Origin of the sequence: Janthinobacterium breve (assembly GCF_051380895.1) — a bacterium.
In the GTDB taxonomy this organism is placed as follows: Bacteria; Pseudomonadota; Gammaproteobacteria; order Burkholderiales; family Burkholderiaceae_D; genus Janthinobacterium.
In genome coordinates this window covers 1-115,343 of the sequence record NZ_JBNYXY010000001.1, presented here as the reverse complement: position 1 = coordinate 115,343, position 115,343 = coordinate 1, and the positions used below count along the sequence as shown (strand labels likewise).

Annotated in this window: 96 protein-coding genes and 1 pseudogene (1 of these 97 running past the window's edge); 59 read left to right on the top strand and 38 right to left on the bottom strand. The window is 62.9% G+C overall.

The genetic code is table 11. The features are described 5' to 3' along the window. Positions 1 to 895: the 5' portion of a succinylglutamate desuccinylase/aspartoacylase family protein gene (locus ACQ4W0_RS00485; RefSeq protein ID WP_436574997.1), read on the bottom strand. Its footprint begins 242 nt before the window's first position; the window shows 895 of its 1,137 coding nt (coding positions 1–895); its start codon is at positions 893 to 895; the stop codon falls past the left edge of the window. A 202-nt stretch (positions 896 to 1,097) separates the two neighbouring features. Between ACQ4W0_RS00485 and ACQ4W0_RS00480 the strand changes: the two genes are divergently transcribed. The 3 genes from ACQ4W0_RS00480 to ACQ4W0_RS00470 all read left to right on the top strand — a co-directional run bounded on the left by ACQ4W0_RS00480 (position 1,098) and on the right by ACQ4W0_RS00470 (position 6,332). Beyond that, entirely contained in the window at positions 1,098 to 2,096 is a 999-nt protein-coding gene (locus tag ACQ4W0_RS00480) for a MurR/RpiR family transcriptional regulator (protein ID WP_436574996.1), read from the top strand. A 35-nt stretch (positions 2,097 to 2,131) separates the two neighbouring features. Further along, positions 2,132 to 4,927 (top strand): TonB-dependent receptor, encoded by a 2,796-nt coding sequence (locus tag ACQ4W0_RS00475; RefSeq protein WP_436574995.1) that lies wholly within the window; start codon positions 2,132 to 2,134, stop codon positions 4,925 to 4,927. 151 nt (positions 4,928 to 5,078) lie between these two features. Then, complete coding sequence (locus tag ACQ4W0_RS00470; RefSeq protein ID WP_436574994.1) at positions 5,079 to 6,332, top strand: cyanophycinase; 1,254 nt, start codon at positions 5,079 to 5,081, stop codon at positions 6,330 to 6,332. Here the strand turns inward: ACQ4W0_RS00470 and ACQ4W0_RS00465 are convergent. Both ACQ4W0_RS00465 and ACQ4W0_RS00460 read right to left on the bottom strand, forming a co-directional pair. Next, the gene (locus ACQ4W0_RS00465; protein ID WP_436574993.1) at positions 6,323 to 7,525 is read right to left on the bottom strand and encodes a DUF418 domain-containing protein; all 1,203 of its coding nucleotides are present in this window, start codon (positions 7,523 to 7,525) and stop codon (positions 6,323 to 6,325) included. The two genes, ACQ4W0_RS00470 and ACQ4W0_RS00465, sit on opposite strands and share 10 nt — an antisense overlap. A gap of 8 nt (positions 7,526 to 7,533) precedes the next feature. Then, complete coding sequence (locus ACQ4W0_RS00460; protein WP_436574992.1) at positions 7,534 to 8,136, bottom strand: TetR/AcrR family transcriptional regulator; 603 nt, start codon at positions 8,134 to 8,136, stop codon at positions 7,534 to 7,536. 209 nt (positions 8,137 to 8,345) lie between these two features. Here ACQ4W0_RS00460 and ACQ4W0_RS00455 point away from each other — a divergent pair, with 209 nt between their 5' ends. The 11 genes from ACQ4W0_RS00455 (at position 8,346) to ACQ4W0_RS00405 (ending at position 23,282) form a co-directional block, all read left to right on the top strand. Next, a complete protein-coding gene (locus ACQ4W0_RS00455; protein WP_436574991.1) occupies positions 8,346 to 9,788 on the top strand; it encodes an IgA Peptidase M64 in 1,443 nt (480 codons plus the stop codon). Between the two features lie 429 nt (positions 9,789 to 10,217). Further along, positions 10,218 to 10,403, top strand: a complete 186-nt coding sequence (locus ACQ4W0_RS00450) for a hypothetical protein (protein WP_436574990.1) — start codon at positions 10,218 to 10,220, stop codon at positions 10,401 to 10,403. Further along, a complete protein-coding gene (fabI, locus tag ACQ4W0_RS00445; RefSeq protein WP_436574989.1) occupies positions 10,400 to 11,185 on the top strand; it encodes an enoyl-ACP reductase FabI in 786 nt (261 codons plus the stop codon). The genes ACQ4W0_RS00450 and fabI overlap by 4 nt, the downstream gene beginning before the upstream one ends. 10 nt (positions 11,186 to 11,195) lie before the next feature. Further along, complete coding sequence (locus ACQ4W0_RS00440; protein ID WP_436574988.1) at positions 11,196 to 12,632, top strand: efflux transporter outer membrane subunit; 1,437 nt, start codon at positions 11,196 to 11,198, stop codon at positions 12,630 to 12,632. A 17-nt stretch (positions 12,633 to 12,649) separates the two neighbouring features. Next, the gene (locus ACQ4W0_RS00435) at positions 12,650 to 13,723 is read left to right on the top strand and encodes an HlyD family secretion protein (protein WP_436574987.1); all 1,074 of its coding nucleotides are present in this window, start codon (positions 12,650 to 12,652) and stop codon (positions 13,721 to 13,723) included. Between the two features lie 2 nt (positions 13,724 to 13,725). Further along, a complete protein-coding gene (gene rbbA, locus ACQ4W0_RS00430) occupies positions 13,726 to 16,473 on the top strand; it encodes a ribosome-associated ATPase/putative transporter RbbA (protein ID WP_436574986.1) in 2,748 nt (915 codons plus the stop codon). Between the two features lie 4 nt (positions 16,474 to 16,477). Beyond that, entirely contained in the window at positions 16,478 to 17,602 is a 1,125-nt protein-coding gene (locus ACQ4W0_RS00425) for an ABC transporter permease (protein WP_436574985.1), read from the top strand. Positions 17,603 to 17,650: 48 nt separating this feature from the next. Continuing rightward, on the top strand, positions 17,651 to 19,939 hold the full coding sequence (locus ACQ4W0_RS00420; RefSeq protein ID WP_436574984.1) for a DUF3141 domain-containing protein: 2,289 nt from the start codon (positions 17,651 to 17,653) through the stop codon (positions 19,937 to 19,939). A 9-nt stretch (positions 19,940 to 19,948) separates the two neighbouring features. Then, entirely contained in the window at positions 19,949 to 21,364 is a 1,416-nt protein-coding gene (locus ACQ4W0_RS00415; protein ID WP_436574983.1) for a bifunctional enoyl-CoA hydratase/phosphate acetyltransferase, read from the top strand. Further along, entirely contained in the window at positions 21,361 to 22,590 is a 1,230-nt protein-coding gene (locus tag ACQ4W0_RS00410; RefSeq protein ID WP_436574982.1) for an acetate/propionate family kinase, read from the top strand. The genes ACQ4W0_RS00415 and ACQ4W0_RS00410 overlap by 4 nt, the downstream gene beginning before the upstream one ends. A 215-nt stretch (positions 22,591 to 22,805) precedes the next feature. Next, positions 22,806 to 23,282, top strand: coding sequence for a hypothetical protein (locus ACQ4W0_RS00405; RefSeq protein ID WP_436574981.1), 477 nt, complete (start codon positions 22,806 to 22,808; stop codon positions 23,280 to 23,282). Here ACQ4W0_RS00405 and ACQ4W0_RS00400 read toward each other — a convergent pair. Next, positions 23,260 to 23,508, bottom strand: coding sequence for a hypothetical protein (locus ACQ4W0_RS00400; protein ID WP_436574980.1), 249 nt, complete (start codon positions 23,506 to 23,508; stop codon positions 23,260 to 23,262). The genes ACQ4W0_RS00405 and ACQ4W0_RS00400 overlap by 23 nt on opposite strands. Between ACQ4W0_RS00400 and ACQ4W0_RS00395 the strand changes: the two genes are divergently transcribed. Both ACQ4W0_RS00395 and ACQ4W0_RS00390 read left to right on the top strand, forming a co-directional pair. After that, positions 23,507 to 25,777 (top strand): DUF8189 domain-containing protein, encoded by a 2,271-nt coding sequence (locus tag ACQ4W0_RS00395; protein WP_436574979.1) that lies wholly within the window; start codon positions 23,507 to 23,509, stop codon positions 25,775 to 25,777. The two genes, ACQ4W0_RS00400 and ACQ4W0_RS00395, sit on opposite strands and share 2 nt — an antisense overlap. 26 nt (positions 25,778 to 25,803) lie before the next feature. Further along, positions 25,804 to 26,142, top strand: a complete 339-nt coding sequence (locus ACQ4W0_RS00390; protein ID WP_436574978.1) for a hypothetical protein — start codon at positions 25,804 to 25,806, stop codon at positions 26,140 to 26,142. Here the strand turns inward: ACQ4W0_RS00390 and ACQ4W0_RS00385 are convergent. From ACQ4W0_RS00385 to ACQ4W0_RS00360, 6 genes are all read right to left on the bottom strand, one after another. Further along, positions 26,139 to 26,327 carry a helix-turn-helix domain-containing protein gene (locus ACQ4W0_RS00385; protein ID WP_289946083.1) on the bottom strand — a complete coding sequence of 63 codons (189 nt, stop codon included), beginning with the start codon at positions 26,325 to 26,327 and terminating at the stop codon, positions 26,139 to 26,141. The genes ACQ4W0_RS00390 and ACQ4W0_RS00385 overlap by 4 nt on opposite strands. A gap of 199 nt (positions 26,328 to 26,526) precedes the next feature. Next, positions 26,527 to 28,881, bottom strand: coding sequence for a DNA topoisomerase IV subunit A (gene parC / locus ACQ4W0_RS00380; protein ID WP_436574977.1), 2,355 nt, complete (start codon positions 28,879 to 28,881; stop codon positions 26,527 to 26,529). Between the two features lie 48 nt (positions 28,882 to 28,929). Beyond that, positions 28,930 to 30,840: a hypothetical protein gene (locus ACQ4W0_RS00375; protein WP_436574976.1), complete on the bottom strand. Its 1,911-nt coding sequence runs from the start codon at positions 30,838 to 30,840 to the stop codon at positions 28,930 to 28,932. 75 nt (positions 30,841 to 30,915) lie between these two features. Next, complete coding sequence (locus ACQ4W0_RS00370; protein ID WP_436574975.1) at positions 30,916 to 32,634, bottom strand: J domain-containing protein; 1,719 nt, start codon at positions 32,632 to 32,634, stop codon at positions 30,916 to 30,918. After that, entirely contained in the window at positions 32,631 to 34,340 is a 1,710-nt protein-coding gene (locus ACQ4W0_RS00365) for a molecular chaperone HscC (RefSeq protein WP_436574974.1), read from the bottom strand. The genes ACQ4W0_RS00370 and ACQ4W0_RS00365 overlap by 4 nt, the downstream gene beginning before the upstream one ends. After that, positions 34,340 to 36,337 (bottom strand): DNA topoisomerase IV subunit B, encoded by a 1,998-nt coding sequence (locus tag ACQ4W0_RS00360; RefSeq protein WP_436574973.1) that lies wholly within the window; start codon positions 36,335 to 36,337, stop codon positions 34,340 to 34,342. The genes ACQ4W0_RS00365 and ACQ4W0_RS00360 overlap by 1 nt, the downstream gene beginning before the upstream one ends. A 463-nt stretch (positions 36,338 to 36,800) precedes the next feature. Here ACQ4W0_RS00360 and kdpF point away from each other — a divergent pair, with 463 nt between their 5' ends. From kdpF to ACQ4W0_RS00325, 7 genes are all read left to right on the top strand, one after another. Then, a complete protein-coding gene (gene kdpF, locus ACQ4W0_RS00355; RefSeq protein ID WP_034746483.1) occupies positions 36,801 to 36,890 on the top strand; it encodes a K(+)-transporting ATPase subunit F in 90 nt (29 codons plus the stop codon). Then, on the top strand, positions 36,890 to 38,695 hold the full coding sequence (gene kdpA / locus ACQ4W0_RS00350) for a potassium-transporting ATPase subunit KdpA (RefSeq protein WP_436574972.1): 1,806 nt from the start codon (positions 36,890 to 36,892) through the stop codon (positions 38,693 to 38,695). The genes kdpF and kdpA overlap by 1 nt, the downstream gene beginning before the upstream one ends. 9 nt (positions 38,696 to 38,704) lie before the next feature. Beyond that, positions 38,705 to 40,783, top strand: coding sequence for a potassium-transporting ATPase subunit KdpB (gene kdpB, locus ACQ4W0_RS00345; protein ID WP_436574971.1), 2,079 nt, complete (start codon positions 38,705 to 38,707; stop codon positions 40,781 to 40,783). A gap of 10 nt (positions 40,784 to 40,793) precedes the next feature. Continuing rightward, a complete protein-coding gene (kdpC, locus tag ACQ4W0_RS00340) occupies positions 40,794 to 41,369 on the top strand; it encodes a potassium-transporting ATPase subunit KdpC (RefSeq protein WP_436574970.1) in 576 nt (191 codons plus the stop codon). A 76-nt stretch (positions 41,370 to 41,445) separates the two neighbouring features. Further along, positions 41,446 to 44,187 (top strand): DUF4118 domain-containing protein, encoded by a 2,742-nt coding sequence (locus ACQ4W0_RS00335; protein ID WP_436574969.1) that lies wholly within the window; start codon positions 41,446 to 41,448, stop codon positions 44,185 to 44,187. Further along, positions 44,184 to 44,882, top strand: coding sequence for a two-component system response regulator KdpE (gene kdpE, locus ACQ4W0_RS00330; RefSeq protein WP_071075474.1), 699 nt, complete (start codon positions 44,184 to 44,186; stop codon positions 44,880 to 44,882). The genes ACQ4W0_RS00335 and kdpE overlap by 4 nt, the downstream gene beginning before the upstream one ends. Positions 44,883 to 45,013: 131 nt before the next feature. Further along, positions 45,014 to 45,763, top strand: coding sequence for a TorF family putative porin (locus ACQ4W0_RS00325; protein WP_436574968.1), 750 nt, complete (start codon positions 45,014 to 45,016; stop codon positions 45,761 to 45,763). A 58-nt stretch (positions 45,764 to 45,821) separates the two neighbouring features. Here ACQ4W0_RS00325 and ACQ4W0_RS00320 read toward each other — a convergent pair whose 3' ends face one another. From ACQ4W0_RS00320 to ACQ4W0_RS00310, 3 genes are read right to left on the bottom strand one after another with little or no spacing between them, the layout of a single operon-like run. Further along, positions 45,822 to 46,331, bottom strand: coding sequence for a P-loop NTPase family protein (locus tag ACQ4W0_RS00320; RefSeq protein ID WP_436574967.1), 510 nt, complete (start codon positions 46,329 to 46,331; stop codon positions 45,822 to 45,824). A 10-nt stretch (positions 46,332 to 46,341) separates the two neighbouring features. Further along, positions 46,342 to 47,373, bottom strand: coding sequence for a 4-hydroxy-tetrahydrodipicolinate synthase (dapA, locus tag ACQ4W0_RS00315; RefSeq protein ID WP_436574966.1), 1,032 nt, complete (start codon positions 47,371 to 47,373; stop codon positions 46,342 to 46,344). Next, complete coding sequence (locus ACQ4W0_RS00310) at positions 47,370 to 47,678, bottom strand: hypothetical protein (RefSeq protein WP_243136064.1); 309 nt, start codon at positions 47,676 to 47,678, stop codon at positions 47,370 to 47,372. The genes dapA and ACQ4W0_RS00310 overlap by 4 nt, the downstream gene beginning before the upstream one ends. A 231-nt stretch (positions 47,679 to 47,909) precedes the next feature. Between ACQ4W0_RS00310 and ACQ4W0_RS00305 the strand changes: the two genes are divergently transcribed. Then, complete coding sequence (locus tag ACQ4W0_RS00305) at positions 47,910 to 48,902, top strand: gamma-glutamyl-gamma-aminobutyrate hydrolase family protein (protein ID WP_436574965.1); 993 nt, start codon at positions 47,910 to 47,912, stop codon at positions 48,900 to 48,902. Continuing rightward, positions 48,899 to 49,978 carry an alginate lyase family protein gene (locus tag ACQ4W0_RS00300; RefSeq protein ID WP_436574964.1) on the top strand — a complete coding sequence of 360 codons (1,080 nt, stop codon included), beginning with the start codon at positions 48,899 to 48,901 and terminating at the stop codon, positions 49,976 to 49,978. The genes ACQ4W0_RS00305 and ACQ4W0_RS00300 overlap by 4 nt, the downstream gene beginning before the upstream one ends. Positions 49,979 to 49,991: 13 nt before the next feature. On the opposite strand, the gene ACQ4W0_RS00295 is transcribed toward ACQ4W0_RS00300, so the two are convergent. The 8 genes and pseudogenes from ACQ4W0_RS00295 to ACQ4W0_RS00260 all read right to left on the bottom strand — a co-directional run bounded on the left by ACQ4W0_RS00295 (position 49,992) and on the right by ACQ4W0_RS00260 (position 59,475). After that, the gene (locus tag ACQ4W0_RS00295) at positions 49,992 to 52,463 is read right to left on the bottom strand and encodes a TonB-dependent siderophore receptor (RefSeq protein ID WP_436574963.1); all 2,472 of its coding nucleotides are present in this window, start codon (positions 52,461 to 52,463) and stop codon (positions 49,992 to 49,994) included. Positions 52,464 to 52,558: 95 nt separating this feature from the next. Next, positions 52,559 to 53,338 (bottom strand): FecR family protein, encoded by a 780-nt coding sequence (locus ACQ4W0_RS00290; RefSeq protein ID WP_436575382.1) that lies wholly within the window; start codon positions 53,336 to 53,338, stop codon positions 52,559 to 52,561. A gap of 57 nt (positions 53,339 to 53,395) precedes the next feature. After that, positions 53,396 to 53,875 (bottom strand): annotated as a pseudogene (locus ACQ4W0_RS00285) (sigma-70 family RNA polymerase sigma factor); the annotation flags it as partial. 276 nt (positions 53,876 to 54,151) lie between these two features. Beyond that, positions 54,152 to 55,282, bottom strand: coding sequence for a YbdK family carboxylate-amine ligase (locus tag ACQ4W0_RS00280; RefSeq protein ID WP_426053587.1), 1,131 nt, complete (start codon positions 55,280 to 55,282; stop codon positions 54,152 to 54,154). Continuing rightward, a complete protein-coding gene (locus ACQ4W0_RS00275) occupies positions 55,283 to 56,470 on the bottom strand; it encodes a cation:proton antiporter (protein ID WP_436574962.1) in 1,188 nt (395 codons plus the stop codon). 312 nt (positions 56,471 to 56,782) lie between these two features. Then, on the bottom strand, positions 56,783 to 57,952 hold the full coding sequence (locus ACQ4W0_RS00270; RefSeq protein WP_436574961.1) for a vWA domain-containing protein: 1,170 nt from the start codon (positions 57,950 to 57,952) through the stop codon (positions 56,783 to 56,785). Next, positions 57,946 to 58,596, bottom strand: coding sequence for a GNAT family N-acetyltransferase (locus ACQ4W0_RS00265; RefSeq protein WP_436574960.1), 651 nt, complete (start codon positions 58,594 to 58,596; stop codon positions 57,946 to 57,948). Before ACQ4W0_RS00265 ends, ACQ4W0_RS00270 begins: the two co-directional genes overlap by 7 nt. 9 nt (positions 58,597 to 58,605) lie before the next feature. After that, positions 58,606 to 59,475 carry an AAA family ATPase gene (locus ACQ4W0_RS00260; protein ID WP_436574959.1) on the bottom strand — a complete coding sequence of 290 codons (870 nt, stop codon included), beginning with the start codon at positions 59,473 to 59,475 and terminating at the stop codon, positions 58,606 to 58,608. A gap of 233 nt (positions 59,476 to 59,708) precedes the next feature. Between ACQ4W0_RS00260 and ACQ4W0_RS00255 the strand changes: the two genes are divergently transcribed. Next, positions 59,709 to 60,038, top strand: a complete 330-nt coding sequence (locus ACQ4W0_RS00255) for a c-type cytochrome (RefSeq protein WP_436574958.1) — start codon at positions 59,709 to 59,711, stop codon at positions 60,036 to 60,038. A gap of 11 nt (positions 60,039 to 60,049) precedes the next feature. Continuing rightward, positions 60,050 to 60,391 (top strand): c-type cytochrome, encoded by a 342-nt coding sequence (locus tag ACQ4W0_RS00250; RefSeq protein ID WP_436574957.1) that lies wholly within the window; start codon positions 60,050 to 60,052, stop codon positions 60,389 to 60,391. Between the two features lie 13 nt (positions 60,392 to 60,404). Here ACQ4W0_RS00250 and norR read toward each other — a convergent pair whose 3' ends face one another. Further along, positions 60,405 to 61,970: a nitric oxide reductase transcriptional regulator NorR gene (gene norR / locus ACQ4W0_RS00245; protein ID WP_436574956.1), complete on the bottom strand. Its 1,566-nt coding sequence runs from the start codon at positions 61,968 to 61,970 to the stop codon at positions 60,405 to 60,407. A gap of 150 nt (positions 61,971 to 62,120) precedes the next feature. Here norR and nirK point away from each other — a divergent pair, with 150 nt between their 5' ends. The 3 genes from nirK to ACQ4W0_RS00230 are packed head-to-tail and all read left to right on the top strand — an operon-like array spanning position 62,121 to position 66,618. Further along, complete coding sequence (gene nirK / locus ACQ4W0_RS00240; protein ID WP_436574955.1) at positions 62,121 to 63,617, top strand: copper-containing nitrite reductase; 1,497 nt, start codon at positions 62,121 to 62,123, stop codon at positions 63,615 to 63,617. 29 nt (positions 63,618 to 63,646) lie between these two features. Then, positions 63,647 to 64,324 carry an iron-sulfur cluster repair protein YtfE gene (gene ytfE, locus ACQ4W0_RS00235; RefSeq protein ID WP_436574954.1) on the top strand — a complete coding sequence of 226 codons (678 nt, stop codon included), beginning with the start codon at positions 63,647 to 63,649 and terminating at the stop codon, positions 64,322 to 64,324. 14 nt (positions 64,325 to 64,338) lie between these two features. Beyond that, positions 64,339 to 66,618, top strand: coding sequence for a nitric-oxide reductase large subunit (locus ACQ4W0_RS00230; RefSeq protein WP_436574953.1), 2,280 nt, complete (start codon positions 64,339 to 64,341; stop codon positions 66,616 to 66,618). Between the two features lie 2 nt (positions 66,619 to 66,620). Here the strand turns inward: ACQ4W0_RS00230 and ACQ4W0_RS00225 are convergent, their stop codons facing one another. From ACQ4W0_RS00225 to ACQ4W0_RS00215, 3 genes are all read right to left on the bottom strand, one after another. Continuing rightward, positions 66,621 to 68,087 (bottom strand): virulence factor, encoded by a 1,467-nt coding sequence (locus ACQ4W0_RS00225; protein ID WP_436574952.1) that lies wholly within the window; start codon positions 68,085 to 68,087, stop codon positions 66,621 to 66,623. After that, a complete protein-coding gene (locus tag ACQ4W0_RS00220) occupies positions 68,087 to 70,234 on the bottom strand; it encodes a T6SS effector phospholipase Tle3 domain-containing protein (protein WP_436574951.1) in 2,148 nt (715 codons plus the stop codon). The genes ACQ4W0_RS00225 and ACQ4W0_RS00220 overlap by 1 nt, the downstream gene beginning before the upstream one ends. Before the next feature lie 102 nt (positions 70,235 to 70,336). Then, complete coding sequence (locus tag ACQ4W0_RS00215; RefSeq protein ID WP_436574950.1) at positions 70,337 to 70,807, bottom strand: DUF1841 family protein; 471 nt, start codon at positions 70,805 to 70,807, stop codon at positions 70,337 to 70,339. A 166-nt stretch (positions 70,808 to 70,973) separates the two neighbouring features. On the opposite strand from ACQ4W0_RS00215, the gene ACQ4W0_RS00210 reads away from it, so the two are divergent. Together ACQ4W0_RS00210 and mqo are read left to right on the top strand one after the other, a co-directional pair. Further along, entirely contained in the window at positions 70,974 to 71,219 is a 246-nt protein-coding gene (locus tag ACQ4W0_RS00210) for a hypothetical protein (protein ID WP_436574949.1), read from the top strand. Further along, on the top strand, positions 71,212 to 72,810 hold the full coding sequence (gene mqo, locus ACQ4W0_RS00205) for a malate dehydrogenase (quinone) (protein WP_436574948.1): 1,599 nt from the start codon (positions 71,212 to 71,214) through the stop codon (positions 72,808 to 72,810). The genes ACQ4W0_RS00210 and mqo overlap by 8 nt, the downstream gene beginning before the upstream one ends. Before the next feature lie 100 nt (positions 72,811 to 72,910). Here the strand turns inward: mqo and ACQ4W0_RS00200 are convergent, their stop codons facing one another. Further along, positions 72,911 to 73,543, bottom strand: coding sequence for an RNA pyrophosphohydrolase (locus ACQ4W0_RS00200; RefSeq protein ID WP_426072022.1), 633 nt, complete (start codon positions 73,541 to 73,543; stop codon positions 72,911 to 72,913). A 204-nt stretch (positions 73,544 to 73,747) separates the two neighbouring features. On the opposite strand from ACQ4W0_RS00200, the gene ACQ4W0_RS00195 reads away from it, so the two are divergent. Then, the gene (locus tag ACQ4W0_RS00195) at positions 73,748 to 75,487 is read left to right on the top strand and encodes a proline--tRNA ligase (RefSeq protein ID WP_436574947.1); all 1,740 of its coding nucleotides are present in this window, start codon (positions 73,748 to 73,750) and stop codon (positions 75,485 to 75,487) included. Beyond that, the gene (locus ACQ4W0_RS00190) at positions 75,484 to 76,110 is read left to right on the top strand and encodes a lytic transglycosylase domain-containing protein (protein ID WP_436574946.1); all 627 of its coding nucleotides are present in this window, start codon (positions 75,484 to 75,486) and stop codon (positions 76,108 to 76,110) included. The genes ACQ4W0_RS00195 and ACQ4W0_RS00190 overlap by 4 nt, the downstream gene beginning before the upstream one ends. 79 nt (positions 76,111 to 76,189) lie before the next feature. On the opposite strand, the gene ACQ4W0_RS00185 is transcribed toward ACQ4W0_RS00190, so the two are convergent. Together ACQ4W0_RS00185 and ffh are read right to left on the bottom strand one after the other, a co-directional pair. After that, the gene (locus ACQ4W0_RS00185) at positions 76,190 to 76,585 is read right to left on the bottom strand and encodes an SWIB/MDM2 domain-containing protein (protein WP_071653383.1); all 396 of its coding nucleotides are present in this window, start codon (positions 76,583 to 76,585) and stop codon (positions 76,190 to 76,192) included. A gap of 355 nt (positions 76,586 to 76,940) precedes the next feature. Beyond that, positions 76,941 to 78,308 carry a signal recognition particle protein gene (ffh, locus tag ACQ4W0_RS00180; RefSeq protein WP_436574945.1) on the bottom strand — a complete coding sequence of 456 codons (1,368 nt, stop codon included), beginning with the start codon at positions 78,306 to 78,308 and terminating at the stop codon, positions 76,941 to 76,943. A 239-nt stretch (positions 78,309 to 78,547) separates the two neighbouring features. On the opposite strand from ffh, the gene ACQ4W0_RS00175 reads away from it, so the two are divergent. The 16 genes from ACQ4W0_RS00175 (at position 78,548) to ACQ4W0_RS00100 (ending at position 96,965) form a co-directional block, all read left to right on the top strand. Continuing rightward, positions 78,548 to 79,057, top strand: coding sequence for a sigma-70 family RNA polymerase sigma factor (locus ACQ4W0_RS00175; RefSeq protein ID WP_436574944.1), 510 nt, complete (start codon positions 78,548 to 78,550; stop codon positions 79,055 to 79,057). Then, positions 79,054 to 80,046, top strand: a complete 993-nt coding sequence (locus tag ACQ4W0_RS00170) for a FecR domain-containing protein (RefSeq protein ID WP_436574943.1) — start codon at positions 79,054 to 79,056, stop codon at positions 80,044 to 80,046. The genes ACQ4W0_RS00175 and ACQ4W0_RS00170 overlap by 4 nt, the downstream gene beginning before the upstream one ends. A gap of 113 nt (positions 80,047 to 80,159) precedes the next feature. After that, positions 80,160 to 81,641 carry a TonB-dependent siderophore receptor gene (locus tag ACQ4W0_RS00165; RefSeq protein ID WP_436574942.1) on the top strand — a complete coding sequence of 494 codons (1,482 nt, stop codon included), beginning with the start codon at positions 80,160 to 80,162 and terminating at the stop codon, positions 81,639 to 81,641. Further along, positions 81,526 to 82,359, top strand: coding sequence for a TonB-dependent siderophore receptor (locus ACQ4W0_RS00160; RefSeq protein WP_436575381.1), 834 nt, complete (start codon positions 81,526 to 81,528; stop codon positions 82,357 to 82,359). The genes ACQ4W0_RS00165 and ACQ4W0_RS00160 overlap by 116 nt, the downstream gene beginning before the upstream one ends. Positions 82,360 to 82,455: 96 nt before the next feature. Next, positions 82,456 to 82,737, top strand: coding sequence for a hypothetical protein (locus ACQ4W0_RS00155; RefSeq protein ID WP_101482789.1), 282 nt, complete (start codon positions 82,456 to 82,458; stop codon positions 82,735 to 82,737). Beyond that, positions 82,734 to 84,431, top strand: coding sequence for a PepSY-associated TM helix domain-containing protein (locus ACQ4W0_RS00150; protein WP_436574941.1), 1,698 nt, complete (start codon positions 82,734 to 82,736; stop codon positions 84,429 to 84,431). The genes ACQ4W0_RS00155 and ACQ4W0_RS00150 overlap by 4 nt, the downstream gene beginning before the upstream one ends. Beyond that, a complete protein-coding gene (locus ACQ4W0_RS00145) occupies positions 84,428 to 84,769 on the top strand; it encodes a DUF3325 domain-containing protein (RefSeq protein ID WP_436574940.1) in 342 nt (113 codons plus the stop codon). The genes ACQ4W0_RS00150 and ACQ4W0_RS00145 overlap by 4 nt, the downstream gene beginning before the upstream one ends. 91 nt (positions 84,770 to 84,860) lie before the next feature. Continuing rightward, positions 84,861 to 86,048, top strand: a complete 1,188-nt coding sequence (locus tag ACQ4W0_RS00140) for an efflux RND transporter periplasmic adaptor subunit (protein WP_436574939.1) — start codon at positions 84,861 to 84,863, stop codon at positions 86,046 to 86,048. A gap of 5 nt (positions 86,049 to 86,053) precedes the next feature. Further along, a complete protein-coding gene (locus ACQ4W0_RS00135; protein WP_436574938.1) occupies positions 86,054 to 88,048 on the top strand; it encodes a MacB family efflux pump subunit in 1,995 nt (664 codons plus the stop codon). Positions 88,049 to 88,239: 191 nt separating this feature from the next. After that, a complete protein-coding gene (locus tag ACQ4W0_RS00130) occupies positions 88,240 to 89,184 on the top strand; it encodes an ABC transporter substrate-binding protein (protein WP_436575380.1) in 945 nt (314 codons plus the stop codon). A 231-nt stretch (positions 89,185 to 89,415) separates the two neighbouring features. Further along, positions 89,416 to 90,219 carry a cytochrome C assembly family protein gene (locus ACQ4W0_RS00125; RefSeq protein WP_070218587.1) on the top strand — a complete coding sequence of 268 codons (804 nt, stop codon included), beginning with the start codon at positions 89,416 to 89,418 and terminating at the stop codon, positions 90,217 to 90,219. Beyond that, a complete protein-coding gene (locus tag ACQ4W0_RS00120) occupies positions 90,216 to 90,479 on the top strand; it encodes a PP0621 family protein (RefSeq protein WP_436574937.1) in 264 nt (87 codons plus the stop codon). Before ACQ4W0_RS00125 ends, ACQ4W0_RS00120 begins: the two co-directional genes overlap by 4 nt. Before the next feature lie 112 nt (positions 90,480 to 90,591). Beyond that, entirely contained in the window at positions 90,592 to 91,641 is a 1,050-nt protein-coding gene (locus ACQ4W0_RS00115) for a sigma 54-interacting transcriptional regulator (protein ID WP_436574936.1), read from the top strand. Next, a complete protein-coding gene (ampD, locus tag ACQ4W0_RS00110) occupies positions 91,641 to 92,252 on the top strand; it encodes a 1,6-anhydro-N-acetylmuramyl-L-alanine amidase AmpD (RefSeq protein ID WP_436575379.1) in 612 nt (203 codons plus the stop codon). Before ACQ4W0_RS00115 ends, ampD begins: the two co-directional genes overlap by 1 nt. A gap of 382 nt (positions 92,253 to 92,634) precedes the next feature. Then, positions 92,635 to 95,589, top strand: coding sequence for a ribonucleoside-diphosphate reductase subunit alpha (locus ACQ4W0_RS00105; protein WP_436574935.1), 2,955 nt, complete (start codon positions 92,635 to 92,637; stop codon positions 95,587 to 95,589). Positions 95,590 to 95,813: 224 nt separating this feature from the next. Then, entirely contained in the window at positions 95,814 to 96,965 is a 1,152-nt protein-coding gene (locus ACQ4W0_RS00100; RefSeq protein ID WP_102119637.1) for a ribonucleotide-diphosphate reductase subunit beta, read from the top strand. A gap of 765 nt (positions 96,966 to 97,730) precedes the next feature. On the opposite strand, the gene ACQ4W0_RS00095 is transcribed toward ACQ4W0_RS00100, so the two are convergent. Next, complete coding sequence (locus tag ACQ4W0_RS00095) at positions 97,731 to 98,030, bottom strand: hypothetical protein (protein ID WP_436574934.1); 300 nt, start codon at positions 98,028 to 98,030, stop codon at positions 97,731 to 97,733. Continuing rightward, complete coding sequence (locus ACQ4W0_RS00090) at positions 98,015 to 99,055, bottom strand: hypothetical protein (protein WP_436574933.1); 1,041 nt, start codon at positions 99,053 to 99,055, stop codon at positions 98,015 to 98,017. Before ACQ4W0_RS00090 ends, ACQ4W0_RS00095 begins: the two co-directional genes overlap by 16 nt. Positions 99,056 to 99,083: 28 nt before the next feature. Between ACQ4W0_RS00090 and ACQ4W0_RS00085 the strand changes: the two genes are divergently transcribed. After that, the gene (locus ACQ4W0_RS00085) at positions 99,084 to 99,617 is read left to right on the top strand and encodes a YggT family protein (protein WP_436574932.1); all 534 of its coding nucleotides are present in this window, start codon (positions 99,084 to 99,086) and stop codon (positions 99,615 to 99,617) included. Positions 99,618 to 99,666: 49 nt separating this feature from the next. Here ACQ4W0_RS00085 and ACQ4W0_RS00080 read toward each other — a convergent pair whose 3' ends face one another. From ACQ4W0_RS00080 to ACQ4W0_RS00045, 8 genes are all read right to left on the bottom strand, one after another. Further along, positions 99,667 to 100,605 (bottom strand): carbohydrate kinase family protein, encoded by a 939-nt coding sequence (locus ACQ4W0_RS00080; RefSeq protein WP_436574931.1) that lies wholly within the window; start codon positions 100,603 to 100,605, stop codon positions 99,667 to 99,669. Positions 100,606 to 100,616: 11 nt separating this feature from the next. Continuing rightward, on the bottom strand, positions 100,617 to 101,852 hold the full coding sequence (locus ACQ4W0_RS00075; protein WP_436574930.1) for a DUF3426 domain-containing protein: 1,236 nt from the start codon (positions 101,850 to 101,852) through the stop codon (positions 100,617 to 100,619). Between the two features lie 8 nt (positions 101,853 to 101,860). Then, a complete protein-coding gene (gene prmA / locus ACQ4W0_RS00070; protein ID WP_436574929.1) occupies positions 101,861 to 102,805 on the bottom strand; it encodes a 50S ribosomal protein L11 methyltransferase in 945 nt (314 codons plus the stop codon). Further along, a complete protein-coding gene (gene accC, locus ACQ4W0_RS00065) occupies positions 102,802 to 104,217 on the bottom strand; it encodes an acetyl-CoA carboxylase biotin carboxylase subunit (protein WP_102119631.1) in 1,416 nt (471 codons plus the stop codon). Before accC ends, prmA begins: the two co-directional genes overlap by 4 nt. Before the next feature lie 101 nt (positions 104,218 to 104,318). Next, the gene (accB, locus tag ACQ4W0_RS00060) at positions 104,319 to 104,777 is read right to left on the bottom strand and encodes an acetyl-CoA carboxylase biotin carboxyl carrier protein (RefSeq protein ID WP_436574928.1); all 459 of its coding nucleotides are present in this window, start codon (positions 104,775 to 104,777) and stop codon (positions 104,319 to 104,321) included. 90 nt (positions 104,778 to 104,867) lie between these two features. Next, entirely contained in the window at positions 104,868 to 105,305 is a 438-nt protein-coding gene (gene aroQ, locus ACQ4W0_RS00055; RefSeq protein WP_436574927.1) for a type II 3-dehydroquinate dehydratase, read from the bottom strand. Positions 105,306 to 105,387: 82 nt separating this feature from the next. After that, positions 105,388 to 105,954, bottom strand: a complete 567-nt coding sequence (locus ACQ4W0_RS00050; RefSeq protein ID WP_436574926.1) for a TlpA family protein disulfide reductase — start codon at positions 105,952 to 105,954, stop codon at positions 105,388 to 105,390. 19 nt (positions 105,955 to 105,973) lie between these two features. Further along, positions 105,974 to 106,612, bottom strand: a complete 639-nt coding sequence (locus tag ACQ4W0_RS00045) for a hypothetical protein (RefSeq protein ID WP_436574925.1) — start codon at positions 106,610 to 106,612, stop codon at positions 105,974 to 105,976. A gap of 115 nt (positions 106,613 to 106,727) precedes the next feature. Here ACQ4W0_RS00045 and mpl point away from each other — a divergent pair, with 115 nt between their 5' ends. From mpl to corA, 8 genes are all read left to right on the top strand, one after another. Next, complete coding sequence (gene mpl, locus ACQ4W0_RS00040) at positions 106,728 to 108,104, top strand: UDP-N-acetylmuramate:L-alanyl-gamma-D-glutamyl-meso-diaminopimelate ligase (protein ID WP_436574924.1); 1,377 nt, start codon at positions 106,728 to 106,730, stop codon at positions 108,102 to 108,104. Further along, a complete protein-coding gene (locus tag ACQ4W0_RS00035) occupies positions 108,101 to 108,685 on the top strand; it encodes a YqiA/YcfP family alpha/beta fold hydrolase (protein WP_436574923.1) in 585 nt (194 codons plus the stop codon). The genes mpl and ACQ4W0_RS00035 overlap by 4 nt, the downstream gene beginning before the upstream one ends. Further along, entirely contained in the window at positions 108,682 to 109,296 is a 615-nt protein-coding gene (locus ACQ4W0_RS00030; protein WP_436574922.1) for a chorismate--pyruvate lyase family protein, read from the top strand. Before ACQ4W0_RS00035 ends, ACQ4W0_RS00030 begins: the two co-directional genes overlap by 4 nt. A 2-nt stretch (positions 109,297 to 109,298) precedes the next feature. After that, positions 109,299 to 111,386, top strand: coding sequence for a ribonuclease catalytic domain-containing protein (locus ACQ4W0_RS00025; protein ID WP_436574921.1), 2,088 nt, complete (start codon positions 109,299 to 109,301; stop codon positions 111,384 to 111,386). Between the two features lie 134 nt (positions 111,387 to 111,520). Further along, positions 111,521 to 112,378 (top strand): TonB family protein, encoded by an 858-nt coding sequence (locus ACQ4W0_RS00020; RefSeq protein WP_436575378.1) that lies wholly within the window; start codon positions 111,521 to 111,523, stop codon positions 112,376 to 112,378. Next, positions 112,375 to 113,217: a shikimate dehydrogenase gene (aroE, locus tag ACQ4W0_RS00015; RefSeq protein ID WP_436574920.1), complete on the top strand. Its 843-nt coding sequence runs from the start codon at positions 112,375 to 112,377 to the stop codon at positions 113,215 to 113,217. Before ACQ4W0_RS00020 ends, aroE begins: the two co-directional genes overlap by 4 nt. Next, positions 113,199 to 113,939, top strand: coding sequence for a monofunctional biosynthetic peptidoglycan transglycosylase (gene mtgA, locus ACQ4W0_RS00010; protein ID WP_436575377.1), 741 nt, complete (start codon positions 113,199 to 113,201; stop codon positions 113,937 to 113,939). Before aroE ends, mtgA begins: the two co-directional genes overlap by 19 nt. Positions 113,940 to 114,161: 222 nt before the next feature. Beyond that, a complete protein-coding gene (corA, locus tag ACQ4W0_RS00005; RefSeq protein ID WP_099762164.1) occupies positions 114,162 to 115,127 on the top strand; it encodes a magnesium/cobalt transporter CorA in 966 nt (321 codons plus the stop codon). Positions 115,128 to 115,343: the final 216 nt, after the last annotated feature.

Genomic DNA, 115,343 nt, shown 5'->3' with positions numbered 1-115,343 from the left:
GTTCCACGCCGGCCAGCGGCGTGGGCTGGCATTGCGGTGCGGGCAGCTTGTCGCCGGCGCCGTCGATCTCCAGCACGCCTTCGAAGGCGAGAAAGCGCAACAGGGCGGTGGCGTCGCGTTCTGCCAGGGCGTAGCTCACTTCCACTTCGCCGCGCAATTCGACGGTGGTCGACAGGCAGGCGGCGGGAATCGGAAAGCGGCCCTTGAAGTGTGCGTCGAGGTCCCACCACAGGCGGCTGCAGGCTTCGTCGAACGGCTCTTCGCCGGCTGCCAGTTCCAGCAGCACGGCGCGCGCGCCAAGCAGCGCGGACAGGGGCGCGATCTGCGCTGCCAGCGGCGTGCCCGTATAGATATGCAGGGCCGCCTCGTTATCGCAATGCAGGTCGAGCACGATGTCGGCATCGATGGCCATGCCCAGCAAGGTCTTTTTCAGCGTCTCCGCATCCGTGGACGGCCGCCAGGCGGCGACGGCATCGCGCGCATGCTGGCGTATCAGCGCCACGTTGGCCTTCGCATCCTGTCCCAGCTGGCCATCGAGCGTGGTTTTCAGTTCATCTGCCACGTGGCGGTAGGCGCGGTTGAAGTTGATGCCGGTGGTCAGGTCGAAGCGACCGAACGGCGCGCCATGGATGGCTTGCGCCAGGCCGATGGGATTGGCGGCCGGCACCAGGATCACTTCGCCGTGGATCTTGCCCGCCGCCTCCAACGCCAGCAGCTCGCGGCGCAAAAATTGCGATACCAGCATGCCCGGCACTTCGTCCGCGTGCAACGCCGCCTGGATATACACCTTCTTGCCGCTGCGGCTGCCGGCAGCCGTCGTGCCAAAGTGGAAGCTGCTCAACTGGCACGATACGCTGGCGTGCGCGGTGGAGATGGGATGCTGTTGTACTTGCATGGTGAATTCGCCCCAAAACGGGGCGCGGTTGATGGATTTCGGTCGATTATGTAGCATTATTTTCACGAAGTAAATCAATGAAAATCCTTTTACAAATATTTGTTGAGTTTTCTTTTTGATATGAGTAGAGTAAGTTCCAGCGACCCGTTTTCGCTTTTTTATCCGTTATCCGCCATACACAAGAACACAGGCCGCCAGTGATATGAAATCATCCGCCAGTCCTGCCCGTAACAGCTCCCGCACGCCAGTGGCCGGCACCCTGTCGTCGCCCGATGCCGCCTTCGCGCAATCGCCGCTGGGGCAGGCGCTGATGCATGTGCTGGCCACCGGCTCGGCCTCGCAGCGGCAGATCGCCGATTACCTGCTGCGCAACCAGATGCGCGTGACGGCGCTGGGCATCGAGGAACTGGCCGACAGCTGCCAGGTATCGACGGCGACCATCAGCCGCTTCGCGCGCGACATCGGCCAGAAGAATTATTCGGCCATGCGCAGTGCCATGGCCGAAACCCTGCAATCGCTGTTGCAGCCAGTCGAGAAATTGCGCCGCACGATAGAACGGCGTGCGCGCGCCACATCACCCGTCACGGAAAGCCTGGAATATGCGGCCGCGAACATCGCTGCCACATCCGATGCCCTGTCGCCGCCTGCCATGCAGGCCGTGGTGCGGCGCCTGACGCGCGCCAAGGTAGTGTATGTGATGGGATTCGGCCTGTCGGCCAACCTGGCAGGCATGCTGGTGCAGCATCTGCAGCCGTTTTGCCCGCATGTGGTGGAAGTGGTGGGCATCGGCGGTTCGGAAGTGGCGGCTGGTCATCTGGTCAATCTGACGGCGCAAGATGTGCTGCTGGTGATCTCGTTCCCCCGTTATACGCTCGATTGCATCGGCCTGGCCAGCTTCGCGCGCGACCGAGGCGCCTGCGTCGTGGCGCTCACCGACTCTCCCGCATCCCCCCTGGCCGAACTGGCCGATCATGCCTTGTATGCGCAAAGCACGCATCCCGTCCTGCCCAGCAGCGCCAGCACGGCACTGGCCATGATCGAGGCGCTGGCCGTGGCGCTGATGGTGTCGAACAAGAAGAACGTTGAAAAAGCGGCCCGCCTGAGCGAAGTCATTTCTGCCTATCTGTACGGCGGCGAGCATGGCGTGCCAGGGCCCCGGAAAGCAGTATCCAGGCAGCGCAAGGCAGTGAAAAAATCATGATAAAAATCAGATACATACCATCGGGGAGAGTTGCAATGTACATGAAAAGACAGGATGGCGGTTCCATATTGCCGCGCGAGTCGGTGCTGGCGCAAGGTGTGCGCCTGGCGCTGGGCGCCTTGAGCGTGTCCGCGGCGCTGGGCCTGCTGGCCAGCGCCGCGCTGGCGCAGGAGCAGGGGCAGGACGGGGAGCCGGCGCAGAAAAAAATGCAGCGCGTTGAGATCACGGGTTCGGCCATCAAGCGGCTGGAATCGGAGACGGCGCTACCTGTGCAGGTCATCACGCGCGCCGATATCGAGAAGGCGGGCGTGACGACGGCGGCCGAACTGATGGCGCGTGTATCAGCCAACGTCGGGGGCTTGACCGATGGCGCCAGCATCAACGTGGGCGGTGACCAGCGCGGTTTCAACAGCGCCAACCTGCGCGGAGTGGGCACCTCATCGACCCTGGTGCTGCTGAATGGCCGGCGCATGGCCAACTTTGCCTCGCCGGGCGACGATGCGGGCGTGGACCTGAATAACATTCCCGCCGCCGCCCTGCAGCGCGTGGAAGTACTGCTCGACGGCGCTTCGGCCCTGTACGGCACGGACGCCATCGGCGGCGTCATCAACTTTATTACGCGCAAGGATTACCAGGGCGTGGAGCTGAACGTCTACGGCAGCGGCACGCAGGAGGGCGGGGCCGGCAAGCGTACTGCCAGCATCACGGCCGGCACGGGTGACCTGGCCTCGGATGGCTACAATATCTTTGCCGTGTTCGATGCGCAGCAGACGGACCGCCTCAGCACCTCGCAGCGCAAGTTCATTCCGAACCTGAACGTGCCCGAGCGCCTTGGCCATTTGCTGTCGAGTTTTACCAGCCCGGCAAATATCCGCCTGTCGAGCGCCCAGCGCGATCACCTGCAGGAGAACGGCTTCCTGTTGAACGGCAAGCCGATCACCAACCGGCAAATCAACCTGTCCATTCCGGACTGCAACGCACCCGCCAATTTGTACCTGCCCAACGGCACTGGCGGCGTCGATGGCTGTACCTACGATTACATGCGCGACACGGAGTTGTATCCGAAGTCGGAGAAGCAGAACTTTCTTTCGCGGGGCGTGTTGAAGCTGAACTCGGAGCATCAGCTATATGCGGAGGTGGCATTGAGCCGTTCGCGTACCAATTATGTCGCGTCGTCGACACGGGTGATCGGTTACCTCGATTACAGCAAGGTGCCACAACTGGCCGATGCCGGATTCAATACCATATTGGATGACGATGGCAAGCAGGTGGAGCGCGAACTGGAAGTGCGCATGCGATTGAAGGAGGCGGGCAACCGCACCAGTGAGTTGACCAGTGAAAGCCAGCGCTTCGTGGTGGGGGCGACCGGTGTTGTGGCGGGATGGGATTATGATGTAGGACTGAACCATAGCGTCAATACCGTCAGGGACCGTGATACCAAAGGCTATCTGCTGAAGGACAAGCTGCGCGCAGGTATCGCCGATGGCAGCATCAATCCCTTCGGGCCTTCCAGTGCCAAGGGCCTCGCACTGATTGAGAGCATCCAGGTCAACGATGAAGTGCGCCATGCGCGCGGCGTCATGGATTCGCTTGATTTCAAGGCGTCACGCGCTTTGATGGCCATGGGTGGCGGCGACATGGCACTGGCAGTTGGCGGAGAGGTGCGCCGTGAGCGTACGCAGTTCCGTCCTTCCAAATTACTGATGAGCAATAATATCAATGACGATTCGGCGCCGGAAGGCGGCAAGGACACCAGTGACAGCCGCAATGTGCAAGCTATTTACAGCGAACTGCTGCTGCCGTTCACCAAGCAATGGCAGGCGCAGCTGTCTGGCCGTTATGACCATTACGAGCAGGTGGGCGGCGCCCTCAGCCCCAAGGTGGGCCTGACCTACATGCCCAGCAAGCAGGTGCTGATGCGCGCCTCGGCCGGCAAGGGTTTCCGCGCACCGTCGATGTCGGATTTGCACCGTCCCACCGTCTACAGCAGCACGGCGACCTTGCCCGATCCCGTGCTGTGCGCCACCGTGGACAACAACTATGCCGATTGCGCGCAAAACTGGGATACGCGCCGCTACAGCAACGACAAGCTGAAACCGGAACGCAGCCGCCAGCTCTCCGCCGGCCTGGTGCTCGAACCCAGCCAGCACTGGACCTTCAGTGCCGACTACTGGAACATCAAGCGCACGGACCTGATCAGCGAAATCGGCGACGACATCATCCTGGGCAACCTGGGCAAGTACGGTGACCTCGTGCATCGGAACAAGGACAATGAAATCGACTACATCGAGCTGCGCAAGGAAAACCGCGGCGCGCAAAAAGCCTCGGGCATCGACATCACGGCCGACCTGCATGGCGTGAAAACGGCATGGGGACGTTTTGGTGGCCACCTGAGCGGCACGTATGTGCTCGATTCGAAAATCCAGACCAGCCCCGGCGACGTCTTTATCAGTAACCTGAATAAATTCGTCACGGAAGGCGTGGTGCAGCGCTGGCGTCATACGATCACCTTCGACTGGGACAATGGCCCGTATTCGGCCAGCCTGTCGAACACGTATTCGAGCGGCTACGATGACCAGAATTCGGCCATCAACACGGACGATGGCAGCGTGGTCAAGCCGAACCGGGTGAAGGCGTATACGCTGTGGGACATGTCGGGCGCGTATGCGGTCAGCAAGCAGTTCAAGCTGCGCGCGGGCATACAGAATCTGTTCAATACCAGCCCGCCGTACTCGAACCAGGCGTACTTTTTCCTGTCCGGCTATGATCCTAGCTATTCGGACCCGCGTGGCCGGCGCTTCTATGCCAGCGCCAATTACAGCTTCAAATAAGGCGGGACAGCAGGAGATACCGCAATACCGCTGTCACACGCAGCGGGTAATATCGTAGTTCGATGGCGTTGGGTTGCAAGCAGCATTGGCATCAAGGGCGCGCGCCTGTAGCAACAAGTGTGCGCCACTTTCTTTGCATTTGAAAGGCACCATGAAATCATCTTCAAGCCTGTATCAGACCTTCTGCGCCGCGCTGCTGTTCGCGCTGGCATTGTGCAGCTTCCATGCCGTGGCGGCGCCTGGCGGCAGTACCATCGGCAGTGCCCCGCAGGGTACCCTCGTCATCATTGGCGGCGGCCTGCGCGCCGACAATGCCGAAGTCTGGCAGCGCATCGTCAAGTTGTCGGGCGGACCAGGCGCGCGCATCGCCGTGCTGGCTTCGGCCGCGATGAACCCGGAAAAATCGGGTGAAAGCATCATCAAGAAACTCAATCAATATGGCGCCGATGCCTTTTTCGTGCCGCTGGCCGTCAAACTGCCCAATCGCGATTACCGCAAGGCAGCCGAGGATCCGGCCATCGTCACGCAGATCAAGTCGGCCACCGGCATCTATTTTGCCGGCGGCGACCAGGGCCGCATCACGCAAGCCTTGCTGCGCCCGGACGGCAGCCGCACGGCCGCGCTGGAAGCCATCTGGTCGGTCTACCGCAACGGCGGCGTGATCGCCGGTTCCAGCGCAGGCGCCGCCATCATGAGCACCACCATGTTTTACGATGCCAAGCCCGTGCTGGACATGCTCAAGATGGGCGTGACGGATGGCCGCGAGATTGCGCCTGGACTGGGCTTCATCGGCAGCGATGTTTTTGTTGACCAGCATCTGCTGGTACGCGGGCGCTTTGCGCGCATGATTCCCGTGATGCTGAAAAAAGGCTATCACCTGGGACTGGGTATCGATGAAAACAGCGCCATGGTGGTCGACGCCATGCGCGACGTGGAAGTCATCGGCTACAGCGGCGCCTTGCTGATCGATCTGTCGGGCGCCATCAGCGACCGTGGCGTGAAAAATTTCAATATCAGCAACGCAGCCATAAGCTATCTGGACCGGGGCGACAAATTCAACCTCGTCACGCGCGTGTTTACGCCCTCGCCGGACAAGGCCGACAACAAGCTCGATCCGAACCAGCCCGACATGCGCGAACCTGTGTTTACCAACGATATTCTCGGCAATAACGCGGTGCTGGACCTGATGGGCAACCTGATCGACAACGCCCAGCAGGAAGCCATCGGTATCGCCTTCGGCAACCCGCGCGATCCGTATCCGGACCTGGGCTTCGAGTTCCGCTTCAGTAAAACGGTCAACAGCGTCGGCTACAGCTCGACCGAGGCGGAAGCGTATTCGGTGCTGAAACTGCGCCTCGATATCCGTCCGATCCAGCTGCGCCAGCCGCTGTACCGCTACAAGTAGCTGGTGCTGGCGCGCCGCCAGCGCGGCCACGCGGCAATCGTCAACGCCCGGAGCAGCCATTCGACGGGGCCATACGCGTGCTTGCGCAGCCACCAGCGGCTCAGTGGCAGCTGCAGGCTGAAGAGGATGGCAGCCAGCGCCAGGGCGCCCAGCGGCGAGACGCTGCCCATCAGACGCGCGCCATACGCGAGGAATAGCCAGGCGCAGACGGCTGACTGCAGCAGGTAGTTCGACAGAGCCATGCGGCCCGTATCGGCCAGCTGGGCAAACAGCGTGCCGTGACGCAGGCGCTCGAACAGGGCCAGCGCCAGGGCCAGGTAGGCGCCCGCCAGCAGCGGCGCGCTCGCCAGTCCCACGGCCAGTCCCGCCACCTGCCATGCCTGGTTGCCACCATACACGGAGGTCCACGCATAGAAGGCGGCGCCGGGCAATCCCGCCAGCGCGCCGGCCCACAGCATGCGTCGGCGCAGCGGCAGGTAATCGCTTGCGTGCAGCAGCATCTCGCGCTTGCCGGCGGCCAGGCCGCACAGGAACATGGCCAGCGCGCAGGGCGCTTGCACCAGCAGCAGGACGATCCAGATTTCACTCAGTTCGCGCAAATGCTGGGTGATGACGGTGGACGGGGTGGCGCGGTAGGCGGCCAGCGCGGTCGCTGCCTTCTGCGCCATGGCCACGGCCAGCTGGGCGGCGTCGCCCTCTGGCTGCAGGCTTTGCAGCCAGGCCATCGATCCCCAGAACCCCACGCAGACGGTGACGAAAATCAAGGCAAGTGACAGTGCCTGGCGTTCGCCGCAGTGGTGCAGTGCCAGCAGCACGATGCCCAGCAGGGCATAGGTGGTGAGTATGTCGCCATGAAACAGCAACACGGCATGCAGGGCGCCGATCAGCCACAGGCCCGCTTGCCGGCGCAGCATGCGCGGCACGAACGGCGCATTGGCGCGCGCGGCCGCCTGCATCTGCAAGGTGAAGCTGTAGCCGAACAGGAAGGAAAACAGCAGATAGAACTTGGTCTCGAACAGCAGCGCGACGAGGAAGTGCGTGGCGCGGTCCACGTTGCCGTGAAAGGCCGGATCGGTCAAGCCCAGGCCAAACCAGGGCGTGGCGAAGGCGCCGATATTGACGACCAAAATGCCAAACAGGGCGCAGCCGCGCAGGGCGTCGACGTCGGCGATGCGCGCCGGTGTTGCCGTCATGGCGCCGCTCATGACCGGGCAGGGCGCAGGAAGCGCGCCAGCAGCAGGTGCAGGCCGGCGCGCTGCGCCAGCGGTGCGTAATGGGGATCGACGGCGACCCGGTTGAAGATGCCGTCGATCAGCGCAGCGAGCCAGCTGGCCGTTTGCGCGGGGTCGAGCGCGGCGTCGACCTGACCCCGTGCGGCCGCCTCTTCCAGCAAGGCTTGTATGCCGCCGCGCAGGCTGGCGTCATTGCGCGCCACCCTGGCCGCGATATCCGTGTCGCGCATCGCCTCGGCCGCTATTTCCAGTGTTAGTCCCGCAAAGTCCGCGTCTGCCGCCAGTGCCAGCACCAGGTCCATGAAGTCGAGCAGGGTGCCATGGGGATCGATGCTGCCTTGCACGCCGGCGAAATAGGAGGCCGTCTCGCTGCCTTCCTGGTCGACGATGGCGGCGATGATGGCTTGCTTGGTGGGGAAGTAATGAAACAGGTTGCCGGGACTCATGCCCGCCTGCGCGCAGATGGCGGCGGTGCTGGTCTGGTGAAAGCCCTTGCGGGCGAAGCAGTGGCGCGCCGCGGCGAGAATGGCGTCACGGCGGGCCGCGTGTTTGTCGGGATCGATGGTGCGCATACTTTCCTTATTAATTAATCGATTGGTCAGTCTAATATATGGCAAACTGCTTTCAAGGTCAAGCGTGCAGGCTGAAAACGCGTGCTTTGCATGCCCGCTTCCTGTCGCTACAATGTGCCGCAGCGGTTATGCCGGGGCTTGCCGCCAGGCCCGCCGATTGTTTGGAAAACCGTTCCCTCCACCTGTTTTTCTACTGTTTTAGGAATGACATGCAGCAGACCACGATTCGATCCTTCCTCTGCGCGCTGGCGCTGGCCGCCGGCATGCTTCCTGTCGCGCAGGCGACCGGTGCAGTGTTGCCGGCCACCATGCGCCTCGATTACCAGCACAGCGGCAATGCGCTGGGCGAACATTATGCGGTCGAGCGCGTGCTGGTCGAGCCCCTGCCTTGGCCGGGCAATCTGGCGCGCCCCATCGACGACAGCAACCGCGGTAACAACCTGCTGGAAGTGGTCGATATCAAGTCGGGCAAGGTGCTGTATTCGCGCGGTTTTTCCACCATCTTCGGCGAGTGGGCCAGCACCGATGAAGCGAAAACCACCACGCGCGCTTTCCAGGAATCCGTGCGCTTCCCGCAACCGGAGCAGCCCGTGCGCGTGCGCATCCTGAAGCGCGACGAGCGCGGCCTGTTTTCCATTGTATGGAGCACCGACGTCGACCCGGCGGCGCAGGATGTGATCCGCAAGCAGCCACCGGCGCCCGTCAAGCCGATACCGATACGCATCAGTGGCCCCTCGTCCGAGAAGGTCGACCTGTTGATCATGGGCGACGGCTACACGGCAGCCGAAATGGGCAAATTCGAAGCGACGGCGCGGAAACTGGCCGAGCACCTGTTTACCGTCTCGCCATTTCGCGAGCGGGCCAATGACTTCAATGTGTGGGCCATGGCCGCGCCGACGCAGGAATCGGGTGTGTCGCGTCCATCGACGGGCGTGCATCATGCTTCGCCGCTGGGCACGCGCTACGATATCTTCGGCAGCGAGCGCTACGTGCTGACGACGGATAACCGTGCCCTGCGCGACCTGGCGCAGTATGCGCCGTATGAATTCATTGAAATCCTCGTCAATAACGATACCTACGGCGGCGGCGGCATCTTCGGCCAGTTCAGCACGGCCGCAGCGAATAACGACTGGGCCAATTACCTGTTCGTGCATGAATTCGGCCACCATTTCGCCGGCCTGGCCGACGAGTACTACACCTCGCCCGTGGCTTATCAGTCGAATGGCGAGCGCCAGGAACCGTGGGAGCCAAACGCCACGGCGCTGCGCGATCCGGCCAGGCTGAAATGGCAGAACCACGTCAAGGCCGGCACGCCGCTGCCCACGCCGTGGCCGAAGGAAGCCTACGACAGCCATGCGCGCGAGTACCAGAAGCAGCGCGCCGCCCTGCGCGCGGCCAACCGCCCTGAAAGCGAGATGAGCGACTTGTTCAAGGCCGACCTGGCGTACACGCAGCAGCTATTCTCCAAGGCGCCGCAGCGCCATGCCGTTGGCGCCTTCGAAGGCGCGAACTATGAGTCGTCCGGCTACTACCGGCCCGAGATGCAATGCATCATGTTCGACCGCAGCGAGACGTTCTGCTCCGTATGCCAGGATGGCATCAGCACCATCATCGACCTGTATTCGCGTCCCGCCGCGGCACCGCGCAAATAAGGCCGTTCAGCGCAGTCCCGTAAGGCATGGTGGCCATGTTGCAACGCAATAGCATGGCCACCGTTCTGTCTCTCCCCCGTCATCCGCCGTCCGCCACCGCCCGGCCATGATTGTTTTTCAGGCAACAACAATCCCCGCTGGCAAAGACCCATTTCTTCCCGTCAGCCCGACAATATTATCAAATGCGCATGCCCGCACGCTTGCTTCAAAAATATTTCATTTAGATAATATTGAGGTAAAATTTGATTTACATCAATGTTGCATTGCCGCAATCGCACTTATAGTTGACCTAGCTCAAGGCGTCATGGAATGCGGATCGGACTCATCACGAATCACGCGTCTAAATGCTGTAGAGTAATTTCGCCCCGTACCAGTTCCCCGAGAATGCACTGGTGCTGGCCTCGAATTTCAGTGACGGAAGCCCGATTCATGAAGATGCAGATCCCCGCGCCTGACGCGTGCAGTACCTTACATCCCCACACTCCCATTGCTTTGCCGTATGCGCGCGCCGGTGGCGTCACCCTGGCCATGTGCGCCGCCGCCATGCGTGCCGGCGCGGTGCGATGCGTGCATGCGGCCACGCCGTGGCCGGCCCTGCGTCCGAATAAACCATGACGCCCCTCGCGCCGCAGTTCCTGCCATTGCAGGGAAAACGCGGGCTGGTGGTCGGTATCGCCAACGCGCAAAGCATCGCCTGGGGCTGCGCCAGCGCATTGCGCGCAGCCGGTGCCGAACTGGCCGTGACCTGGCTCAATGACAAGGCCCGTCCGCATGTGGAGCCGCTGGCGCAGCAAGTGCAGGCGGCCATCATGGCGCCACTCGACGTGGCCGTGCCAGGGCAGCTCGAAGCGCTGTTTGTGCAGATCGAGCAGCAGTGGGGGCGGCTCGATTTCGTCGTCCATTCCATCGCTTACGCGCCCAAACAAGACTTGCATGGCCGCGTGACGGACAGTTCGGCCGACGGTTTTGCGCAGGCGATGGATATCTCCTGCCATTCCTTCATGCGCATGGCGAAGCTGGCCGAACCCCTGATGCCGGACGGCGGCAGCTTGATGACCATGAGTTATCTGGGCGCCGAGGAAGTCATCGCCGACTATGGCCTGATGGGTCCCGTGAAGGCGGCGCTGGAAGCATCGGTGCGCTACCTGGCGGCCGAACTGGGTCCGCAAGGCATCCGCGTCAACGCCATTTCACCGGGGCCCCTGGAAACGCGGGCCGCTTCCGGCATCGCCCATTTCGACCGCTTGATGGCCGACGCCATCGAACGCTCGCCCATGCGGTGCCTGGCCACCATCGAGGACGTGGGCGCGCTGTGCGCCTTCCTCGCCAGCGACGGCGCACGCGCCATCACGGGCGGCACCTTGTATGTCGACGGCGGCTACAACATTCTGAATTGACTGGAAGAAGATGACTATGGCTGTTTCCGTTTTGCCCTCCTGCGCCCGAGTAGCGGCGCTGGCCGCCAGCCTGCTGCTGGCTGGCTGCGCCTCGATGGCGCCATCGTACGCGCCACCTCCGCTACCGGTGGCGGCGCAGTATCCGGAAACCGATCCCGCCGGCGCGCACGCTGCGGACATCGCCTGGCAAGCCTATTTTGCCGATGCGCGCCTGCAGGCGCTGATTGCGCAGGCGCTGGCCAGCAACCGCGATATCCGCATCGCCGCCCTGCGCGTGGAAGAGGCGCGCGCCGCGTATGGCATCCAGCGCGCCGAACAATTTCCCACCATCGCGCTGGGCGCCTCGGGCAGCCGCGCGCGCGTGCCCGGTGACCTGAGCGTGACGGGCCGCCCCATGACGAGCGCGCAGTACCAGGCGGGCTTGAACGTGAGCGCCTGGGAGCTCGATTTCTGGGGCCGCGTACGTAGCCTGAAGGACAGCGCGCTGCAAACCCTGCTGGCCAGCGACGAGGCGCGCCGCGCCGTCGGCGTGGCCCTGGTGGCGCAGGTGGCCAATGGCTACCTGGGCTTGCGCGAACTCGATGAACGGGTGGCGCTGGCGCGCGCCACGGTCGACAGCCGCGCCGAGTCGCTGCGCATCTTTACGCGTCGCTTCGAGGTCGGTTCGATTTCCAAGCTGGACCTGACACAGGTGGAAACCTTGCTCAGCCAGGCCTTGTCGCTGTCGGCCCAGCTGGAACAGGCGCGTGCCGTACAGGCGCACGCGCTGGCCCAACTGGTGGGCGGCCCCGTCGACCTGACGCCGGACACACGCCGCTTCGACGACGCCAGCGTGCTGCAGCCGCTGCATGCGGGCCTGCCCTCGGCTTTACTCACGCGACGCCCCGACCTGGTGGCTGCCGAGCATCAGCTGCGCGCCGCGCAAGCCAATATCGGCGCCGCGCGCGCCGCCTTCTTCCCGACCATTTCGCTGACGGCTGCCTACGGCACGGCCAGCGCGGAATTGAGCGGCCTGTTCGACTCGGGCAGCGGCGCCTGGAATTTCGCGCCGCGCCTGGTGCTGCCGATCTTTGACGCGGGCCGCATCCGTGCCAACATGGACCTGGCCGAGGTACGCCGCGACGTGGCCGTGGCCAATTATGAAAAGAGCGTGCAGGGCGCTTTCCGCGAGGTGGCCGACGCGTTGTCGAACCGGCGCTGGCTGGCGCTGCAGGTCGACATCGGCAAGACCACCCTGGCTGCGCAAAGCGAACGGGCGCGCCTGGCCAAGCTGCGCTACGACAACGGCGCTGCACCTTATCTGGAAGTGCTCGATGCGCAGCGCGACTTGCTGACGGTCGAGCAGCAACTGGTGCAGACGCGCCGCGCGCTGCTCTCCAGCCAGGTCAGCCTGTATGCCGCCCTGGGCGGCGGCGCACCCGCTGCCGCCACCACGTTCTCCGATTAATTGCGATTGCCGACACCATGACTCCACAACTGAAGAAAAAACTCATTCCCGCCGCGCTGATCGTGGCCGTTCTCGTGCTGGGCTATGTGGCCTGGCAAAAAATGCGTCCCACCGGCCCCGGCGAAGGTTTTGTCAGCGGCAATGGCCGTATCGAAGCGACCGAAATCGACGTCGCCACCAAGCTGGCTGGCCGCGTCAAGGACATCCTCGTGCGCGAGGGCGACTTCGTCAAGGCGGGCCAGCCGCTGGCCACCATGCAGGTCGATTCGCTGACGGCGCAGCGCGACGAGGCGCGCGCGCGCCAGCAGCAGGCGTCCGACGCGGTGGTCGGTGCGCAGGCGCAGGTGGCCGTGCGCGAGAGCGACAAGGCGGCCGCGCTGGCCATGGTGGCGCAGCGCGAAAGCGAACTTGATGCGGCCCGGCGCCGCCTGGCCCGCTCGGAAACCCTGTCGAAAGAGGGCGCTTCCTCGGTGCAGGAACTCGACGATGACCGCGCCCGCGTGCGCAGCGTGGCCGCGGCCCTGAATGCAGCCAAGGCGCAGGTCACGGCGGCGCAGGCGGCCATCGACGCGGCCAGGGCACAAGTGGTCGGTTCGCGCTCCGCCGTGACGGCCGCCGAAGCGACCACCGCGCGCATCGACGCCGACCTGGCCGATGGCCAGCTGGCGGCGCCGCGCGACGGCCGCGTGCAGTACCTGGTGGCGCAGCAGGGCGAAGTACTGGCCGGTGGCGGCAAGGTGCTCAACCTGGTCGACCTGTCGGACGTCTACATGACCTTCTTCCTGCCCGAGACGGCGGCCGGCAAGGTGGCAATGGGCGGCGAAGTGCGCATCATCCTCGACGCAGCGCCCAATTACGTGATTCCGGCGACGATTTCCTTTGTCGCTGCCAGCGCGCAGTTCACGCCGAAGACGGTGGAAACGGCCAGCGAGCGCCAGAAGCTGATGTTCCGCGTGAAAGCGCAGATCAGCCGCGAGCTGCTGCAAAAGCACCTGGCGCTGGTGAAGGTGGGCTTGCCCGGCGTGGCGTGGGTGCGTCTCGATGCGAAGCAGGCATGGCCCGCTGAATTGACGAGCAAGGTTCCGCAGTGACCATGGACGTGAACCCATTTGTCGTCAGCATCAAGGGCGTCAGTCAGCATTACGGCAAGACGGTGGCGCTAGCCGCCATCGACCTCGACGTGCCGTCCGGCCGCATGGTGGGCTTGATCGGGCCCGATGGCGTGGGCAAATCGAGTCTGCTGTCGCTGGTGGCCGGCGCGCGTGCCGTGCAGCAGGGCAGCGTGATGGCGCTGGGCGGCGACATGCGCGATGCGCGCCATCGCGACGATGTCTGCCCGCGTATCGCCTACATGCCGCAAGGCCTGGGCAAGAATTTGTACCCGACCCTGTCGGTCGAGGAAAACCTGCAGTTTTTCGCGCGCCTGTTCGGCCATGATGCCGCCGAACGCCGGCGCCGCATCGACCAGCTGACCCGCAGCACTGGCCTGCATCCCTTCCTGGCGCGCCCGGCGGGCAAGCTGTCGGGCGGCATGAAGCAGAAGCTGGGCTTGTGCTGCGCCCTGATCCATGACCCCGACCTGCTCATTCTGGATGAACCGACCACCGGCGTCGATCCGCTGGCGCGGGCCCAGTTCTGGGACCTGATCGCCGGCATCCGCGTGCAGCGCCCGCAAATGAGCGTGATGGTCGCCACGGCCTACATGGACGAGGCGCAGCGCTTCGATTGGCTGGTCGCCATGGATGACGGCAAGGTGCTCGATACGGGCACGCCGGCCGAACTGTTGGCGCGCACGCAAAGCGACAATCTGGAAGCGGCCTTTATCAAGCTGCTGCCCGAAGCCAAGCGCGCGGGTCACCAGCCCGTGGTCATCACGCCGCTCGATGCCGCCAGCGCGCAGGACGTCGCCATCGAGGCGCAAGACCTGACCATGCGCTTTGGCGATTTTACGGCCGTCGACCATGTGAATTTCCGCATCGGCCGCGGCGAGATTTTCGGTTTTCTCGGCTCGAACGGCTGCGGTAAATCGACCACCATGAAAATGCTCACGGGCCTGCTGCCGGCAACGGAAGGCAAGGCCTGGCTGTTTGGCAAGGAAGTCGATTCCAACGATATCGACACGCGCCGCAGGGTCGGCTACATGTCGCAGGCGTTCTCGCTGTACAGCGAACTGACGGTGCGCCAGAACCTGGTGCTGCATGCGCGTCTGTTCCACGTGCCCGCGAGCGAAATCGGGGCCCGTATCGACGAAATGGCGCAGCGCTTCGACTTGCGCGAGGTGATGGACGACCTGCCCGACAGCCTGCCGCTGGGCATACGCCAGCGTTTGTCGCTGGCCGTGGCCATGGTGCACAAGCCAGAGATGCTGATCCTCGACGAACCCACGTCCGGCGTCGACCCGATCGCGCGCGACAATTTCTGGCGCCTGATGATTGAGCTGGCGCGGCGCGACCGCGTCACCATCTTCATCTCCACTCACTTCATGAACGAGGCTGAACGCTGCGACCGCATCTCGCTGATGCATGCGGGTAAAGTACTGGTCAGCGATGCGCCGGCCGAACTGGTGCGCAAGAAGGGCGCGCCATCGCTGGAAGCAGCCTTCATCGCCTACCTGGAAGAGGCGGGCGGTGGCACGGCAGCGGCCGAAGCGCAGGAAAGCGAGGCGCCGGGGCAAAAGGCGGCAGTGCAGGCACCGCAGCAGGAGCGCCGCCGCAATCGTTTCAGCCTGGGGCGCATGCTCAGCTACATGTGGCGCGAAACTCTGGAACTGCGGCGCGATCCCGTGCGCCTGACCCTGGCGCTGGGCGGCTCCGTGCTGCTGCTGTTCGTCATCGGCTTCGGCATCAGCCTGGATGTGGAAGATCTCAGTTACGCGGTGCTCGACCACGACCAGACGACCCTGAGCCAGAATTACACGAACAACCTGGCCGGCTCGCGCTACTTCGTCGAGCGCCCGCCGCTGCGCGACTATGCCGATATCGACAAGCGCATGCGCATCGGCGAATTGTCGCTGGCCATCGAGATTCCGCCCGGCTTTGCGCGCGACGTGCAGCGCGGCGCGCCAGCCCAGGTGGGCGCGTGGATCGACGGCGCCATGCCGATGCGCGCCGAAACCGTGCAGGGCTACGTGCAGGGCATGCATCAGCTGTGGCTGGCCGACCAGGCCTTGCACCGCTATGGCATCACGATGAACAACCCCGTCGCCATCCAGACGCGCTACCGCTACAACCCCGACGTGAAAAGCCTGCCCGCCATGGTGCCGGCCGTGATTCCGTTGCTGCTGCTGATGCTGCCGGCCATGCTGGCGGCGCTGTCCGTGGTGCGCGAAAAGGAACTGGGCTCCATCATCAACCTGTACGTGACGCCCGTCACGCGCCTGGAATTCTTGCTCGGCAAGCAGGTGCCGTACGTGGCGCTGGCCATGCTCAACTTCGTCCTCATGGCGCTGCTGGCGGTCACCGCCTTCGGCGTGCCGATCAAGGGCAGCTTGCCGACCCTGATCGGCGCCACCTTCATCTTCAACATTTGCGCGACCGGCATCGGCCTGTTCGCCTCGACGTTTACGCGCAGCCAGATCGCGGCCCTGTTCGTGACCATGATCGGCACCATGATCCCGGCCATCCAGTTTTCCGGCCTGCTCAACCCCGTCTCGTCGATGGAGGGCGTGGGCAAGGCGATCGGCCTGATGTACCCGGCCACGCACATGCTCAATATCAGCCGCGGCGTGTTTAACAAGGCGTTGGGATTCGGCGACCTGCACGCCTCGTTCTGGCCCCTGATCGTGGCGATCCCCGTGATCCTCGGCGTGACGGTGGCGCTGCTGAAGAAACAGGAGTCGTAAGCGTATGCGCCATCTTGAAAATATCTACCGCCTGGGCGTGAAGGAAATATGGAGCCTGATCCGCGATCCCATGATGCTGATCCTGATCCTCTACACCTTCACTTTAGCCATCTACGTGGCCGCCACGGCCAAGCCGGAAACTCTGCACATGGCCTCGATCGCCATCGTCGACGAGGATGGCTCGCCGCTGTCCGGGCGCATCGCCTCGGCCTTCTTCCCGCCGCAGTTCACGCCGCCGGCCATGATCAACCAGAGCCAGGTCGATGCGGGCCTGGACGCGGGCCAGTACACCTTCGTGCTGACGATACCGCCCAAGCTGCAGGCGGACGTGCTGGGCGGGCGCCAGGCGGAGATGCAGCTGAACGTGGATGCCACGCGCATGAGCCAGGCTTTCAGCGGCAGTGGCTACATCCAGCAGATCGTCGCCGGCGAAGTGGCCGAATTCGCCAAGCGCTATCGCGGCGCGACGGTCTCGCCGGTGGAGCTGGTGATGCGCGCGCGCTTCAATCCTTCGCTGAGCCAGGCGTGGTTTGGCTCGCTGATGGAGCTCATCAACCAGGTGACGATGCTGTCGATCATCCTGACGGGTGCGGCCCTGATCCGCGAGCGCGAACACGGCACCATCGAGCACTTGCTGGTGATGCCCGTGACGCCGGCCGAAATCATGCTGGGCAAGGTCTGGTCGATGGGCCTCGTGGTGCTGCTGGCCGCCGCCCTGTCGCTGAACCTGGTGGTGCGCGGCATGCTGCATGTGCCCATCGAGGGCTCGATCGCACTGTTCCTGTGCGGCGCGGCCCTGCACTTGTTTGCCACCACCTCGATGGGCATTTTCCTGGCCACCGTGGCGCGCAGCATGCCGCAGTTCGGCATGCTCCTGATCCTCGTGCTGCTGCCGCTGCAGATGCTCTCGGGCGGCAGCACGCCGCGCGAAAGCATGCCCGAACTGGTGCAGAACATCATGCTGATTGCACCGACCACGCATTTTGTCGAATTGAGCCAGGCGATCCTGTATCGGGGCGCCGGCATCGACGTGGTATGGAAACCGTTCCTGGCCCTGCTGGCAATCGGCACGGCCCTGTTTACCTTCGCTCTGGCGCGCTTTCGCAAGACCATCAGCCAGATGGCGTAGGCTCTGCGCCGGAATGTTCCGGCGTTTGTTTGCATGAAAAGGATAGCCATGAAGATTGAACCTGCTCCATTTTTTTCCGCCGGCGGCTTGCCGTCCCTGGGCATGCTGGGCGACTATGCACGCGACTCGTGGCAGCGCATCGTGCTGTACGCGGACGTGATGCGCCGGCGCGGCAACCAGTACCAGGAGCATCTGGCCGAGGAAGTGCCGAACGTGCTGGACTTCCCCGCAGAACTTGTGATGTCCGGCCTGGAACTGGCGCGTCCCGTCAACTACGGCCTGGCGCGCATATTGACGCCTGATGCACCGGATCCCGATCCGAACAAGCGGCCGTTCGTCGTCGTCGATCCGCGCGCTGGCCACGGTCCCGGCATCGGCGGCTTCAAGGCGGAAAGCGAAATCGGCGTGGCCCTGCGCGCCGGCCACCCGTGCTACTTCATCGGCTTCCTGCCCGATCCCGTGCCGGGACAGACGGTGGAGGACGTGATGCACGCCGAGGCGGCCTTCCTGGAAAAAGTCATCGCCCTGCATCCGCTCAGCGAGGGCAAGCCCGTCGTCATCGGCAATTGCCAGGCCGGCTGGCAAATCCTCATGACGGCGGCCGTGCGCCCGGAGCTGTTCGGCCCCATCATCGTGGCCGGCGCGCCCGTGTCGTACTGGGCCGGCTGGCATGGCCGCAATCCGATGCGCTACGCGGGTGGGCTGATGGGCGGCAGCTGGGCCACGGCGCTGGCAGGCGACTTGGGCAACGGCCGTTTCGACGGCGCCAGCCTGGTGCAGAATTTCGAGAAGCTGAACCCGGCCAACACCCTGTGGAGCAAGCAGTACAACCTGTACGCAAACATCGATACGGAAGCGCCCCGTTACCTGGAATTTGAAAAATACTGGGGCGGCCATGTGTTCCTCAACGACGTCGAGATGCAGTACATCGTCGACAATCTGTTCATCGGCAACCGCCTGGCCACGGCGGAGTTGATCACCTCCGACGGCGTGCGCCTGGACTTGCGCAATATCCGTTCGCCCATTGTCGTATTCTGCTCGAACGGCGACAACATCACGCCGCCGCCGCAGGCGCTGGGCTGGATCACGGACCTGTATCGTGACGATAACGATGTGCTGCTGCACGATCAGACCATCGTGTATGCCGTGCATGACAGCATCGGCCACCTGGGTATTTTCGTGTCGGCCAAGGTGGGGCACAAGGAACACCAGAAATTCGCCAGCAATATCGATCTGATCAACCTGCTGCCGGCCGGCATCTACGAAGCAAGGATCGTCGACAAGACGCCCGATACGCCGAACGCGGACCTGGCCAGCGGCGACTATGTGCTGCAGGTCGAACACCGCAGCATCGAGGACGTGCGCGTCATCGTGCAGCCAAGCGTGGAAAACGACCGCAAATTCGCCGCCGCCGCGCGCGTGTCCGAAGTGAACCTGGCGCTGTACCGCACCTTCGCGCAGCCGTGGGTGCGCGCCATGGTCACGCCGCAGTCGGCGCGCTTCCTGCAGCTCACACATCCGCTACGCATGTCGTATGAGCGCTGGACCGACCATAATCCGCTGGCCAAGCTGGTGGCCAAAGAGGCGGAAAAAGTGCGCGCCCATCGCCAGCCGGTGGCGCCCGACAATCCGCTGCTGGCCATGCAGGAGGCCATCTCCGGCGCCATCACGGCCGGCTTGAACAGCTGGCGCGACTGGCGCGACACGGTGCAGGAAGCGACCTTCGACCTGGTGTACGGTTCGCCCCTGGTGCAGGCGCTGACGGGACAAGCCATCGGCGACGCCGCGCCGCCGCGCCCCCATCCCGGTATCTCGCCCGAGCATTGCGAATACGTGCGCTGCGAAACGCGCAAGATGGACGAGGACATGCAGCACGGGGGGCTGGTGGAAGCGGCCGTGCGCGCGCTGTTCTACATCTACCGCTTCCGCATGATCGCCGATGAGCGCCGCGTCAACCTGGCCCTCAAATTGGTCAAGCCGCAGTACACGCAGGGCTTCAGCATGGAAGAATTCCGCGGCATCGTGCGCCAGCAGGCGCGTTTGATGCTGCATGATTTCGATGCCGCCATCGCCGCCTTGCCGACTTTGCTGTCGCGCGCCGAACCGGATGCCATCGGCGCGCTGGGCGAATGGCTGCAGCAAGTGCTGCAAGTACCCGAAGCACCGACGCCGGACGAGGAAGCGAGCCTGCAGCAAATGCTGGAGGTATTCGACCGTGCGATCAAGGCGCACGCGAAGGCGCTGCCAGCGGCCGCGCGCGCATCCCAGCCAGTATCTCAGCCTGCCGTCCAGGCCCAGCCCCAAGCCAAACCTGCCAAAAACACTACCTCTGCCTAGAAGACCACGATGACTACCACCCAAGACGATGATTTGCATATCGTGCGTAACCGCACCTTCGACCAGATCGCCATCGGCGACACTGCCAGCATCACGCGCACCCTGAGCATGGACGATATCGCCCTGTTCGCGGTGATGTCGGGCGATGACAACCCGCAGCACCTGGATGCCGAATTTGCGGCCTCCAGCCGCTACCAGGGCGTCATCGCGCACGGCATGTGGGGCGCTGCCCTCATCTCCGCTGTGCTGGGCACGCGCCTGCCGGGCGCCGGCACCGTCTACACGGGCCAGACCCTGCGTTTTCTGCAGCCCGTGCGCGTGGGCGATACGCTGGCCATCAGCGTCACCGTCACCGCGCTCGAGCCGCGCAACCGCCACGTGACCCTGGCCTGCCGCTGCGTCAACCAGCATGGCGCCGTGGTGCTCGATGGCGAAGCGCAGGTGATTGCGCCCGCCGAACAGATCGAAAGAGTGCGCGCCACCTTGCCCGAAGTTCGCCTGCATAACGGCGACGGCACGCGGCGCCTGCTGGAACACGCGCGCACGCTGGGTCCGATCAGAGTGGCCGTGATTCACCCTTGCGATGAACTGAGCCTGTCGGGCGCGCTGGACGCGCATGCGGCCGGCCTGATCACGCCCGTGCTGGTGGCGCCGCGCGCGCGCCTTGAAGCGGTGGCCCTGGAAGCGGGCCTGAGCCTGGCCGGCATCGCCATCGAGGATGTCGAGCATAGCCATGCGGCCGCCGCGCGCGGCGCCGAACTGGCGGGCAAGTGCGAAGTCGAGGCGCTGATGAAGGGCAGCCTGCACACGGATGAACTGATGTCGGCCGTGCTGGCCGCCAGCGCCGGCCTGCGTACCAAGCGCCGCATCAGCCACTGCTTCTTGATGCAGACGCCCGCCTATCCGCGTCCTTTTATCATCACGGATGCGGCCATCAATATCGCGCCGAACCTGGCCATGAAGGCCGACATCGTGCGTAACGCCATCGACCTGGCGCACGTGATCGGCGTGGCCTGCCCGCGCGTGGCCATCCTGGCCGCCGTGGAAACGGTGAATGCGGACATGCCGGCCACCTTGGACGCGGCCGCCCTGTGCAAGATGGCCGACCGCGGGCAAATCACGGGCGCCATCCTCGATGGCCCGCTGGCCTTCGACAACGCCGTGTCGATTGCCGCCGCCACCGTCAAGGGCATCGTCTCCGAGGTGGCGGGCCGCGCCGACATCCTGCTGGTGCCCGACCTGGAAAGCGGTAACATGCTGGCCAAGCAGCTTGAATACATGGGCGACGCGGACAGCGCCGGCATCGTGCTGGGCGCGAAAATCCCCATCATCCTCACCAGCCGCGCCGATTCGCGCGCCAGCCGCATCGCCTCGTGCGCCATCGCCGTGATGCTGGCCAATCATTACCGGAGCACGCCGCCATGAACGCACCAGTCCAACGTGCCGACGAATACGCCGATGGCGCCCTGATCCTGGTGCTCAATTGCGGTTCGTCGAGCATCAAGTTCGCCCTGTTCGAGCAAGCCGGCGGCGTGCTGCCGCAGCAGGCGCAATGGGGCGGCAAGGTCGAAGGCATCGGCCGTGAAAACGCCACTTACCGCGCCGGCGGCCTGCCTGCAGTCGCCTTGCAGCTCGATGCGGAGCAGCCCCATCACGCGGCTCTCGAATACATCCGCGCGCAAGTCGTGGCGCAGCTGGCCGGGCGCCCGCTGCGCGCCGTGGCGCATCGCGTGGTGCATGGCGGCAGCAAGTATTTCGCCCCCGTGCGCATCGATGCCAAGGTGCTGGCGGACCTGAAAAGTTTTGTGCCGCTGGCACCCCTGCACCAGCCATTTGCATTGGAGGCGATCGAGGTGCTGCTGGAATCGCGCCCCGATATCGCCCAGGTGGCGTGCTTCGACACAGCCTTCCACCACACGGTGCCGCAGGTCGAACAGATGCTGGCCCTGCCTTACGATGCGTGGGAGCGGGGTTTGCGCCGCTACGGCTTCCACGGCCTGTCGTACGAATATCAGTCGCTGGTGCTGGAGCAGCGTTTTGGTGCTGTCGCGCGCGGCAAGGTCATCGTCGCCCATTTGGGTAGCGGCGCCAGCCTGTGCGCCATGGAGAATTTGCACAGCGTGGCCACGACCATGGGCTTTTCCGCGCTCGATGGCCTGATGATGGGCACGCGCTGCGGTTCGCTCGATCCCGGCGCCGTGATCTACCTGATGGAAATTGAAAAACTGTCGCTGGAAAAAGTGGCGCATGTGCTGTATCACGAGTCGGGCTTGCTGGGCGTGTCGGGCGTGTCGGCCGATCCGCCGGTGCTGCTGGCGCAGCAGGACCGGCAAGATGCCACGGGCGAGCGCATCCGCGCCGCGCTGGCCCTGTATATCCGCCGCATCGTGCGCGAGATCGGCGCCTTGACGGCCGTGCTGGGTGGGCTGGACATGCTGGTGTTTACGGCCGGTATCGGCGAGCACAGCGCCGAACTGCGCCAGCGCATCTGCACCGAGCTGGGTTTCATCGGCCCCGTGCTTGACGCGGAGGCCAATGCGCGCAACGCCAGCGTCATTTCCACGCCGGATAGCCGTATCGTGGTGGGTGTGGAACCGGCCAACGAGGAATGGGTGGCAGCGCGCCACGCAGCATTGGCCGTGAGCGCATGAAGTCCTGAAAGTCTGCATTGTGCTCAATGGGAAATTTGCCGAATTGCACATATTTTCCATTGAGTGCGATAGCGCACAGTCTGGTTTTAGTTTTGTCTTTACTATGAAGTCATGCCATTGCGCTACATCAAGAAACAGCGCGATGCTTGGCAAATTTTGAACATTTTGCCCGCCTTTAGTAAGAATAAAATTAATCCATATTGAAAGGTCACATCATGAACAAATTACTCGCCGCCCTGATCGCTACCCTGTTTGCTACCGCCGCCTTCGCTCAAACCGCACCGGCCACGGAAGCTGTCGTGAAAGCCCAGGCTTCCGCACAAAAAGACGTTAACAAGGCTGCCGCTTCGGAAGCCAAAGTCGATGCCAAGGCTGACGCGAATGTCGCCAAGACCGAAATGAAGGCCGACGAAAAGAAAGCCGACGCCCATCACAAGGCCAATAAAACCAAGGCCAAGGCCCACGACAAAGTCGTCAACGCCGATGCGGAAGACAAGCTGAAAGCGGAAGCCAAGGCAGACAAAACCGATGCCAAGGCCGATGCGAAAGCCACCAAGACGGCCGTGAAAGCGAACGCCAAGGTCGCCAAGGAAAAAGTGGAAGCGAACGCCGATAAAGCCCTTGCCGCCACCAAGACGGCAGAAGCCAAGGCCAAGGCCGACGCTGAAGTCAAGGCAGCCGCCGCCAAGTAATTCCCTGTTTGCGGGCCACGGCCTGCAAATCCAAAAGACAGCTTCGGCTGTCTTTTTTTCGTCTGCCACTTTTCTTTTGCACCGCTTGCCAATCTTGATCTGGCGCAAATGCTCCTCTTTTCGCCGTGCCATAGTGAACTGGCAAACAGACGAAGGGAGACATCATGAGCACCGCTAAAACGAAAAAATCACCGGCTGCCGGTTCGGCTGAAGGCATGTCTGCCATGTCTTCCATGCAGTCGATGCCGGTCGAGGGCGACGTACGGGCCGACGCTGGCGCGGCAGGCAGCGACGATGCCATGTCCGGGACGCGCCCGGGCATGTCGTACGCTTACCAGGCCGCCACCCATGCTGGCGCCACTCCTGCCGCCGGGAGCATGCCTGGCGGCGGCATGCAGCAGGCATCGCAGGGCATCGCCAGCGGCAGTTGCATGCACGTGGGCGATGGCGGCGGCATGGGTGGCGACCGCGATGGCGATGGCGGCGGGGGCGGCATGGGTGGCGACGCTGGTGGACAGGGTGGCGGCACGCCGCAAACGCGCACCTGCGCCACGATGGACGTGCATCGCCGCCTGCTGACCGAAGATCCTTCCTATGCGAGTGCGCGCGCCGATATTGAAAACCTGGCCGGGCTCTACGAGGACGACAGCGGCATTGCCGGACGTTCCGGCGTGACGCAGATACCGGTGGTGGTGCACGTGGTGTGGAATACAGCCGCGCAGAATATTTCGGATGCGCAGGTCGCCAGCCAGATCGATGTGTTGAACCGTGATTTCCGGCGCGTCAATCCGGACGTGAGCAGCACGCCGGCAGCGTTCCTGCCGCTGACGGCCGATGCGCGCGTGGAGTTTGCGCTGGCCACGATCGATCCGCATGGCGCGGCTACCAGCGGCATCGAGCGGCGCCAGACGACGGTGGCTTCGTTTGGCGCCGACGATGCCGTCAAGTCGCAGGCGACGGGCGGCATGGATGCCTGGCCGGCCGACAGTTACCTGAATATCTGGGCCTGTCAGCTGGGCGGCGGCTTGCTGGGCTACGCGCAGTTTCCCGGCGGCCCGGCCGTCACCGACGGTGTGGTGATCCTGCAATCGGCGTTCGGCACGACCGGCACGGCCGCGCCACCGTTCCACCTGGGACGCACGGCCACGCATGAAATCGGCCACTGGCTGAACCTGAACCATATCTGGGGCGATGACGGCACGGGGTGCTCGGGCACGGACAATGTGGCCGACACGCCGAATCAGGGCGGGGCGAACACGGGCCAGCCATCGTTCCCGCATGTTTCCTGCGGCAACGGACCGAATGGCGACATGTTCATGAACTATATGGATTACGTCGACGATCCCGCCATGTTCATGTTCACGGCGGGCCAGGTGGCGCGCATGCAGGCCTGTCTCGATGGTCCGCGCGCCAGCATCGGCACGGGGACGGGCGGCACGGGCGCCCCGCCGCGCCAGAGTTCCTCGCCCGTCGTGGCCTGGGGCGCGAATCGCCTCGACGTCTTCGTGCTGGGCACGGACCGCGCGCTGTATCACAAGGCCTGGAATGGCACGGCTTGGGCGCCGTCCGTCACCGGCTACGAAGGGCAGGGTGGCATCTGTGCCAGTGCGCCGCAGGTGGTCTCGTGGGCGCCGGACCGGCTCGATGTATTCGTCACGGGTACCGACAGCGGCTTGTTCCACAAATGGTGGAATGGCACGGCCTGGGGGCCGTCGCTGACCGGCTATGAAGCGATGGGCGGGCTGTGCGTGGGCGACCCGCGCGCCGTGGCCTGGGGGCCGAACCGTCTCGACGTGTTTGTCGTCGGCACGGACCGCGGCCTGTATCACAAGTGGTGGAACGGGTCCGCCTGGGGGCCGTCGCTGACGGGCTACGAAGCCATGGGCGGCATCTGCCTGGGGCAGCCGGAAGCCGTGGCGTGGGGGCCGAACCGCCTCGACGTCTTCGTCATCGGTTCCGACCATGCGCTATACCATAAGTGGTGGAACGGCACGGCCTGGGGACCGTCGCTGACTGGCTATGAGCGCCTGGGTGGCATCTGCACTTCGTCGCCGAAGGCGGTGGCGTGGGGCCCGAACCGGCTCGATGTGTTTGTCACGGGCACCGATGGCGCGCTGTACCATAAATGGTGGGATGGCGCGAAATGGGGGCCTTCCAACGATGGATTCGAACGTCTGGGCGGCATCTGCGTGGGCGAGGTGGAAGCCGTGTCGTTGGCAGCCAACCGGCTTGACCTGTTTGTCATTGGCACCGATAGCGCCCTGTACCACAAGGCGTGGAACGGATCTGCCTGGTCGCCATCCTTGACGGGCTTTGAAAACCTGGGCGGCGTGTGCACCTCGCGGCCGCGCGCCACGGCCTGGGCGCCGAACCGCCTCGATGTGTTTGTCACGGGCACGAATGGCGCCCTGTTCCACAAGGCGTGGAACGGTACTGCCTGGTCGCCCTCCGTGAGCGGCTATGAAAACCTGGGCGGCGTGGTATCGTATTTCTGACGTCAATGTGATCAAGGGGAGGCGGCATGACGATGGCATTGCCCAGCGGTAGCTGGACGCATTCCTTCGAAGAGGATGCAGACGGTATCGAGGTGTACCGGCCCACGGCCACGTTCGCCTTTCCCCCCAGCCGCAAGGGGCGCAAGGTGCTGGAGTTTGGCGCCGGTACCGGGAGCATGGCAGGAGAGGAAGCGAGCATGACCAGCCTGTCGCCCGGCCCCGATGACCGTCCCCGTGCCGGCCCGCTTACCCGGCTGCTTCCCTTGGGCATGGGGCGCTATGCACTGGCTGGCGCGCCGGGGCCGCAAGAGGTGATCGACATCGTCGAGGCGACGCCCGACGTGCTGCGCCTGTCGCGGCGTTAAGGCTTGCCGCGCAGTTTGCAGGCGAGCGCCGTGCGGTTGCCCACGCCAAGTTTCTGGTAAATCGCATGCAGCTGGTTGCGCACGGTGGCTGGCGACTTGCCCAGTTCCCTGGCGATGCTTTTATACGGCAAGCCTTCGGCTGCCATGGCCGCTACCAGCCGCTCGGCCGGGGTCAGGCGCTGCATGGCAGCTTGCCTGTCTCGTTGTTGCTCATACCTGCTCTCCTGTCTGTGGCGGCATGCCGATGGCATGCCTGCAGGGATAACGGGAACGCGGGAAGTATATGTAAAATTATCTGTAAAAATTTTTTCCTGTTGCCGGTACGCGGCGATGGACGAAAAAAAAAGACAGGCGAACCTGTCTTTTCGTATGGCCGGATGGAGATCAGCCGATGGCTGCCATCGAGACTGGTTTCAGCTTGGCCGCCAGCAGCTTGCCCTTCTTCGCGCGCTTGCCGAAATGCTCGGCCAGGGCCGTGGCGCCGAGCGATGCATCCTGCGGTTTCGAGGCCCGGCCGATGCCCGAGACCACCACGCCGCGCTGGGTGATCGGCTGCACGGCCAGCAGCTTGTCCTTGGCGTCCAGGTCGATCAGCTTGACGCCAGTGCCGCCCTTGGACAGGGTTTTCATTTCATCGAGGCCGAACACCAGCAGGCGCGCGCCTTCCGTCAGACAGGCCAGGGCGCTGGCCGTCTCGGGGATGACTTTCGGGGCCAGAGGCACGTCACCGTCGTCCAGGGTGATGAAGGCCTTGCCGCCTTTCAGACGGCTGCTCATGTCGCCCGCCTTGGCGATGAAGCCGTAGCCGGCGCTCGACGCCAGCAGCAAGTTGGTGGCGCCATTGCCCGCAAAGTAGTGGAGGATGCGTACGGCGTTGCCGGGCGTGCCGCCGCTCAGGTCGCACAAGGTCGTGATCGGCACGCCGTCGCCACGCGCGTTGGGCAGGGCGGATACCGGCACGGAATAGATCTTGCCGTTGTTGCCAAAGCCCAGCAGGGTATCGACCGTGCGGCACTCGAAGGCGCCATGCAGCGTATCGCCCGCCTTGAAGGTGAACTGCGCCGCATCATGGCCGATACCGGTGCGTGCGCGCACCCAGCCTTTTTCCGAAATGATGACGGTGACCGGTTCATCGACCACTTTTTGTTCGGCCACGGCTTTTTGCGCTTCCTCGATCAGGGTACGGCGCGCATCGCCGAACTGCTTGGCGTCCGCTTCGATTTCGCGGATGATGGCGCGCTTCATCGAACCCGGGTTGTCGAGCAGGTCTTGCAGCGACTTTTCTTCCTTGCGCAGCTCGGCCAGTTCCTGCTGGATCTTGATCGTTTCCAAACGCGCCAGCTGGCGCAAGCGGATTTCCAGGATGTCGTCGGCCTGGCGTTCGGACAGTTTGAACGCCTCGATCAGGGCGCTTTTCGGCTCATCCGAATTGCGGATGATCTGGATCACCTTGTCGATATTGAGCAGGATCGCTTCGCGTCCTTCCAGGATATGGATGCGGTCCTTGACCTTGCCCAGTTTGTAGCCGGTGCGGCGCGTGACGGTTTCGAAGCGGAAGTCGATCCACTCGCGCAGGATGTCGCCCAGCCCTTTCTGGCGCGGGCGTCCATCGCCGCCTATCATCACCAGGTTGATCGAGGTCGACGATTCCAGCGAGGTGTGCGCCAGCAGCATCAGCATGAATTCCGTCTGATCCTGGTTCTTCGACTTCGGCTCGAACACCAGGCGCACGGGCGCGGCGCGGCCCGATTCATCGCGGATGGTGTCGAGCGAATTGAGGATCAGCGCTTTCAGGGCCACCTGGTCCGGCGACAGCGCCTTCTTGCCCAGCTTGATCTTCGGATTGGTCAGTTCTTCGATTTCTTCCAGCACCTTTTGCGACGAGGTACCGGGCGGAAGTTCGGTCACGACGGCTTGCCACTGGCCGCGCGCAAGCTCTTCGATCTTCCAGCGCGCGCGCACTTTCATGCTGCCACGGCCGCTCGCATACATGTCCTGGATCTGCGAGGGCGGCGTGATGATCTGGCCGCCGCCGGGGAAGTCGGGGCCTGGAATGATGGCCATCAGCTCGGCGTGCGTCATCTTCGGATCGCGGATCATGGCCACTGCTGCTTTTGCCACTTCCGCCAGGTTGTGCGACGGGATTTCCGTGGCCAGGCCGACGGCGATGCCGGAGGCGCCATTCAGCAGCACCATCGGCAGGCGCGCTGGCAGCAGCTTCGGTTCTTCCGTCGAGCCGTCGTAGTTGGGCTGGAAGTCCACCGTGCCCATGCCGATTTCATCCATCAGCAGCTTGGCGATCGGCGTCAAACGTGCTTCCGTGTAGCGCATCGCCGCGGCGCCATCGCCATCGCGCGAACCGAAGTTGCCCTGGCCATCGATCAGCGGATAGCGCAGCGAGAAATCCTGCGCCATGCGCACCAGCGCGTCATACACGGACTGGTCGCCGTGCGGATGCAGCTTGCCCAGCACGTCGCCGACCACGGCCGCCGATTTGCGCGGCTTGGCAGTGGAATTCAATCCCAGCTCATTCATCGCATACAGGATGCGGCGCTGCACGGGTTTCTGGCCATCGCAGACGTCGGGCAGGGCGCGGCCCTTGACCACGGAGATGGCGTAATCGAGATAGGCGCGCTCGGCGAAGGTAGAGAGGGTCAGCGCTTCGCCGTCGAATACCGGTTCATCCGGCTCGATCGGCTCAGGTTGGGCATCGTCAAATAAATTGGTTTGTGTGGACATGGCGCTTGTTTCGGTGTTGAGTGGTTGCGGTTGAATTCGTGGAGCTGATTATGACAGCCTGGATTTGGAAAAGGACTTGCCGTACGTCAGATACATGTAGCGCAAGGTGAGATACAGCACGGCCACGGCCAGTTCGACGCTGTTATGCATCATAGGCATGGCGCGGATGGAAGGAGCCTGACCGGCCAGCAAAAAAATGCCGATGGATGGGACCAGCACCAGTGGCCAGATCGTCTTCCAGCGGAAATCGGTGGGGGAAAACAGCAAACCGGCGCACGACCAGGCAAACAGCATGGCGCCGACGAGGGGGGCCGGCAACTGCTGCACATACAGTAGCGACAGCAAGCCCGCACAACCGATCAGCCATGCCGCGCGCAGGCGGGGCAAGAGCGCCTCTGGCCAGCCGCAATCGCCATACAGGCCGGTGGCGCTGCGCAGGGCCAGAGCCGCCAGGCAAAACATTAATGGCATGGCCTCGCCGATGGCCAGCGCCGACTGGCCTTTGCCGCTCATGAACATGGCAGCGAACAGCGACAGTCCCAGGGACAGGAGCAGCAGCATGCCATGCAGCAGCTGGCGGTTCATCGCATACGCGAGCAGGGCCGATGTGCACAAACCGGCCGAGGTAACGAGACGCATGGTGTCGCTGCGTTCGGGCAGGAAGAGCAGCAGTGTCAGCAGCAGGTAGGGCACGATCCAGCCCAGTTGCCGCAAGCCGGGCCGCTCCCACAGCACGGGCAGGCGTTCCTGCAGCGCTTCCTGCAGCGTGTCGAGCCGCGCGAACAGCGGCGCGGGCCAGCGCAAGGCATGCATGGCCAGCAGGGCAAAGGCGAGCGCCTGGAAGCCCAGCAGGCTGGCATAGGCAGCCGTGTCGCCGAGCGTGAAGCCCGCCGCATCGAGCACGCCCGAGAGCATGAAGTGCAGCACGAAGCCCAGGCCGCACGAAGCGAGTGCCGTCTGCTTGAAGTAGCGCTTGGCATGGACGGCGTGTTCCCATTGCTCGAACAGGTCGGCATCGAGCTTGTAGGCCAGCATCTCACTGTGCTGCCAGCGTATCGCGTGCAGCAGCTCGCGCAGCTGGAGCGTGAATTTTTGGTCGAACAGCTGGCGCGCGTAGGCCGATGGCGGCTGTTGCGACATGATGCAGTCCAGGCCGGGATAGCTGTCGCGGTTGTCGCTGAAATGGGCGAACGAGCGGTCCGCCCGGTAGCGCTGCACGGCGCCGCGCACCAGATCCGCATGGCTGCGCGCCAGATAGGAAAAGTCATGGTCCCAGCCCAGCTGCTCGAACAGGGCCTGGCGCAGCGCCAGGTCATAACCGGCGCTGGCGCAATAGCGCAGCGCGCACAGCTCGAATTCCTCGCGCACGTCGAGGTTCAACAATTCTTCGCGTTCGAGGAAGCCGGCCAGCAGGGCGGCCGCGTTGCGGCGCCGCGACTGCTCCAGGAATGCCTGCCACAGGCTGGCGCCTTCCTGTACGGGATCGATGGCGACCACGCCCCATAATTCCGATGGCTGCGTGCGTTCCTGCGTTGGTTCGTCGGGGACGCCCCACAGCTCCGCTGGCGCTTCCTGCGCCGCGTGTGTTTCCTGCGCCGCGTCGGCGATGACGCCCCACAGTTCGGCTGCCGGCTCTTGCACAGGTACTGGCTCTGGCACCGGTGCCGCCAGGCCGGCGTCTGACTTCAAGCGGGAAACGAGCACCGGAGGCGGATCCGCCGGACCCGGCTCCGCCAGTTCAGTCGCTGGCGTGGCGTGCATCTCCGCCAGCTCCGCGGCAAAGCGCGGTGCATGGCGCAGCGCATACTCATAGGCGTCGCGCAGTTCCTGGAAGGCGGCCTGGTCGTCTTCCGGCCGTGTCACTTTCAGGCGTTTCGCGTAGGCGCGCTTGATGGCGCGCTCGTCGCCCGTCGGCGCCGTGCCGAGGATGTCCCACAGGCTGCGTTCAGCACCATGCATGCTGCCGTCCATCAGACGTCGCTCCCGTTTCGGGACAGGTCGGGTGAAGTGGCTTGCTTGGGCATGGGGGGGCGTTCAGGCATGGACGTTTTCTTGCTGGTTTTCATAGAACAGATTGGCCAGGATTAGCATGGCGATGAGTGGCAGCAGGGCTTCCGGCAGTATCAGGCGGGCATCGGGCAAATTGGCAAAAAAGGAGGTACTCGATACCAGCAAGATCTTGACCAGCAGCAGGGCTGGCCATACTAGGTGGCGGGAAATATTGGGCATCGTGAATGCGTACAGCGGCACACCGGCCAGGCACCACAGCCAGGCCAGCACCGGGGCCAGCCCGGCCGGCAGCACGCCCGCCGCCGTGACAAAAAACAGCAATGTGCCACCCAGCAGCCAGGTGATGCGCAAGCGGTGGTGCCACGCCTTTGGCAAGCCCAGGGCCTGATACAGTTGCGCGCCGCTGCGCGCCAGCAGTATCAGCAGGCACAGGCTGAAAGCAAAACAGGCGCCGGCAGGAAAGGCGTCGAAGGCGGTTTCCCGCATCATCCAGGCCAGCAGCGAGGCAATCGGCAGCAAGAGCAGATAGGCGCGCAGCTTGAAGTGCGCCGAGGAAGCAAATACGGCCACTAGCGCGCAGACGGCAAGCAGGAGCGTGGCGCCGGAGACCAGCATCGGCGATGGATGGTTGATAAACAGCAGCAGCGACAGCCCGGCATAGGCATACACCCAGCCGAATTGCCACAGGTGCCGATGCCGGTACTGCAGATGGACGCCGAAGTGCTGCTGCCTGAATTGCGCCATCCGCTCAATCAGCGCGGCAGGGCGGTAAAAGGCGTATGCGGCGTAGGCCGAGAAGGATAGCAGCTGTGACAGCACGAAGAAAATCGCATAAAAGGAGTCGATACCGAAGAAACCCCAGTGCTCATGCATGAACAGCGCGAGCCCGTAGATGGCGAGGCCGGTCACTGCGGAACGTATGGCGGTACCCCCGAAGTATTTTTTGGCGCGCGCCTTGCGCTCCCACCAGGCGATCGACGCGGGATCGATCTTGTAGGCCAGCAGGTCGCCATGATGCGCGCGTATGCCCTCGATGAGTGCCAGCAGGGTCCGCGTCAATCGCACATCGTGCAGACAGAATGCGGATGCCGGCGGTGCGGCCATCAGCAGATCGAGGCATGCGTCGTACTCTCCGCTGCTGCGCAAATAGGCCAGCGAAGCCGTCGCATTGTGACGCCCGACCAGGCCGCGTGCCGCTTCCGCATCCATTTTGCGCAATTGCGGCAGCCGCTGGTCCCACTGGTAGTGCTCGATAAAGCGGCCACGGGTGGCGTCATGACACGCGGCCGTGGCGCAGTAGTGCAGGGCCAGGAGTTCAAATTCCTCGCGTACGGCGAGGTGGGTCATCGCTTCGCGCTTTTCCAGCGTCGACAGCTTGATGCCGTTGCCGGAGGCCAGCCATTCCCGCCACAGAGTCTGTGCTTCTTTCCGGGGATCGGCTGTCATGGCAGGCGATGCCGCTGGCGGTGTTTTGCCAAAGTCGATCTTGCCAGCTGCCAGCTGGGCTGGCGCGGGCGCTGTGGCCGGGGGGGTGGATGCTTCAGGCGCCTGCTGTTCCTGGCTGTGCGCGGCGATGCGCAGCGCATACTCATAGGCATCGCGTAGGCGCTGGAAGGCGGCCGCACCGTCTTCAGGACGGTTCAGTTTTAACTGGCGCGCATAGGCGCGCTTGATGTCCCGTTCATCGCGCGTCTCGGCGATGCCCAGGACTTGCCAGATATCCAGCGTCTCGCTATCCGTCACAGGAAACTGTCACTTTCTATTTCATTGAGCACCTCCGCAAACGCCGTACGCGCTTGCCGGATGGTGTTCGGGTCCTGCGTTTCCAGCGCGGCCTGGAAGTTGGCCGTGTGCGCTGCCAGGTACTGGCGCACGTCACCCAGCGACTGTTCGTACAGCCGGTCGGCGCGCGTGACGAGGGTGCGGTTTTCCATCTGCTCGCGCGGGTGGATCTTCAGGTCGGCCAATTCTGCAAAGCGCTGCTCGATCTGCTCCGGCGTCATCACGCCCGCGTTGTCGCTGATGATCATCTTGTGGCGTTCCTGCGTGGCCAGCACCGTCACTTCCGCTTCCAGCACGCCGCTGACGTCGTAGGTGAAGCGCACGTCGATGCCGATCTCGCCCGCTTTTTTCGCGGGAATCGGGAAGCTGATCTTGCCGAGGAAGACGTTGTCAGCCACCAGGCGCGACTCGCCCTGGAAGATTGCCATGTTGATTTCCTTCTGGTTGTCGTGGATGGTGGTGATGTTTTCCGTGCGCGAGACGGGCACCACGGAGTTGCGCTCGATGATGGGCAGGTAATGCCCGCCTTCATACTGGTTCGCGCCGACCTGGCGCGAAATCGAAATGCCCAGCGAATACGGTGCCACGTCCGTCATGACCACTTCGTCCAGGGCAGCATCGCGCATCTTGAGGCCCGCCTGCACGGCGGCGCCCAGCGCCACGGCTTCGTCCGGGTCCAGGTGGATGGCGGGAAAGCGGCCGAACATGCGCGAGACAAGTTTACGCACCAGTGGCATGCGCGTGGCGCCGCCTGCCAGCACCACTTCATTGAGTTCCGCAGCGCGGATGGTGGCGTCGCGCAGCGCCCGTTCCACGGGCAGGCGCAAGCGTGCCAGCAGCGGTTCGCACAACTGCGCCAGTCTGTCTTCGCTGATCTCCCAGCTGTATTCCTTGTCCTGGTAGCGCGTGGCCATGCGCACGGATGGCTGCTCCGACAGCAAGCGCTTGACCCGCTCGGCTTCATCGCGCAGCAGTTGCTGCTGGCGCGGGTCGAACAGGCGGCTGCCGGCCGCATCGCGCAGGCCGCTGCCTTCCAAAAAGGCGTCGACCAGCACGGTGACGAAGTCTTCGCCCCCCAGGAAATTATCGCCGGCCGAGGCGCGCACTTCCATGACGCCGTCGAACAGCTCCAGGATCGACACGTCGAAGGTGCCGCCGCCCAGGTCGAAGACCAGGAATTTGCTTTCCTGTTCCTTGTCGCGGATACCGTAGGCCAGCGCAGCGGCCGTCGGCTCGTTCAGCAGCCGCTCCACGCGCAAGCCGGCCAGCTGGCCCGCGATGCGCGTGGCCTTGCGCTGCGCATCGCTGAAATACGCGGGTACGGTGATGATGGCTTCCTCGACCTTATGGCCCAGGAAGGCTTCGGCATCTTCCTTCAGCGCGCGCAGCACCATCGACGACAACTCTTCCGGACGGAATTGCTGCGTGCCGAGGGTGATCTTCTTTTCACTGCCCATGTAGCGCTTGAAGACGGCGGCCGTCAGCTGCGGGTGCGTCTGCAGGCGCTCGCGCGCGGCGCGGCCCACCAGCACGCTGCCGTCGTCGTCGATGCTCACGCACGATGGCGTCAGGTGCTCGCCCAGCGCATTCGGGATGATGCAAGCCTTGCCGTCGCGCCAGATGGCGACCAGGCTGTTGGTGGTGCCCAGGTCGATACCGATGATCATCAGATATCCGCCTCCGCCTCATTGCCGTGTTCCTCGATCCAGGCGCGGCGTCCTGCCGCTTCGCCTTTGCCCATCAACATGTTGAAGCGGGCGGCGCATGTCATGTGGTCGATTTCGCCCAGGGTCACGGGCAGCAAACGGCGCGTGTCCGGGTTCATCGTCGTTTCCCACAGCTGTTCTGCGTTCATCTCGCCCAGACCCTTGAAGCGGGAGATCGACCAGGCACCCTGTTTCACGCCTTCCTTGCGCAGCTTGTCTTCGATGGCGACCAGTTCACCGTCGTCGAGCGCGTAGATTTTCTGCATCGGCTTCTTGCCGCGCGCCGGCGCGTCCACGCGGTACAGCGGCGGACGGGCGATGCAGATGTGCCCCTTGTTGATCAGGGCCGGGAAATGCTTGAAGAACAGTGTCAGCAGCAGTACCTGGATGTGCGAGCCGTCCACGTCCGCATCCGACAGGATGCAGATCTTGCCGTAGCGCAGGCCGGACAGGTCGGGCGAGTCGCCCACGCTGTGCGGATCGACGCCGATGGCCACCGCGATGTCGTGGATCTCGTTATTGGCGAACAGGCGGTCGCGGTCCGTCTCCCACGAGTTCAGGACCTTGCCGCGCAGGGGCAGGATGGCCTGGAATTCCTTGTCGCGGCCCATCTTGGCCGAGCCGCCCGCCGAGTCGCCTTCGACGAGGAACAGTTCATTGCGCGTGATGTCCGACGATTCGCAGTCCGTCAGCTTGCCGGGAAGGACGGCGACGCCCGAGGATTTTTTCTTTTCCACTTTTTGCAGCGAACGCTGGCGCGACTGCGCCTGCTTGATCACGAGATCGGCCAGCTTCTTGCCGTAGTCGACGTGCTGGTTCAGCCATAGTTCCAGCGGCGGCTTGGTGAAGGTCGAGACCAGGCGCACGGCGTCGCGCGAATTCAGGCGCTCCTTGATCTGGCCCTGGAATTGCGGGTCCAGCACCTTGGCCGACAGCACGAACGAGGCGCGCGCAAAGACATCTTCCGGCAGCAGTTTCACGCCTTTTGGCAGCAGCGAATGCATCTCGACGAAGTTTTTCACGGCGCCGAACAGGCCGTCGCGCAAGCCCGATTCGTGCGTGCCGCCATTCGAGGTGGGAATCAGGTTGACATACGATTCGCGCACGATGGCACCTTCTTCCGTCCATGCCACCACCCAGGCCGCACCTTCGCCTTCGGCAAATCCTTCTGAGTCCGGGCCCGCGTATTGCGCGCCTTCGAACAGGGGAATCAGGGTTTCGCCATTCGATACCTGCGCCAGCGATTCGGTCAGGTAGCCGCGCAAGCCTTCAGCGTACTGCCAGGTCTGTGTATTGCCTGTCTTGGCGTTGGTCAGGGTGACGGTCACGCCGGGCAGCAGCACGGCTTTCGAGCGCAGCAGGCGCTGCAGCTCGGTTTGCGAGATATTCGGCGAATCAAAATACTTCGCATCGGGCCATGCGGTGACGCGCGTGCCCGACTTCTTGCCGTCGCGCGGAGCAGGGCGGGAACTCAGGGGCTCGATCACGTCGCCATTCGCAAACACCATGTGGTGCAAGCCGTTGCCGTCGTTCTCCTTGCGCCAGACGGTGATTTCCAGGCGCGTCGACAGCGCATTGGTGACGGACACGCCGACACCGTGCAAGCCGCCCGAGAACGCGTAGGCGCCGCCCGAACCCTTGTCGAACTTGCCGCCCGCATGCAGCCGTGTAAACACGATTTCCACCGTCGGCACGCCTTCTTCCGGATGCAGGCCGACGGGAATGCCGCGACCGTTGTCTTCGACGGTGATGCTGCCATCCGTATTTTGCGTGACGGCGATATGCGTGCAATGACCGCCCAGCGCCTCGTCGGAGGCATTGTCGATCACTTCCTGAATGATGTGCAGCGGATTTTCAGTGCGGGTGTACATCCCCGGGCGCTGCTTGACGGGTTCCAGTCCTTTCAGGACACGGATGGATGATTCGCTGTAGTCGGATGCTGGTTTTTTAGTGGCCATACGTGTTCAAGCTAAGTAAAGACAGTGGTTGGAACGCCAGGCCATGGCACTGCAGGGCGCAGTGACAACGGCGGCGATAACTGTATGAATATACAGTATATCCCGTCCAGCGTCACTGGGAGAGGGCAGTGCGGCAGGCATGGCGTCCTTGTGCGGACGCTCGCGCATTCTATCTTGTCCAGCGAGCAATAGCGCTACTCCAGGGCAACAACAGTGCGCTGCGCGCGTGGTTTTGCGCCAATTGTGGACGATTTTATGCGGTAAAGCCCCTGTTTTTACATCTTGTTTACAGCTGCTTCCCCAGTCTTTACGAATTTTTTAGACCCTTTTGGCTAATCTGCTCACTATCAAAACAAACCTGAATGAGGGTGGGAATGGATATCGTGTATCTCGGCTTGATTGCCGTTTTTTTCGTCGTGGTGGTCGGCTTTGCCGTCGCCTGCGACAAATTAGGGAGCGTCAAATGAACGCGTTTTATGTGCTGGGCGCCGTGGTCTCGGCTGGCCTGCTCGTGTACCTGCTGGTGGCGCTGTTGAAGGCGGAGGAACTGTGATGACGACGCAATCGATATTACTGCTGGTGGCCTTCCTGGCCGTACTGCTGGTCGCCGGCTATCCGCTGGGCCTGTACATGGCCAAGGTGGCTGGCGATGGCCCCGTGCGCGGCCTGGGCTGGCTGCAAAAGCTGGAAAACCTGCTGTACCGCTGGTCCGGCCTTCCTGCCGACAAGGCCATGGGCTGGAAAAGCTACGCCATCGCCCTGATCGTCTTCAATACCGTGGGCGCCGTCTTTGTGTACGGCCTGCAGCGCCTGCAGGGCTTCTTGCCCCTCAATCCACAGGGACTGGGCGCCGTCAGCCCCGATTCCTCGTTCAATACCACCGTCAGCTTCGTCGCCAATACCAACTGGCAGGGCTACGGCGGCGAGCAGACCATGAGCTACCTGACCCAGATGCTGGGCATGGCATGCCAGAATTTCTTTTCGGCGGCCACCGGCATCGCCGTGATCTTCGCGCTGGTGCGCGGCTTCGCCTCGCGCTCGGGTAAATCGATCGGCAACTTCTGGGTCGACCTGGTGCGCTCGACCCTGTACATCCTGCTGCCGCTGTCCTTGGCCCTGTCCGTCGTCTTCATGGGCGAAGGCATGATCCAGAATTTTTCCGCCTACAAGGAAGTGACGCTGCTCGACCACGTGGCGTATGAAACGCCGAAAATGACGGCCGACGGCCGGCCTGTGCTGGACGCCGCCGGTAAACCCGTAATGGAAGCGCAAGTGGCGACCACGCAGACGATCGCCATGGGCCCCGTCGCGTCGCAGGAATCGATCAAGCTGCTGGGAACGAATGGCGGCGGCTTCTTCAATGCCAATTCCGCGCATCCGTACGAAAATCCCACGGTGCTGTCGAACTTCCTGCAGATGCTGGCCATTTTCATCATTCCCGCCGGCTTGTGCTTCACGTTCGGCAGCATGGTGGGCGACATGCGCCAGGGCTGGGCCGTGCTGGCCGCGATGACCCTGATCTTTGTCGTCATGACGGCCGGCGTGATGAGCGCCGAGCAGCAAGCCAATCCTGCCTTGCAAGCCCTGGGCGTGGATCAGCAGGCCAGCAGCCTGCAATCGGGCGGCAATATGGAAGGCAAGGAAACGCGCTTCGGCATCAGCTCATCGACTCTGTTCGCGGCGGTGACGACGGCGGCATCGTGCGGCGCCGTCAATTCCATGCACGATTCCTATATGCCCCTGGGCGGCATGGTGCCGCTGCTGCTGATGCAATTCGGCGAAGTGATTTTCGGCGGCGTGGGCACGGGCCTGTACGGCATGCTGATGTTTGCCATCCTGGCTGTCTTCATCGCCGGCCTGATGATAGGGCGCACGCCTGAATACCTGGGCAAGAAAATCCAGGCCTATGAAATGAAGATGGTGTCGCTGGCCATCCTGGTCACGCCAGCCCTGGTATTGACGGGCACGGCGATCGCCGTGATGGTCGAACCGGGCAAGATCGGCGTGGCCAATCCCGGCGCGCATGGCTTCTCGGAGATCTTGTACGCCTTCACGTCGGCGGCCAACAACAACGGCAGCGCGTTTGCCGGGCTGTCCGCCAACACGCCGTTCTACAACGTGATGCTGGCGATCGCCATGTGGTTCGGCCGTTTCGGCGTGATCGTGCCCGTGCTGGCAGTGGCCGGTTCGCTGGCGGCCAAGCAGCGCCTGTCGGCCAATGCCGGCACCATGCCCACGCACGGCCCCATGTTCATCGGCTTGCTGATCGGCGTGGTGGTGCTGGTCGGCGTGCTCAATTACGTTCCCGCGCTGGCCCTGGGCCCGATCGTCGAACACCTGCAACTTTTTACAAAATAAGAGGCTACCATGTCACGCACAAGCCTGACCTTGTTCGATTCCGCATTGATTGGCCCTGCCATCGTCGATGCGTTCAAAAAACTCGACCCCCGCACGCAGTGGCGCAGCCCCGTGATGTTCGTCGTCTATGTCGGCAGCATCATCACGACCTTGCTGGCCATCCAGGCGCTCAATGGCCAGGGCGAGGCGCCGTTTGGCTTCATCCTGTCCGTCGCCGTGTGGCTGTGGTTTACCGTGCTGTTTGCGAACTTCGCCGAAGCGCTGGCCGAAGGGCGCAGCAAGGCCCAGGCGGCCTCCCTGCGCGCCCTGAAGCAGACGGTGATGGCAAAGAAAATGCAAACGCCGAAGTACGGCACCTCCTGGCTGCCCACGCCGGCGACCGACCTGCGCAAGGGCATGACGGTGCTGGTCGAGGCGGGTGACGTCATTCCTGCCGATGGCGAAGTGACGGCCGGCGTGGCCTCCGTCGACGAGAGCGCCATCACGGGCGAATCGGCGCCCGTCATCCGCGAATCGGGCGGCGACTTCTCCGCCGTGACGGGCGGCACCCGCGTGCTGTCGGACTGGTTGCTGGTGCGCGTTTCCGTCAACCCCGGTGAAGCCTTCATCGACCGCATGATCGCCATGGTCGAAGGCGCCAAGCGCCAGAAGACGCCGAATGAGATCGCCCTGACGATCCTGCTGGTGGCCCTGTCCATCGTCTTCCTGATCGTCACCGTGACCTTGCTGCCGTATTCGCTGTTTTCCGTGGCGGCGGCCGGCAGTGGCACGCCGGTGACGATCACCGTGCTGATCGCGCTGCTGGTGTGTCTGATTCCGACGACCATCGGCGGCCTGCTGTCGGCCATCGGCGTGGCCGGCATGAGCCGCATGATGCAAGCCAATGTGATCGCCACCTCGGGCCGTGCCGTGGAAGCGGCGGGCGACGTGGACGTGCTGCTGCTCGATAAAACGGGCACCATCACCCTGGGCAACCGCCAGGCGTCAAGTTTCGTGCCGGCTCCCGGCGTGACGGAGCAGCAGCTGGCCGACGCGGCGCAACTGGCCTCGCTGGCCGATGAAACGCCGGAAGGGCGCAGCATCGTTGTGCTGGCCAAGCAGAAGTTCAATATCCGCGAACGCGAGATGGTCAGCCTGCACGCCACCTTCGTGCCCTTCACGGCGCAAACGCGCATGAGCGGCGTGGATATTCCGGGCGAACAGCAAGTGCGCCAGCTGCGCAAGGGTGCGGCCGATTCCATGAAAAAGTATGTGGAAGCGCTGGGCCAGCCGTATCCGGTCGAGGTGTCGCGCGCCGTCGACGATATTGCGCGCCGTGGCAGTACGCCGCTGGTGGTGGTCGACGACGGCCGCGTCATGGGTGTCGTGGAACTGAAGGATATCGTCAAGGGCGGCATCAAGGAGCGTTTTGCGGAATTGCGCCGCATGGGCATCAAGACCGTCATGATCACGGGTGACAACAAGCTGACGGCTGCGGCCATCGCCGCCGAGGCGGGCGTGGACGATTTTCTTGCCGAAGCGACGCCGGAAGACAAGCTCAAGCTGATTCGCAGCTACCAGTCCGAAGGCCGCCTGGTGGCCATGACGGGCGACGGCACCAATGATGCCCCCGCGCTGGCGCAGGCCGACGTGGCCGTGGCCATGAACTCGGGCACGCAGGCGGCAAAAGAGGCGGGCAATATGGTCGACCTGGACTCGAACCCGACCAAGCTGCTGGAAATCGTTGAAATCGGCAAGCAGATGCTGATGACGCGCGGTTCGCTGACGACGTTCTCGATTTCGAACGACATCGCCAAGTACTTCGCCATCATCCCGGCCGCCTTCGTGGGCACCTATCCGCAACTGAAGGCGCTCGACATCATGCACCTGGCCAGCCCGGCATCGGCCATCATGTCGGCCGTGATCTTCAATGCCTTGATCATCGTCGTGCTGATCCCGCTGGCCCTGAAGGGCGTGCAATACCGGGCCATCGGCGCGGCCAGCCTGTTGCGCCGCAATCTGCTGATCTACGGCCTGGGCGGCATCATCCTGCCCTTCATCGGGATCAAGCTGATCGACATGCTGCTGTCCGCACTCAATTTAGTCTAAAGGAACCATCATGAGCACTATCGTACGTCCCGCCCTGGTCCTGTTTGCCGCGCTGACCGTGATCTGCGGTGTCGTCTATCCGTTTGCCACGGCCGGCATCGGGCAGCTGGCCTTCAACGATGAAGTCAACGGCAGCATCGTCGAGCGTGGTGGCAAGCCTGTCGGGTCCACCCTGATCGGCCAGTCCTTTACCTCGCCCAAGTATTTCTGGGGCCGGCCATCGGCCACCGCGCCGATGGCGAATAACGGCGCCGGTTCGGGCGGCTCGAACCAGGGACCGACCAATCCGGCCCTGGTGGACGCCGTCAAGGCGCGCATCGCCGCCCTGAAGGAAGCTGACCCCGGCAATACGCGCGCCATTCCCGTTGACCTGGTGACGGCGTCGAGCAGTGGCCTGGACCCGGAAATCAGCCTGGCGGCAGCCTTGTATCAGGCGCCGCGCGTCGCCCGCGTGCGCGCAGTGCCGCTGGCGCAGGTGGAAAACGCCATCGCCAAGGTGCAGAAGACCGCGTATATCGGCTTTTTCGGCGAACCACGGGTGAATGTGCTGGAACTGAATCTGGCGCTCGATGCGGCCGCGAAGTAAGATGATATCGGGGTCAGACCCGTCGGGTCTGACCCCAGCCCTTGTTCTTGGGCTAATCGACAATTAAAAGATGCCCATGCTCCCCAACGACAGCCAACGCCCCGACCCTGATGCCCTGCTGGCGCAAGTACAGGCGCAGGAAAAGAAAGCCGCGCGCGGCCGGCTGCGCATTTACTTCGGCGCTTCGGCCGGCGTCGGCAAGACCTATGCGATGCTGGCGGCCGCCCGCAAACTGCTGGCCGATGGCCAGGACTTGCTGGTGGGCGTGGTGGAGACGCATGGGCGCCAGGATACGGCCGCCCAACTTGAGGGTTTGCCGCTGCTCCCCCTGAAGGCCATCGAATACCGGGGCAAGACCCTGTTCGAGTTCGACCTGGACGAAGCGCTGCGGCGCGCGCCGCCGCTGATACTGATGGATGAACTGGCCCATTCGAACGTGGCCGGTTCGCGCCATCCGAAGCGCTGGCAGGATGTCGAGGAATTGCTGGCGGCCGGCATCGACGTGCTGTCGACCGTGAATGTGCAGCACCTGGAAAGCCTGAACGACGTGGTGGGCGGGATCACCGGCGTGCGCGTGGCCGAAACCCTGCCCGACACGGTATTCGACCGCGCCGATGAAGTGGTGCTGGTCGATATTCCGGCCGATGAACTGTTGCGCCGCCTGAAGCAAGGCAAGGTATACCAACCGCAGCAGGCCGAGCGGGCATCCCAGCATTTTTTCCGCAAGGGTAACCTGATCGCCCTGCGCGAACTGGCCTTGCGCCGCACGGCGGACCGGGTGCAGGACGACGTGCAGGCTTACCGCGTCGAGAAATCCATCAATCCCGTGTGGAAGACGGGCGCAGCGCTGCTCGCCTGCGTGGGACCGTACGCAGGTGGCGAGCACGTGATCCGCAGCACGGCGCGCCTGGCCAGCCAGCTGAACGCCGAATGGCACGCGCTGTATGTGGAAACGCCGCGCCTGCAGCGCCTGCCGGCGCGCGAGCGCGAACGCATCCTGAAAACGCTGAAACTGGCGCAGGACCTGGGCGCACGCACGGCCATTGTGCCGTCCGCCGACATCGCCGGCGCCGTGGTCGAGTATGCGCGCAGCGCGAATATCTCGAAAGTCATCGTGGGCCGTGGCCGCGCTGGCGCATTGGCGCGCCTGTGGCATGCGCCGCCCGCCGTGCGCATGGCCAGTCTGGCGCCCGATATCGACCTGATCGAGGTCGGCTTGCCAGCTGCCGATGCGACACCCCGGCGCGCGACTGGCGAAGACGCTGAGGCACCGCGCCGGCCATCGCGCCATTGGCGTTACCTGTTGGCCGCTGGCGCCAGCCTGGGCACGGCCCTCGCCTCGGTCCCCTTGCAACCCTATCTGGACCTGGCCAATATCGCCATGCTGTCGCTGCTGACGGTGGTCCTGGTGGCCGTGCGCCTGGGACGCGGGCCGGCGGCGCTGGCCAGTCTGGTAGGCGTGGCCTGCTTCGATTTCATCTTCGTGCCGCCGCGCTTCTCGTTTGCCGTGGGCGATTTCCAGTATGTGATTACCTTTGGCGTGATGCTGGCCGTGGGCCTGATCACGGGCCACCTGACGGCCGGCCTGCGCTTCCAGGCGCGCGTTGCCTCGCACCGTGAAGCGCGTGCCCGTGCCCTGTACGAGTTTTCGCGTGAATTGTCCGGCGTGCTGCAGACGGAGCAGATTTTCGACATCACGAAAAGCGCCATCGAGCGGGCTTTCCGCGCGCGCGCCACCTTGCTGTTGCCTGATGACGAGGGCAGCCTGCAGACCCCGAACGGCGGTGAGCCGCTGGACGTGGGCATCGCGCAGTGGGCCTTCGACCATGCGCAGGCGGCGGGGACGGGAACAGATACCTTGCCGGCTTCGCCCATTTTCTACCTGCCGCTGATCGCGCCGATGCGCACGCGGGGCGTGCTGGCGCTGTTGCCACTCGATGGCACGGACCGCGGGCGCTGGCTGCTGGTGCCGGAACAGCGCCAGCACCTCGATACCTTTGCCGCCCTGGCGGCCATCGCCCTCGAGCGCGTGCACTACATCGACGTGGCCCAGGGTGCGTTGCTGCAGATGGAGTCCGAACGGCTGCGCAATTCGCTGCTGGCGGCCCTGTCGCATGACTTGCGCACGCCATTGACGTCGCTGGTGGGCCTGGCCGAATCGCTGGCCCTGTCCAGGCCTGCGTTGTCGCCCTCGCAGCTGGACATGGCGCGCTCGCTGCAGTCCGAAACCGTGCGCATGAGCGCCTTGGTGGCGAACTTGCTGGACATGGCGCGCATCGAAAGCGGGCAGGTGCGCCTGAACCTGCAATGGCAGGCGCTGGAAGAAGTGGTGGGCAGCGCGCTGCGCGCCAGCGGCCCGCAATTGCAGCAGCATGCCGTGCAGACGCAGCTGGCGCCGGATTTGCCGCTGGTGCGCTACGACGCCGTGCTGATCGAGCGCGTGCTGTGCAACCTGCTGGAAAACGCAGCCAAGTACACGCCGCCCGGCAGCACCATCACGGTCGCGGCCGGGGTACACGGCCAGTTCCTGCAGGTGAGGGTGTTTGACGATGGCCCGGGCCTGCCGCCCGGCCGCGAAGAAGCCATCTTTGAAAAATTCACGCGCGGCGAGCGCGAATCGAACAAGCCGGGCGTCGGGCTGGGACTGGCCATTTGCCGCGCCATCGTCGAAGCCCACGGCGGCACCATCCACGCGCAGCCGCACACGCCGGGACAGGGCGCTGCCATCGTGTTCAGCCTGCCGCTGGGCACGCCCCCTGCGCCGCCAGAGATCGAACTCGATGACGCCAACGACTATGAAACAGGAAAACCATCATGAACGAACCTTCCGCCACCGCCTTGCTGGTCGAGGATGAACCGCAAATCCGCCGCTTCGTGCGCGCCGCGCTGGAAGACGAGGGCTGGCAGATTTTCGAGTCCGCCACCATGCAGCGGGGCCTGATCGATGCCGGCACGCGCCGGCCCGACCTGATCGTGCTGGACCTGGGCCTGCCTGACGGAGATGGCATCGACTTCATCGCCGACATCCGCAAATGGTCGGCCGTGCCCATCATCGTGCTGTCGGCGCGGGTCGACGAAGAGGACAAGATACGCGCGCTGGACGCGGGCGCCGACGATTACCTGACCAAGCCGTTCGGCGTGGGTGAGCTGCTGGCCCGCGTACGGGCCACCCTGCGCCGCCAGCGCCAGCCCGCCGCCAGCGATGATGGCGTGGTGCAGTTTGGCGACGTGCGGGTCGACCTGAAGGACCGCCTGGTGACGCGCAACAAGCAATTGGTGCACATGACGCCGACGGAATTTCGCTTGCTCTCGGTGCTCGTGAAGAACGCGGGCAGGGTGGTCACCAATCCGCAGCTGCTGCGCGAGGTTTGGGGGCCGTCGAACAGCGAAAATGGCCACTACCTGCGCATCTACATGGGCCATCTGCGCCAGAAGCTGGAAGCCGATCCGGCCCAGCCGCAGTACCTGCTGACGGAAACGGCCGTCGGCTACCGCTTGCTGCTGCCCCTCTAAACGGCTGTTATCCCCTGTTGGAAAACGGGCGCTGCGCGCGCCGGGGGGACGCTTTACCCAAATTTTTGCAGCGGCGGGCCAGCTGCGCCATGTTGGCAAAGGCCCATACCACCCATGAAGAAGAAAAAACCATGAATAAAATGCTACTTGCACTTGCCGTCGCCACCGCCTTTACGGGCAGCCTGGCCCACGCGGAAGAGGCCAAGCCCGACAATGAAGTCAGCTTCAACGTGGCCGGCGTGTCCGACTACCGTTATCGCGGCATTTCGCAAACGCGCTTGAAACCCGCGCTGCAGGGCGGCGTCGACTACGTCAACAATCCCACCGGCCTGTATGTGGGCGCCTGGGCCTCCACCATCAAGTGGACCAAGGATGCGGGTGGCAGCGGCGACGTGGAAGTGGACCTGTATGCGGGCAAGCGCGGCCAGTTGACGGCCGATATCGGCTATGACGTGGGCGTGCTGGCATATGTGTATGCGGACAACGGCTTGAAGCACATCGCCGGCCTGGCCGACGCGGATACGCAGGAAGTCTACGGCCAGCTGTCGTATGGTCCCGCCTATATCAAGTATTCGCATGCCGTCTCCAACTTGTTTGGCATCGTCAACAGCAAGAACAGCGGCTACCTGGACATCGGCGCGAATATCGACCTGACGAACGGCTGGACCGGCAACCTGCATGCGGGCCACCAGAAGGTCAAGAACAATGATGCATCGAGCTATACGGACTGGAAAGTGGGCGTCACGCGCGACTTCGGCGTCGTGACGGGCGCGCTGGCCGTGATCGGCACGAACGCGGACAAGTCGGCCTATGCGTCGCCCGTGAACGGTAAATTCATGGGCAAGACGGCGCTGCAACTGACGGTCAGCAAGACGTTTTAATTGACTGAGTTGACTGAGAGGAGAGGCGGCGCATGCGCCGCCTTTTTTGCGTGCAGAGCTAAGTGGGCAGGTTAAAAACGGCGCAATACAGCTGTCCCAGGCTGACCACGCGGGCGGCCGGAATCTGTGCGGCCAGGGCATGGGCCGGCGCCGCTTGCGTGTCTGTTGCCAGCAGGACGCGCAGGTCCGGATTGACGCTGCGCGCGTGCGCGATGCGGCGCGCCAGGCCAGCCTGCGCGGCGCCGTCTACGACGCCGTCCAGCGGCACCACCAGCACGCGCGCGGCGATCAGGGCCGAACGGCTGGCCATGGAGTCGCGGCCTTCGCTGTCGATGACGATGTCGTGGTAGCAGTTCACCAGGTGTTCCAGCTCCGGCTGCAAACCCTTGGCGCTGATGGCGCGCGCCATCAGGCGCGGCCGCGTCGGGCTGCCATGCATGGCGCCGTCGTGCATGTTCCTCGCCTGCGCCATGGCTCCCTGGCGCGGATCGGCATCGAGCAGCAATACCTTGCGTCCGGCCAGCGCGCGCGAGGCGGCCAGCCGCCCGGCCAGGATGGATTTCTCCATTCCCCCGCGTTCATCCGTGATGGCGATGATCATCTTGGCGCACGGCTGGCATGAGGTTGGAGGCGGAGACCAGCTGCAGCAAACAGCCTTCACGCGGCGCGTCCCTGTCGCTGACTGCCCATACGGGCAGCTGCATCAATGGCTCCAGTGCTTCGGCCAGCTTGTCCCGACCGGCGGACGACATCGGCGTCATCGGCAGGCGCAGCTCGTCGCGCACCTTGCCCTGCATGGCCAGCGCCGCCTTCACGGGGCCAGGATTGGGTTCGGCAAACAGCAGTCGGATGACGGGCAGCATGGTCTTGAACAAGGCGCCGGCGGCGCCGTGGCGGCCCTGCTTGACCAGGTGGTACAGCTGCGCATACAGGTCGGGGCGTACTTGGGCGGCGGCCGACATGGCGCCGTGGCCGCCCATGGACAGGCTGGCCAGCAGCAGCGCATCGTCGCCGCACAGCACATCCAGGCGCGTGTCGAGCAGCAGTTCGCCCAGTTGCTGCAGCTTGCCACCCGCTTCCTTGATGGCGACGAAGTGCGAGTCGCGCGCCAGCAGCGCCGCCGTCTGCGGTTCGATATTGACGCCCGTGCGTGCCGGCACGTTGTACAGCACGATGGACTGGTCGGTGGCGGCGGCGATGGCCTCGAAGTGGCGCACGATGCCGTCCTGCGAAGGGCGTACATAGGACGGTGCCGAGATCAGCAGGCCGGCCAGCGGATGGTCGTGATAGCGTTGCACCGTGGCGACGACGCTGCGCGTATCGCTGCCACCGATACCCATCACGACGGGGAAGCGGGGACCGATGGCTTCGAGCACGCTATCGAGCAGCATGGTGTGTTCCGCGGCGCTCAGCATGGCCGCTTCGCCCGTGGTGCCGCATACCACCAGGCCATCGACGCCGCTGGCGGCCAGCTCGCAGGCCAGCTGCTGGGCCGCGTCGAGATCGAGTTCGCCGTCGCGAAACGGCGTGACCATCGGCACCCAGATGCCCTGGAAGTGCGCGGTGATGCGCATTGAAGACATCGCGTGGTCGCAGGCATACTGGTTCATAGCGATTTCCCCTGGCTGATGCGGCCAAATTCCGCCGCCGGCAGCAGGCGCATGACGGCATCCATGGTCAGGCGCAGGGCCGGCTCCGTCACGCACAGCCATACCTTCATGCGCTCGGCGTGGTCGACCGCCTCGACGCGCATGAACGACAGCATGCCGCCGCAGGTCCTGACGACCAGCTGGCGCAGCTCGGCCAGGCAGGACTTGTCGACCGTGATATGCATGAGGAAAGTGGGCAGGCGGGGATGGCGGTGGGGCAGTGCTTGATGCGCTTGATGCGTTTGCAGGCGTGAATGGGGTTCCATGGTGGCTTTGCAGCGGTGGTTGAGGTACGTTCAAGATTAGCAGCGGGGGCGTAAAGATTCTCTAAAAAGCGGGGCCTTCGGTGTAAACGGACTGTATGCGGACTGTATGCAGTTTTACCGCCGGCGTGTTGCGCGGATGCGCCGCGCATGTGCTTTTGTTACAAAATTGAATCGTGCTTTGGGAGGCAGGGGTTTATATTGAAAACGTCTCCGCTTTCAGTCAGCCTTGCCATGTCAGACGAAAAAGATCCCCAGCATCCCCCTTCCACCGATCCTGCAACGCCAGCGCGGCCCGACCGGGTCGGCAGGGCGCCCGACGACGACCAGCGTGCGCGCGATGCTGCACCGCGCTACCTGAAGGATAACGACACGCCGCTGGCGCTGGCCTGGCGGGTGATCTCGTCGCGCTACCGCTCCATGCGCGACAAGGCCAGCCGCGATTTCATGCGGCGCACCCTGCGCATCGGCATCTCGGCGCGCATTTTCCACCCCGAACCTGGCGCTACTGGCCTGCGCAGCAAGAACCTGCAATACCTGGAAGAGTCGATCGCGCAGTGGGTCATGTCGCGCGACGTACTGGTATTCATGATCCCGACGGTCAATACCAGTGGCCAGCTACATCCGAGCAATATCACCTTGCGCCACTATGCGCGCCACCTGGACGGCCTGGTGTTGCAGGGCGGCGCCGACGTCTCGCCGCAGACCTATTCCGAGGCGGCCACGCGGCCGGAATGGAGCGGCGACCGCGCGCGCGACCTGTACGAACTGGAACTGCTGCACGAATTCGTCGACGCGGGCAAGCCCGTGCTGGGCATATGCCGCGGTTGCCAACTCATCAACGTGGGCTTTGGCGGCACCCTGTACCAGGACATCGCCTCGGACGTGGAAGGCGCCACCTCGCACGTCAACGACCTGTATGACCGCCACCGCCACAGCATCGTCTTCCCGAAAGGCTCGTCGCTGGCCGGCATGTTCCCGAAGGCGGGCGAGGCGCTCGTCAATTCCATCCACCACCAGTCGGTCAAGGACCTGGGACGCGACGTCACCGTGGAAGCGTATTCGCAAGGGGATAATATCGTCGAAGCCATCCGCTACCAGCGGGCGCGCTTTGTCATGGGCTTGCAGTGGCACCCGGAATTCCATTCGGCGGGCGGCGTCGAACTGCTCGATTGCACGCCCATCCTCGATAACTTTTTGCGCGCGGCGCGGGAGACGCGGTTTTGAGCGCGCACCTGACGCGCCGGCGCACCCTGCTGGCCGGTCTGCTGGCGCTGCCCCTGGCTGGCTTGCGCGCCGCGCCGCACCCGCGTGATAGCTTGCTGCCGTTTGCGCTGACGTCCGCCGTGCGCGTGCGCACGCTCAAGGTGCGGGTGGCGCCTGCCATTGCCGAACAGGTAGTCAAGGCGGCGCGCAAGGATGCGGCGCGGCCCGTGCACCTGATGGCCGAAGTGCGCACGGGCGGCTTGCTGAAGGGAGAAGGGGGGCGCGAGACCAGTCAGCAGGCGCAGGAAGACTGGCGCCAGGCGCGCTTGCAGGCGCTGGCCTGGAGATTGTCGGGCGAGCTGGCGCATTTCGAGGCAGCGCGTCAGTTGCTGCTGGCCTGGAGCGGCGCTTATAAGCCATCGTTCAGTCCCGTCGACGAGACGGAGCTGGCCAGCCTGCTGATGGGTTTTGACCTGGTACAGGAGCGCTTGAGCGGCGTCGAGCGCGAGCAGGTGCAGGCGTTTTGCCGCACTCTGGCGCAAGGGTATTTGAGCGATCCCATCAAGGTGGGCGGTCCGTCCACGGCGCGCAACAACTGGCATAGTCACCGCATCAAGATCGGCACCGCCGCCGCGTATGTCACGGGCGACGCCTTGCTGATCGCGCGCGCGAAGGAGCGCTTCCTGGCGCACGTGCCGCGCAATATCGGCGCTGGCGGCGTGCCCTTCGACTTCGAGCAGCGCGATGCCCTGCACTACACCACCTACAGCCTGGAGCCGCTGCTGGCGACGGCCCTGATGGCGCAGGCGCATGGCGACGACTGGTATGGCGCGCCGGAAGCGCGGCGCCTGGCCGAGGCGCTGGCCTGGCTGGCGCCGTATGCGCAGGGCAGAAAGACGCACGAGGAATTCGCCAAGAGCGCCGTGCCCTTCGACCGCAAGCGCGTGGCCGCCGGTGAAAAGGGCTTTACGGGGAATTGGGAGACCAAGGGCGCCGCCAATGTATACCTGCTGGCGGCGCGCTTCGATCCCGCTTACCTGCCGTTGGCGCTGGAGTTGCGCCCGCCAGCCTGGGCGCTGGCGCTGTACGGCGCATAGTGAGAACTTCGCGTTAGAACTTCGTGCGCACGGTGAACATCACATTGCGCGGTTCGCCGTAGAAGCCCGTCTGGAACAGGCCCAGTCCCGTGAAGTACTTCTTGTCCAGCAGGTTGTTCACGTTGACGCTGGCCGTGACGTTCTTGCTGATCTCGTAGCGCGCCATCAGGTTGACCAGCGCGTAGCTGCCCTGCTTGATGCGTGAATAATCCTCGATGGCGGGATTCCAGATATTGCCGTAGTAGCTGCTTTGCCAGTTGATGCCGCCACCGACGGTGACCTTGTCCAGGCTGGCCGGCAGGCGCCACGTGCCTTGCACGCGCACCAGGTGGGCAGGCTGCGTCGTTTGCAGCATGGTGGAAAACACGTCCTTGCCATCCGCGTCGCGCACGTGGGTGTAGGTGTAGCCGGCGCTCAGCTTCACATCCTTGGCCACTTCGCCCGTCACTTCCATTTCCACGCCGGGGCTGGTGACGCCGTCGATGGCTTTATACGCTTCTTCGCCGTTGACTTCGCCCACAGAGCTGGCCACATTGCTTTGACGGATCTGGAACAGGGACGCGCTGGCATTGACCTTGCCATCCAAATATTCTGCCTTCACGCCCGCTTCAAAACCCTTGCCGCGCACGGGCGACAGAAAGTTGCGGTTCACGTCGCGGTTGCTCTGCGGCGCGAAGATGCTCGTGTAGCTGCCGAACACGGAATATGTCTTGTCGAGGTCATACACGACGCCCGCATATGGCGTGATGACCTTGTTTTCCTCGATGCGCGAGGTGATGCGCGCAGTCTTGGGGTCGAAGAAGCTGCGGTCCTGTTCCTGCTTGTAGTTGCTCACGCGCGCGCCGACGATGACGGACAGCGCATCGACGGGATGCAGGCGCACAGCGCCATACAGGCCGCTCTGGCGCGTACGGTCGTTGTCGTTACCCAGGCGCTTGAAGGCCGGTTCCGCATACTGGCCGCGCCAGTCGAAATAGCTGCCATCGAGGGGCGGATAGACCGATTCGTAGACGGGGCCATCCTGCTTTGCCGTCGAGGTGGAATAGCCGAACATCGCTTCATGCTGGCGGCCAAAAGCCGTAAACGGTCCGCTGGCGTCGGCGTTGACGGTGGTCTGGCGGCGGTCGCCCTTGTATTTGCCCATGAAGAAAAAGGTACCTGCGCCTGTGTCGGGGCGTGGATTGCCGCCGCTGGCCGAACCGAGCACGCTGTCATGTTTGCTGCGCAACTGGTTGGCGCTCAATTTCAGTTTCCACTCGTTGGCGAACGTATGTTCCAGCGACGTGAACAGCGTGGTGTTCTGCATGTCGCGGCGGCTCCAGTCGGTGGCCGGATTCCACGAAGTGGGGAAATCCGTGCGGGTGCCGTCGGAAAGCAGAACAGGGAAACCTGTCCAGGTCGAGCCGCGCGGTTTGTAATCCTGGTGCGTGAAGCCGGCCGTCAGCAGGGTGATGGGTGTCAGGTCTGCCTCGATGATGCCGTAGGCGACTGATTTCTGCTGCGTATAGCGGTCCAGGTAGGAGTGTTTGTCCTGGTAGGCGCCCACCAGGCGGCCGCGCACCGTGCGGCTGTCGTCCAGGGGGCCGGAGATATCGGCTTCGCCACGGTAGTTGTCCCACGATCCCGCGCCCAGGGTTGCCGAGCCCTCAATGTTGGCGGTGGGGCGCTTGCGCACCATATTGACGGTGGCCGACGGGTCGCCCGAGCCGCTCATCAGGCCCGTCGCGCCCTTCAGTACTTCGATGCGGTCGTAGATGGCCATGTCGCTGTTCGTCGTGCCCCAGTCGTAGACGCCGTCATAGATGGCCGACACGCCGTCATACTGGAAATTGGTGACGGCAACGCCGCGGGCCTGGAAGCTCCAGCGGTCGCTGTCGTAGTTTTGCACGCTCACGCCATTGACGTTCTTCATGACGTCGGAAACGGCGTTGCTGTTCTGGTCATCCATCTGCTGGCGCGTGACGATGGTCAGCGACTGCGGCGTTTCGCGTTGCGTCAGGGCCAGGCCCGTGGCACCGCTGGCGGGGCCGCCCGTATAGCTGCCGGTGCCGCTAGTGGCGGCACTGCGTTCTGCTGCCGCCACCACGGTGACGCCGCTCATGACGGCCACGCCGCGGCTGTCCGCCGAGGGGGTGTTCGCGCCGGCGGGGATCTTCTGCAGCAGGTAGCCGCCATTCGATTGCGGCACGGCTTGCAGGTCGCTGCCCGCCAGCAGCACGCGGAAACCCTCCTGCAGACTGTAGCTGCCTTGCAGCCCGGTGCTGCGCAAGCCTTGCGTGGCCTCGCTGGAGAACGACAGCAGGATGGCGCTGTCGCTGCCGAAGCGCGTCAGCACGTCGCCCAAGGAACCTGCGGGGATGCTGTAGGCGCGCACTTGCCGGGTTTGTGCCTGCGCTGTCGCCGGCAGGGCCAGGGCCATGCCGATCTGCGACAGGGCGCAGGCCAGGACGGTGCGGGTAAGGAGGGAACGCGAAGCGTGGTGCATAGAATGTAACCTTTCGTGGATGCGCAAGATGGAGACTACCTGTCTACCAAGTCACGCGAGCACGGCGAAACAGCTCACTTTGCAGAAAATATTTTTCAGCGTGCCGCCAGTTCGATGCGCACCACCTGATGGCCCCAGAAGCGCGTGACGGTATTGCGCCGCAGCCGCAGGCTGGCGCTGACGGCGTCGAGGATGGCATTGATGTCGGTCAGCGGGTAGGAGCCGGACACGCGCAAGCCGGCGCTGGCCGGCGCGCAGGCCAGCGGATGGTCGCTGTAGCGCGACAGCTCGGCGAGGAAATCGGCCAGGCGCATGTCGCGCGCCACCAGCATGCCATTGAGCCAGGCGCCGCCATAGGGCGCCAGCGCCTGGCGGTGCACACCCGTGCCGTCGAAATGCGCACCTTCGCCGGGACGCAGCACCAGGCGCTGTGCGCCATCGCCGGCCAGCACGGCGACGGCCCCTTCGAGCACGCCGGCGCTGGCGTATTGCTCGTGCAGGCGCACGGTGAAACGCGTACCCAGCGCCTGCAGGCTGCCGTGCGGCGTGTCGACGAAGAAGGGACGTTGTGCCCCATCCTTGCCGGTGGCGATGAAGATTTCTCCCGCCAGCAATTCAATACGGCGCTGTGCGCCGTCGTAAGCGATATTGACGGCGCTGCTGGTGTTGAGCGTGAGCTGCGTGCCATCGTTCAAGGTCACGACGCGGCGCTGGTTGACGCCGGTGCGGTAGTCGGCCGTCCAGCCGCGCCATGGGCTGCGGCGTTCAAACGCATACAGCGAGGCGCCGCAGGTCAGCAGCAGGGCCAGGGTCTTGACGGCATGGCGGCGTGGCGCATTCGCTTGCGCGCAGGCGCGCAGCAGGCTCGCGTGCATGGCGGGCGGCAGATGCTCGTGCTGCGTTTGCAGCTGCTGCCACGCTTGCGTGGCGTTGCCGGCGCGCTGCAGATGGCGTTTCACCGTGGCCAGCGAGATGCCGAGCCGGCGCGCGATATCATCCTGCGGCAGCTCGTCGATCTGACGTAGTAAAAAAGCCCGTTTGACGGGAGGCGGCAAGCCGTCGAGCATGCGGTCGAGTTCAAACAGCGTGGACAGCAGCAGCGCCCGTTCCTCGGGCGATGGCGCATGCGGGGACGGCAGTTGCGCCAGCACGTCGAGGTAAGCCTGTTCCAGCTTCTGGCGGCGGTAATGGTTGAACAGCACGCGCTGCGCCACGGTAGCGAGATAGGCGCGCGGCTCGCGCGCGGCGACGGCTTCCTCGCGGTCGAGCAGGCGCATGAAAGTGTCCTGCGCCACATCGGCCGCGCAAGCTGTGCTGCCGAGTTTTTTGCGCAGCCAGCCCTGCAGCCAACCGTGGTGGTCGGCGTACAGTGTCGCGATGTCCTGGCGTTGTAGCGGCTTTGCCAGCGGCATCGCGTTCCCCTTGCATGGCCGGTCCGGCTGGACTGGTGTTTTTAAACAATAATAAGAATCATTCTCAATTATTGTAACAAGCGGGGGCGGATGCTGTAAATGACGGGGGAATGGGGTGTGGTTTTTTGGGTTGCGTTGTTGGGGTAAAAGTCACGATGACTGGCAAAACCGTCGCGAGCGGAAGGGAGAGGTGGTCGAGAAGCGCAACCGTACTTTTAGTACGATGAGCATCGCAGGCCGCCTATACTGACGCGCAGCAGGTTTGGCCAGGTATCCTCAATAATTCATGGGCTCACCACGGAAGCAGCGGATCGCCGAGTCGACCATGCCCTCGGCGCTGCCCTGCAGGCTGTGCTGCTTGCGCAGGTATTGCGCATCGCTCCACTGCTTGGCCACGTCCGACAGGTGTTTCAGGGCCGGCGTGCTGCCCAGAGCCTCGGCGTGCGGCTCCATCTTGCGCAGGGTGGTCATGATGTCTTCGCGCAGCGACATCGTTTCGTAGGTTTTCGGATGCGTGATGGCACCATCGAGGCCGAAGCGGCAAGCCTGGAAGCGGTTGTAGTTATACACGAGGTAATCGTCTTCCACGGGCGGCGTTTCGCGGCGTTCGAGCAGGTAGCGGCATAGCGCCTGCAGGTAGGCGGCCAACGCAGCGGCCCGCTCCACCGTCAGGGGCGTGTCGCACACGCGCAGTTCGATGGTGCCAAACTCCGGCTTGGGACGGATGTCCCAGTAAAAGTCCTTCATGCTCTTGATGATGCCCGTGTTCTCCATCTTGGCGAAGTACTCGTTGGAGAACTGTTCCCAGCTCAGTGTAAACGGCGCGCGCCCGCTCATGGGGAAGGCGAACACGGAGTTCAGGCGCGCCGAATCGAACAGGGTGTCGCGTCCCTGCACGTAGGGCGAGGAAGCCGACAGGGCGATGAAGTGGGGGATGTAGCGGTTCAGCGAATGCAGCAGGAACATGGCGTCGTCGCCCGAGGCGCAGCCGATGTGCACGTGCTGGCCGAAGATGGTGAACTGCTTGGCCAGGTAGCCGTACAGTTCCGAAATCTCCTGGAAGCGGGGCTTGGAAAAGATCTTTTGCGACGACCATTGCTGGAACGGGTGCGTGCCGCCGCCCGCGATGCCGATATTGAGCTTGTCGCCGGCCGTGATCAGGGTGTCGCGGATTTCCTGCAATTGCTCCAGCAGGGGGCCGTGATGCGTGTGCACGCTCGAGTTAATCTCGATCATGCTCTCGGTGATTTCCGGCGTGACGTTGCCGGGGAACGGTTTTTTATTCAGCAGATGCAGCAGGTCGGGGCTGGCCGCCGTCAGGTCATAGTCCGACAGGTTCACCAGTTGCAGTTCGAGTTCGACGCCGAAGGTCAGCGCGGCCGATTGGCCAAAGGGTTCCAGCGGCATTTAGCGCTCCTTGATTTCGTGGGTTTCTTTTGCCAGCATCAGTACGCGCTGCACCAGCACGGGGCCGACCAGTTCCAGGCCCAGGGTGACGGCGGCCAGGGCGTTCAATTCGTCGCCGAAGTTCACGCCGTGCTGGCGCGCGTGTTCCAGCAGCAGAATGATGAAGACGGAGACGGGCGTCAGGGCCACGCCCGTCAGCACGCCCTTGCGCCAGGAAATGCCGCTCACATGCGAAAACGCGGCCACGCCGACAACTTTGGTCAGCAATCGCCCGCCGACGACGGCCAGGGCCAGGCCCGCGCCGGCCGTTACGCTGGCCCATTCCAGGGTCGATGCGGCATACACGAACAGTAGTACCGTCAGCAGTTCGCCCAGCGCGCCGAAATTGCGCTGCGCCTGGCTGAAGGCCACGCGGCGGTGGCGCGCCACCAGGCCAAACGTCAGGGTGGCCAGCAGCGGCGACAGGCTGGTGGTGTAAGTCAGGGCGACGAGCAGCATCACCGACAGTGCAAACGCGACGGTGGCATCCTGCGCCATATTGCCCAGGCGGCGCAGCATGGCCGGCACGACGATGCCAAAGACGGTGCCGGCGGCCACGGAGGCGGCCAGCACGGCGGCGCTGCTGCTGCTCGCTTCGATCAGGTCGGTGGAGCTCTGGAACATCCAGAAGCCGACGATGATGTTGAACGTGAAGACGGCCAGCACGCAGTTGAGCGCCGTCAGGTGGACGATGCGTTCCGTCACCTGGCCCGAGCTGCGTTCTTCGTTGATGACGCGCATGATGGTGGCCGGCGAGGTGGACATGGCCAGGGACGCCAGCAGCAGCGCCGTCATCGAGGTGCTGCCGAATTCGATGCCGATGAAGTAGACGACGGCAAAGGTCAGCAGGGATTCGACCAGGCCCGTGACGGCGATCCATGGGTTGTTCTTCAGCCAGCGCAGGTTGATGCGGTAGCCTACCTCGAACAGGATCAGGCCGAAGGCCACGTCGGCCAGCACCAGCATGGGCCCGGCGTCCGTCTGCGGCAGGATGCCCACCTGCGTCTGCGCGAGGATGAAACCGATCACGCCGTAAAAACTGATGCGCGGCAGGCCTGTCCAGCGGTGGCCGAATTCACCCACCACCCAGGCCAGGGTAATGGCGAACGGCCAGGACAGGTCGGCGGCGATCGAGATCAGACTTTGCATGCTCATTCCTTTGAAATAGCGCTGGCACCCGCCGGCAGCACGGGGGCTGGCGCGGTAATGTCGTGGTGCAGCGATGGTGCATAGTTTGCGCAGAGCGATGCGCCGATTCTACCGGAGCAGAAGGCGCGCACGATGTGCGCAATCGAACAGTGTCGCGGCCATGGCGGCCGCGCACAGGATGCAGCAGGTTAGGGCAGGGCTGGTATCAGCGTATGGTACCCGCCCGCAGCGGAGATGCTCCGCACGGTAGTGTCGTGTCGCAGTGTACGGCATGGCGGCCCCCTGCCGCCATGGACTTTTTGTTGCGTGCTGTTATTTACTGAGCAGACGCATGCCCCGTTCCAGCCCGTCGATGGACAGGGGGAACATACGGTTGTTCATCAATTGCCGCATCACGCCAATCGACTGGCGGTATTGCCACAGGCCTTCTGCTTCCGGATTGAGCCAGATGAATTTCGGGAACGCCTGGGTAAAGCGCGCCAGCCACGTCGATCCCGCTTCCTCGTTGTTGTATTCGACGCTGCCGCCCGGCTGCAGGATTTCATAGGGGCTCATGGTGGCGTCGCCGACAAAAATCAGCTTGGTGTCGGGCGGGTACTTGCGCAGCACGTCCCAGGTGGGGAAACGCTCGGCGTTGCGGCGCCGGTTGTTCTTCCACAGGTAGTCGTAGACGCAGTTATGGAAGTAAAAGAACTCCATGTTCTTGAATTCCGTCTTCGCCGCCGAAAACAGTTCCTCGGTGCGCTCGATATGGTCGTCCATGCTGCCGCCCACGTCGAGCAGCATCAGTACCTTGATGCGGTTCTTGCGCTCGGGCCGCATCCGGATGTCGAGGTAGCCCGCGTTGTTGGCCGTGGCGGCGATGGTGGCGTCCAGGGCCAATTCGTCTTCCGCGCCTTCGCGCGCGAATTTGCGCAGGCGGCGCAGCGCCACCTTGATGTTGCGCGTGCCCAGTTCGCGCTCGCCGTCGTAATCCTTGTAACTGCGCGCTTCCCACACTTTCACCGCCGTGCGGTTGCCGCCCTTGCCGCCGATGCGGATGCCTTCCGGATTCGTGCCGCCATTGCCGAACGGTGACGTGCCGCCCGTGCCGATCCACTTGCTGCCGCCCTCGTGGCGCTCCTTCTGCTCCTTCAGCAGCTCGTTCAGGCGGTCCATCAGCTTGTCGTAGCCGAATTTTTCCAGTTGCTCCTTCTGCTCGTCGGACAGCTCGCGCTGCATGCGCTTGAGCAGCCAGTCGAGGGGAATCGCCGCGTTCGTCTCGAAGGCCGCGTTGACACCCTTGAAGTACTGGGCAAACGCGCGGTCGAACTTGTCGAAATGCGCTTCATCCTTGACCAGGGTCAGGCGCGACAGATAGTAAAAATCGTCCATCGAGGCGTCGATGACGTTCTTTTGCAGCGCCTCAAGTAGCGTCAAAAACTCCTTGATCGAGACGGGAATCTTCGCATCCTTGAGCGTGAAGAAAAAATCGATCAGCATGGCGCTTCCTCTGTGCCTGCGCCTCCTGCGCAAGGCAGCGCGGCGATGGGGCGCTGCGCCAGCTTGTAACGCAAATGGGCGGCAATTTCCGGCCACTCGCCGCGCGTGATGCTGTACATGACCGTGTCGCGCACGGTGCCGTCGCGGCGCTGCGCATGGTGGCGCAGCACGCCATCCTTCTTCGCGCCCAGGCGTTCGATGGCAGCCTGCGAGGCATGGTTGAAGTTATCGGTGCGAAAACCCACCAGCGCGCAGCCGAGGGTGTCGAAGGCGTGCGCCAGCAGCAGCAATTTGCAGGTGGTGTTGACGTGGCTGCGCCGGCAGCGCTTCGCGTACCAGGTGTAGCCGATTTCCAGGCGGCCAATACTTGGTATCACGTCGTGGTAGCTGGTGGTGCCAAGCACCTCGCCGCTGGCCGCGTCGACGACGGCAAAGGCGAAGCGCGCCGGGCGCATCTCGATGCCCTTGAAAATGTACTGATCCACCTGGTCCGGTTCGGGTACGGAGGTGACGCGCAGATTCCATAGCTCGCCATCCGTGGCCGCCGCGCGCAGGCCAGCCGCGTGGTGCGGCGCCAGCGTTTCGAGGCGGATACCGTGCAGTTCCAGGGGCACGAAGACCTTGTCCGGGCTGATGTCGTTCACCGGCGCTCCTTAGCGGTTGGTGCGCGACATGAACATCAGGCGCTCGAACAGGTGCACGTCCTGCTCGTTTTTCAGCAGTGCCCCGTGCAGCGGCGGCACGACAGCCTTGTTGTCCTTGCTGCGCAGCGCCTCGGCCGGGATGTCTTCGGCCAGCAGGAGCTTGAGCCAGTCGAGGAATTCCGACGTCGACGGTTTTTTCTTCAGGCCCGGCACGTCGCGCACTTCATAGAAGGTTTGCAGCGCCTGCGCCAGCAATTCCTGTTTCAGGTGTGGATAGTGGACGGCGACGATCTGTTCCATCGTGTCCTTGTCCGGGAATTTGATGTAATGGAAGAAGCAGCGGCGCAAGAAGGCGTCCGGCAATTCCTTCTCGTTGTTCGAGGTGATGATGACCAGCGGACGATGGCGCGCCGTAACCATTTCGCGCGTTTCGTAGACATAGAATTCCATGCGGTCCAGTTCGCGCAGCAGGTCGTTCGGAAATTCGATGTCGGCCTTGTCGATTTCATCGATCAAGAGCACCACCGGTTCGGGCGCCGTAAACGCCTGCCACAGCACGCCCTTGACGATGTAGTTCTGGATGTCGCGCACGCGCTCGTCGCCCAGTTGCGAATCGCGCAGGCGCGAAACGGCGTCGTATTCGTACAGGCCCTGCTGCGCCTTGGTGGTCGATTTGATATGCCATTGCATCAGCGGCATGTTCAGCGCGGCTGCCACTTCCTCGGCCAGCATGGTCTTGCCCGTGCCCGGTTCGCCCTTGATCAGCAGCGGGCGCTGCAGAGTCAGCGCCGCGTTCACGGCCAGTTTCAGGTCGGCGGTGGCGACATAGCTGTCGGAGCCTTCGAAGCGTTGGCCTTGCTGGGTGTGCTTTGCTTGCATGAGCGGTCTGCCAAAGTGGGGAAAGGGTGAGTATAAACAGAACTGAGGCGTACCGCCACGCGGACGGCCTGTGCCCGCCTTCCTACAATGCGGGTTTTATAGGTGGACTTGCAAGAATATCTTGGCTAGAATCGGCAAGCAGCAGATTAATTGTCAACCTTAATTGTCTACACATAAAATCAATAAAAACCAGCTCTGGCGTTTCTCCGATTACCTCTGTTCACTTTGCCACTATGAAAAAAATATTTGCACTTCTCGTGCTTGCCGGCATAGCAAATGCCGTCACAGCGGCTGACATTGTAGGAAACGCCAAGGCAGCGACTGCCAAGGTGGAAATGTGTATCGGTTGCCACGGCATTCCCGGTTACAAGGCGACCTTCCCCGAAGTGTTCCAGGTACCGATGATCGGTGGCCAGCCGGCAAAATATATCGAAAGTGCGCTGCAAGCCTACAAGAAGGGCGATCGCAAGCACCCCAGCATGAAGGGCATCGCCAGCAGCCTGTCTGACCAGGATATCGCCGATGTCGCCGCGTATTATGCGCAACAAGCCAAGCCGAACTGAGGACCAGCCAGATGAAAATACTACTCGCCGCCCTCGTTTGCGCCACCGTCTCGATCGGCGCCAGCGCCGCCGGCAATATCAACACGGGCAAGGCCCTGGCCGAAAAATACAGCTGCGCCACCTGCCACGGCAAAGATTACGGTTCGCCCATCGACCCGTCGTACCCAAAACTGGCGGGCCAGCACAAGGATTACCTGGAACACGCCTTGACGGCGTATAAACGGGGCGACAAGGCCAACGGCCGCAACAACGCCATCATGACGGGCCAGGTGAAACCGCTGAGCAACCAGGACATCAAGGACCTGGCCGCCTACCTGCACAGCCTGCCAACCACCCTGGTGATCCACCGCTGAGCTTTATCCCGGCTCAGGCTTTCAGCCCCACCCGGCGCGCCAGCTTATGTAAATTGCTGGCGTCCAGCCCCAGATGGCGCGCGGCGGCAGCCCAGTTATCCTGATGCAGGACCAGCGCTTGCCGGATGGCCTGGCGCTGGCTCGCTTCCACGATCTGATGCATCGACAGCAGCGGTGCCGCCGGCGTGCCGCACGCGCCTGGCACCGGCGGCACCGGCGGCAGCGCGTCCGTGCCGGCAGGTGCCTCCAGCGCATCGAGGTCGAGCATATCCGTTTCCAGGGTCACGATGTCCTTGCGGTTCGCGCCGCGGATGACGGCTTTCAGCGCAGCCCGGCTGATCACATGCTCGAGTTCGCGCACGTTGCCCGGCCAGCGGTAATGGCAGAGCGCGTTTTCGGCGGCGGCCGACAGGCGCAGGCTGCGCAGTCCCAGGCGCGCACGGTTCAGTTCCAGGAAACCGCCCGCCAGCAGCAGCACGTCATTGCCCCGCTCGCGCAGCGGCGGAATTGGCACGGGATAGACCGATAAACGGTGATACAGGTCGGCGCGGAACGTGCCGTCGCGCACATGCTCGCGCAAGCTGCGGTTGGTGGCGGCGATCACGCGCACGTTGACCCGGCGCGGCCGGTCCGCGCCCAGGCGCTGGATTTCGCCATTTTGCAGGGTGCGCAGCAGTTTGGCCTGTATCGACAGCGGTAACTCTCCCACTTCATCGAGAAACAGCGTGCCCCCTTCGGCCGCCTCGAATCTGCCTGGCCGGTCGCTGACGGCGCCGGAAAAAGCGCCCCGCACATGGCCAAACAGCTCGCTCTCGGCCAGGGATTCCGGCAAGGCCGCGCAATTGACGTGGACCAGCGGCTTGCCGGCGCGGCGCGACAAGCGGTGCAGGCGGTGTGCGCACAATTCCTTGCCGACGCCCGTTTCGCCCAGCAGCAGCACGGGCAGGTCCGATTCGGCCACTACCTGCAATTCATGCAGCAGTTGCGTGATGGCGCTGCTCTGGCCCACGAAGTCGTGTTCCTCGCGCGGCGCTTGCGCATCGGCTAGCATGGCGCCGCCCGACAGGCGCAGGGCGCGGATTTCCGTTTCCAGGCGGGTCACGCGCACGGCCGCCTCGATGGCGCAGGCCAGCTCGCCCAGGTCGCGCTGCGCTCGCGCGTCGAAGGTGCCTACCTGCAGCGCGTCGAGCGTGATCACGCCCCAGCGTTCACCTTCCAGGTCGAGCGCCATGCCCATGCAGTCGTGCACGGGCAAGGGCTCGCCGGCCCGTTCGGCGATCAGGCCATCATATGGATCGGGCAGGGAACTGTCGTGATGGAAGCACAGCACGCCGCGCCGTTGCAGGATGGCGGCCAGGCGCGGATGGTCGGCGATGGCGAAGCGGCGTCCCAGCGCGTCGCTGGCCAGACCGGCCATCGCCACGGGACGCAGGTGCTCGCCATCGAGCTTGAGCAAGGCCACGGCCTCGCAACCGAAGTGGGCGCGCAGGCTGCCCACCAGGCGCTGCAGGCGCACGGCCACGGGCAGGTCGGCGACCAGGTCGGTGAGTAACAGCAGGTGGATAGCGGTGGTGGTCATAAGTACCATGCAGGGTACAAGGAACCACGGTCAAGAAGGGTCATAAGGACCCTGCATTTTTCAAATCGTTGATTTAAAACAAGTTTTTCCTGGCACGCGGTTTGCCTAGGTAAGAGTGCCGAACCGGCATACAAGACCAAGGAAAGCTTGATGAAAACGACTCCCTCCCTCCGCGCCATTGCCGCCGCCGTCTGCGTCCTGGCCATGCCCCTGTCCGTGCAAGCCCAGGCGAGCCTGCCGGCCAGCGCTGCCGCCACTGCGGCCGCTGCCAGCCAACCCTCCGCCGCGGCGACGCTCAAGCGCTATGAACTGCAAACCAATATCGTCGACGGCAAGATGGTGTTCATCGACGCCAAGGGCCAGGTCAATCCCGTGCTTGCGGCCAAGGTGGGCGACACGGTGGAACTCGTGCTGAAAAGCGGCGAAGGCGCCGAGCACGATTTGCTGATCCCGGAACTCAACGTGGCATCCGCCAAATTCAGCGCCAATAGCGGCAGCACCAGCGTGCGCTTCAAGGTCACGCGCGCCGGCACGTTCACCTATTACTGCTCGATTCCCGGCCACCGCCAGATCGGCATGGAAGGCAAGCTGGAAGTGAGCGGCACTTCGCTGGCCGAAGCCGGGGTACCTAAGGCTGCTGGCGCCGGCAGCGTTGCCAACGAGTCCAGCCAGGCCGCCGCGCTGGCCCTGTACACGCCCGCACCGTCGCCGATGCGCGGCCCCGATCCCTCGGCCGTCAGCGTGGCCGCCAACCCGGCCTCCGTGCCGGCCGCCATCGGCGCGCGCGCGCCGCAGTTGCTCAAGTACCGCATGGAGACGGTGGAATTGCCGGGCAAGCTCGATGACGGCACCACTTTTACCTACTGGACCTTCAACCGGCAAGTGCCCGGCCCCATGCTGCGCGCCAAGGTGGGCGACACGGTGGAACTGACCCTGTTCAATGCCAAGGACAGCAAGATGATCCACTCGATCGACCTGCACGCGGTGACGGGCGGCCATGGCGGCGGACAGCACACGCAGGTGGCGCCAGGGCAGGAAAAGACGGTCACCTTCAAGGCGCTCAATCCGGGCCTGTATGTGTATCACTGCGCCACGCCGCTGGTGCCGCAGCATATCGCGGCCGGCATGTACGGCATGATCCTGGTCGAACCGGAAGGCGGCTTGTCAAAAGTGGACCGCGAGTATTACGTGATGCAGGGCGAGATGTACACGGGCCGTCCTCATGGCGCGCCCGTGCACCAGGAACCGAATCTGGAAAAAATGGCCAATGAACTGCCCGACTACTACGTCTTCAACGGCGAAGTGGGTGCCTTGAGCAAGACGCACAAACTGCAGGCGAAAGTCGGCGAGACGGTGCGCATCTATTTCGGCGTCGGCGGCCCGAACAAGATTTCGTCCTTCCACATCATCGGCGAGATTTTCGACAAGGTGTACAGCGAAGGCTCGATCAGCAGCCCGAAACACGACGTGCAAACCACCCTCGTGGCACCGGGCGGCGCCACCATCGTCGAACTCAAGGTGCAGCACCCGGGCAGCTATCTGCTGGTCGACCATGCCTTGTCGCGCGCCGGCAAGGGCGCCGTCGGCGTGCTGGAAGTGACGGGCGAACCCGTGCCGGGCGTCTACCACGCGGGCGCCGTGCAATAAATCTACCTATTCATCCTCAAGGAACTGTTATGGAAATGATCGAGTTATCCCTGGGCCAGCTGGCCCGCCGCATCCCTGGCGCCACGCGCCTGTTCGATGCGCACCGCCTGGATTTCTGCTGCGGCGGCAACAAGACCCTGCGCGCGGCGGCCGAAGCGGCCGGCGTGGACACGGCGCCCATCGTCGAGGAACTGCGGCTGCTGGCAGAGCGCGCAGATACCAGCGGCGAGCGTGACTGGCAGGACGCCTCGGCCACCGAGCTGGTGGAACACCTCCTGGCGCGCTATCACGCCGTGCACCGCGAGCAGCTGCCCGAGCTGATACGTCTGGCACGCAAGGTCGAGCAGGTACATGGCGACCGCGCCGACTGTCCGCACGGGCTGGCGGAACACATGTCGGCCATGGCGCAGGAGCTGGAAAGCCATATGCGCAAGGAAGAAGATGTGCTGTTCCCGATGATCGTGCGCGGCCAGGGCCCCCGGGCCGGCGCGCCCATCAACGTGATGCGCATGGAGCATGACGACCATGGCGTGGCCTTGCGCGCCATGGAGGCAATGACGAACGATATCACCGCACCTGCTGGCGCCTGCACCACCTGGCGCGCGCTGTACACGGGCTTGCGCACCTTCCGTGCAGACCTGATGGCGCACATCCATACTGAAAACAATATCCTGTTCGAGCGCTTTGCGCCGGCCGTGGTGCACTGACAAAGGAAAGACCCATGGGTCCCTATAAAAAACTCTGGTTCACCTTGATCGGTGTGCTGATTGTGACGTTTTCGCTGCTCGGCTACTACGGCGTCGAAGTCTACCGGCAGGCGCCGCCTATCCCCGCGCAAGTGCTGGCGCAGGATGGCCGGCAGCTGTTTGACCGCGAGGGCATCCTCGATGGCCAGACGGCCTGGCAATCTGTCGGCGGCATGCAGCTGGGCTCCATCTGGGGCCACGGCGCCTACCAGGCGCCTGACTGGACGGCCGACTGGCTGCACCGCGAATTGACGGCCTGGCTGGAACTGGCCGCGCAAGAGCAGCATGGCAAGGCTTACGCGGCGCTCAACGGCCCCGCGCAGGCGGCGCTGCGCGAAGCGCTCAAGATGGAATACCGCAGCAACCGGACCGACGATGCGCAAGTGCTGCGCCTGTCGGCACGCCGCGTGCAAGCCATCGCCAACACGGCGCATTATTACGACCAGCTGTTTTCCGACGCGCCCGCGCTGCACGCCAGCCGTGAGCATTTCGCCATGAAGGAAAATACCCTGCCCAGCGCCGAGCGGCGCGCGCAGATGACGCAGTTCTTCTTCTGGACCGCATGGGCCGCCGCCACCGAGCGTCCGGGCCAGAAAGTGACCTACACGAACAACTGGCCGCATGAACCGCTGATCGGTAACCAGCCTAGCGGTGAAAACCTCGTCTGGTCGGTCGCCAGCGTGGTGGTGCTGCTGGCCGGCGTGGGTTTCCTCGTGTGGGGCTGGGCCTTTTTGCGCGACCATGACGAAGCGCTGCCGGCGCCCGGCGCGCGTGATCCTTTGAGCACGTTTGCCCTCACGCCCTCGCAGCGGGGACTGGGCAAGTACCTGTTCCTGGTGGTGGCGCTGTTCATCTTCCAGGTCTTCATCGGCGGCTTCACGGCGCACTACACGGTGGAAGGCCAGCAGTTCTACGGCATCGACGTGTCGCGCTGGTTCCCGTATGCGCTCACGCGCACCTGGCATATCCAGGCCGCGCTGTTCTGGATCGCCACGGGCTTCCTGGCCGCCGGCCTGTTCCTGGCACCCCTGATCAATGGCGGCAAGGACCCGAAGTGGCAGCGCCTGGGCGTCGACGTGCTGTTCTGGGCCCTGGTCGCTGTCGTCGTCGGCTCGTTTATCGGCAATTACCTGGCGATTGCGCAAATCATGCCGCCCGAGTGGAATTTCTGGCTCGGCCACCAGGGCTATGAATATGTGGACCTGGGACGTTTGTGGCAGATCGGCAAGTTTGTCGGTATCTTGCTGTGGCTCGTGCTGATGCTGCGCGGCGTGGTGCCAGCCTTGCGCCAGCCGGGCGGCGACAGGAACCTGCTGGCGCTGCTGACCGCGTCCGTGGGCGCCATCGGCCTGTTCTATGGCGCCGGCCTGTTCTACGGCGAACGCACGCATCTGTCGGTGATGGAATACTGGCGCTGGTGGGTGGTGCATCTGTGGGTGGAAGGCTTCTTTGAAGTGTTCGCCACGACGGCGCTGGCCTTCATCTTCTCGACCCTGGGCCTGGTGTCGGTGCGCATGGCCACGACGGCCAGCCTGGCGTCGGCCTCGCTGTTCATGCTGGGCGGCATACCCGGCACCTTCCACCATCTGTACTTTTCCGGCACCACCACGCCCGTGATGGCCATCGGCGCGAGCTTCAGCGCGCTCGAAGTGGTGCCGCTGATCGTGCTGGGGCATGAAGCGTGGGAAAACTGGCGCCTGAAAGCGCGCGCGCCGTGGATGGAGCAGTTGCGCTGGCCGATGATGTGCTTTGTCGCCGTCGCCTTCTGGAACATGCTGGGCGCCGGTGTCTTCGGCTTCATGATCAACCCGCCCGTGGCGCTGTATTACATCCAGGGACTCAACACCACTGCGACGCATGCGCATGCTGCGCTGTTCGGCGTGTACGGTTTCCTGGCGCTGGGCTTTACCTTGCTGGTGCTGCGCTATTTGCGGCCCGACTACCGCTTCAGCCCAGCGTTGATGAAGACGGCGTTCTGGGGCTTGAACGCGGGCCTGGTGCTGATGCTCTTTACCAGCTTGCTGCCGATTGGCATCATCCAGTTCCACGCCAGCGTGACGGAAGGCCTGTGGTATGCGCGCAGCGAGGAATTCATGCAGCAGCCGCTGTTGCAGAACCTGCGCTGGATACGCACCTTCGGCGACGTGGTGTTCATCGTCGGCGCCATCGCCATGGCGTTGCAGGTAGTGCTGGGTTTGCTAAGGCCGCAGGTGAGCGAGGGCACGCGGCCGGCGGCTGCCGGCACGCCAATGTGAGCTCAGTTCGAATAGCCCTGCATCAAGGTCTTGGCATCGTGGCGCAGTCCCCACCACGGTAAAAAGACCGAAGCTTCGCCGCGTGCGCGGAACCAGGGTTTTTCCGGATCGATGGGGCGCGCCACGGCGGGTGGCGCCACCAGCACGGCAACGGGCGCCTCCAGGTCGCCCGTGCCCGCCACCAGCACCGGCCGGCCCTGGTGATTCGCGTATGCTACGGCCAGCGCCACATTCGTCAGCGCCGTGCCGGCCCCCATCTCTCCCAGCAGGGCCGAGGTGTTGAAGGTTTGCTTTGTAAAATCCAGATCGGGTAAATTCAGGGTCAGGCTTTGCGCCAGCGAGCCGATGCGCTCGGAAGATGCCGGATATCTATTGCCCGCATCGTGGATCACATAGGCTATCTTGTCAGTATCGAGATTGGCCTGCTCCGCCGCCTGTTCGATGGTCGCCGCCCATGCCTGCACCGCGCGCGGCGGTTGACCTTTCGCCGCCTGGTAGTCGGCGACGGCGGCCGTTGCCGGGAAGCCCAGCCAGGCCAGTGGCGCACGCTGCGTCTTGAAGTCGGGACCGGCCAGTATCAACAGAGCGATATTTTCATCGATCTGCTCATCCTTGGGCGGAAAGCTGGGCGCGTCCCAGTTCATCACCCATGCGGTTTTATCGGGATGCGCTTGCAAATATGCCAGGCCCGCCGCCAGCGAAGCAAAGCCCGCGTTCGCGCCGCCCATCGTCACGCGCACGTCGGGCGGCGTTGCCGTGGTCCAGGAATTGGGAAAGTGGGGGTTGCCGATGCTGAAGGTAGCGCTGATACTGTCGCGCACAAAGTTGCCCGCTTCCACTGGATCGAGCCTTCCGGCGGGCAATGCATACTCGATATGGATGCCGGCCAGTTCGCGCCGGGTCGATTTGTCTTTCAGCGAGTGCGCGTTGTAGAAGTAACTGCCATTGGCGAAATAGGCTTGACGGAACAATAATGTCAGCTCATCCACGTATTTATGGTGATAGCCTTTGAAGGTCTCCTCGCCATCGTTTCCCGATGCAATCATGCCGATGGATTGCACCTTGCTAAAGCGCGCTGGATTTTCCCTGACTTTGTCATCGTTCTGGTTCGGCTTGGCCAGCCCCAAGGTCCACAACAATTGCCACTCCGTCGAATAGTCGCGCCGTTGCAAGGGATTGAGCCATTGCACGCCCACCACCTGGGCCATATAAGGCCGGGTTGGCTGCGCAGGCGTCGCTGTCGCGACATCGCCTTTCGTGACTGGCTTGATCGCGCAAGCACTGAGCAAGGAAAATATCATCAGGGCAAATAAAAACGGCATCACGAGATAGCGTTTCATCATGTCTCCATCGGTGAGGGGAGCGGCGTCGGACTGGCTGGCGAACCAGACTGCCACGCTGGCAAGCAGGAAAAATGCACAGCAGCTCCAAGCCAGGCGGCGTAGGGGAGTGGCGATCAGTGCACGCATCAGTGATCCTTCCAGCGCGAGTTCCTGCGCTTGTTGATGATGGTGTCCGGCATTGCGCCGGTACTGCCGGAACTGCCTACCCAGTCAAGCATGGTCATTTCTTTGAATGTGCCATATAAAAAATATTCGAAAAACATGCTATGCGGATGAGAGCCTCCCAGGCCTTCCAACAATCGCCAATCTGCCGCCATCCGCAACTTGAGCAAAACTTCTTCGCGAATATGGCTCACCCCCACCGCCACGTCATACGCCAGCGCCCTTTCCGCATGCATTCCATTGGTCATGATGGTTGAATGGTCGGTGGCGTGCGTGTCGAGGTTGGCGGCCAGATTAGCGGTGATGATGTCGCCGCGCCATCGCTTGTGCTCTTCGCTGGCGGTGACCGGCATGTCTTCCTCGCTGACCTTCTCTCCCATCGGCGTGCGGCCCGTGCGTTTGGCCATCAAGCGCACGCGGGCGTGGTCTTCGTACAGCATGGTGGCGTGGCTGTCGCGGTCGCCCTTGGGCGCGCCTATCTGCTCGTCGCTCAAGGCCTGGTATGGATCGCCGGCGGCATGGCGGCGCCGTGGATCGCGCAGGCTGCCGCGCGGATTGCATAGCTGGTCGAAGTCCTCGCTGGCCACGCCGTACTGCACTGCCTGCGGCAAGAACGGTTCGGGCAGCGCCGGTGCATTGACGGGGATGCTCCAGTCGCGCGGCGGCAGCGCGTTGATGCGCACGCCCGCTCCTTTCGCCAGGGGAATCAGGGCCAGGGCGGCGACTTGCGTCATGGCGCGGCCGCTTCCCGTGCTGTTGGCCAATCGCCCTTTCTGGCTGGAATAGTCGGCGATCTTCGAATGCGGCACCCAGAAGTCCAGGCTGCCCCGTTCCGGATGATTGTGTTGCTTGCTCCAGTAATCATAAATTCCTGGCTTGCCGACGGGGTAGCTTTGGGAAAACACCCGCTGCGTGAATACATTCTTTCCTTGCGCCGCCTGGATTTCGGCTGCGCACAGGCCGCGCCAGCCCATGCCCTGGATGGCGGTCGAGGAGATGACCTGGTCATGCGGATTGCAATACAAGGTGACCTTGCCGCGTGTGGTGGCGGCGGGGCCGCAACGGTATTTGCTGCTGTCGCTATCCAGCGTAAAACCGTGCGCGTGGTTGGCGGCCAGTTGCGCCAGCGCTGCTGAAGGCGGCGGCACATCGGCCTGCTGGCCGACGATCTTGAAGAAATTTTTCAAGGTCTCGATGCGCGCCTGGTAGGTCTGCCGGCCCACGTTGCCGTCCGGATCCGCTTCCTGACCTTGCACCCAGTCTTCCGTGCTGTTGTCTTCGAGTACGCTGTATGGCGGATTGCACAGCACATAGGTGTCGGCCACGCAGCGACTCTTGATCCCTGCGGCATCTTGCACATCAGCCATCTTGTCGCCCAGGAAGGCGGCTGCCATGCCGATCATATTGCCCTGGCTATGGCACACGAGGGTAATCGGCACGTCGGCCTGTTCCTTGCGTATCGATTCGACCAGCTTCGCCAGTCGCAGCGCGGCCAGCACAAAATACGGGCGGGGCGGCGCCGAAAACACCATGGCGTCGTTGAGGGGGTTGAGGTGTTCGATATGTATCCACAGAAACAAGGTATCGAGCAAGCCATTGCCCCACAGGTCAGGCAAGGAAGAACAGCCGTTCGCGAATGGTCCGCCGCCCCAGTAGTCATATTCGTTGAGATAAATGGAAGCGCCGTATTCCTGTAATTCGAGGTCACTGGCCTTGTAACCCCAGCGGAACTGGATCACGGGCGAGTGGTGCCCGGCGTCGGCAATGAAGGTGTTGGGCGTGCGGTCGGGGTCGACAAAGCCGTCATCCGTCAATTCGCGCCGGTAGGTAACGGGCCATAACTGTCCACCTTCCACGCTGGGGTAGGCTAGGTGCTCATCGCAGCGTTTCAGGCGGGTATTCAAGCCCTTGCACAGGCCCTCCTCGCTCTGGTGGTACCACTCGCCATCGGAATTGACGCCATGCACAAAGATAACGATGCCCGGTGACGGCACCTGCTGCAGGCAGTCCAGCAGGCTGTGGCTAAAATTGGTGCTGCCACAGATCTTGCTTACCATGACAAGGCGGGGATCGATAGCGGGCTTAACTGGTCCGTTGCTGGGATCGCTCATGGCACACCCTGTTCATGGCTGGAGTTGCCACTGTAGAGTGTTGCTTATCTGTACGTCTTATGCCAGATCAAGCAAATTCGTGCAGGATACTCTACCTGGGGTTTAGCGGCGCCGCACGCAGTCGATATACGCATCCGTATCGGGCGGCAAACCCGAGCGCTGCGAAGCCCAGATCATCTGGCCCAGGCATTCCATCACTTCGTGCTGGGCTGCATGGGCCGAATCGAGGCGCTGCGTGAGTTGCTGCACGGCCGGGCGGATGCCGCGCGGCTGGTCCACCTGCACTTGCTCCGTGATCGACAAATGCATGGACAGGTGCAGGAAAGGATTGGCTTGTCCGCCTTCGACGGAGTAATCGCGCGCCAGCGCCGCTTCAACGTCGCTCAACTCGTTTTCATACTCGGGGTGTTCGAGGATCCAGTCGAGCGCGATGGCTTCCATCGGCGTAAGGATTTCATGGGCGCGGTGCTTGCGCAAGGTGTCGCAAAAGAAGCGGCGCACATCGTCGGAAGAGGGGTTGAACATGGCTGAAGGACTATGGCTAAAGGGCAGCCGGCATTGTACCGCGTACATACGCAAAGGGCATCGAGGATGCCCTTTTTGCCGTCTGGCGCCCGCTTTCATGACCTGATAGTCACCGTCATTTAATACCCTGCAGTAAGTATTATCCACTACCGCCGCAGCCTGGCGATGCCAAATAACGGTGATAAAATCGCCGTTCTTGATATTTGCACTGGACATGACGGCGATTTTATTGCCATTCCGTGTTTTCATTGCCCGCACCTTTGCCACCAGATCTTGCTCCTGGCTTATCCCGGAGCGCGGCAGCATGCCTATCACCATCGACATTGACCTGTCCGGCCGTCTCGGCGCGCCGGAGGCTGGACTGTTTTTCGTCAGATACGCCGGTAGACGCGGTGGTGCCGCTGCGGTGGCGCGCAAGAATCATCCTTCAGTATCCAAAAATGGAGTTACGAATGCGTAAATCGCTATTACTTTTGATGTCGTGCCTGATCCTGGCGGCATGTGACAAGACCCCTCCGGCCTCTTCCGAAAAACCGGTCGACGTGCTGCTGATCGGCGCCGGTACCATGAGCGCCACCCTGGGCAGCATGCTCAAGGAACTCGATCCCTCGCTGACGATGGAAATGGTCGAGCGCCTCGATGCCGTGGCCGCCGAAAGCTCGGACGCGATGAATAACGCGGGCACGGGCCACTCGGCATTTGCCGAGCTGAACTACACGCCGGAAGCGGCCGATGGCAGTATCGAGACCAAGAAAGCCGTTGATATCAACGAGCAATTCGAAATTTCCAAGCAATTCTGGGCCTATCAGGTAGCCAACAAGCATTTGGGCGCACCGCAAACCTTCATCAACAACGTGCCGCACATGGCCTTTGTCTGGGGCGACGCCAATATTGCTTTCTTGCACAAGCGCTATGAGGCGCTGCAAAAGCAAAACCTGTTCAAGGGCATGTTGTACTCGGAAGACCAGGCGCAGATCGCGCAATGGGCGCCGCTGGTCATGCAAGGCCGCGACAAGGGCCAGAAAGTGGCCGCGACGCGCATGGAAATTGGTACCGACGTCAATTTCGGCAACCTCACGCGCGGTCTCGTGAAATACCTGACGGACAGCCATGGCATGACCTTGCACCTGCGCCACCAGGTGGAAGACATCCAGCGCGGCGCCGATGGCGTGTGGAACGTGACGGTGAAAGACTTGAACAGTGGCAAGGAAAAGACCATGCGCGCCAAGTTCGTCTTCATCGGCGCCGGTGGCGGTTCGCTGCCGCTGCTGGAAAAATCGGGCATTCCTGAAGCCAAGGGCTACGGCGGCGTGCCGGTGGGCGGCCAGTGGCTGGTCACCACCAACCCGGACCTGGTGGCGGCGCATGCGGCCAAGGTGTATGGCAAGGCGTCCGTCGGTTCGCCGCCGATGTCCGTGCCGCATCTCGATACGCGCATCATCGATGGCAAGAAAGCCCTGCTGTTTGGCCCGTTTGCCACCTTCTCGACGAAGTTCCTGAAAAACGGTTCGTGGACCGACTTGCCAGCTTCAATTGGCAGCGGCAACGTCAAGCCCATGCTGCAGGCTGGTTACGACAATATTCCGCTGACGAAATACCTGGTCGAGCAAGTCATGAACACGCCGGAAGACCGTTTGAAAACCCTGCGCGAATACTTGCCGAACGCCAAGATGGAAGACTGGACCTTGCAAAACGCTGGCCAGCGCGTGCAGATCGTCAAGGATGACCCGGTCAAGGGCGGCTTGCTACAGTTCGGCACGGAAGTCGTCGGCGCCGCCGATGGCAGCATCGTTGCCTTGCTGGGCGCCTCGCCCGGTGCCTCGACCGCGCCGCCGATCATGATCAAGGTACTGCAAACGGCCTTCAAGAGCCGTTTGGCGACGCCGGAATGGCAGGCGAAGATGGTGGAAATGGTGCCGTCTTATGGCCAAAAGCTCAACAGCGACCCGGCCCTGGCCAACAAGATCCGCCACTACAGCAGCAACATCCTGGGCTTGAAAGCGATTACGCTGGACGTTCCCGCCGCTGCGCCAGCACCGGCAGCAAACTAAGCCAGTCTGACCGGCAGGGAAGTTTCCTGCCGGCATGAAAAAAGGGGCAGCCTGGTCAGGCTGCCCCTTTTGCGTGGGAGAATGCGTTCATTGCGGCGGACTACCCCTTGCCCGGCAAGATCAGCTCTGGCGTACATCCTTCGGCGGCAATGCCGTCGCAGGGCTGGGCCAGTGCCGCACCATCCTGCGCGCGTGGCGCATGGGGTTGGCGCAAGTAGCGCGAGGTGTGGCGGTGCGCTTGCTGTGCGTTGCCATGCACGGGCCAGGTCAGGAAGCGGGACAGCTCCTGCAAGGCGCGCTGATACACATCGCGTTTAAATTCAATCACGACATCGAGCGGGACCCAATATTCATGCCAGCGCCAGGCGTCGAACTCTGGATGGTCGGTCAGGCGCAGATTGACGTCGTTATCGCGCGCGCACATTCTCAGCAGAAACCAAATCTGCTTCTGGCCACGGTAATGGCCGCGAATCTCGCGCTTGATGAAGTGGTCTGGCACTTCATAGCGCAGCCAGTCGCGGGTGCGGCCGACAATTTTGACGTGTTCCTGTCTGAGTCCGATTTCCTCTTCAAGTTCGCGAAACATGGCTTGTTCCGGTGTTTCGCCATATTTGATACCGCCTTGCGGAAACTGCCATGAGTGCTCGCGCACCCGCTTGCCCCACCACACCTCGTTCTGGGCGTTTAGCAGGATGATGCCGACGTTGGGCCGAAACCCTTCACGGTCGAGCATAATGCACCTCAAACTTTCTGCGACCGAGCGTCCTTTTTTACATAATTACCCACAACTTCGCAAGCCGGTGACCTTTTCGGGGTGCGAAAAGCGCCGGAATCGCACCAATTGAGCGCATTTGTGTAAAGTATGGACGCATCAGCCAGCTAATCCTTTAAAATTAGGTTGATTATAACCCTCTCTTTTTAAAAAGAATTCACCGTTATGCGCGCCTCCCGTTTTTTTATTTCCACACTTAAAGATGCACCTTCTGACGCGGAAATCGTCAGCCACCAATTGATGATGCGTGCAGGCATGATCAAACGCCTCGGTTCCGGCATCTATACCTACATGCCGATGGGCCTGCGCGTGATTCGCAAGGTGGAAGCCATCATCCGTGACGAGATGAACAAAGCCGCCGGCATCGAACTGTTGATGCCGCTCGTGCAGCCGGCCGAACTGTGGCAGGAGACGGGTCGCTGGACCAAGATGGGCGACGAACTGATGCGCGTGAAAGACCGCCACGGCCGCGAATACGCGATCCAGCCGACATCGGAAGAAGTCATCACCGACGTCGTGCGCACGGAAATCAAGTCCTACCGCCAGTTGCCGCTGAACTTTTATCATATCCAGACCAAGTTCCGCGACGAGCGCCGTCCCCGCTTCGGCCTGATGCGCGGCCGCGAATTCACCATGAAGGATGCGTATTCGTTCGACCGCGACCTGGCTGGCATGCAAGCGTCGTACAAGGTCATGTTTGACGCCTACACGCGCATCTTCACGCGCTTCGGCCTGAAATTTCGCGCCGTGGCCGCCGACAATGGCGCCATCGGCGGTTCCGGTTCGCACGAATTCCACGTCATCGCCCACACGGGTGAAGACGCGCTCGTGTACTGCCCGACGTCCGATTACGCCGCCAACATGGAAGCGGCCGAAGCGCTGCCGCCAGCGGGCGAGCGCCCTGCTGCTGCCCAGGCGCTGACGAAAACGGCCACGCCGGACACCGTCAAGTGCGAAACCGTGGCTGCCCTGCTGGGTATAGCTTTGTCGCAGACCGTGAAAACCATCGCCCTGACGGTGGAAACGACGGGCAAGGACGAGAAAGTCACGCAACAGCATTTCATGCTGCTGCTGCGCGGCGACCATGAATTGAACGAGATCAAGGTAGGCAAGGTTGCCGGCCTGGCCGGTCATCGTTTCTCGACGGAAGCGGAAATCCTGGAAGTCTACGGCACCATTCCCGGCTACCTGGGCCCGATTGGCACGAAAGCACCCGTCACCGTGGTGGCGGACCGCACGGTCGCCCACATGAGCGACTTCGTCTGCGGCGCGAATGACGCCGGTTTCCACTACACGGGCGCCAACTGGGGCCGTGACGTGGCCGAGCCAGCCATCGTGGCCGATTTGCGCAATGTCGTCGCCGGCGACGCATCGCCGGACGGCCAGGGCGCGTTGGCGATCGAGCGCGGCATCGAAGTGGGCCACGTGTTCCAGCTGGGTACGGCGTACTCGGAAAGCATGAAAGCTACCTTCCTCGACGAGAATGGCAAGCCTGCGCCGCTGCAGATGGGTTGCTACGGCATCGGCGTGACGCGCATCCTGGGCGCCGCCATCGAGCAGAACTTCGATGACAAGGGCATCATCTGGCCGGCGTCGATCGCGCCATTCGAGGTGGTGCTGTGTCCGATGGGCATGGACCGCAGCGAACTGGTCAAGGAAGAGACGGAGAAGCTGTACGCGGCCCTGCAAGGCGCTGGCGTCGATGTCATCGTCGATGACCGCGGCCTGCGTCCTGGCGCCATGTTTGCCGACTGGGAACTGATCGGCGTGCCGCACCGCATCGTCATCGGCGAGCGCGGCCTGAAAGAAGGCAAGCTGGAATACCAGGGCCGCCGCGACGCGGAAGCCACCGGCGTGGCGCCGGACGAGATCGTCGCCTTCATCCAGGGCAAAATGGCGCAGTGAAGCGTTTATCCGTAAGCAAGGTGGCTGGCGCGCTCGCGCTGGCCGCCAGCCTGGCCTGCGCTTTCCCGGCGCAGGCCGGCAACCAGAAAGAGGAGGCGCTGGCCGACTCCGTCCGCCTGGCCCTGTCGCACGCGATCCGCGACGAACGCCCGCCGCAACCCAAATTTGCCACCCCCATCGAACTGCAGCGCTATCAGCAATGGCTGGCGCAGATGTCGCAACGCCTGCAGCGCAAACTGCCGGACGCGCAGTTGCGCACGGAATTCCTGGAAACTGTCTGGTATGAAGCGCGCCGCGCTGGCCTGGAGCCGGCCCTGGTGCTGGGCCTGATCCAGGTGGAGTCGGCCTACCGCAAATATGCCGTCTCGCTGGCCGGCGCACGCGGCTACATGCAGGTGATGCCGTTCTGGACGGGCGTCATCGGCGACAGCGACCGCAGCAAACTGTTCCACATGCAGACGAATTTGCGCTATGGCTGCGCGATTTTGCGCATGTACCTGGACATGGAACGAGGGGATTTGTACCTGGCGCTGGGGCGGTATAACGGCAGCCGGGGGCGGGCCGAGTATCCGAATGCGGTGCGCGCCGCGTGGAACCAGTGGGAATTCAAGCCGGCCGGGTGAGTGGCTTGCGCAAAAAAATGCCCCGCTCGCTGAATCAGCTGCGGGGCACTCGCTCGGTGTTGGGCCGGCGCGTATCTGATTATTTCAAATGATCGGAGATCAGTTTCGTCATTTCAAACATGGAGACTTGGGCTTTGCCGCCGAAAACAGCTTTCAGCTTGTCGTCCGCATTGATCATGCGGCGGTTGGCCGGATCTTGCAGATCGAGTTTTTTGATGTAATCCCATACCTTTTTGGTCACTTCCGTGCGCGGCAGTGGTGCTGCGCCTACAACGGCGGCCAGCTCTTTCGATGGCGTCATTGCTTTCATGAATGCTGCGTTTGGCTTGCGTGGTGTTGCCGGTGCTGCCGCTTTCTTCGCCGCTGCTGGTTTAGCTGCTGCTTTGGCTGCGGGTGCTGCTTTTTTGGCGGCTGCAGGCTTGGCTGCTGCTGCTTTGGCTGGCGCTGCTACTGGGGTTTTTTTGGCTGTTGCCATCTTCGAGCCTCCTTAACAAACACATGGGAAATTGCGCAATTAATCGCACGGCTAATATTGGTGTGGATTTACCTTGTATGCAAGTGTTTTTCACGTTTTCACGAGGAAAAAGCAGGGAAATGGCCATGCTGTCGCCCGGGCGCACCGCTTGGGGGCGCAGAAGCGCGGTTTTGCCCGTACATGGCATGCTTGCTGGCTATGCGGGGAGGGGTACTGCGGGGGAGGGAAGAAATCATGCCGGACGCATGAAAATGCAATCCGGCATGATTTTATAACAGTGTTTTCAGCGTATTGCGCTTGGATGCGCGGCGTAAAAAAGGCCTTCAAAATCCCCGCGAGCGGGGATTTTGAAGTCTTACCTCATCCCGGGCATCATGCCCTTCATACTGCGCATCATCTTCATCATGCCGCCGCCCGACAATTTCTTCATCATCGTCTGCATTTGCTCGAATTGCGTCAGCATGCGGTTCACTTCCTGCACTTGCACGCCGGCACCGGCGGCGATGCGGCGCTTGCGCGTGGCCTTGATCAGTTCAGGCTTGGCGCGCTCCTGCGGCGTCATCGAGTCGATGATGCCGCACATGCGGCGCACCTGTTTGTCGGCTTGATCCATGTTCTTGCCGCCTGCCGCCTGCTGGAACTGCGCCGGCAGCTTGTCCATCAGGTTGGCCATGCCGCCCATTTTCTTCATTTGCCCCAGTTGCGCCTTGAAGTCGTTCATGTCGAACTTGCCGCCGACCTTGATTTTTTGCGCCAGGTCGGCTGCCGCCTTGCTGTCGACGCCCTTGCGTGCCTCTTCCACCAGCGCAAGGATGTCACCCATGCCCAGGATGCGGTTGGCCATGCGGGTGGGGTCGAACGCTTCCAGGCCGTCGAGTTTTTCCGAGACACCGGCAAATTTGATCGGCTTACCCGTGATGTGGCGCACCGACAGGGCCGCACCGCCGCGCGCGTCGCCATCGAGCTTGGTCAGCACGATACCGGTCAGCGGTAGCGCATCGCTGAAGGCTTTCGCCGTGTTGATGGCGTCCTGGCCCAGCATGGCGTCGACGACAAACAGGGTTTCGATCGGTTTCACGGCGTTGTGGACGGCGGCGATTTCGCGCATCATCTCTTCGTCGATACCCAGGCGGCCTGCCGTATCGATGATCAGCACGTCGTGGTAATGCTTTTTCGCCCAGTCCAGCGCGGCCAGGGCGATATCGACCGGCTTGTCGGTGCTGGAAGACGGGAAGAAGTCGGCGCCCACCTGGGCGGTGACCGATTGCAACTGGGCGATCGCGGCAGGACGGTACACGTCGGCCGAGACGGTCAGCACTTTCTTCTTCTTTTCTTCCTTCAGGTATTTCGCCAGCTTGCCGACGGTGGTGGTCTTACCCACACCCTGCAGACCGGCCATCAGGATGATGGCGGGCGGCTGCTGGGCAAAGCTGAGCTGCGACGCTTCCGGTCCCAGGTCGGCGCCCATCAGGGCTGCCAGCTCGCGCTGCACCACGCCGACCAGGGCCTGGCCTGGCGTGAGCGAGGAAATGACATCCTCGCCCATGGCTTTTTCTTTGACTTTGGCGATGAATTCGCGCACGGCGGGCAGGGCGACGTCGGCTTCGAGCAGCGCCAGGCGCACTTCGCGCAGCATGTCGGCGGTGTTCGCTTCGGTCAGGCGCGCCTCGCCGCGCATGGTCTTGACGACTTTGGCAAGCCGTTGGGTGAGATTATCTAGCATGATGAACCTGCAATGAAAAGCTTGGGAGTGGGCGGCGCAAGCCGGACGATGGGCGTCATTTTACCCCATCGCGGGTGGCTGGCGGTCCTGCGCTGCACAGCCTGGCGGTTGGCCTGCTTTTGAATTAGTTGGTATTTCTGCCAATGCCGCGATTGCACGAAAGCTAAAAACACGGTTAAAATGAGAATAATTCTTATTTACATTTGCAGGCGCGCCGCGCTTGACCGGAAAGGGATGCCATGTCGGCCGCCGATTTTGCACAGCAACAAGTCCTGCACGCGCTCTACAGCAGCCATCACGGCTGGCTGCAGGGATGGCTGCGGCATAAGCTGGGCCATGCGGGCGAAGCGGCGGACCTGGCGCAAGACACTTTCATCAGCGTGCTGACGGCCGATTCCGCGCCGCAGATCCGTGAAGCGCGGCCTTTTCTCGCCACCATCGCGCGGCGCCTGGTGGCGCACCGCTACCGCCGGCAAGTGCTGGAAGATGCTTATCTGCAGGCGCTGGCCTGTTTGCCGCCCGAGGCGGCGCCCGCGCCCGAGGAACGGCTGCTGGCGCTGGAAGCCTTGCAGGAAATCGATGCGGCCCTCGACGGCTTGCCAGCGCCCGTGCGCACGGCGTTTCTGCTGGCGCAGCTGGAAGGCCTCAGCTATGCCGAAATCGCCGCGCGCCTGAACGTGTCGGCCAGCTCGGTCAAGCAATACCTGACGCGTGCCAACCGCCAGGTGTTTTTCTCCCTGCCGGCATGAGCACGGTGGCAGAACCCGCGGCCCCGGCGGCCATCGGCGAGGAAGTGCAGCTGCAGGCGGCCGAGTGGCTGACCGTGCTGATGTCGGACGAGGCCAGCGAAGCGGAGCACGCCGCCTGGCAGCGCTGGCGCGGGGCCGAACCGGAACATGAACGGGCCTGGCAGCATATCGACGCGGTGTCGCAGCGGTTCAACGGCTTGCACCGCGGTGCGGCCGCGCAGGCGCTGGCCGGCACGCAGCAAAAAACCGTCAATGGCAGGCGGCGCAAGCTGCTGGCATGGCTGGGCATGGTGGCTGGCGGTGGCTTGCTGGCCGCGCAGACGGGCGCCTGGGATGACGTGCGCGCCTTGCGCGCCGACTACCGTACGGCCACGGGCGAGCGGCGCGAGGTGGTGCTGGACGATGGCAGTGTGCTCAGCCTGAATACGGGATCGGCCGTGAACGTGCGTTTCGATAGCAAGCGCCGCCTGATCGAACTGCTGGCCGGCGAAATCCGCGTCACCAGCGGCCACGGTGCCGGCAGCGCCGCGCCGCTGGAAGTGGCCACGCGCGAAGGCCTGGTGCGCGCGCTGGGCACGCGCTTTGTCGTGCGCCAGCAGGGTGGTTACAGCATCGTGGAAGTGTTTGACAGCGCCGTTGAAATCCGCCCCCGCGACAGCGCAGGCGCGCCCTTGCTGCTGGCGGCCGGGCGCGGGGTGGCATTTTCCCGCCATGCGCCGGACGCGCCGCACGCCATCGATGCGTATGCGGACGCCTGGTCGCGCGGGCAGTTGATCGTCGACGACGTGACACTGGGCGACTTCCTGGCCGAACTGGCCCGCTACCGCCCCGGCGTGATCGACTGCGCGCCGGCAGTGGCCCAGTTGCGCCTGTCGGGTGTATTTCCGCTGGCCGACACCCAGCGCATCCTGAACATGCTGCCCAACTCGCTGCCGGTGCAGGTGCGCAGCCGCACGCGGTATTGGGTCAGCGTCGAACCGGCGCCATAGCACGCTGCGCAAAATATTTAGCCATCCGGCTGCCCGTTTTTCGTTTTCGCGGCACCTACAGAGTAGGGCGCCTGTTTTTCACCGTCTCATGACGCCACTTTTCAGGATTTTTCATGCAACAGGTTTCGCATCTTGTTAATTTCGTATCGCCTCGTCCCCAGCGGCATCCGCTGGCGCTGGCCGTGGCCGCCTTATGTCTGGCCGCCGGCATCCCGGCGCTGGCGCAGCAGGTGCCAGCCATTCCCGCGTCCGAGCAGACCATGGCCGGGGTGTCCGTCACGGCGGGACGCGATGCGACGACGGAAGGCAGCGGCTCCTACACGACGGGCGTGAGCAACACGGCAACCAAGCTGAATCTGTCGCTGCGCGAGACGCCGCAATCGGTCAGTGTGCTGACGCGCCAGCAGATCGATGACCTGGGCATCACGACCCTGGACGACGCCGTGCAGTCGATCACGGGCTTGGTCATGCAGAAGGGCAACTTTACGGGCGATTCGGGCAGTTTCAGCGCGCGCGGATTTCCCGTAGACAACATCCTGTTCGATGGCTTGCCTACCAGCCTGGGCGCGAATGGCACCTTCAATGGCGACAATGACGACCTGGCCATCTATGACCGCATCGAAGTGGTGCGCGGCGCCACGGGCTTGATGACGGGCAGCGGCACGCCCAGCGCGGCCATCAATCTGGTGCGCAAGCGCCCCACGGCCACGCCGCAAGCGTCGTTTTCGGCCAGCATCGGCAGCTGGAGCAACTACCGCCTGGAAGCCGACGCGGCGAATGCGCTCAACGAAGCGAAGACCCTGCGCGGGCGCATCGTCGTGACGGTGCAGGACAAGCAGGATTTTGTCGACGTGCTGCATGGCCGCAATCACCAGCTGTACGGCATCATCGAAGCGGACCTGCGCCCCGACACGACATTGACCGTGGGCGCGCACTACCGCAAGACGGATAACGACGGCGTCACGACGGGCGTGGTGACGGCCGCCGACGGCAGCTTTTTGAACTTGCCCCGCTCGACTTACCTGGGCACCGACTTCGATGGCTGGCGCCAGACGGACAAGACCATTTTCGCCGAACTGGAGCACCGCTTCGGCAACGGCTGGAAGGCCAAGCTGGCGGCCACGCGCAAGACGCCCGAGATCGACACGACGTTTTCCGGCATCAGCCGCCGCGGCGACACCCTGCGCTTCAATTCGCAAAGCTACCGCGCCGAATTGGCCAATATCAGCTATGACGCGTATGCCAGCGGCAGCTACAGCCTGTTCGGCCGCGAGCACGAGCTGACCGTCGGCGCCAGCCACCGCCGCTCGTCGAAAAACAGCTATGGCGGCTGGGCGCCGTACAGCTGGAAAGCGAGCGCGCCGGTGATTGACCCCTACCCACTGGGATGCGGGCAGCGTGGCGCGCCCCGTCATCAACTATGCGCAGTGGGGCACGGCCAGCATCACCGAACAAAGCGGCGTGTATGCGGGCACGCGCCTGCGTCTGGCCGACCCGCTGTCGCTGGTGCTGGGCGGGCGAGTGAGCTGGTACAAGGACGATGCGGGCTACTCGGTGGCGCGCGAATTCACGCCCTACGCCGGTGTCGTGTATGACCTCGACAAGCAGCATGCCGTGTATGCCAGCTGGACCGAGATCTTCCAGCCGCAAGCGTCCACCGATGCCAATGCGCAGCCCTTGAAGCCGATCAGCGGCACCAACTATGAAGCGGGCGTGAAGGGCGAATACTTTGGCGGCGCGCTCAATGCCAGCGCGGCCGTGTTTCAGATCCGCCAGCAAAACCGGGGCGTGGACGACCTGGCCGGTCCGAATCCCTGCCCCGGCAGCACCTGGGGCTATTGCCAGCGCGCGTCGGGCGAAGTGCGCAGCGAAGGCGTGGAGCTGGACGTGGCGGGTGCGCTGACGCCCGACTGGCAGCTGTCAGCCGGTTTTACGTATGTGAAGGCGCAATTTACGCGCGACAGCGATCCGGCCAATATCGGCAAGGATTTCAACAGCCGCTATCCGCGCCAGCAGCTCAAGCTGGCCACCAGCTACCGCCTGTCCGGCGCGGCGCAGGGCTGGCGCGTCGGCGCCTCGGTGTACGGGCAGGGCGCGACCGAGTCGACGGACGGCACCTACCGTCTGCGCCAGGGCCGCTACGCGATCCTGGGTCTGAACGCTGCCTGGCAGATCGACAGCCGCGCCGAGCTGCGCCTGAACGTGAACAATGCGCTCGACAAGCATTATTACCAGAGCATCTACTCCGATGTCTTCGGCAACCTGGTGGGCACGCCGCGCAACCTGATGCTGACGCTCAATTACAAACTTTAACTTACCTACTCGAATGAAGGATGCATGGCTTATGGATGTGCAGTTGAATCTGGCCCGCGACGGCATGAACCGGCGTATGGCACGGGGAGCGCCGCGATGATGAAATCGGCCAACATGATGTTGTTCTCGCGCGTGCTCGCCGCCGTCTTTGGCGGCTATGCGCTCACGTCCGGCGTGGCCGTGCTGCTGTCTGCCGTGCTGCCGCTGTCGCGCGCCGAAGCCGTGCTGACGGCCACCTTGAGCGCCTTTGTCGTCTACACCTGCGCCGTGATCTGGGTCTTTGCCGTGCAAGACCTGCGCCGCGCCTGGCTCGGCATGCTGCTGCCGGCCATCGTCTGCGGCGGCATGGGCATGCTGCTGTCGCGAGGTGCCGCATGAACGCCGTCAAGGTAGACAAAGTGGTCAAGACGCCACAGCAGGGCGGCTTGCGCCAGGCCATGGCCTGGCTGCATACGTGGAGCGGCCTGTGGATTTCCTGGCTGCTGTTCGCCATTTTCCTGACCGGCACCCTGGCCGTCTTCGACGACCCGATCGGCCACTGGATGACGCCTGAACACGCCCTGGAAGAGGCGGCGCATGCGAATGATCCGCCGCTGCCCAAGGTCACCGACCGCGCGCACCGCCTGGAACTGGCGCTCGATTTCATGGCGAAGGAACACCCGAAGGCGGACATGTGGGAAATCTGGCCCGTGCAGCGTCCCGGCCATGGCCTGTCAGCCTACTGGTTCCAGCCCAGCGGCGGCTATGGCTCGGCGGACCTCGATCCGCTGACGGGCGCCGTCATCGAGCATGCGCGCGAGGTAACGGAGCGGGAAACCATCGGCGGTCACCATTTCGTCGATTTCCACTACGAGCTGCACGCGGGCCGCATCGGCGTCTGGATCGTCGGCATCACCACCATGATCATGCTGGTGGCGCTGGTGAGCGGCGTCATCACGCACAAGCGCATCTTCAAGGACTTCTTCACTTTCCGCCCGGCCAAGGGCCAGCGTTCGTGGCTCGACGCGCACAACGCGGTGGCCGTGCTGACGTTACCGTTCCAGTTCATGATCGCCTACACGGGCCTGGCATTTTTCAGCGATGACTATGTGCCGGCCCCCGTGGTGGCGCAATACGGCATGGAAAATGCCAAGAAGGCCTTTTTGGCCGACTGGAACGATGCGGGCAAGCCTGAGCGGTCGGGCCAGCCGCTGGCTATTCCCGCGCTGGAGTCGTTTGCGCAGCGTGCCGAGCAGACCATCGGCCAGGAAATCCGCGCCGTGGTGCTGGACAATCCTAACGACGCCTCCATGCGCGTATGCATGTACGGCTGGAATGAAGACACGGAACTGCTCACCCGCCTCAGCGCCAATTCGGGCCGGGCCTGCTATGCGCTGGCCACGGGCGAGCAGCTTGCCATGCGCCTGCCGGGCAAGTCGGACACGGGCGGCGCGGGCCTGACGCGCAGCGTCATGTCGAACCTGCACATGGTCGGCTTTGGCGGTACGCCCATGCGCTGGCTGTATTTCTTCTGCGGCCTGGCCGGCACGGCCATGATGGGCACGGGTGCCATTTTGTTCATGGTCAAGCGCCGCCAGAAGTCCGGCGGCGAATTCGGCGCCTATACGCAGCGCGTGTACCGCGCCATTGAATGCCTGAACGTGGCTGCCATCGCCGGCCTGGCCATCGCCTGCGTGGGCTTCCTGTGGGCCAACCGTTTGATCCCCGTCGGCATCGAGCAGCGCGCCGGCTGGGAAGTGCGCGCCTTCTTCGGCGTGTGGTTCCTGATGCTGGTGCATGCCTGTCTGCGCGGGGAAAAGCGCGCGTGGATCGAGCAACTGTGCCTGCTGGCCGCCCTGTGCCTGCTGCTGCCGGTACTGAATGTACTGAGCACGGGCGACAACCTGGTGGCGCAGGTCGCGCGCAGCGACTGGGAAAGCGCCGGTGTGGAACTGGGCAGCATGGCTTTCGGCCTGCTGGCTGGATGGGGTGCGTGGAAAGTCCACAAGCGCAAGGAAAAACCGGCCAGGAAGACTGCGGCCAAGGAAACATCATCGGCCAGCCTGCAAGTCACTACGGAAGGACAGTCATGATCAACACCATTCTTTGTGCGCTGGGCCTGTCATATGCGGGCATGGCCAGCCTCTCGCTGGCGATGGACCGCCACCATGGCCAGGTCTGGGGCAGGGACGCGGCGCCGAACGTGCGGCGCGCGCTGCAACTGGCCGGCGCCGTGTTGCTGGCGCTGGCCATCTGGCCCTGCGTGGCCGGCTGGAGCGCCAGCGTCGGCGTGGTCGCCTGGCTGGGATTCATCGGGGCGGGAGCGCTGCTGGTGGCCCTGCTGCTACCGTATGCCCCCCGATTACTGTTGCGTAGTTCCCTGCTGGCAGCCGTCGCCGCGCTGGCAGGGCTTGTGACGTTCCTGCGGTGATGACCACCGCCATTTTCAAGGATAGACTGATGCACTTTTCACGCTTGGCGACACCGTTTTACTTTACCTGCAACCGCAAGGCGGCTTCCTGATGGCGGCCCGCCTGCCTTCCCGCCGCGCCCGCATCCTGGGCGGCGCGGTCTTGCTGGCGCTGTTTGGCGCCGGTGTCCTGTGGGCCACGCGCGGCCCGGCCACCGTGTTCGACACGGCGCCCGTCAAGCGCGGCAATATCGAGGCCAGCGTCACGGCCATCGGCACCCTGCAGCCGCAAACCTATGTCGACGTGGGCGCGCAGGTGTCGGGCCAGATCACGCGCCTGCACGTGCAGCCAGGCAGCGCAGTGGAAAAAGGCCAGTTGCTGGCCGAGATCGACCCCAGCGTGCAGCAAGCCACGGTCGATGCTGGCCGCGCCGCCCTGGCGGGATTGCGCGCGCAACTGGCCGACCAGCAGGCGCAGCACCGCCTGGCGGGCCAGCAGCATGGCCGCCAGAAGCAGATGGCCAAGTTCGATTCCACACCGCTGGCCGACCTGGAAACGGCCGAAGCCACGCTGGCGTCGGCCGGCGCCAAGATCGATCACCTGAAGGCGCAGATAGCCCAGACCCAGGCCAGCCTGAAGGCGGACGAGGCGCGCCTAGGCTATACGCGCATCTACGCGCCCATGGCCGGCAAGGTGGTGGGCCTGGACGCGAAGGAAGGGCAAACCCTGAACGCCACGTACCAGACGCCGAACATCCTGCGCATCGCCGATCTGTCGGCCATGACGGTGTGGACGGAAGTGTCGGAAGCGGACGTGCGCCGCGTGCGCCCGGACATGCCCGTGTACTTCACCACCCTGGGCGGCGACCAGCGGCGCTGGAGCGGCAAGGTGCGCCAAGTGCTGCCCGCGCCGCCGGTGCCCGGTGGTTCCGCCGCCGGCACGGCGCTGGCGCCGTCGACCAGCAAGGTGATTTTATATACCGTGCTGTTCGACGTGGATAACGCCGATGGCGAATTGATGCCGCAGATGACTGCGCAGGTGGTGTTTGTCACGGCAGCGGCGAAGAATGTGCTGGCCGTACCCTTGCCAGCCCTGAAACCATCGACTGAAGAAGGCGCCAAGCCGGGGCAGTTTACGGCCCGCGTGATGGATGCCGACGGCAAGGTCGATACGCGCGCCGTCACCGTGGGCGTGCGCAATCGCCTCAGCGCGGAAGTGCTGCAAGGCTTGCGCGAAGGCGAATTGCTGGTCACGGGGGAGCAACCGGCCGGCAGCGGCAGCAGCAGGTTCCAGTTATGAGTGCCATGAGCGAGGCCGCGTCGCTGGGGCAGCCGGACCAGCCGCCGCCCCTGACGCCTTTGATTTCCTTGCAGGGCATCCGCAAGCGCTACGGCGGCCATGACGGCGCGCCGGCCGTGGAAGTGCTGCGCGGCCTGACCTTGTCCATCGGCGCCGGCGAATTCGTCGCCATCGTGGGCGCATCCGGTTCCGGTAAATCGACCCTGATGCATCTGCTGGGCTGTCTTGACCGACCCAGCGACGGCACTTACCGCTTCGCCGGCCAGGACGTGGCCAGCCTGAATCCCGATGAACTGGCGTGGCTGCGGCGTGTAGCGTTTGGCTTCGTCTTCCAGGGCTACCACCTGATCGCCACCGAATCGGCACGCGAGAACGTGGAAGTGCCGGCCCTGTACGCGGGCATGCCGGCGGCGGCCCGCCACGCCCGTTCCGAAGCGCTGCTCAAGCGCCTGGGCCTCGGTGACCGGCTCGACCACCGGCCGAATCAATTGTCCGGCGGGCAGCAGCAGAGGGTGTCGATCGCGCGCGCCCTGATGAATGGCGGGCGCATCATCCTCGCCGATGAGCCGACGGGGGCGCTCGACAGCAGCAGCGGCGCCGAAGTCATGGCCCTCCTGGGCGAACTGGCCGACGCGGGCCACACCATCATCCTCATTACGCATGACCGCAAGGTGGCAGCCCAGGCGCGCCGCGTGATCGAGATCCGCGACGGCGAAATCATCGAAGACTCGGGCGCCGTCGCCATTCCCGCCACGTCGACGGCCCTGCCGCCGCTCGACATGTCGCGCGCCGCCCACGATACAGGTGCCTCGCTGGGCACGGAATTGCTCGACGCGGCGCGCGCCGCCTGGCGCGTGCTGTGGATCAACCGCTTCCGCACGGGATTGACCCTGCTGGGCATCGTCATCGGTGTCGCTTCCGTGATCGTCATGCTGGCCATCGGCCTGGGCACGCGCCAGCAGGTGATGGCGCAGCTGGGTGCCTTCGGCTCGAACCTCTTGTATATGTCGTCGATCGGTGAAAGCTCGCGCATTCCAGGGCGCAGCATTACTTTGGCCGACCTGGAGGCGCTGGAGGAGGTGCCGGGCATTTCCCACGTGCTGCCGAATGTCACCGGCAACAAGGTGATACGCCACGGCAACCTCGACGTGCAGACGTATGTGCGCGGCACGGGACCGGCCCTGCCGCAGATCCAGACCTGGCCGGTGGCCAAGGGGGGCTTCTTTACCGAGGAGGACGAGCGCGAGATGGCCACCGTGGCCGTGCTGGGCGCGCACCTGGCGCAAAAGCTGATGCCCGACGTGCCCAACCCCGTGGGGCAGAGCATCCTGATCGGCAATGTGCCGTTCCAGGTGATCGGCGTGATGAGCGCGAAGGGAGCGCTGACGGGCGAGAAGGATGAAGACGACGTGCTGCTGCTGCCGTTTTCCACGGCCGGCATCCGCGTCTTCGGCCAGCGCGAACCCACGTATATCGCGCTGGCGGCCGACGATGTGAAGCGCATCGCCGAGACGGAAAAAGCCGTCGATGCCGTCATGTTCGAGCGCCACCGCATCCGCGACTTCGGCATCAGCAACGCGGCCGCGTCGATCGCGGCCGAAGCCAAGACGCAGGACAACATGACCATGATGCTCAGCCTGATCGCCGCAGTCTCCCTGGTGGTGGGGGGCATCGGCGTCATGAACGTGATGCTGATGACGGTGCGCGAGCGCACGCGCGAAATCGGCATCCGCATGGCGACGGGCGCGCGCCGGCGCGACATCCTGCGCCAGTTCCTCACCGAAGCCGTGCTGGTGTCGGTGGTGGGCGGCGTGGCCGGCATCGTGGTCGGCGTGACGGTGGCCGGCCTGCTGCTGGTATGGGACGTGCCGGTGATCTTTTCGCTCAGCGCCATTGCCGGCGCGTTTGCCTGCGCCGTGGTGACGGGGCTGGTGTTTGGCTTCATGCCGGCGCGCAAGGCTTCCGGGCTTGACCCGGTGGTGGCGCTGGCGGGACAGTAGGTATGCTAACGAGGCCGGCAGCGCGGCTGCCGGCAAAAAAATGTTGCCCTAGCTCCAACACACGGTACTATCTCCCCATAACAAAAAGCAGTGTTTCGCATAGTTTTGCCCTTGCGGGCACACATCAACCACCACAGGAGAACCCGATGCAGACAAAATCAACCTTGAAGACCGGTATCGCCGCCGCCCTCATGCTGGCGTTCAGCATGGGCGCCGTCCAGGCGCAGGCGCAGGAAGTCGTGCGCCTGGGCAACTTGAAGTTCGCCCATTACGGCGCCGTCTCGTACATCAAGGAAATCGCGCCCAAGTGTGGCATCAAGGTCGAAGAGCATATCTTTGCCAAGGGCCTCGACGTGATGCAGGCAATTATCGCGGGCGAGCTGGACGTGGGGGCGACGGCGTCCGAGGCGGCCATTTCCGGCCGCGCCGGCGGTGCGCCCATCTATGTGGTGGCCGGCTTTGCCAAGGGTGGTGCGCGCCTGGTGGGTGGCATGGGGCAAAAGATCGCCAGCGTCAAGGATTTGAAGGGCAAGCGCGTGGGCGTGACGCGCGGCGGCATCCAGGAAGTGCTGCTGCTGGCCGAGCTGTCGCAAGCGGGGCTGACGTATTCCGAAACCAAGGGCAAGGACGTGCAACTGGTGTTCCTGGCCTACGCGGACTTGAATCAGGCGCTGATGGGCAAGAATATCGACGCCATGATGCAGTCGGAACCGCAATCGTCGCAGGCCATCAACAAGGGCTTCGGCACCGAAGTCATCAAACCGTACGACACGCCGATCGGCGAACCCGTACGTACCATGGTGATGACGGAAAAGTTCTACAAGGAACGCCGTCCCGTGGCGGAGAAATTCATGCGCTGCTTCGTCGAAGCCACCAAGACCTTTATCGACAACAAGGCGACGGCGGAAAAGTATGTGCGTGAAGTCGTGTTCCGCGGCCAGATCACGAAGGATGACTTCGACGACGCGATCAGCAATTCGCCGTATTCGTATGACATTTCGCCCGAACATATCCAGGTGACCACCGATGTGATGGTGAAAACGGGCGTGGGCCGCATGAGCAAGCCGCCCGTGGCCAAGGACTGGGTCAAGACGGACTTGCTGGAGCAGGCAAAAAAGAGCCTGAATGTGAAGTAAACCGGATGTTGGCAGTGCCGATGGCTCGCTTAAGCGGGCCATCATTTTTTTTGGGCATACTTATATATATGCAGGTAGCGCGAAAGATTGCCGAAATCTTGAGGGTGCTCCACCCCGTTGCGCCTCAGGCGCGATATCATGGCAGGCTGGCGACATTGGATGGCGGCGTCGTGCCTGTCACCCGGTCTGTCGCTTGAATCGCGCTTATCGGCTATGGTGTAAACTTAAACTATGCAGATCTATTTCTTTTTCATCGCCGCCCTGTTGTACGCGGCGTGTGCGGTGCTTCCCTCGTCCCGTGCCCGGCTCATTGCCGGCCTGACCGGCGTCGCCTGGCTGGCGCACGCCGCCACCCTGTGGTTTGACCTGATGGCGCCTGGCACTTTGCGTTTCGGTTTTTCCGCCATGCTGTCGGCCGCGCTGTGGGTCTCGGTGGGCGCTTACTGGATCGAGAACCGCAATTTCAGCCTGGATGGACTACGCCGCATGGTCATGCCCAGCGCCGTCATCGCCATCGGCCTGGCCTGGGCCTTTCCTGGCAGCCAGGTCAGCATGGAAGGCAAGTCTGCCGTCTTCGGCTGGCATATTGCCGTGGCGGTGCTGGCCTACAGCACCTTGACGATTGCCGCCTTTCACGCCGTGCTCATGGCGCTGCAGGAATCGCGCCTGCATACGCGCAGCGAAAGCCGCGGCTTCATCGGCAGCGCGCTGGACCAGCTGCCAGCCCTGCTGACGATGGAAAAGTTGCTGTTCCGCATGATCGGTCTGGGTTTCATCCTGCTCAGCCTGACCGTGTTGTCGGGCATCGTCTTTTCCGAGCAATTATTTGGCAAGGCGCTCAACTGGGATCATAAATCCGTGTTTACCATGCTGTCGTGGCTGCTGTTTGCCGCCCTGCTGGCAGGGCGCCGCTTTCGCGGCTGGCGCGGCAAGACGGCCTTGAGCTTCACCCTGGCCGGTTTCGCCACTTTGCTGCTGGCCTATGTCGGCAGCCGTTTTGTACTGGAAGTGGTTTTACACCGAGGATTCGCATGACACGTGTTTTATTCTGGCTGGCGCTGGTGTTCCTGGTGCTGTTTGCTATCCGCAGCAAGATCCGGGGCATGCAGCAGCGCGCCCGCGCGCAGCAACAGCAACAGCGGCCGCATCCGTTTGCGCCGCCGGGCCGGCCGCAGGAATTGCCGGATGCCGAGCTGATGCTGTGTTGCGCCCATTGCGGCGTGTACTACCCGGCCTCCGAAAATGTGCAGGCCAAGGGTCACGATTACTGCAGCCACGCGCACGCCACGCTGTAAGGGTAAGCCCGCGCCGCATTGCTCATCCGTATCGTAACGTCCTCCGGCAGCACTCCGGCGTAGCATCTGCAGCAAGCGGTTCGCCACCGCCCATGCAGAAAGGCGGCCCCCTATGCCCAGTTCCAACCCGCAGACCGCGACCGCCGCCGGCAAGACGGCGGCCAGCGGCCTGCCGTCGGCACCGCAACTAGGTGGCAATTCGCTGCCCATGCAGGCGCTGCGCGCGCAGATCGGCCGCATCGCCCGCTGCGGCGCGCCGGTGGCCATCCGCGGCGAATCGGGCACGGGCAAGGAACTGGCGGCACGCGCCATCCACGCGCAGGGTGCGCGCGCCAGCTTCCCGTTTATCGCCGTCAACTGCGGCGCGATTCCCGAAGCGCTGATGGAAGCCGAATTCTTCGGCTGCCGGCCGGGCGCCTATACGGGCGCGCTGCACGAGCGCCAGGGATTGTTCCAGGCGGCCCACGGCGGCAGTTTGTTGCTTGATGAAGTCGATGATTTGCCGCTGGCCATGCAGGTGAAGCTGTTGCGCGTGCTGCAGGAGCGCCGTGTGCGCAAACTGGGCGGCAGTAGCGACGAAGCCGTTGACGTGCGCATCCTGTGCGCCAGCCAGCATGGCCTGGCGCGCGGCGTGGCCGCCGGCACGTTTCGCCAGGATCTGTTTTACCGCCTCAATGTCATCGAGTTGGCGCTGCCGCCGCTGCGTGAACGGCGCGGCGATCTGCAGGTATTATGTGAGGTAATCCTGGCGCGTCTGGCACCGAGCCAGGCCGTGAGCCTGGCGCCGCCGGTGCTGGCGGCCCTGGCCGCGTATGCGTTTCCCGGCAATGTGCGCGAACTGGAAAATATGCTGGAACGGGCACTGGCCTTTGCCGATGGCGGCGTGATCGCGCTCGACGGTCTGGGTCTGCCGTCGGCGGCGGGCATCACCCCGTTGCGGGCGGCGCCGGCCTTGCCGGAGCGGCAACTGTGCCTGCCAGGCATGGCCGTGTGCGGCGTGCCGCTGGATGTGTATTTGCGCCAGGCCGAGCGCGACATGATCATGCAGGCGCTGGTGCAGGCTTGCTATCACCGCGCACGGGCGGCGCGCCAGCTGGGGCTGAGCGTGCGCCAGCTGCGTTACCGGATGCAGAAATTGACGATACAGGAAGCGCTACCTTGATGACAGCATGGACGATAGATGAAGACGGCTGGTGCGACGGCGCGTTGCGCTATGACTCGCCGTACCAGGATGCGCGCCCGGACGGTGCGCAAGTCGACTTGCTGGTGATCCATAACATCAGCTTGCCGGGCGGCCACTTTGGCGGTCCGCATGTGTCGGACTTGTTTACCGGCCGGGTAGATTATAATGCCGATCCTTCTTTCGCCGACCTGCGTGGCTTGCAGGTGTCGGCGCACTTTTTTGTGCGGCGCGATGGTGCGCTGTTGCAATATGTTTCTGCTGATCAACGTGCCTGGCATGCTGGCGCGTCCACATTCGAAGGACGCCCGCAGTGCAATGGCTATTCCATCGGTATCGAAATGGAAGGCACGGACTTTGTCCCCTTCCAGCCGCAGCAATACCGCGTGCTGGTGGCGCTGACGGCGGCGCTGGTGGCGCGCTATGGCTTGTCCCAGGTGCGCGGCCACGAGCATATTGCAGCGGGGAGGAAGACGGATCCGGGACCGTTTTTTGACTGGTTTTTTTATCAAGAATGCTGGTTGGAAACTGTGCGCGGGCAGCCTGCGTTAGCGCTTACTACGCGGGGATTGGGCTTTCCATCCATGCCCTGAAAAGTCAACCGAAATCGTATATGAAAATACAAAAAATTACGCTGACGGATGCCGGAAAACTATTGCATCACCTTTCGATGGGCACTACAATTAGTGCATAACTTGGATTTAAAGACTATATGTAGTGCCATCACAGACGTTTTCAGAATTATTACCAAAGCTACCCTGTTTGTTGATATGGCAACGGGAACTGGCGTTTCATCACCCTTGATCGTGTTTCGCGCCAGCCGGGCTATACAGGTTGGGCGTATGATTTCTGGCTGTGTATTATTTACTATTTAGCAACAAACACCTGAAGAAACCCTGACCATCGGGCGTTCTATTCAACAACACACGCGGCAGCAAAACTGCAGGCTGACTTTAGCTGACAACGGGAGCTTCAATGCAATCACCACAAGATATTTCCATCCATCCAACGCCAGTATCGCCAGCGCCAGGCGCGGCCAATAGCGTGGCGAGCACGGGCGCGGCATTGGGCGACTATCGCATCATCCGCCGCAACGGCGCGGTGGTGGCATTTGAGCCTTCGAAGATCGCCATCGCCATGACCAAGGCGTTTTTGGCAGTTAACGGCGGCCAGGGCGCTGCCTCGGCACGCATCCGCGAACTGGTGGAGCAACTGACCGACGGCGTCGTCGCCGCGCTGGTGCGCCGCCATCCAGGTGGCGGCACCTTCCATATCGAAGACGTGCAAGACCAGGTGGAACTGTCGCTGATGCGTTCGGGCGAGCACGACGTGGCGCGTGCCTACGTGCTGTACCGTGCCAAGCACATGGAAGAGCGCCGCCTGCAGAAGGAAGCGCTGGGCGCTTCCGCGCAAGTGACCGCACCCCAATTGAACGTGACGGACAACGGCGTGCGCCGCCTGCTGGACATGCAGGAAGTGCGCGACCTGATCAACGCCGCCTGCGCCGGCCTGGAAAAGCACGTCGATGCCGACGCCATCCTGGCTGAAACGGTGAAGAACCTGTACGACGGCGTGCCCGTCGAAGAGCTGCACAAGTCGGCCATCCTGGCGGCGCGCGCGCTGATGGAAAAAGATCCGGCCTACAGCCAGGTTACGGCCCGCATCTTGCTGCACACGGTGCGCAAGGAAGTGTTCGGCAAGGAAGTACCGCAAGCGGCCGCTGCTGCCGAGTACCTGACGTATTTCCCGCAATATATCGCCAAGGGCATCGCCAACGAGCTGCTGAACCCGGTACTCGCCAGCTTCGACCTGGAACGCCTGGCGAAAGCCATCGTTGCCGACCGCGACTTGCAATTCGGCTACATCGGTCTGCAAACCCTGTATGACCGCTACTTCCTGCACATCCATGACGTACGCATCGAAATGCCGCAAGCGTTCTACATGCGCGTGGCCATGGGCCTGTCGCTGAACGAAGCGGACCGCGAAGCGCGCACCATCGAGTTCTACAATTTGCTGTCCTCGTTCGACTTCATGAGCTCGACCCCGACCCTGTTCAACTCGGGCACCCTGCGCTCGCAGCTGTCGTCGTGCTACCTGAGCACTGTCTCGGACGACCTGGAAGGCATCTACGACGCCATCAAGGACAATGCGCTGCTGGCCAAGTACGCCGGCGGCCTGGGCAACGACTGGACGCCAGTGCGCGCACTGGGCGCCCACATCAAGGGCACCAACGGCAAGTCGCAAGGCGTGGTGCCGTTCCTGAAAGTGGTCAACGACACGGCCGTGGCAGTCAACCAGGGCGGCAAGCGCAAGGGCGCCGTCTGCGCCTACCTGGAAACCTGGCACATGGACATCGAGGAATTCCTCGACCTGCGCAAGAACACGGGCGACGACCGCCGCCGCACGCACGACATGAACACGGCGAACTGGATTCCCGACATGTTCATGAAGCGCGTCATGGAAAAAGGCGAGTGGACCCTGTTCTCGCCATCCGAAACGCCAGACTTGCACGACCTGGTCGGCAAAGCCTTTGAAAAGGCTTACCTGGGCTACGAAGCCAAGGCAGCCGCCGGCGAAATCCGCTCGTACAAAAAGATCGCCGCGCTGGACCTGTGGCGCAAGATGCTGTCGATGCTGTTTGAAACGGGCCACCCATGGATCACATTCAAGGATCCTTGCAACATCCGCAGCCCGCAGTCGCACGTCGGCGTCGTCCACAGCTCGAACCTGTGCACGGAAATCACGCTGAACACGGGCCCTGACGAAATCGCCGTCTGTAACCTCGGTTCCGTGAACATGCCGGCGCACATGAAGGAAGGCAAGCTCGATCACGTCAAGCTGGCCAAGACCATCCGCACCGCCATGCGCATGCTCGACAACGTCATCGACATCAATTACTACGCCGTCGAGAAGGCACGCAATTCGAACATGCGCCATCGCCCGGTCGGCATGGGCGTCATGGGCTTCCAGGACTGCCTGCACATGATGCGCATCCCGTTCGCCTCGGACGCAGCGGTCAGCTTCGCCGATACCTCGATGGAAGCGGTCTGCTACTACGCTTACCTGGCGTCGACGGAACTGGCCGAAGAGCGTGGCCGCTATGAATCGTATGCCGGTTCGCTGTGGGACCGTGGCATCCTGCCGCAGGACTCGGTGAAACTGCTGGCCGAAGAGCGCGGCGGCTACCTGGAAGTCGATTCCTCGTCGGCCATGGACTGGACGCCGGTGCGCGAACGCATCGCCAAGTTCGGCATGCGCAACTCGAACTGCGTGGCGATCGCCCCGACGGCGACGATTTCGAACATCATCGGCGTATCGGCCTGTATCGAGCCGACGTTCCAGAACCTGTACGTGAAATCGAACCTGTCGGGCGAATTCACCGAAATCAACGGCTACCTGGTGCGCGACCTGAAGGCACGCGACCTGTGGGATGAAGTCATGATCTCCGACCTGAAGTACTTCGACGGCTCGCTGGTGAAGATCGACCGCATCCCGCAAGACCTGCGCGATATCTACGCTACCGCCTTTGAAGTATCGCCAAGCTGGCTGGTGGAAGCGGCTTCGCGTCGCCAGAAGTGGATCGACCAGGCCCAGTCGCTGAATATCTACATGGCGGGTGCTTCCGGCAAGAAACTGGACGAGACTTACAAGCTGGCATGGTTGCGTGGCCTGAAAACCACCTACTACCTGCGTACCATCGCCGCGACCCACATGGAGAAATCGACCTCCAAGACGGGTGCCCTGAACGCCGTGGCCGTCGATGGCGGCATGTCGGCCAGCGCACAGAGCGCCCAGGCAGCGGTCGTGGCGGCAGCCGCTGCCGCCGTGGTGGCACCCGTGGTGGCTGCGGCAGCGGACGACGCCGATGGCGAAGCCTGCTACCTGCGTCCGGGAGATGACGGTTTCGAAGAATGCGAAGCCTGCCAGTAAAAACCTGCTGCGCAGCCCCCTCTCGGGTTCTGTGTTGCTCACCGTACTAAAGTACGGCTCCGCTACTCGACCCGATATCGGGCTTGCTCGCGACGGTTTTTAAAAAATTTAAAGTTGTCAGCCCGGCACGGTCGGGCTGATTCAATGTTGTTAATGTCCGTATTGTCCGATTCAACGGGCCTGTTGCGGATCGCCGGCTCGCCGGCATGGAAAGGAAGATGAATATGTCGTTGTCATGGGATGATGAAACCACGTCGGCAGCTGTGCCGCGTCCGGCGCAGCAAGCGCCATTGGGAAATACCGAATTGAACCTGCCGGCAGGTGCCGAGCCGTCCGAAGCGAACGCCGAGCAAGTGGCGCGCCGCGTGAATGCCGACGACAAGCGCATCATCAACGGCAAGACGGACGTCAACCAGCTGGTGCCGTTCAAGTACAAGTGGGCGTGGGACAAATACCTGGCCGGTTGCGCCAACCACTGGATGCCGCAGGAAGTGAACATGCAGCGCGATATCGAGCTGTGGAAAAACCCGAACGGCCTGACGGACGACGAGCGCCGCCTGGTCAAGCGCAACTTGGGCTTCTTCGTGACGGCCGACTCGCTGGCAGCCAACAACATCGTGCTGGGTACCTACCGCCACATCACGGCGCCCGAGTGCCGCCAGTACCTGCTGCGCCAGGCGTTCGAGGAAGCGATCCACACGCACGCCTACCAGTACATCGTCGAGTCGCTGGGGCTGGACGAAGGCGAGATCTTCAACGCCTACAACGAAGTCAAGTCGATCCGTGACAAGGATGAATTCCTGATCCCGTTCATCAACACCCTGACCGACCCCGCGTTCACCACCGGCACGGTGGAAAACGACCAGAAGCTGCTGAAATCCCTGATCGTCTTCGCTTGCCTGATGGAAGGCCTGTTCTTCTACGTCGGCTTCACGCAGATCCTGGCGCTGGGCCGCCAGAACAAGATGATGGGCGCTGCCGAGCAGTACCAGTACATCCTGCGCGACGAATCGATGCACTGCAACTTCGGCATCGACTTGATCAACACGATCAAGATGGAAAATCCGCTGCTGTGGACGGCCGAATTCCGCGAAGAGATCAAAGTGCTGTTCCTGCAGGCCGTCGATCTGGAATACGCGTACGCGGAAGACACCATGCCACGCGGCGTGCTGGGTCTGAATGCGCCGATGTTCAAGGGCTATCTGCGCTTCATCGCCAACCGCCGCGCGCAGCAGATCGGCATCGAGCCGCTGTTTGCCCAGGAAGAAAATCCGTTCCCGTGGATGAGCGAAATGATCGACATGAAGAAGGAGCGCAACTTCTTCGAGACGCGCGTGACCGAGTACCAGACCGGTGGTGCGCTGAACTGGGAATAAGCGTTTTCCCGCCAACGCCAAAAGCGCCGTCATCGTGACGGCGCTTTTTTTTCGCCTGCATGGCGGCGAAAAATGCCGCCGCCGCGGGAGGTTCAAAGCGCCTCCGGCGGGACGGAAAAATGCGTGCTTCATTCTGCGATGCGAAGAGGCTTGCGCCAGTTTTTTCGGATGGTGCGAACGGCCCCATTGCGGGCCAAAAAAAATCGTTTCCGGAGACGCTGGCGGCGGCATTTGGCACGCGATTGTGCGATAGCACGCGTATCGTGCAAAAAAGGCCGCGAAAACGTGTCGTGCCGGTTGCGCATTGACAAGGTTTTCGTGTACTTTATGAGATTGCAAATGCGAGCGTTAGAATGCGGGGTTTTTTAACCAGCGCGGTAGCGAAAAGACCTCGCAAAACAGGGATACAGATTTACACGGATATGCACAAAACCACACCGTTTTCGTCTGCCGCCGTGCCCGAATTTTTTCAGGCATGGCGGTTTTTTATTTGACGCATAGGTGTTGTAGCGAGCGCGATGCGAGGAGCGAAAAAACGCACGGCATCGAAAACGAATGACCGAATTCAGACTTTGCCACCAGCTGCGAGATAAAGCAGGGTGGCACCGACGATGGCTGAAGTGCTGCAAACGTGAGGAGTTGCAGCAGTTCAGCTGGTGCCGAATTCATTAGCGCAAACGACCGTTTGTGCCGATGAATAATTCGCCTGGCCTATCCCTGTGGTGGGTCGGACGGGTTTAAATCTTGTAGCTTAAATTTCTCATCTCAGATGAAGGAGAGACAAATGGCAACAGCCGCTAAGAAATCAGAAGTAAAGAAACCAGCCGCCAAGGCTGCTCCTGCCGCGAAGAAGCCGGCAGCCGCAGCCAAGACGGTTGCCGCTAAACCAGCTGCCAAAGCCGCAGCAAAACCAGCCGCCAAACCAGTCGCCAAACCAGTCGCCAAAGCCGCAGCCAAGCCTGCAGCAAAAGTGGCTGCCAAGCCGGCAGCAAAACCGGTAGCGAAAGCCGCAGCCAAACCAGCGGCCAAGGCAGCAGCTAAACCGGCAGCTAAGCCGGCAGCCAAGCCAGCCGCGAAAGTGGCAGCGAAACCTGCCGCCAAGGCAGCAGCGAAGCCAGTGGCGAAAAAAGCCGTTGCCAAGCCGGCAGCAAAAGCCGCAGCGAAGCCTGCCGCCAAGGCAGCAGCCAAGCCTGCAGTGAAAAAAGCCGCAGCGAAACCTGCAGCGAAGGCAGCAGCGAAACCGGTCGCCAAGGCAGTAGCCAAGCCAGCAGCGAAAAAAGTCGTCGCCAAGCCGGCCGCCAAGGCAGCAGCGAAGCCAGCAGCAAAAGCTGTAGCCAAGCCAGCAGCAAAAGCGGCAGCCAAGCCAGCCGCCAAGGCAGCAGCGAAGCCAGCAGCGAAAAAAGTCGTTGCCAAGCCGGCAGCCAAAGCAGCAGCCAAGCCAGCAGCGAAAGCCGCAGCGAAACCTGCCGCCAAAGCAGTAGCGAAGCCAGCGGCCAAGCCTGCAGCGAAAAAAGCGGCAGCGAAACCTGCTGCCAAACCGGTAGCCAAGGCAGCAGCGAAGCCAGCAGCAAAAGCTGCAGCCAAGCCAGCAGCGAAGGTAGCAGCAAAGCCAGCAGCGAAAGTTGCCGCCAAGCCAGCAGCGAAAGTCGCAGCCAAGCCGGCAGCCAAAGCAGCAGCGAAACCTGCCGCCAAGGTTGCAGCAAAACCTGTAGCGAAGCCAGCGGCCAAGGTAGCAGCCAAGCCAGCAGCAAAAGTTGCTGCCAAGCCAGCGGCCAAGCCGGCAGCGAAAGCAGCAGCGAAACCTGCCGCCAAGCCAGCCGCAGCGCCAGTCGTGGCAGCAGCGCCGGCAGCAGCTCCAGCGGCACCAGCCGCCGTGGCAGCCAAGCCAGCCGCCAAGAAGGCCGCGCCTCAAAAGGCCGCACCGAAGAAGGCAGCTCCTGTGGCCAAGCCATCGGCACCCATCGCACCTGTAGCAAAAACCGTGTTGGCACCGGCTGCAGCCTGGCCATTCCCAACCAGCACCCGCCCATCGTAATTTCAACGATACGGGTGCCTGGATGAGGCAACACGCCGCTGTGTGACTCAATCACACAGCGGTTTTTTTTTGGAGAATTAGTCGTGCTGATCGTTATCCTTACATTGGTCGTTGATACCATTGCCACCTTGCTGGGCGGCGTGTTGCTGCTGCGCTTCTGGATGCAGGCGGTGCGCGTGCGGCCTCCCTCGTCAGTGGCGCAATTCACGTTTCAATTGTCCGACTGGTTGGTGCGCCCCCTGCGCCGCGTGGTGCCGGGCGTGGGCGGGTATGACTGGGCCAGCCTGATCGGCGCCTTCCTGATCGTGCTGCTGGCCAGCTCGGTCCTGTTTATTTCCGGCGCTCCCGTCGAAGTGGTGCTGCTCAAGTCGCTGCAACGCTTCCTGCAATGGATACTCTACGGTTTCATGGCCTTGCTGATCATCGAAGCCATCTTCAGCTGGGTCAACCCGCATGCGCCGCTGGCGCCGTTTATACGCGCCCTGAACGAGCCGCTGCTGCGTCCTATCCGCAAGGTCGTGCCGCTGGTCGGCAGCCTGGACCTGTCGCTGCTGGTGGCGCTGATCCTGTTGCAGATCGCGCAAGTGCTGGTGGGGATGATTATCGTGCTGAGGTAAAGCGGGGAGGTCGGCCTGGCGCAGGCGCGCAAGCCGACCGGACTACCTATTAATAGCGGTAGCCAAACGCCGCTTCAAACTGGTCGGCGATGCTGGCTGGCGTAAACACATGGTTTTGCGCGCCCTGCGTGGCGATCTTGATGGCGCCCAGCAGGCTGGCCAGGCGGCCGCTGGTTTCCCAGCCCAGGTCGTTGGTGATGCCGAACAGCAAGCCAGCACGGTAAGCGTCGCCGCAACCGGTCGGGTCCAGCACTTCCTTGGCGGCCACGACAGGAATGTCGATGCGCTTGCCGTCCGTATAAATTTCCGAACCTTTTTCGCCGCGCGTGACGATCAGCGCTTCCAGGCGGCCGGCGATGTCCGGCAGGCTCAAGCCCGTGCGTTCCATCAACATTTCCATTTCATAGTCGTTGGCCGACACATACGTGGCTTTGTTGATGAAGTCGATCAACTGTTCACCATTGAAGCGTGGCAACTGTTGACCTGGGTCAAACATGAAGGGGATGCCCAGCTCGGCCAGGTCGGCGGCGTGCTTGAGCATGCCCTGGTCGCCGTCCGGCGAAATGATGGCGACCTTGGCCGGGCCCGCATTGGCGATCGGGTTTTCATGCGCAAACGACATTGCGCCCGGGTGGAAGGCATTGATCTGGTTATTGTCCGCATCGGCCGTGACGAAGCACTGCGCGTTGTAGCTGTCGGCCTTGATCAGGATGTTGGCGGTGGAAATGCCCAGCTTTTGCAGGCGTTCCAGGTAGGCGGCGCTGTCCTGGCCCATGACGCCGACGATGCGCGGGTCGCCGCCCAGCATTTTCAGGCTGTAGGCGATGTTGCCCGAGCAACCGCCGAACTCCGTGCGCATGGTGGGCACGAGGAAGGAGACGTTCACCTTGTGCAACTGGTCGGCCAGCAGGGATTCGCCGAAGCGGCCGGGGAATTGCATGATGGTGTCGGTGGCAAGCGAGCCGCAGATCAGCGATGTTTTGGTCATGATAGTGTCGGTTAAGGGTAAAAGATGGCGATATGGTAGCCAGACGCCGTGAGCTGGTCTAATGCAAAGTACAGTTTGATGGTTTGTTCCGAGCGCGGTGCAAAACCCTTGCTCACGTCGATATTGGCCGGCAGGTAGTCGCGCGGCGCGATCACGCGGCGCAAGAGCGGCTTGTCGTTGGCGTCGTTGAGTATCAGTTCGATGCTGGGCCAGGCTTGCACGCTGCGGCTCTGGTTGCGCAGCAGTGAGACGTAGGAAAAGGTCTGTTCCTTGAGGGTTTGCAATTCACCCTGTTCGATGGCCAGCGCCTCGATCTGCGCCGGCAAGTCGACCTGGCAGCCACTGAGCTTGCACAGCGCGACCAGGGTGGGCTTCCACTGCGGAAACTGTGCCGCCAGCGGATTGCGGAAGGTGGTCATCACTTGCAGCAATAGCAAGAGCAGCAGCGCCGCCGAGCCGATGGCCATGGCCACGCGCAGGGCCTTGCCGTTCTGTTCGCGGCGCCGGCCCTGGGTCACAAAGGCCGGTTCGTCGTCGGCCGGCGCCACTGCCGTTTCCCCGGCCTCGGCCTCAATCGCTGGCTCGAGCACAACAGGGGCGGGCATGGGGTCAAATGCGTGATCGGCCAAGGTCGGTTCCCGGCGCGTGGGTGCAGGCGCGACGGGCACGGACTTGTGCAGGCTGACTTTGTCGGCGGCAGGCAATGCCGGGGCTACTGGGGCGACCACCGTTTCCAGGTTCGGTTCGCGGCGGCTGTCGCGCAAATACGTGGCGAAGGCGGGTGCGTCATCGACCTGGCGGCGCTTGAAGGGCGCCATTGGCTGGGGCAGCGGCGCTTCGGGCGGCTCGGCCGGTGCAATGACAGGGGGGGCGACAGGCGCGTCGGCGGGCAGGCTGACGTCGAGGTCCAGCTCGATGTGGTCGCCGTCGTCTTCCTTGAGCTGCGCCGTTTCCGGCAAGATACCGAACGGGTCGAACGAGGTGTCGAAGTCGAGAGAATAGATGGGTTCGTCGTCCGTGGCGGACGGCAGGCTGTTGTCGGCCGGATAAGTGGTCGACAGCGGGGCGGCAGCGCCGGGACCAGACCTTAAAAACGGCGATGCGGCAGCTGGATCGACCAGCGCGGCATTGCCGTCAAATACTTCCCTGCACGTGCCACAGCGTACGATGCCCCCACGTAACTTCAACTGGTCAGCAGCGACCCGAAATATCGTGTTGCAATGGGGGCATTTGGTGGCGAGGGCCATTGCTGTGCTTATGCACCTTCCGCGCGTGGCGCAGGCGCTTGCGTGGCGCCCAGGCGGCCATGCAGGGCAACCCAGCCCTCTTGCTCGGCCCAGACACCCAATTGGATGAATGGTGCATAGGCGGCGGCCACTTCTTCCGCCTGGCGTGCCAGCACGCCGGACAGGATCAGGGCGCCGCCGTCGGCGACGCGACCCGACAGCATCGGCGCCATCAGCTTCAATGGGCTCGACAGGATGTTGGCGACGACGATGTCAAATTTTGCCGTGGCGTGTGCCGAAGTGGCAAACGTGTCTGGCAAGAAATATTCGATCTCGCACTGGTTGCGTTCGGCATTGTCGCCAGCCGATTCGATGGCTTGCGGGTCGATATCGACGCCAACGACAGTTTCCGCACCGAGTTTCTTGGCCACCATGGCCAGGATGCCGGAACCGCAACCGTAGTCGAGCACGGTTTTGCCGGGCGCGGGATTGGCTTCCAGCCACTCCATGCACAGGCGCGTGGTCGGATGGCTGCCCGTGCCGAAGGCCAGGCCCGGGTCCAGTTCCAGGATCAGGCCAGCAGGATCCGGTGCCTCGTGCCAGCTGGGCACGACCCAGATATTCTTGCCGATGTGAATCGGCGCGAATTGCGACTGGGTCAGGCGCACCCAGTCCTGCTCTTCCACGGGCCGCATGGTAAATGCCGGTACCGTTGCCATGCCGACAGCGGCGGCTGCTGCGGCCACGATGGCGGCCTGGTCGGCGTCGATGTCGGTCAGCGCCACCACGCGGCTGCGTTCCCACGCCGCTTCCTGCGGTTCCATGCCGGGCTCGCCAAACAAAGGTTGCTCGGCATCCGTGCCTTCATCGGCGTCTTCCACCGAGACCGACAGGGCGCCCGCTTCCATCAACGCGTCGGACATGGCCTCCGCGTTGTCACGGGCGATTTCGATGACGATTTCCGTCCAGCTCATGCGCCCGCCTTGATTTCGGATTTCTTGGCGATGCTGGGGCTGCCGCTATTCAGGTTCTTGCCCAGGTCCGGCATGTCGGCCAGTTTCTGTTCCAGATAGTGAATGTTGGTGCCGCCTTCGATGAAGCGCGCGTCGATCATCAGTTCGCGGTGCAGGGCGATATTCGTGTTAATGCCTTCGACCACCATTTCGGACAGGGCGATCTGCATGCGGCGGATAGCTTGTTCGCGCGTGGCGCCGTAAGCGATCACTTTGCCGATCATCGAGTCGTAGTGCGGCGGCACGTAGTAGCCGGCGTAGGCGTGCGAGTCGACGCGGATGCCAGGGCCGCCCGGTGCATGCCACGACACGATCTTGCCTGGCGATGGCGTGAACTTGAATGGATCTTCTGCATTGATGCGGCACTCGATGGCGTGGCCCGACAGCAAGACGTCGCGCTGGCGGAAACGCAGTTTTTCGCCGGCGGCGATGCGAATCTGTTCTTGCACGATGTCGATGCCGGTGATCATCTCGGTGACTGGATGCTCGACTTGCACGCGGGTATTCATTTCAATGAAATAGAACTCGCCGTTTTCGTACAGGAATTCAAACGTGCCGGCGCCGCGGTAGCCGATCTTGCGGCAGGCTTCGGCGCAACGGTCGCCAATTTTCTCGATCAGCTTGCGCGGGATGCCCGGCGCCGGCGCTTCTTCGATGACTTTCTGGTGGCGGCGCTGCATGGAGCAGTCGCGCTCGCCCAGCCAGACGGCGTTCTTGTGTTCGTCGGCAAGGATCTGGATTTCCACATGGCGCGGATTTTCCAGGTACTTCTCCATATACACTTCAGGGTTGCCGAAAGCGGTGCCGGCTTCCGTCTTGGTCATCGACACGGCGTTGATCAGGGCAGCTTCCGTGTGCACCACGCGCATGCCGCGTCCGCCACCGCCGCCGGCGGCCTTGATGATGACCGGATAGCCGACCTTGCGGGCGATTTGCACGATCGCTTTCGGATCGTCCGGCAATGCGCCTTCCGAGCCGGGCACGCAAGGCACGCCAGCCTTGATCATGGTTTGCTTGGCCGACACTTTGTCGCCCATCAAACGGATCGATTCGGAGCGGGGGCCGATGAAGACGAAGCCCGATTTCTCGACGCGTTCGGCGAAGTCGGCGTTTTCCGACAGGAAACCATAGCCAGGGTGAATCGCTTGCGCATCCGTCACTTCAGCGGCGCTGATGATGGCGGGCATGTTCAGGTAGCTCAGGGACGACTGTGCCGGTCCGATACAAACGGATTCATCGGCCAGCTTGACGTATTTCGCGTCCTTGTCGGCTTCGGAGTGGACTACAACCGTTTTAATGCCCATTTCGCGGCAGGCGCGCTGAATACGGAGGGCAATTTCACCACGGTTGGCAATCAGGATTTTTTCAAACATGGTAGGTTCGCGTATGTCTGTGAGAGCCGGCGAGCCGGCGAAACAACAAGTGTGAGGGGTTAAAACTGCAAACGGCCGTCGCCGGCCGTGTTGACTGGGTTTTAGCCGATCACAAACAAGGGTTGACCGAATTCGACCGGCTGGCCGTTTTCGACCAGGATCTGGGTCACGACACCGGCTTTATCGGAGTCGATTTCATTCAGGAGCTTCATCGCTTCGATGATGCACAGCGTATCACCTTCCTTGACGGTGGAGCCCACTTCAACGTACGCGGCGGTGCCAGGAGCGGAGGAGCGGTAGAAAGTGCCAACCATCGGCGACTTGACCACATAGCCCGTTGGCTCGGCGGCGACGACTGCGGCCGCCGGCGCAGGTGCGGCAGGCGCGGCTGGCTGGTAGTGGGCTTGCATGCCTTGCGGCTGCATCATGACCATCTGGTTTTGCGGCATGGCCGACGATTTGACGATGCGAACCTTGCTTTCGCCTTCGGTAACTTCCAGCTCTGCGATATCCGATTCGGCGACCAGGTCGATCAAGGTCTTGAGTTTTCGTAGATCCATGTAAAACCCCTAGGAATGTAGTTTGTTTTATGAGTGATGCGGTGATGTCCAGAACCTATCGCCGCGCTAAATGCATGCAGATCGCGTAGATTAACGTTTTTTAAGCGCAAAGTCGATGGCAAGCCGATATCCATCGATACCTAGTCCGCAGATCGTCCCCAGCGCGATCGCGCTGAGAAATGAGTGATGTCGAAACGTTTCGCGTTGATAAATATTCGAGATATGGACTTCCACGAACGGGATGGCGACCCCGGCCAGCGCATCGCGCAAGGCAACGCTGGTATGGGTCAGGCCGCCCGGATTGATGACGATGGCATCGATCCCTTCCGCTCGCGCGGCATGGATGCGGTCGATCAGCGCGCCTTCATGGTTGCTTTGAAAGCAGACCAGGTCGGCACCGGCCGCCATGGCTTGCGCCATTGCTGCCTGCTCGATATCGGCCAAGGTGCTGGCGCCGTAGACCTCAGGCTCGCGCGTTCCCAGCAAATTCAGGTTGGGACCGTTGAGCAGAAGGAGGTTTTTTGCCATGTATGGAAGACCGTTTTAGCGAAAGTTCCGCATTTTGCCGCCAAAGATACGCATTGGCAAGAGAAAAAAGCACGCTCCGAATTTACAATTTATCCAGATCGGCGCGCAACTGATCAAATTTCAAGCGGCCCAGATAGGTCTTTTTGACTTCACCATCGGCGCCGATCAGCACCGTAAAGGGCAAACCGCCCGTGGTATTGCCAAAATGACGCGACAGGTCGGTGCCGCTCAAGCCGGAAACATACACAGGATAGGCGATCTCGATCTTGCTGGAAAAAGTGGCAATATTGCTGGCCGAATCGATGCCGATGCCGATGACCTGCAGGTTTTTTGCCGCATAGTGACCTTGCACTTCGGATAACTCCGGCATTTCTTCCACGCAAGGCGGGCACCACGGCGCCCAGAAATTGACCAGCAAATTCTTGCCTTTCCATTGCGACAAGGCTTGCTTGGCACCCGCCGCATCCGGCAGGGACAGCGCATACAGTTCGTTGACGGGGCCCGTCGCGCCTGGCGCGATGGTGGTCGTCTGCGGTCCCGCTTCTTTCCCCGCGTCTTTCGCTTTTTCCTTGCTCAAACCGACGTAGGCGCCCATGCCGCCAAACATCAGCGCGACGATGGCGCAGGCGATCCAATTCTTTTTTGTCATAACTTTATCTATATCAATGTTAGTCGGCGGCCGGCACGCCATCAGCGAGGCTGGCGGCCAGCAGGCTGCGCAGCCCCGCGATATCGGTGCGCAGCACCTTGCCGTCCGCCTTGGCTTTCAGTGCGCCGCGCATATCGTCGAGCTCATACATGGCTGCGTGCACGCCTTCGTTTTTCCATAAGAAACTGGCCGTCTCGACCGCATCATAACGCGCTCCCTTGAAATGCGGGCTTTCCGACATGTCGAGCACGACATTTTTATTCAGCAGGAAGATGTGGATCTCCTTGGCGCTGTCGGCAAACAGCTGCAAATAGATTTCATCGTGGGGGCCGGCCGTGCCGTTCAGCACCGGGCCGCTGAGCAGGGGATGAAATTGTTGCAACGCTTCCATGACCTGCAGCGCGATCATGCGCAGCTGGAACAGGCGCGCCGGCTGGCTGTCGGCCAGGAACACGGCATTGTATTGCCGCACCTGTTCCTCGATCATGTCGTTGTCAGGTAGTACGTTGGGCGGGCTGGGAGCCTCGCCCAGTACTTGTCGCGCCGCCTTGCGCTTGGCGCTGCCATAGTCGGCGCCATCCTGCGCCACGAGGCGCGCGGCAGCGGCGGCGATTTCCAGGCGCAGCTGCGCGCTATCGTCAAATGCATCGTTCGTCATGAGCGAGATGATACTCCGAAGCGGAAAAAGTCATGGCGTCAGGTAAAATCCCACACTTGCTCTTTTTTATCTCACCGTCTTACTTACTTAAGCGTGCACCTTTCGCACTGATCACATGCATATTCATATTCTCGGCATTTGCGGTACCTTCATGGGCGGCCTGGCCGTGCTGGCCAAGGAAGCCGGCCATAAAGTCACCGGTTGCGATGCCAACGTCTATCCGCCGATGAGCACCCAGCTGGAATCGCAGGGAATCGAACTGATCCAGGGTTTTGATCCGGAACAAACCCAGCTGAACCCGGATTTGTATGTGATTGGCAATGTGGTCTCGCGCGGCAATCCGCTGGTGGAAGAAATTCTCAACCGCAGCCTGCCGTATGTGTCCGGCCCGCAGTGGATCGGCGAACACATCTTGCGCAACAAGTGGGTGCTGGCCGTGGCCGGCACGCATGGCAAGACGACAACCTCGGCCATGCTGGCCTGGATACTCGAAGACGCGGGCTACGCGCCGGGCTTCCTGATCGGCGGCGTGCCGATGAACTTTGGCATTTCTGCCCGCCTCAGCGGCAAGATCGACGGCAAGAGCGCCGATTCGGACTTCTTCGTCATCGAAGCCGATGAGTACGACACAGCCTTCTTCGACAAGCGCAGCAAGTTCGTGCATTACCACGCGAAGACGGCCATCATGAATAACCTGGAATATGATCACGCCGACATCTTCCCTGATCTGCACGCGATCGAGACGCAATTCCACCATCTGGTGCGCACCGTGCCCGGCATTGGCCGCCTGGTGTTCAATGGCGACGAAGCGTCGCTGCAGCGCGTGCTGGCGCGTGGTTGCTGGAGTGAAAAGGAAAGTTTTGGCGAGGATGCCAACTGGCAACTGCAAGAGCAGGCCGATGGCAGTTTCGACGTGTATTTCAATGGCCAGCAGGAAGGCCATGTGGCGTGGGCGCTCACGGGCAAGCACAACCGCAGCAATGCGCTGGCGGCCATCGCCGCCGCGCGCCACGTGGGCGTGCCCATTGCCCAGGCGTGCGCCGCGCTGGCCACGTTTGACAGCGTCAAGCGCCGCATGGAAGTACGCGGCGTGGTCAACGACATTACCGTGTACGACGATTTCGCGCATCACCCGACGGCCATTGCCACCACCGTGGGCGGCCTGCGCCAGAAAATAGGCAGCAGCGCCCGCATCCTGGCTGTGCTGGAGCCGCGTTCGAACACCATGAAGCTGGGCGCCATGAAAGATGCGCTGCCGGGCAGCCTGAAGGATGCCGACCTGGTCTTCGGTTTCGGCAGCCATGCCGCGCTGGGCTGGAGCCTGGGTGACGCGCTGGCGCCGCTGGGCAAGATTGCCAGCGCCTATGAAGACATCGATACCTTGGTGGCCGCCGTGGCCGCTAGCGCCCGTCCCGGCGACCAGATCGTCGTCATGAGCAATGGCGGCTTTGGCGGCCTGCACCAGAAATTGCTGGAGGCGCTGGGCCGATGATTCTGTACCTGCATGGATTCCGCTCGTCGCCCCTGTCGATGAAGTCGCGCCTGCTGGCCGCGCAGATGCAGGCGCTGGGCCGCGAGGCAGAGTGGCTGTGCCCGCAATTGCCGGCCTCGCCCAAGCTGGCCATCGAACTGGCCCTGTCGCTGGTCAAGGATGTGGCGCCCGCCGAACTGACGATCATCGGCTCGTCCTTGGGCGGCTATTACGCCACTTGGCTGGCCGAGCAACTGGGTTGCCGCGCCGTGCTGCTCAATCCTGCCATCGTGCCCCTGATCGACCTGGAACAACACGTGGGCGTGACGACAGAGTTTCATTCTGACAAGCCATTCGAGTTCAAGCGTGAATACATAGCCGAGCTGGGAACCTTTGCCGTAGAGAAAATTACTGAGCCGCAACGTTATTTCCTGATTGCCGCCACCGGCGATGAAGTGCTCGACTACCGCGACATGCTGGCGCATTATCAGGGGGCGCAGCAGTGCGTCATCGATGGCAGCGACCATGGCATCAGCGAATTTGTCGCATACCTGACGCCCGTGCTGGCATTTTGCGGCATCCCTGTGGACGCGGCCCGGTGAGGCCGGGTTCGCTGCGCCAGGCGCAATGGCATGCGCACGTGAATGCCATCAATGCGCCACCGGCCCTGCGCCACTGGCTCACGGGCGGAGGTTCGCTGACGGCCAAGCTGAAAGCGCATAGTCAGGCATTCCGCGTGCAATGTTTGCACCAGGAAACAGCGCGCTGTTTGAGCGACGAGGCGGCCAGCATCGGCTTGCACCGCGCGGGCCGGGTATGGGAACGCGAAGTGCTGTTGCGTTGTGATAACAAACCGGCCGTGTTTGGCCATACCGTGGTGCCCATGCAGGCGACGGCCACGGACTGGCCCTTGTTTTCCGCGCTGGGCGAGCGTTCGCTGGGCACGACCCTGTTTGGCGACCGCATGGTACGCCGCAGCACACTGGAATTTGCCCGCTTGCGCGCCGGACACCCGCTGGTGCAGCGGGCGCAGGCGGCGCTGGCACGGGAAGGGCAGCGGGTCGACGAACGGGCGCTGTTTTTTGCCCGCCGCTGTCTGTATCAGCGTCACCAGGGATTGCTGCTGGTAACCGAAGTATTTTTGCCGGCGGTGCTCGAGTTGATATCCCTCACTCGCACCGTTGCAACCGACACATTAATAAACAAAGCATAACAATGAATCTATTTTTTGAAGAATCCGGCGATTTCAAGGTCGGCACGGTCCTGTCGCAAGCGGGTGAAGCGTATCAAGTGGAAATGGCCAGCGGCAAGCGCACCAAGGTCAAGATCAAGGATGTGCTGCTGCAGTATGAAAAGCCGGCCCCGGCCGAGCTGCTCGAGCAAGCCAAGGCTGTTGCTTTTGATATCGACCTCGATTTCCTGTGGGAAGTAGCGGGCGAAGACGAGTTCGGCTTTGCCGAGCTGGGTACCGAGTATTTCGGCCACGCCCCGTTGCCGCCGGAAGCCGCCGGCCTGATCCTGGCCCTGCATTCGGCGCCCGTGTATTTCTACAAGAAGGGCCGGGGCCGCTACAAGGCGGCGCCGGAAGCATCCTTGAAGGCGGCCCTGGCCGGCATCGAAAAGAAAAAGCAGCAAGCGCTGGTGCAAGCCGCGTATGTGGAAGAGCTGAAGCAAAACCGCCTGCCTGCCTCGATGCAGCCCATGGTGCTGCAATTGCTGTTCAAGCCCGACAAGAACACCATCGAATACAAGGCGCTGGAAGCAGCATGCACGGAATTGCACACGACGCCGCCGCGTTTGATGCTGGCCGTGGGGGGCATTGCGTCGCCGAAAGACTTGCATTTGTCGAAATTCCTCTACGAAAATTTCCCCAAGGGTGCAGGTTTTCCAAGCGTGCCCGTGCCGAGCGTGACGGCCAAGCTGCCGCTGGCCGACGTGGCCGCCTTCTCGATCGACGACGTCACGACGACCGAGATCGACGATGCCTTCTCCGTGCAGCCGCTGCCAGACGGCACCGTGAAAGTAGGCATCCACATCGCCGCGCCGGGCCTGGGCATCCGCCCGGATGACGTGATCGACAAGATGGCGCGCCAGCGCATGTCGACCGTCTACATGCCGGGCGACAAGATCACCATGCTGCCGGACGAAATCGTGAATGCTTTCACGCTCGCCGAAGGCACGACGTGCCCGGCACTGTCGCTGTACGCCACGCTGGATCCGAAAGCCGACTGGGCCGTGGTCAGCACGCAGACGCGCGCCGAACTGGTGCCGATCGCCAGCAATTTGCGCCACAACCAGCTCGATGACCTGGTCAACGAGGAAACCCTGGCCAGTGGCGAAGGCGAGTATCCGCACAAGGCTGATTTTGCCGTGCTGTGGCAATGGGCGCAGCAGCTGGAACAGGGCCGCATGAAGAAGCGCGAAGCGTTTGGCCTGAAGCCGGAACAGAATAACCGCGTCGATTTCAACTTTTATGTAGAAAACGACATCGTCACCGTGGCGCGCCGCAAGCGTGGCGCGCCGCTGGACAAGATCGTCGCTGAACTGATGATCTTTGCCAACAGTACCTGGGGCAAGATGTTGCACGACCATGGCGTGCCGGGCATCTACCGCAGCCAGGGTGGCGGCAGCGGCAATAGCTGGGCGGCAAAGATGCAGGTGCGCATGGTCACCCATGCGGCGCCGCACCAGGGCCTGGGCGTGGATCAATACGCGTGGAGCACTTCGCCCTTGCGCCGCTACACGGACCTGGTGAACCAGTGGCAAATCATCGCTTGCGCCGAGCATGGCGTGACGGCGCCCCTGGTGGCGCCGTTCAAGCCCCGCGACGCGAACCTGTTTGCCATCGTCTCGGCGTTTGACGCCGCATATGCCGCTTATGGCGATTTCCAGTCGAACATGGAACGCTACTGGTGCTTGCGCTGGCTGCACCAGGAAAACGCGCGCCAGGTCGATGCCGTGGTCTTGAAAGATGAAATCCTGCGCCTGGTCGACATTCCGCTGGTCATCAAGCTGCCAGGCATGCCATCGGTGGCGCGCGGCGCCCAGGTGAAACTGGACTTGCTGCGCTGGGATGAAGTCGACCTGAGCATTGAAGCGCGCCTGCTGGAAATTGCCACCGTGCCGGACGCGGCGGCCGATGCCGAGCCGGACTACGAGGAAGAGGCAGACGATGCGTCCCTTGAAGACGGCGACGTGACGGCTGAGGCATCGCCGGAAGCGGCAAACCAGGTCAGCGACGCCGATGCGGAAGTGGCGGAACTGGCCAGCGAAGACGTGGTCAGCGAGCCCGAGGTCAAGTAAGGCCTCCAAGCCACAAGGCGGTGCTGAAAACTGTTGCCGGCATCGCCCTTTGACGTAGAATTCAGGCATCTTGTATCTTGTGCTTGTTGCGAACTGGGTTGCGCGTGAAGTCTTTCCGAGAGTATCGTTTCCTGATGATAGCCGTGGCGGTATCGCTGCTGGCGCACGGCGCCTTGCTGGCGATGCATTTTGTCGCCCCGGCCCCGCAGCGGGCCGTCGCCACGGACCCCGGCCTGGAAGTGATCCTGGTCAACGCCAAGCATGCGAACAAACCGCTGAAGGCCGATGCCCTGGCGCAAGCCAACCTCGATGGCGGTGGCCAGGCCGACAAGGGCCGCGCCAAGTCGCCCTTGCCCGACATGCGCAAGGTGGAAGAGGGCGACAGCGTCAAGGCCAGCGCCCGGCGCATCGCCGAACTGGAACAAAAACAGCAGGAATTGCTGACGCAGGCGGCCAAGCCGACGCCTTACAGCGCCGCGCCCGTCACGGAAAAGGACAAGCCCAATCCCCTGGCCTCCGGCTCGGACTTGATGGAAAGCAGCAAGGCCATCGCGCGCATGGCGGCCGAGATCAGCCAGACCGTGGAAGACCAGAACAAGCGTCCCCGCAAGACCTTCATTACGCCCAGCACGCAGGAGGTCGGCTATGCCATGTATTACAAGACCTTGCAAAAGCGCATCGAGGAAATCGGCACCCTGAATTTCCCGCAAAAGAATGGCCGCAAGATGTATGGCGAACTGGTCGTGTACATTCCCATCTTCCAGGACGGCACGATTTACCAGAAGGAAGGCGGCGCCCGCGTGGAGAAAAGCTCGGGCAACGCGGCACTGGACGCGGCCGCCCTGGCCATCGTGCGCCGCGCGGCGCCTTTCGGCCGTTTCCCACCGAATATGTTGTCGAGTGATAAAGATGACCTGTGGGTCGTCATCACCCGTTTCAAATTTACCCGCGAAGAAAAAATGGAAGCTAACCTGACTGGCGGCAGCAATTGAGCAAGCAAAATATTAATCCCGATCAATATTGCGTCTTCGGCAATCCTATCGCCCACAGCAAGTCCCCCCTGATACACGCCGCGTTTGCCCTGCAGACGGGCGTCGCCATGGTCTATGAACGCCGGCTGGCGCCGCTGGACGGCTTTGCCCTGGCGGCCCGTACGTTTGCTGCCGAGGGCGGCAAGGGCGCGAACGTGACGGTGCCGTTCAAGCTGGACGCGTGTGCGCTGGCCACCGTCCTGACGCCGCGCGCGCAAGCGGCCGGCGCCGTCAATACCCTGCGTTTTGATGGCGACACCATTCTTGGCGACAATACCGATGGCGCGGGCCTGGTGGCGGACATCGTGCGCAACGCGGGCGTGACCATTGCCGGCAAGCGCATCTTGCTGCTGGGCGCGGGCGGTGCGGCGCGCGGCGTGGTGCTGCCCTTGCTGGAACAGGGGCCGCAGCAAGTGTTCATTGCCAACCGTACCGTGGCCACGGCCGAGGCGCTGGTGGCGCAGTTTGCCGACGCGCTGGCTCACCCCGATCAACTGCGTGCGGGCGGCTTCACGCAGCCCGAGGGCCAGTTCGATATCGTCATCAATGCCACCTCAGCCAGCCTGGCGGGCGACTTGCCGCCCGTGCCAGCGGGTATTTTCGGCAGCCACACCCTGGCGCTGGACATGATGTATGGCGCCCAGCCCACCGTCTTCATGGACTTTGCCGCGCAGCATGGCGCACAGGTGCGCGATGGCCTGGGCATGCTGGTGGAGCAGGCGGCAGTAGCGTTTTACGTGTGGCGCGGCGTGCGGCCGCAGACGCAGGACTTGCTGGCGCAATTGCGGGGCAGCCTGTGAGCGCGGGCAAGAAGGGCGCGCGTCGCAGCACCAGCCGCTATGGCTGGATCAAGTGGCTGTTCATCGTGCCCGTATTGGCCTTCATCGTCGTGCAACTGTATTTCTTCCTGCAAATCTGGTGGTGGATCGACCACAACCCGTCCAGCACGGCCTTCATGCGCGAACAGTTGTCTGTCTTGCAGGACAAGAATCCCAATGCGACCATCCAGCAGACGTGGGTGCCATACAACCGCATCTCGAACAATCTGAAACGCGCCATCATCGCCTCGGAAGATGCGAATTTCTCCGAGCATGAAGGCGTGGACTGGGAAGCCTTGCAAAAGGCGTACGAAAAAAATAATAAAAAACAAAAGGTCGTGGCGGGCGGCTCCACCATCACGCAGCAGCTGGCGAAGAATCTGTTCCTGTCCGGTTCGCGCAGCTATGTGCGCAAGGGCCAGGAGCTGATCATCACGTATATGCTGGAAAGCCTGATGGACAAGCAGCGCATCTTTGAAATTTATTTGAATGTGGTGGAATTCGGCACGGGCATCTTCGGTGCCGAAGCGGCCGCGCGTCATTATTACCACGTCAGCGCGGCGGGCCTGAGTGCGGCGCAGGCGGCGAAACTGGCCGTGATGCTGCCGAACCCCCGCTTTTACGATCGTCACCGCGATACGGGCTATCTGAACCGGCGCACGGGCGTCATCCTGCGCCGTATGGGGGCGGCGGAATTGCCTTGATGGCAGCCGGTTTTCTTTGCATAAAATAAAAGCTGCCTGATTGGCACTATTGCGGCTCAGCATCTTAACCGGCTCGGTTGGTGCAACGCCGCACTTTTTCCGTGAAAAAGCGGTGCCGGGGGGTGGTCGTGAAAAGGCCTTTGCGGGTACACTTGCGCTGTTTTCATTTTTGGCGCCAGCGCCAGCACATCACGATAACCCAACATCCGGCTGAGAGCGCGCATGATCAATGTCTTTGTATTACAGAATGGCCGGCTCAACCAGGTGCCGATCGACAGCCGCGCAGACCTCGAAAATGCCGAACCGGTGTGGGTCGACCTGACCGACCCCACCGATGATGAACGGGCCTGGGTCAAGGCCATCTACAACGTCACCCTGCCGGGCGAAGACGAAGTCAAGGATATTGAAGCGTCGGCCCGTTATTACGAAGCGGAAAACGGCGACTTGCATCTGCGCACGGACTTCTTGCGTGAAGAAGACGACGGTCCCTCGCGCGTCATCACCGTGGCGTTCATTCTGGCCCGCAAGATCCTGTTTTCCATGCATACGGACGACCTGCCCGTGTTCCGACTGGTGCGCATGCGCGCCCGTTCGCGACCAGGCTCGATCGCCGACTACATGGACGTGCTGCTCGACCTGTATGCCACGGATGCCGAGTATTCGGCTGACGTGCTCGAAGGCATCTACCAGAACCTGGAAGAAGTCAGCACGCGTGTGCTGCAAAAGGAATTTACCGATGCGCACGCGGCCGAAGCGCTGAATGCCATTGCCCACGAGGAAGATTTGAATGGCCGCATCCGCCGCAACATGATGGATACGCGCCGTGCCGTCAGTTTTTTGATGCGCGGCCGTCTGTTGAATTCCGAGCAATTCGAGGAAGCGCGGCAGATTTTGCGCGACATCGAATCGCTCGATGGCCATACGTCTTTCCTGTTTGACAAGATCAACTTCCTGATGGACGCCACCGTCGGTTTCATCAACATCAACCAGAACAAGATCATCAAGATCTTCTCGGTGGCCAGTGTGGCCTTCCTGCCGCCGACGCTGATCGCCAGCGTGTACGGCATGAACTTCAAGCTGATGCCGGAACTGGAGTGGACGTTCGGCTATCCTTGGGCCTGGGGCCTGATGATTACCAGCGCCATCGCGCCCTTCCTGTATTTCCGCCATCGGGGCTGGCTGAAATAAGCAAACGGGCCAGCAGGCCTAATGCCGTTCAGTTAAGACTGAACAGCATTTTTATTTTCCGGCTTGTAAACGTCAGAAGAGCCTGTTAACCTGCGATACATGCTTGATGACGCGATGCATTTTTTGACAGAACACCAAGAGGCGCCTAATTGGGAACGCCTGGGGCAACATTTACCGATCGAGTGGGTCGAGCAGGCGGTCCGCTACACGGGCAAG

Bases quoted from the DNA above. Each gene is read 5' to 3' on its own strand.
- ACQ4W0_RS00140 (WP_436574939.1), top strand. From the start codon at position 84,861: ATGGCGGCCCGCCTGCCTTCCCGCCGCGCCCGCATCCTGGGCGGCGCG.
- ACQ4W0_RS00220 (WP_436574951.1), bottom strand. From the start codon at position 70,234: ATGAGCGATCCCAGCAACGGACCAGTTAAGCCCGCTATCGATCCCCGC.
- ACQ4W0_RS00125 (WP_070218587.1), top strand. From the start codon at position 89,416: ATGCAGATCTATTTCTTTTTCATCGCCGCCCTGTTGTACGCGGCGTGT.
- kdpE (WP_071075474.1), top strand. From the start codon at position 44,184: ATGAACGAACCTTCCGCCACCGCCTTGCTGGTCGAGGATGAACCGCAA.
- ACQ4W0_RS00400 (WP_436574980.1), bottom strand. From the start codon at position 23,508: ATGGCAGACATGCCTTCAGCCGAACCGGCAGCCGGTGATTTTTTCGTT.
- ACQ4W0_RS00275 (WP_436574962.1), bottom strand. From the start codon at position 56,470: ATGCAAAGTCTGATCTCGATCGCCGCCGACCTGTCCTGGCCGTTCGCC.
- ACQ4W0_RS00480 (WP_436574996.1), top strand. From the start codon at position 1,098: ATGAAATCATCCGCCAGTCCTGCCCGTAACAGCTCCCGCACGCCAGTG.
- ACQ4W0_RS00325 (WP_436574968.1), top strand. From the start codon at position 45,014: ATGAATAAAATGCTACTTGCACTTGCCGTCGCCACCGCCTTTACGGGC.
- ACQ4W0_RS00135 (WP_436574938.1), top strand. From the start codon at position 86,054: ATGAGCGAGGCCGCGTCGCTGGGGCAGCCGGACCAGCCGCCGCCCCTG.
- ACQ4W0_RS00405 (WP_436574981.1), top strand. From the start codon at position 22,806: ATGAACAAATTACTCGCCGCCCTGATCGCTACCCTGTTTGCTACCGCC.
- ACQ4W0_RS00305 (WP_436574965.1), top strand. From the start codon at position 47,910: ATGTCAGACGAAAAAGATCCCCAGCATCCCCCTTCCACCGATCCTGCA.
- ACQ4W0_RS00155 (WP_101482789.1), top strand. From the start codon at position 82,456: ATGATGAAATCGGCCAACATGATGTTGTTCTCGCGCGTGCTCGCCGCC.
- corA (WP_099762164.1), top strand. From the start codon at position 114,162: ATGATCAATGTCTTTGTATTACAGAATGGCCGGCTCAACCAGGTGCCG.
- parC (WP_436574977.1), bottom strand. From the start codon at position 28,881: ATGTCCACACAAACCAATTTATTTGACGATGCCCAACCTGAGCCGATC.
- ACQ4W0_RS00295 (WP_436574963.1), bottom strand. From the start codon at position 52,463: ATGCACCACGCTTCGCGTTCCCTCCTTACCCGCACCGTCCTGGCCTGC.
- ACQ4W0_RS00415 (WP_436574983.1), top strand. From the start codon at position 19,949: ATGACTACCACCCAAGACGATGATTTGCATATCGTGCGTAACCGCACC.
- norR (WP_436574956.1), bottom strand. From the start codon at position 61,970: ATGACCACCACCGCTATCCACCTGCTGTTACTCACCGACCTGGTCGCC.
- ACQ4W0_RS00175 (WP_436574944.1), top strand. From the start codon at position 78,548: ATGTCGGCCGCCGATTTTGCACAGCAACAAGTCCTGCACGCGCTCTAC.
- ACQ4W0_RS00170 (WP_436574943.1), top strand. From the start codon at position 79,054: ATGAGCACGGTGGCAGAACCCGCGGCCCCGGCGGCCATCGGCGAGGAA.
- dapA (WP_436574966.1), bottom strand. From the start codon at position 47,373: ATGAACCAGTATGCCTGCGACCACGCGATGTCTTCAATGCGCATCACC.
- ACQ4W0_RS00035 (WP_436574923.1), top strand. From the start codon at position 108,101: ATGATTCTGTACCTGCATGGATTCCGCTCGTCGCCCCTGTCGATGAAG.
- ACQ4W0_RS00320 (WP_436574967.1), bottom strand. From the start codon at position 46,331: ATGGAGAAATCCATCCTGGCCGGGCGGCTGGCCGCCTCGCGCGCGCTG.
- ACQ4W0_RS00260 (WP_436574959.1), bottom strand. From the start codon at position 59,475: ATGCAAGCAAAGCACACCCAGCAAGGCCAACGCTTCGAAGGCTCCGAC.
- ACQ4W0_RS00185 (WP_071653383.1), bottom strand. From the start codon at position 76,585: ATGGCAACAGCCAAAAAAACCCCAGTAGCAGCGCCAGCCAAAGCAGCA.
- ACQ4W0_RS00435 (WP_436574987.1), top strand. From the start codon at position 12,650: ATGACTCCACAACTGAAGAAAAAACTCATTCCCGCCGCGCTGATCGTG.
- ACQ4W0_RS00020 (WP_436575378.1), top strand. From the start codon at position 111,521: ATGATAGCCGTGGCGGTATCGCTGCTGGCGCACGGCGCCTTGCTGGCG.
- ACQ4W0_RS00365 (WP_436574974.1), bottom strand. From the start codon at position 34,340: ATGATCATCGGTATCGACCTGGGCACCACCAACAGCCTGGTCGCCATC.
- kdpB (WP_436574971.1), top strand. From the start codon at position 38,705: ATGTCACGCACAAGCCTGACCTTGTTCGATTCCGCATTGATTGGCCCT.
- ACQ4W0_RS00150 (WP_436574941.1), top strand. From the start codon at position 82,734: ATGAACGCCGTCAAGGTAGACAAAGTGGTCAAGACGCCACAGCAGGGC.
- ACQ4W0_RS00290 (WP_436575382.1), bottom strand. From the start codon at position 53,338: ATGCACGCGAGCCTGCTGCGCGCCTGCGCGCAAGCGAATGCGCCACGC.
- accC (WP_102119631.1), bottom strand. From the start codon at position 104,217: ATGTTTGAAAAAATCCTGATTGCCAACCGTGGTGAAATTGCCCTCCGT.
- ACQ4W0_RS00375 (WP_436574976.1), bottom strand. From the start codon at position 30,840: ATGCATGGTGCTGAACGCAGCCTGTGGGACATCCTCGGCACGGCGCCG.
- ACQ4W0_RS00100 (WP_102119637.1), top strand. From the start codon at position 95,814: ATGTCGTTGTCATGGGATGATGAAACCACGTCGGCAGCTGTGCCGCGT.
- ACQ4W0_RS00455 (WP_436574991.1), top strand. From the start codon at position 8,346: ATGCAGCAGACCACGATTCGATCCTTCCTCTGCGCGCTGGCGCTGGCC.
- ACQ4W0_RS00425 (WP_436574985.1), top strand. From the start codon at position 16,478: ATGCGCCATCTTGAAAATATCTACCGCCTGGGCGTGAAGGAAATATGG.
- kdpC (WP_436574970.1), top strand. From the start codon at position 40,794: ATGAGCACTATCGTACGTCCCGCCCTGGTCCTGTTTGCCGCGCTGACC.
- ACQ4W0_RS00270 (WP_436574961.1), bottom strand. From the start codon at position 57,952: ATGCTGATCGATTTTTTCTTCACGCTCAAGGATGCGAAGATTCCCGTC.
- kdpA (WP_436574972.1), top strand. From the start codon at position 36,890: ATGACGACGCAATCGATATTACTGCTGGTGGCCTTCCTGGCCGTACTG.
- ACQ4W0_RS00310 (WP_243136064.1), bottom strand. From the start codon at position 47,678: ATGGAACCCCATTCACGCCTGCAAACGCATCAAGCGCATCAAGCACTG.
- ACQ4W0_RS00450 (WP_436574990.1), top strand. From the start codon at position 10,218: ATGAAGATGCAGATCCCCGCGCCTGACGCGTGCAGTACCTTACATCCC.
- mqo (WP_436574948.1), top strand. From the start codon at position 71,212: ATGCGTAAATCGCTATTACTTTTGATGTCGTGCCTGATCCTGGCGGCA.
- ampD (WP_436575379.1), top strand. From the start codon at position 91,641: ATGACAGCATGGACGATAGATGAAGACGGCTGGTGCGACGGCGCGTTG.
- ACQ4W0_RS00075 (WP_436574930.1), bottom strand. From the start codon at position 101,852: ATGGCCCTCGCCACCAAATGCCCCCATTGCAACACGATATTTCGGGTC.
- mpl (WP_436574924.1), top strand. From the start codon at position 106,728: ATGCATATTCATATTCTCGGCATTTGCGGTACCTTCATGGGCGGCCTG.
- ACQ4W0_RS00420 (WP_436574984.1), top strand. From the start codon at position 17,651: ATGAAGATTGAACCTGCTCCATTTTTTTCCGCCGGCGGCTTGCCGTCC.
- ACQ4W0_RS00215 (WP_436574950.1), bottom strand. From the start codon at position 70,807: ATGTACGCGGTACAATGCCGGCTGCCCTTTAGCCATAGTCCTTCAGCC.
- ACQ4W0_RS00210 (WP_436574949.1), top strand. From the start codon at position 70,974: ATGACGGCGATTTTATTGCCATTCCGTGTTTTCATTGCCCGCACCTTT.
- ACQ4W0_RS00045 (WP_436574925.1), bottom strand. From the start codon at position 106,612: ATGACGAACGATGCATTTGACGATAGCGCGCAGCTGCGCCTGGAAATC.
- ACQ4W0_RS00120 (WP_436574937.1), top strand. From the start codon at position 90,216: ATGACACGTGTTTTATTCTGGCTGGCGCTGGTGTTCCTGGTGCTGTTT.
- ACQ4W0_RS00105 (WP_436574935.1), top strand. From the start codon at position 92,635: ATGCAATCACCACAAGATATTTCCATCCATCCAACGCCAGTATCGCCA.
- ytfE (WP_436574954.1), top strand. From the start codon at position 63,647: ATGGAAATGATCGAGTTATCCCTGGGCCAGCTGGCCCGCCGCATCCCT.
- ffh (WP_436574945.1), bottom strand. From the start codon at position 78,308: ATGCTAGATAATCTCACCCAACGGCTTGCCAAAGTCGTCAAGACCATG.
- ACQ4W0_RS00115 (WP_436574936.1), top strand. From the start codon at position 90,592: ATGCCCAGTTCCAACCCGCAGACCGCGACCGCCGCCGGCAAGACGGCG.
- ACQ4W0_RS00475 (WP_436574995.1), top strand. From the start codon at position 2,132: ATGTACATGAAAAGACAGGATGGCGGTTCCATATTGCCGCGCGAGTCG.
- ACQ4W0_RS00335 (WP_436574969.1), top strand. From the start codon at position 41,446: ATGCTCCCCAACGACAGCCAACGCCCCGACCCTGATGCCCTGCTGGCG.
- ACQ4W0_RS00130 (WP_436575380.1), top strand. From the start codon at position 88,240: ATGCTGGCGTTCAGCATGGGCGCCGTCCAGGCGCAGGCGCAGGAAGTC.
- ACQ4W0_RS00200 (WP_426072022.1), bottom strand. From the start codon at position 73,543: ATGCTCGACCGTGAAGGGTTTCGGCCCAACGTCGGCATCATCCTGCTA.
- accB (WP_436574928.1), bottom strand. From the start codon at position 104,777: ATGGATCTACGAAAACTCAAGACCTTGATCGACCTGGTCGCCGAATCG.
- ACQ4W0_RS00255 (WP_436574958.1), top strand. From the start codon at position 59,709: ATGAAAAAAATATTTGCACTTCTCGTGCTTGCCGGCATAGCAAATGCC.
- kdpF (WP_034746483.1), top strand. From the start codon at position 36,801: ATGAACGCGTTTTATGTGCTGGGCGCCGTGGTCTCGGCTGGCCTGCTC.
- ACQ4W0_RS00165 (WP_436574942.1), top strand. From the start codon at position 80,160: ATGCAACAGGTTTCGCATCTTGTTAATTTCGTATCGCCTCGTCCCCAG.
- fabI (WP_436574989.1), top strand. From the start codon at position 10,400: ATGACGCCCCTCGCGCCGCAGTTCCTGCCATTGCAGGGAAAACGCGGG.
- rbbA (WP_436574986.1), top strand. From the start codon at position 13,726: ATGGACGTGAACCCATTTGTCGTCAGCATCAAGGGCGTCAGTCAGCAT.
- ACQ4W0_RS00280 (WP_426053587.1), bottom strand. From the start codon at position 55,282: ATGCCGCTGGAACCCTTTGGCCAATCGGCCGCGCTGACCTTCGGCGTC.
- ACQ4W0_RS00230 (WP_436574953.1), top strand. From the start codon at position 64,339: ATGGGTCCCTATAAAAAACTCTGGTTCACCTTGATCGGTGTGCTGATT.
- ACQ4W0_RS00195 (WP_436574947.1), top strand. From the start codon at position 73,748: ATGCGCGCCTCCCGTTTTTTTATTTCCACACTTAAAGATGCACCTTCT.
- ACQ4W0_RS00360 (WP_436574973.1), bottom strand. From the start codon at position 36,337: ATGGCCACTAAAAAACCAGCATCCGACTACAGCGAATCATCCATCCGT.
- ACQ4W0_RS00080 (WP_436574931.1), bottom strand. From the start codon at position 100,605: ATGACCAAAACATCGCTGATCTGCGGCTCGCTTGCCACCGACACCATC.
- ACQ4W0_RS00145 (WP_436574940.1), top strand. From the start codon at position 84,428: ATGATCAACACCATTCTTTGTGCGCTGGGCCTGTCATATGCGGGCATG.
- aroQ (WP_436574927.1), bottom strand. From the start codon at position 105,305: ATGGCAAAAAACCTCCTTCTGCTCAACGGTCCCAACCTGAATTTGCTG.
- ACQ4W0_RS00465 (WP_436574993.1), bottom strand. From the start codon at position 7,525: ATGACGGCAACACCGGCGCGCATCGCCGACGTCGACGCCCTGCGCGGC.
- ACQ4W0_RS00050 (WP_436574926.1), bottom strand. From the start codon at position 105,954: ATGACAAAAAAGAATTGGATCGCCTGCGCCATCGTCGCGCTGATGTTT.
- ACQ4W0_RS00410 (WP_436574982.1), top strand. From the start codon at position 21,361: ATGAACGCACCAGTCCAACGTGCCGACGAATACGCCGATGGCGCCCTG.
- prmA (WP_436574929.1), bottom strand. From the start codon at position 102,805: ATGAGCTGGACGGAAATCGTCATCGAAATCGCCCGTGACAACGCGGAG.
- ACQ4W0_RS00250 (WP_436574957.1), top strand. From the start codon at position 60,050: ATGAAAATACTACTCGCCGCCCTCGTTTGCGCCACCGTCTCGATCGGC.
- ACQ4W0_RS00470 (WP_436574994.1), top strand. From the start codon at position 5,079: ATGAAATCATCTTCAAGCCTGTATCAGACCTTCTGCGCCGCGCTGCTG.
- ACQ4W0_RS00460 (WP_436574992.1), bottom strand. From the start codon at position 8,136: ATGCGCACCATCGATCCCGACAAACACGCGGCCCGCCGTGACGCCATT.
- ACQ4W0_RS00440 (WP_436574988.1), top strand. From the start codon at position 11,196: ATGACTATGGCTGTTTCCGTTTTGCCCTCCTGCGCCCGAGTAGCGGCG.
- ACQ4W0_RS00025 (WP_436574921.1), top strand. From the start codon at position 109,299: ATGAATCTATTTTTTGAAGAATCCGGCGATTTCAAGGTCGGCACGGTC.
- ACQ4W0_RS00225 (WP_436574952.1), bottom strand. From the start codon at position 68,087: ATGCGTGCACTGATCGCCACTCCCCTACGCCGCCTGGCTTGGAGCTGC.
- ACQ4W0_RS00390 (WP_436574978.1), top strand. From the start codon at position 25,804: ATGACGATGGCATTGCCCAGCGGTAGCTGGACGCATTCCTTCGAAGAG.
- ACQ4W0_RS00395 (WP_436574979.1), top strand. From the start codon at position 23,507: ATGTCTTCCATGCAGTCGATGCCGGTCGAGGGCGACGTACGGGCCGAC.
- ACQ4W0_RS00385 (WP_289946083.1), bottom strand. From the start codon at position 26,327: ATGCAGCGCCTGACCCCGGCCGAGCGGCTGGTAGCGGCCATGGCAGCC.
- nirK (WP_436574955.1), top strand. From the start codon at position 62,121: ATGAAAACGACTCCCTCCCTCCGCGCCATTGCCGCCGCCGTCTGCGTC.